The organism is Prevotella sp. E15-22 (assembly GCF_023204875.1).
Classification (GTDB): Bacteria; Bacteroidota; Bacteroidia; order Bacteroidales; family Bacteroidaceae; genus Prevotella.
This window is the reverse complement of sequence record NZ_CP096247.1, coordinates 1,326,165-1,441,507: the sequence shown is the minus strand read 5'-3', so window position 1 is coordinate 1,441,507 and position 115,343 is coordinate 1,326,165. Positions and strand designations below refer to the sequence as shown.

The following is a 115,343-nucleotide window of genomic DNA, read 5'->3' as shown; positions in this document are numbered from 1 at the left end:
ATCTTTTATAGGCACCAAAGCAGCTTTAGCATTATCAGAAAAACTTGGCACACAAGTATCTCTTGGAAGAGTTGAGATTGGATTTCCGAATCGCATTATATTAGACCAGATAGACATCGTCGATCAATTCGACGAAAAGATGTTTCATGCAGGACGTCTTACTGCAAAAATAGACTTTCTGCCTTTGATAAATGGAAGAATCTCTATCTCGTCTGCTCAGATTTTCAGCGCAAACGTGTCACTCTACAAGACCGATTCGTTAGCGAAGCCCAACTACCAATTTGTGCTCGACTCATTAACTACTGAAGGCGATGAGTCCACAAGCGCGCTCAATCTTCGTATCAACTCGCTGATTATTCGTCACTCTCAAGTATCATATGACCAGCGTGATGTTGCGCAAACACCCAAGCGTCTAAACTTCAAGCATCTGAAATTTAGAAACATCAGTACACATATTATATTAAAAACCTTACAAGAAGATTCTCTCAACATCAACATAAAGCGTCTCGCCTTCAACGAACAGTCCGGACTAAACGTCAACAAGTTGTCATTGAAACTTGAAGCGAACGCTAGGCATGCCCATCTTGAAGACTTCAAACTTCAGCTTCCCAATTCTAATTTACAGATCAACGAAGCCCACGTCGCATATGACAAAATGCAGTTTGAAAAGACTATTCAATACACTGCAAAAATATCTACAGCGCCCTTGTCTATCAACGACTTATCATTTGTTTCCCCCAAATTACTTTCATTCAATCAACAATTGACTTTGAATGCAAAGATTAAAGGTTCTGCAAATGACATCACATGCGAAAAACTTAATATCACCTCGAATGACAACTCCATCGGCCTTGCAGCCTCTGGTACAATTTTGCAATTAAACGAACAACCACATTGGAATACTCACATCCAACAGTTCAACATCGGATACCCCCTACTCTCGCAATTACAAGAGGTTTTTCAAGCTTTGCCAAAACCACTCGCAAAATTTCACGACATCATCATTAAAGGTGATGCTAGTGGCATCGGCACGAAAGCCGTCCAAGCCCGAAGTGACATTCTAACAGATGCTGGAAATATTTCTATGCAAATTGAAATGGACACGCTCCAGCATTTTAACGGCAAAATTACCACAGAAGATATTCAGCTAGGACTTTTGCTCGACAATCCTAATTTAGGATTACTCACTGCCAATGCACAGATAAAAGGCAACCCATCTGTATTCAATATAGATAGCCACATTAACACCTTAGAATACAAAAGCAATGCCTACAAAGACATAGACATAAGTGGAAATTACAACAACGGAGACATTGCAGGTCGCCTCAAAGTGGACAATCCCTTCATCCAAACAGACATCGAAGGAGAATTAAAACGCGCCAAGCGTACAGCCATCCGCCTGAATGGACGAATAAGTCATATCAACCCCAAAGCCCTGAATCTCACTGACCAATGGGGCAACACACGTTTCTCCGGCATTATTGATGCAGATTTCATAGCAAGTAGTCTGAACGATGCTGAGGGCAGCATCAACCTTAGAGATTTCGATATGGTGACACATGATTCTATCAACGACACCTATCATCTTCACGCACTTCAGATAACCTCTGGCTATGATGAAGGTAACCACTTCATCACAGTCAAAGGCGATATGGGTGAAGCACATATTCACGGAAAGATTGACTGGAACACCCTCAATCAGAGTTTCATCAACTACACCGCTTCGAAGCTCCCAACCCTGCCCGGACTTCCCAGGAAGGCAAAAAAAACAGACAATCACTTCACTGCCGATTTACGGCTTATAGATTCCAACTGGTTGAATCACATATTCAACATCCCCCTGGAAATTGAACGGCCTCTAACTTTCCGTTTTTCTCTCGACGACACACAGAATCAGATTAATCTTCTGGGACGTGCACCAATCATCTCATACGAAGGCAAACGCTATAGCAATGCCCAAATCGACATCACGACCGATGTTGACACCATGAGATACGACGTGAAAGTGACAAAAGAAATGGACGATGGAGGAGCGCTTGATTTAAACCTTTCAGGTCAAGCTGTGGATAACAACCTGTCGACCTCACTTCTTTGGAACAACAATGCTCCTTCGCGAGATTCTCTACTCTCCATGCATGGAGTCATCAATACAATCACCCAACTCTACGAGAATGAGGAAGGAAAAGCCGAAGCACATATTCGAGTACTCCCATCGCGTATGATGGTTCATGGCACTCCATGGACACTTGAGCCATGCGACATTCTCTATTCGTCCAAAAGGCTGATGGTCGATCATTTCTCACTCAATCACAACAAACAACATCTCATCATCGACGGATCTGCTACCGAATCCCCCAACGATTCTCTGACTATTGACATGAACGAGCTTGAGGTGGGTTATATCCTCGATCTCGTAAATTTCCATTCTGTCAGCTTCGACGGTTTGGCCACAGGAAGAATCACTGCAAAACAAATCTTCAGTGATTTCTCCTCATGGGCCGAGCTCAATGTTGACCAGTTTAAGTTCCAAGATGGAAGAATGGGCATATTAATGGCACGAGTTGATTGGAATAAAGTCGACAAACAAATAGACATCGATGCCTTAGCCTATGATACTGATGAATCACAAACCATCATCAAAGGTTTTGTATCACCCGTACGTAATGATATTGGACTCAGCATTCACGCAGATGGTTCTAATATAGAATTCTGCAACTCCTTCACTGACGCATTCCTCAAAGATGTTAAGGGACAAGCCAACGGTGACGTCACCCTCTCTGGTTCCTTAAGTAACATTGACCTCACTGGAACAATTGTGGCCAACGGACAAGCCTCTGTCAAAGCTCTCAACACGGTATACACATTCGTTAATGACACTGTTACCTTTATCCCCAATGATATTCTCTTCAATCGAGCTACCATAAAGGACCAATACGGCAACAAGGCTTATCTGTCAGGAGGTATTCATCACGACCATCTTTCGGATTTCACATTCGACCTCGATGTAGAGGCCGACAACCTATTGGCTTACGATTTCAAGGACTTTGGCGATGACATTGTCTGCGGCACAGTCTATGCAACAGGCTCTGCCGACCTACATGGACGTCCAGGCGAGATAATCATCAATTGTAACGTAACTCCACAGGCCAACTCAGTTTTTGTCTATAATGCCACCAACCCCGATGCTATCAGCAAACAGGAATTTATTACCTGGAAGAAAAATGCATCGCCTCATACGCATCATATTCATAACACCAAGGACGAAGGCGAAGACGGCAACTTGGCAAGCACCACTAACCTCTACATCAACTTCATAATTAATGCCACCCCCAGTAGCACCCTAAAAGTATTGATGGACGCCAATACAGGTGATTATATTAGTCTGAACGGTGAAGGAAACATCAAAGCCACATATTATAATAAAGGCCCATTCCATATGTTTGGCACTTATACCGTAGAGCACGGAACCTATGGTATTACCATCCAGAATATCATAAAGAAAAATTTTGTCTTCCAAAATGGCGGTACACTCATATTCGGCGGCGATCCTTTTGATGCCAATCTGAATCTACAAGCACAGTATACAGTCAATGGTGTTTCGCTGTCAGACCTAAACATGGGTAACACATTTAGCAACAATACTGTTCGCGTAAACTGTCTGATGAATATCCTTGGTACTCCTGGAAACCCGCAGGTAGAATTCGACTTTGAGTTACCAACCGTCAATAGCGAAGAAAATCAGATGATTCGTTCCTATATTGCCGGTCAGCAAGAGATGAACCAACAGGTACTTTATCTACTGGGCATTGGGCGTTTCTATACACAAGGCGTCAATAACGCTCAAGTCCAAGAATATGGCCAAACCCAACTAGCCATGCAGTCTTTCCTCTCTGGCACCGTATCATCACAAATCAATGAAGTACTCTCACAGGTCATCAAATCTGATGATTGGAATTTCGGTGCCAACATCTCTACTGGAAACGAAGGCTGGCACAATGCAGAGTATGAAGGCCTCATCAGTGGACGCATGCTCAACAATCGCCTCCACATTAACGGACAGTTTGGTTATCGAGACAATGCGACACAAGCCACACCTTCGTTCATAGGCGACTTCGATATCAGTTATATGCTTAACCCCAATGGAAGTCTGGCAGTAAAAGCCTACAACCAGACAAATGATAGATATTTCACTCGTTCGTCACTCAATACACAAGGCATTGGTTTCATCATCAAAAAAGACTTTAACACCCTAAAAGACCTTCTTACATGGCGAAAAAAGAAGGAAAAGAAATAAATATCGAAAAAAATTAGCATTAACTCAGAAAAAAAACGAGAAAAATTTGCATAACTAAAAAAAACTTCGTACCTTTGCACCCGCATTTGAGAGCAAATGCTTTCGGACACCGAAAGGGAACCGAGGAAGTTTGGGTGAGTGGCTGAAACCAGCAGTTTGCTAAACTGCCGTACGGGTTCCCGTACCGGGGGTTCGAATCCCCCAGCTTCCGCGCTCAATGGTCGATTCATCTAATGGTTAGGATACAAGATTCTCAATCTTGGCATAGGGGTTCGATTCCCCTATCGACTACAACACGGTATTAAAAGGTAAAAAGATTTTCTGACGGTCGATTCATCTAATGGTTAGGATACAAGATTCTCAATCTTGGCATAGGGGTTCGATTCCCCTATCGACTACAAAAGAGGGGATATACTTTTGAAAGTATATCCCCTCTTTTGTTTTCTATATATTTCAAACAACTTCATAATACAATATCTTCAAGACGTACAGAGCTAGCACGATTAAAGAAATCAGAACGCATAGAAACCACACTACCCCATTTCTTCGTAAGCAACCTATTAATAGGTAGTTTAAGATTCCAGTGTCCTTGTGCTTCTAAACGATCCATCATCACCCCCACATTAAGATTATCAAGGCTCTCTGCAGGAACAAACGTTGATGCCTCACCTTTTTCATCAGTAGAAACTTCCAAAACCAAGTGCGCCTCACATAATTTATACAGCAAATCATTCACAACACGAATAGGTATACTTGTCTGTTCTCGCAAATCGTCTGCCGTAGGTGCAGATTTTCCATCTGCAAAACTTTTACAGATGCGCGACATCAGAATAGCAGACAACAACATCTGATATCTATGACTAATATCTTCTGTATTTGATTCATAATCATAATAGTCAAGGTTTTGTGACGTATATGTCAACTCTACGCCAAATAAACAAATCGTCCACGAAATCTGAACCCAAAGCATAAACAAAGGAAGTGCCGCAAAAGAACCATATATTGCATTGTATCCAGTAACCCACATTTGAGAATGTATATAAAAGAACTGAACCAACTGCATTGCTATACCAGAAAGAATACCTGGAACAATCGCGTTTTTAAATTTTACATGCGTGTTTGGCATAAAAACGTATAGTCCCATAAACATCAATGACATAAGGACATAAGGAGCCAAATCAATAAAAAAGCGAACAGCATGTCCCAATAACAAAAAGTCCGTCATGGAATTAGCCATCGTTGCAAGGAAAATACTAAGGCCAGATGACACAACGATGACAATTGGAAACAAGAAAAACATAGCCAAATAGTCGGTAATCGTACGAAAAATACTACGTTTTTTCTTTACCTGCCATATCGAATTAAATGTGTTTTCAATATTACTCACAAGCATCATCACCGTATATAGCATAAACACTAGTCCAACACCAAGAAAAATACCACTCTTTGTATGCACCAGATAGCTATTGACGAAACCAATCATAGTCTCGGCGACTTGCGGTTGCGATGAAAAAGAATCACGAAACCACACCTCTATATATTTATTATAGCCAAATCCACGAGCAATAGCAAAAACTACTGCAAGAATGGGCACGATAGCAAGGAGTGTGGAATAAGTGAGCGCTGAGGCTTGATTCAACACACGCTTTGTAGTAAAAAAACGTACTGCTAAATAGGCCGTACGGATAACTACTTGATAGATCTCTTTCAGTTTACTAAAGTTCATCGTACGATTAGTAATAATATAAAAAAAGGAAAGCATTGTCCCTATAAGCCGGGTTCTGTACCAGTGTGTCACTGGCGCCTGTCATTTATCTACTACGCACGTCACCATGCGTCTCTAGCGTTCTACCCTCCATCGCATCCCTAGAGAATCGGGCGGGCTACCCTATCATGGCGATGGTATACATGAACTTGCGGCCTCCAATGGGAACAGCACAGCGATCACCCGCTGCCTGGTAGTCTCTTACACCACCTTCTCACCCTTACCTCGCGAACGAGGCGGTCATTCTCTTCTCCCCTAATCAGCTGTTACCAACTGCTTCTATTTTCGGAAGTGGAGCGCCCTATGCCGCCCGGACTTTCCTCTCGCCTCTCCTTTCAGAAACGCCAGCGACAAGCCAGGACAGTGCTTTCAGTGTGCAAAGGTACGATTTTATTTTCAATTATGCTAAAAATTTTATCTTATTTTAATTCATTAAACGAATGTAAAAAACAAAGGTCTAGACGCAAACAGATTTTAAACAAAGGAAGTTAAATGTTAAAATGAGAGAAAAAATACCGACATATTGTCAGTTTCATAAACTTTGAACATATATTTGCATCAAAAGAATAAAACGAAATTGATATTTTAACATACAACAACAATAAGAATATGAAAAAGATTGGTAACTATGCAGTATCCGCACTGAGTGTGACTGCCATTGTTTTCTCGGTAGCAACGTTCTGCGAAATTAAAGCAGAACCAAAAGAACCGGAAGTTCAGGAAATGTCAGTAGCTACAGCAGTACAGCCTGTAGACCTAACTTATGCAGCAGAAAAAGCTCTGCCAACAGTAGTACATATAAAATATGTGCAGAACTCAAAGATCCAGACCGTTGAGGTTCAGAGTGATCCCTTCGACGATTTCTTCAGTGATCCTTTTGGAGGATTCTTCGGACGCGGTCAGCGCGGACAGGGGGGTACACGCAGACAGCAGGTACAAACACCTAAGCGCACCGCCACGGGTTCAGGTGTCATCATCTCGGCCGATGGTTATATCGTAACAAACAACCATGTTGTGGATGGTGCTGACGAATTGACAGTGACGCTGCACGACAACAAAGAATATTCTGCACGCATTATCGGAACCGACAAAACGACAGACCTAGCTCTGATTAAGATTGACGGTAAGAACCTTCCTGCTATTCGAATCGCCAACAGCGACAACGTAAAGGTGGGCGAATGGGTACTGGCCATCGGCAATCCACTTGGATTAAACAATACGGTAACAGCTGGTATTATCTCAGCCAAAGCACGTACACTGGGAGCCAACGGCGTGGAAAGTTTTATCCAGACGGATGCTGCTATTAATGCAGGCAACTCAGGTGGTGCACTGGTCAACACCAACGGTGAGCTTGTAGGCATCAACGCCATGCTCTATTCACAGACTGGCTCATACAGTGGTTACGGTTTCGCCATCCCTACGACGATGATGAATAAGGTAGTTGAGGACCTTAAGAAATTTGGCACCGTACAACGTGCTATGATTGGTATCAGTGGACGCGATGTCAAGACCCAGGTGGACCTGGAGAAGGAAGAAGGTAAAGAAGCCACCGACTATGGCACAATGGAAGGCATCTATGTGGGTGAAGTCGTTGACGGCAGTGCTGCGTCTGAGGCTGGTATCGAAAAGGGCGACATTATCACCGAAGTCGACGGCCAGAAAGTAACGAAGTTTGGCGACCTCTCAGGCATCATCGCCCAAAAACGTCCTGGTGATAAGATAACACTTACTTATTTGCACAATAAAAAGAAGCAAACTAAGATTGTTACACTACGTAACGAACAAGGCAATACCAAGGTAGTTAAGAATGCCGATCTCGACGTACTAGGTGCCGATTTCCGCGAGATTAACAAGGCGCAGAAGGAGCAACTTGAGATTTCATACGGACTGGAAGTCATTAAGGTCAACGGCGGCAAAATGAAAGAGGCTGGCGTACCTAAAGGGTTCATCATCCAACGCATTAACGACGAAGCAATGAAGACCATCGATGATCTGCAGGAAATAGTGAAAGAAGTATCAACATCAAAAGAGCCTGTTCTCATAATAAAGGGAATTTTCCCCACAGGAAAACGTGGATATTTTGTTGTACAATTACAAAATGACTAATAAAAAAAGGCGCAGATTCTTGATATCTTGCAAGAATCTGCGTTTTTTTTTGGTCGTTTCACAAATTTGCATTACCTTTGCAAATATATGACTGTAAACTACAACCCATAATGAGACAGTTAAAGATTACCAAATCTATTACCAACCGCGAGAGTGAAGCTCTCGAGAAGTACCTCCAGGAGATTGGCAAAGAAGAATTAATCTCTATTGAGGAAGAAGTTGAATTGGCTGCTAAAATACGTAAAGGCGACCAAAAAGCTCTTGAACGACTGACCAAAGCTAACCTCAGATTTGTGGTAAGCGTGGCCAAGCAGTACCAGAACCAAGGATTGTCCCTTTCTGATTTAATCAACGAGGGCAATCTCGGCCTTATTAAGGCTGCCGAAAAATTCGACGAGACACGTGGGTTTAAATTTATATCATATGCTGTATGGTGGATCAGACAATCCATTCTTCAGGCTATTGCTGAACAAAGCAGAATCGTACGACTCCCTCTGAACCAAGTGGGCTCTGTTAACAAGATTAACCGGCTGCTTAATCGTTTCGAGCAAGAGTATGAGCGAAAGCCATCCGTTGAAGAATTATCCGAACGAATCGATTTGCCAGAAGACAAGATTGACGAAGCTATCAACATCAACGGCAAACATGTATCAGTAGACGCCCCATTTACTGACAGTGATGAGAATACGCTACTTGATGTGTTGATTAACAACGATGCACCAGCCGCTGACAAGCAACTATTTATCGAGTCCTTAAGACAAGAAATCAACAAAGCCCTTGAGGGACTTAACGAACGCGAACGCAATATTATCGAAGCATTCTTTGGCATCAATCAACCAGAAATGACACTCGATGAGATAGGCACAAAATATCATCTGACTCGCGAACGTGTTCGACAGATAAAAGAGAAAGCCATCAGGCGACTTCGCACGACAACAAACAACAAGTTGTTGAAATCATACCTGGGGCAATAAGAAAAGAAAATAATTAAAATGAATAAGAAATTGAAAAAGATTGTATTTATCCTTTTTGTTCTTGTAGGCCTCGGTGCTGCAACAACGATAAGCGCAAGGAAGGTTACTATCCCCAAGATGTATATATACGGAATGGCAGCCTCGTTCAACGACTCAATCGTTTATTTTACCAACGTACAAGAACTTAACAACGTTTGGGTAGAAAAAGGCCACAAAGAGCTGGACGTTCGTCATCTATACTCTCAGCAATTACGTAACTACTTGATGACACAAGGCCAAACGAATCGCACATGCATCGTTGTTGCTCATAAGAATCGTTCTAAACTCGAGAAGAAATTCCTCAAAATGAAGAAGCTATACACACAATCAAAGGATGGAAAAATCCACTTTGATGTTAGATACCTGAACGATCAGGATTTTCTGTTTACGACAATCGACATGTCTAAAGTATATGAAGATACAAAAGAGATTGAATAAGACTATTTATTTAATCCCCCAGAAATAAAAGATAGCGGATGTATTTAATATACACCCGCTATCTTTTATTATTGAACTCACTCCTTATCGAGCAGGATCTTCATCATTTGGATGGCCGAATACGGTATCGGAGTGCCAGGACCGAAGATACATGCCACACCTGCCTTGTATAGGAAGTCGTAATCTTGAGCAGGAATAACACCTCCTGCTGTTACCATGATATCCTCGCGGCCCAACTTCTTCAGTTCCTCGATAAGCTGAGGAATCAGTGTCTTGTGACCAGCAGCGAGCGACGAAGCACCCACAATGTGCACATCGTTCTCAACAGCCTGACGCGCAGCCTCTTCTGGAGTCTGGAACAGCGGTCCCATATCCACGTCGAAACCACAGTCGGCATAACCTGTTGCCACTACTTTTGCACCACGGTCGTGACCATCCTGTCCCATCTTGGCAACGAAGATGCGTGGACGACGACCTTCCTTCTCAGCGAACTCATCGGTAAGGCGCTTCGCCTCCTCAAAGTCCTTATCGTTCTTAGATTCTGAACTATACACGCCTGAAATTGTTCTGATTACTGCTTTATAACGACCTACGATCTCTTCGCAGGCATCTGAAATTTCGCCAAGAGTACAACGCAGCTGAGCAGCTTTTACAGCCAGATCAAGCAGGTTGTTCTCGCTCTTGCGTCCCTCCTTGAAGTCGCGCACACAATCAGTGATAGCCTTGAGGGCTGCCTGACAAGCAGCCTCATCGCGGGTAGAGCGAACCTGAGCAAGGCTCTCCTCCTGCTGCTTGCGAACTGCTGTATTGTCCACTTCAAGGATATCGATAGGATCCTCGTGCTCCAAGCGGTACTTGTTGGTGCCAACAATGGTCTGAACACCACTATCGATACGAGCCTGAGTACGGGCTGCAGCCTCCTCGATACGCATCTTAGGCAGACCAGTCTCGATGGCCTTGGCCATACCGCCCAGCTTTTCGATTTCCTGAATATGTTCCCAAGCCTTGTGAACCAGTTCGTTGGTCAGGGTCTCAACATAATACGAACCAGCCCATGGGTCAATCTGCTTGCACACCTTCGTCTCGTTTTGGATATAAATCTGCGTGTTACGAGCAATACGAGCCGAAAAATCAGTAGGCAAAGCAATAGCCTCATCAAGCGCATTGGTATGCAGCGACTGGGTGTGACCCAGCACAGCAGCCATAGCCTCAATACAGGTACGACCCACGTTGTTGAATGGGTCCTGCTCAGTGAGCGACCAACCTGATGTCTGTGAGTGGGTACGCAGGGCCAGCGACTTAGGATTCTTGGCGCCGAAGCTTTTCACAATCTTAGCCCACAGCAGTCGGCCAGCACGCATTTTTGCTATTTCCATAAAGTGGTTCATACCGATAGCCCAGAAGAAGCTGAGACGAGGTGCGAAAGCATCCACATCGATACCAGCATTCACACCTGTACGCAGGTAGTCCATACCATCGGCCAAGGTATAAGCAAGCTCGATATCAGCTGTAGCACCAGCCTCCTGCATGTGATAACCTGAGATAGAGATTGAGTTGAACTTCGGCATCTTCTGCGAGGTGTACTCGAAGATATCAGCGATAATCTTCATAGAGAATGCAGGTGGGTAGATATAGGTGTTACGCACCATGAACTCCTTCAGGATATCGTTCTGAATGGTTCCTGCCATCTCCTCGAGCTGAGCGCCCTGCTCCAGACCTGCTACGATATAGAATGCCAGGATAGGCAGCACGGCACCGTTCATGGTCATTGATACAGACATCTTGTTCAAGGGGATGCCTGAGAAGAGCACCTTCATGTTCTCCTCGTTACAGATACTTACACCAGCCTTACCAACATCGCCCACTACACGAGCGTTATCTGGGTCGTAACCACGGTGTGTTGGAAGGTCGAAGGCTACAGAAAGACCCTTCTGGCCAGAAGCCAGGTTACGACGATAGAAGGCATTTGACTCCTCAGCCGTTGAGAATCCGGCATACTGACGGATGGTCCAAGGCTTGAAAGGATACATCATCGAATACGGACCACGCAGATATGGAGGAATACCAGCTGTAAAGTCGAGGTGCTCCATACCCTCAAGGTCTTCCTTTGTATAAACCGGACGAACCTCGATATGCTCTGGGGTTTTCCAGTTGGCCTCAATATGATTGTCTTTAATCCACTTGGCACCATCCTGAGCCTTGATGCCTGCATAGATATCAATATCTTTAAACTGTTTACGCATAATTCAAGTCTCCTATTCTTTAAATACCAAGTTTCTGATTATATTCTTTCAAAGTCTCAAGCACGTTGCACTTCACGTGAACAAAGTTCTCGATGCCAGCAGCCTTAAGGTCCTCCATGCAAGCAGGCGCACCAGCCACAACAAACATGGCACGACCATTCAAGTACTTAAATGCAGGGATAGCGTACTCAGCATACTCATCGTCGCTCGAGCAGATAACAATGATATCGGCATTGGCCTCGAGAGCAGCATCAACACCCTCCTCAACGGTCTTGAATCCGAGGTTGTCAATCACCTTATATCCAGCGCAAGCTAGGAAGTTGCACGAGAACTGTGCACGAGCCTGACGCATGGCCAGATTGCCGATGGTCAGCATGAAAGCAGTAGGCACCTTGGTTTCCTCTGTATGGATACGGAGATCTTCGAAGTCAGCAGCCAGACGAGTACTCTCGATAGCTTTGAATGGCACACTCTCCTCACCATGATGGTGCACGCCGCCGCAACCAAAGTTCTGCTTGTAGGCGCGCTTGCCCTCGCTCTTCTCTGTGAAGTTAGGGAACTGGTTGGTGCCCAGCAGGAACTCCTTACGTTTAGCAGCATCGCCATGACGCTTCATATTGGTGGCATTGATATCATCCTGAATAGTGCCAGCCTTGATAGCTGCGAGGAAGCCTCCCTCATCTTCTACCTTCAGGAATATCTTCCATGCCTCAGTAGCCAACGCATCAGTAAGGTGCTCGATATAGTACGAACCAGCTGAAGGGTCGACGATACGGTCGAAGTGGCTCTCCTCCTTAATCAGCAGCTGCTGGTTGCGAGCGATACGCTCTGAAAAGTCGGTAGTCTCCTCGTAAGGAGCATCAAACGGTGTAACAACCATTGAATGAACACTTCCCAGTGCAGCACTCATAGCCTCGGTCTGCGAACGCAACAGGTTTACATAGCTGTCGAACAGCGTCTGGTTATAAGTAGAGGTAGTAGCGTTGATGATCATCTTGCAAGCGCAGTCGCATTTTGGCTCGTACTGCTTAACAATCTGAGCCCACAACAGACGAGCAGCACGGAACTTGGCAATCTCCATAAAGTAGTTCTCGCTGACGCCCATATTAAACTTGATGGTCTTCGCAGCGGTATCAACATCAACACCTGCATCAGTCAGCTGTTGCAGATACTCATTACCCCAAGCCAGAGCATAACCCAGCTCCTGCACGATATAAGCACCAGCATTATTGAGGGCATCACTATGTACCACGATGCCACGGAAGTGTGGATAATCCTTGAGCGACTCGGCCAACTTAGGTCCGAATGCCAAGATAGGCGAAACATCCTTGCCTTTGAGCACCATCTTTTTCATGGGGTCCCACTCTATGGAGCCAACGATCTTTTCCTTGTCGTATCCCTTCTTCTGCCAATAGGTCTTCAGAATCTCTGCCAATTCAAGCGAATGGCGCTGACAAGTTGAGAAATTCAACTCAACACACTCACAATAGATACCATCGAGTAGCGTCTCGACTGTATCCATCGACACCATATTGCCTGGGATCTTAAATCCTAAGGAGTCGATACCCTTATTCAGTATATCGAGCGCCTTTTCATTGGCAGCCTTAGGGTCGCTAGCCTCGATATTCTGACGGACGTACCACTCGTTGGAGTCCTTCTTATTGCCACGTACAAATGGAAACTCACCAGGCAAAGCATCTGGTGTCTTCAAGTTCGCCAAGTCTTCACGGCGATAGAAGGGCTGTACATTAAAACCTTCATTTGTTCTCCATACCAAGCGTTTCTGGAAGTCGGCACCTTTTAGGTCGACCTCAATCTTGTCGAGCCATTCCTGTTTGGTCGGCGCTGTGAACTCGGTAAAGAGTTTTTCTTTGTTTGCCATAGTTTTAAGTCGTATTATTTATATAAGTTTTTAGTTCTTGCGACAAAGATAAGCAATATTTTACATCTGTGCAAGAGAATACGCAAATATTTTTCCGTGTACGCACACCACACGGATTATACAAACCAAAAACTATAATATAATAATGTGGACTATGGGCGTTGAATCTTCATTTTATATGTTCCATCCGAATACTCAATACGCATAACCCGAACCAAATCATCATCTTTTGGCGACATAGCCAGAGCCACATGTCCCATCGTACGACGCATATTAATCTCTACGCACGGATGCAACTTTCCGTCGGCAATCATCATGTCAATGCCAAACGGGCCAACATATTTTCCACCCAGAATAGTTGGAAGACAACCACAAACTATTTGTTTTGTACTTTCAAGTAATTCGATTGATACATAATGACTTATCATCTCTTGTTTTCTATTCTCTGTAGCCAATATGTTACCAATATACGCACCATTAGCTGTATGAAACAAAGAAAGGCCTTCGTAACTAATCTTGCCGTCAGCATGGCACATGAATTCCATACCAAAATCCTTCGCTTTGTTATAGAAAGGTTCGGCCATCACACTCCCCTGCGCCGCAAGGACATTCTTTATCCATCCAGCATGCATAGACAGTGGAGCACGCTCTGAATCCAAAAAGCGCAAGCCTCGCCCACTCGACGACCAGGGAGCCTTTATCACCAGACGGCCGTATTGGCGCAGAAGTTCTTCAATCTCGAGGTCTGTAACACACTCGAACGACTCGCCTATGGTTCCTTCTTGGCGCAACATCGGCAGAAGTTTTGCAGATGTTCTGCGATGAGAAAGATTTCGAATATCATTCAATTGCTCGTCAGAAGGCAACAAGACATCGTCCACCCCACTCTTCTTCAACTGAAATTTCAGCGCTTTATCCCAGCCCCAAGGTAGGATTTTATCTAGTTCATTGCGTGTTTCAACCTGTTGGCATATAGGAAACACTTTGTTTCCTTTATAGAAACAAGTTGTTTCCTTTGTAGAAACAAGTTGTTTCCTTTGTAGAAACAAGTTGTTTCCATAGGGGAAACACGTTGTTTCGCCCAATTGACGCTTGAGAGACTGAACAAGTCGGAGATAATCGAATGATGCACGTTCAGGGTTTTCCACCAATACTGCATCACCTTCCTGAGCCCATAAAGCCGGCAGAAAGCCTAAGTCATAACGCAATTGACGCCCAGCGTGTGGCGCCGTAAAATTACTTAGATTAGATGCAAGTGCAATGTCGTGTTCCGGATTAAAAACGTGTAATATCATTCAGATTATTCTTTTGTTTGCAAAGTTACAAATATTTTATCGCAATTCTGCAACACATTAAGAATAATTTTGTATATTTGCACGCAGATTACAATAACTTAAAACATAAAACTATGACCATTCCTTTTGAATTCTGGCTCGTTCCCGTAGCCTCTGTTACCGCCTTGCTAATGGCATGGGCATTTTTCCGTAGTATGATGCAAGCCAATGAAGGCACGCCTCGCATGATTGAAATTGCTGGTCATGTGCGTCGTGGCGCTATGGCTTATCTGAAGCAGCAGTACAAGGTAGTACTTATTGTCTTTATCATCCTGGCCATCATCTTCTCAATCATGGCCTATGGCTTTGGAGTTCAAAACCCATGGGTGCCTTTTGCTTTCCTGACGGGCGGCTTCTTTAGCGGACTTGCAGGTTTCTTTGGCATGAAGACGGCGACCTATGCATCGGCAAGAACAGCCAACGCTGCACGCCAGAGTCTGGACAGCGGACTGAAGATAGCCTTTCGCAGTGGTGCTGTAATGGGACTAACCGTTGTTGGATTGGGACTTTTAGACATCGCGGCATGGTTTCTAGTATTAAACTTATTTGATGCCGACGGACTCATTTCCATCACAACAACCATGTTGACATTTGGTATGGGTGCATCTACGCAGGCACTATTTGCACGTGTTGGCGGTGGAATATATACAAAGGCAGCCGATGTTGGCGCCGATATTGTAGGAAAAGTTGAGGCCGACATTCCTGAGGACGACCCACGAAACCCTGCAACAATAGCCGATAACGTGGGCGATAACGTGGGCGATGTGGCTGGCATGGGTGCCGACCTATATGAGAGTTACTGCGGCTCCATACTGTCAACAGCCGCATTGGGAGCTGTAGCATTCGCCGCTTCTGGCGATATGCAACTAAAAGCCGTCATAGCTCCTATGCTCATTGCTGCCGCAGGTGTCTTTCTCAGTATTCTTGGCATCTATCTTGTCAAGACCAAAGAAGGCGCAACGATGCGCGATCTACTTCGTTCGCTTTCATTGGGAACAAACGTATCAGCAGCATTTATTGCCATTGCCACTTTTGGCATATTATATTTGCTTCAGATAGACAATTGGCTTGGATTGTCTTTCTCGGTTATCACTGGTCTGACTGCAGGCATCATTATCGGTCAGGCAACGGAATACTACACATCCCATTCGTATAAGCCTACACAAAAGATATCCGAAGCAGGACTCACAGGTTCGGCCACCGTCATCATCAAAGGTATTGGCACGGGCATGATGTCTACCTGTATCCCTGTGGTAACAATTGGTGTTGCCATCATGCTTAGCTATCTATTTGCCAATGGGTTCGAACTCGAAATGAATGCTGATGCCCTGTCACGAGGACTTTACGGAATTGGCATTGCTGCCGTTGGCATGCTTTCAACATTAGGCATCACACTGGCAACCGACGCCTACGGGCCCATTGCAGATAATGCTGGTGGTAATGCTGAGATGAGCGAACTGGGCGAAGAGGTTCGACATCGCACAGATGCGCTTGATGCGCTTGGCAACACAACGGCGGCCACCGGCAAGGGATTTGCTATTGGCTCTGCCGCCCTAACGGCACTGGCGCTATTGGCCTCATATATAGAAGAGGTGAAGATTGCCATGCATCGCTCTGGCAGTTATATAGTGAATTTGGCAGGTGACGAAATAGATGCCATCAATGCCACCATTCCCGACTTTATGAACTTTTTCCAAATTAATCTGATGAACCCTCGTGTATTGGTAGGCGCATTCATCGGTGCCATGGCCGCATTCTTGTTCTGCGGCCTAACGATGGAAGCTGTAGGTCGTGCTGCTCAGAAAATGGTGGAAGAAGTTCGACGCCAATTCCGAGAAATCAAAGGAATTCTTGAAGGAACAGGAACACCCGACTATGGCTCATGTGTTGAAATATCCACACGCGCGGCTCAGCATGAGATGATTCTCCCTTCACTCTTAGCCATTGCCATTCCCATCATTGTGGGCTGTGTTCTGGGCATTGCTGGCGTACTGGGACTTCTTGTAGGTGGTCTGTCAAGCGGATTCACCTTAGCCGTATTTATGGCCAACGCAGGAGGAGCCTGGGACAATGCAAAGAAGATGGTAGAGGAAGGTAACTTCGGCGGCAAAGGTTCTTTTGCCCATAAAGCCACCATTGTAGGCGATACAGTAGGAGATCCCTTCAAAGACACCTCCGGCCCTTCTCTTAATATTCTCATCAAGCTCATGTCAATGGTGAGTATTGTGATGGCAGGACTGACAGTTTTATTCTCATAAAGGAAAGAAACAAGCGAAACAACCAAATAAAGAAAAATTAAGTATTTATTTGGTTGTTTCAGCTTTTTATATTAATTTTGCCAACATAAATTTAACATTCCACCAACAATATGCCAATAAAAATACTTAGTGTAGACGACGAGAACGATCTGGAACTGCTATTAACTCAGTACTTCAGAAGAAAAATAAGAAAAGGAGAATATGAATTCCATTTCGCCCACAATGGCATTGAAGCATTAACCATGATGCTTCAACACAAGGATTTCGACATTATTCTTAGTGACATAAACATGCCTGAAATGGACGGATTAACGCTTCTCACCAAGATCAACGAGATGCAGAATCCTGCCATGAAATGCATCATGGTTTCTGCCTATGGTGACATGGGGAACATTCGTCAGGCCATGAACAATGGTGCTTTCGATTTTGCTACCAAGCCCATTGACCTAGACGACTTAAGCGTAACCATCGAAAAAGCTATAGAGCAAATTGACTATATTAAGAAGACACAGCGTGAGCACACGCAACTGGAATCGCTTAAGACCGATTTGGCAGTAGCAGGAGAAATTCAGCAGGCCATTTTGCCACGCGTATTTCCTCCTTTCCCTGAGTTTGAAAAGGTCATTGACTTAGCCGCATCCATGACGCCTGCAAAGGATGTGGGTGGCGATTTCTATGATTTCTTCCGCATCGACAACGAAAGAATTGGATTAGTGATGGCCGATGTCAGCGGCAAAGGCGTACCTGCAGCCATTTTCATGGCCGTGAGCCGAACCCTTATCAGAGCCATTGGCATGCAAGGAAATACGCCTTCAGACACTATCAGACAGGCAAACGAACTGCTTTGCAAGGAGTCTGTCAATTGTATGTTTGTCACAGTGTTCTATGCCATCTTCAACATACATACTGGACAGATAGAATATTGTAATGCTGGACATAATTCTCCCTATATTATTCATGCTGACAAACATGTGGATTGTCTTCCCTTAAGCGGCAACTGTATGATAGGCGCCATTGAGGGACTTAACTTTGAGGAGGGAAAGATACAACTCAACCAAGGGGACACATTAGTAATGTTTACAGATGGGGTTAACGAAGCCGTAAACACTAGTTTTGAAGAATATGGTGATAAACGCTTTATAAATATTCTTGAAACAGCAGCGTCTAACGACTGCAAAGAACTGATTAACGATATTCTTGCTGATGTAAAGGGATTCACAGGTGATGCGCCACAGAGCGATGACATCACCATCCTCACCATGAAGAGACTATAATGTATAACAATAAAAGGGAAATCCAGTGAAAGCATCGCTCAGAAGAAATATCACATGGAGCATAGTCACAGGAATACTAGGTGTTGGATGCATCTTGGGCTACACTATGTACCAGCGCGAAAGAAGCAAGGGTGAAAATCTGGAAACACAACTTGCACAACTCTCGAAAAAGGAGAGGCAATCGTTTATCGTGCAGCGTATCAGCAGCCAGATGGAGGAGATTGCCAAAGAACAGCAATATATCAGTGATCAGCAACGCAAGGAGGCTATCGAGCAGAAAAATATTGCTAACGACATGCGACAAAAGGCAGAGCTTGAACAGCATAAAGCCCAAGAAGCAGAGCGAGCTGCCAGACTATCAGAGAGTAAAGCTATCGAGGCTTCTGGCATTGCAGAAACACAGCGTGCTCTTGCCGTACAAAGACTACTTGACGCAGAATATTCGCGAAGAGTGGCCGACACACTGAGTTTCCTCGCCCTGGCCCGTAACCTTGGTTCCAGAGCAACTATCCAGCATAATACTGGCAACACAGAATTGGCTGCTCTATTGGCCTACGCATCATATACTTATACCAATCGCTATCTTGGTGATGTATACAACCCAGCCATCTACGAATCGTTGGCGCTGACAAGCAAAAACAACGTACAATGGTCTGTTGGCCGAGGAACAATCATACAGACGAAAAAGGTACCTACCACAGAGAACACCATCATTGCCATCACTAATTATGGTGAGGTGACTTATAACGAGATTAAGAATGGACGCCAGCAAACCAGGACGCTATTCTCTGATAACAAATATGACTTACGTGACGTTATTTTTATTGGCAGCAACTACTACATCGTTAGTCATACAGGACATTTGCTGAAAGGCAAAGGTAACAACGTGCAAGAGGTTCTTGTTGATGGAGCATATCATCCCCTCAGAATCTTCCAAAAGAAACAAGACCAAATCATTGTCGTTGCAGAGAAAAGTATACACCTGCTAGATGCCTCTACCCTACGCCCAATAAAAATGTTGCGCCTGGACTTTGAAGCAAAAACTGCTGGCGAAGACCCAACACACATATTTTTATTTGACAACAAAGGTGGTATGTATATCGTGGACACGCAATTGGACAAGATAACGAAATCGAAACTGCCTTTCAGTCAAACAGTTACAGCATACAACTATGACACAAGTACAGGAGCTAAGGCATACGGAACTATTGATGGATCAATCTATTATTTTGAACCATCTGGAAAGATGCACCGTTTAGTGGGACATCGTTCCAGGGTTTCAAGACTGGAATTTGAAAACGACCTGCTGTATTCTACCAGTTATGATGGCACTGTAAGGTTCTGGAAGACAAATGCAGACAAGATTGATCCAATAACAGTGATGAATTCCAATCAATGGATTGTCACATTCACCATAGCAAGTGACAGGAAACATGTATGGACAGGTGACCAGCATGGAAACATTAACTATACAGACATCTCCGCCGAGATGATGGCAGAAAAAGTGCGTGCTAACCTAAAACGCAAATTTACAAAGGATGAATGGGACCTCTATATTGGAAGTAATTTCGCAGACATGCCCTATGAGTCATATCTAAATAATGGCCTATGAGACATCTAAGACTATATATTGTCATCACGATTCTGACACTAATGGCACCTATGAGGTCTGGCTCACAGGTATTGCCACTGCTCAAGAATTATACGCCTGAGAACTATCATGCGCATAACGTGAACTACGACATCTATGTTGACCAGAACGGCATTGTGTATGTGGCAAACTTCGAAGGACTACTATACTACGACAGAGCTAACTGGCACATCATACACACCCCAGGAATCACACGTATCACCTCGCTCTATTGTGATAAGAAAGACCAAATCTGGGCTGGCGGATATAACTTTCTTGGATATCTTAAAACGAATAACAGAGGAATTCTTGGACTACATTCCCTTGATATTAAGAATCTGCATGGTGAGGTAAGCCAACTTCAAGAGGTTAATGGGGTGCTTACTTTCCGCATGTCTAATGGAAAAGCATATCAAGTGAATGGGAATACTGTAAAGGAAATATCGGCCAACCAACTTAAATATCAAGAACATAGCGATTCGCAGAAACTGACTTTTAACGATGGACTCAAGGTGGAAGTAATAGAGTCGAACGGACTGCGAATCATAGATAAAGACAACAAAACGGTTTGTCATTTCACAGAAGACAAAGGACTCTGCGACAACACTATCAACAAAATATCGTACGATGGACATGGTACTCTATGGGGGGCCACAAACAAAGGAATTTTTACCATAGCAATCCCTTCGAAATACTCGCACTTCACAGCGGCAGACGGACTGAAGGGTGAAATTACTGACATTAAGGAACTAAATTCCACCATATATGTCAGCACCACAAATGGTGTTTACAGATGCGAAGCCTATAATCTCAATCTCGTAGAGGGAATCGGGAATGGTTGCTCACAACTTTATCAAACAGGAAACTCGTTACTAGTCGCCACAGGACTTGGTGTCTATAACATTCCTGCCAATGGCCCTGCAACAAAATTATCTAACCAAAGTGCTATCTCTGTGATGGGAACACCCGACAAGTTCTATTGTGGCGAGCTTAACAAGGTGATGCTTTATACTAATGGAAAGCCTTCACATATTGCAGATATTGAGAAAGCAACGAATATTCACATAGATAACGAACAAAGTCTTTGGATTCAGGACATTTATGGTCAGGTATGGAAAAGAGAAAAGAACGCTGACCGTTTCTCACTGACATCAGACAATCAGACGGTGGCAACAATGATTATCAAGGATGATAAAGTGAACATTGTAACATCGTCCGACACCATATATCCCTTATTCACCAATTCCGACGATATGGGATATACTTGGCTTACAAACTATGAAGGCAAGCACTTGTATGCACAAAAAGATGGCAAACGAATAAACACCTTTGCCGAAGTAATTGCTCCCCTATCCAATTACGCTATCAAAGCGTTATATCATCAGGATGGTTTTCTATGGCTTGGCGGTGAGTTTGGACTGATTTCTATTGGATACAATTACTACGATGCCGCGATGGACACCAAGCCAGAACTTTTTATCCGCAGTATTGCACTCAACAATGACAGCATTATATGGGGAGGATTCGGCACATTACCTGAGAGTTTGCCTGCTTTTGACAGCGACAATCGTAATATTTCCATATCGTTCTCAACAGCCTACTCCACCTTAGTTGGTGAGACACACTACAGATATCGCATTAATGGAGGAACCTGGACATCGTGGTCAACTAGTCCGATAGCCTCTTTTCAGAACCTGGCCTACGGAAAATACGTCTTTGAGGTTCAAGCCATTGATGCCTTTGGACGTCATACTGCCCCAAAAATCGTAGAATTCAGCATACGCTATCCATTCTACATGAAGTGGTATATGGTTGTTATATACACCATTTTCATCGTGTTAATCGTCTATTTCATTGCGAAATTAAGATTACGCCATCTGGAGCAGGAAAAGGTTAGATTGGAGAACATAGTGCAGGAACGAACATCGGAGGTTATTGCACAGAAGAATGAAATTGAAGAGAAATCTGTACGCTTACAGTCTGCACTCGATGAACTGGCTCAGACACAGCACGAACTAATTCGCCAGGAGAAGATGGCTACGGCTGGTAAGTTGACACAAGGACTTATTGATCGTATTCTCAACCCGATGAACTACATCAATAATTTCTCGAAACTGTCGTGTGGGCTATTGAAAGACCTCAAGGCAAACATTGAGGAAGAGGAAGAGCACATGACTCAGGATACCTTTGAGGACACGATGGATGTTATCGATATGCTAGACCAGAACCTGCAGAAGGTGGAGCAGCATGGTATGAACACTACTCGCACGCTGAAGGCTATGGAGGAGATGCTGAAAGACCGTAGTGGTGGCATCATCGCTATGGATTTTGTTCCTGTATTACATCAGAACGAGGAGATGGTTCATAACTATTTTGACGCTGACATCAAGAAATATGGCATCAAAACCACGTTCAACATTCCTATGGATACTATTAACATCAAGGGAAATCCTGAGCAGATGAGTATGACGATGATGAGTATTCTGGGCAATGCCATCTATGCCGTTGTCAAGAAGGCACAGCGCGAGCAGTACTCACCAGAAGTTCGTGTCAGCGTCAGCACCTCAGATGACCATTATATTATTACCATACGCGATAATGGTATTGGTATCGAGGATACTATCATAGACAAGATTTTCGACCCCTTCTTTACCACGAAACCTACTGGCGAGGCTGCTGGTGTAGGACTGTATCTAAGCCGTGAGATTATTCAGAACCTCAGCGGTGACATCAGTGTAAAGTCAGAGAAGGACGTTTATACAGAATTCACAATCACATTACCAATTCTTCAAAATTGATACGACTATGGAGAAGCAAATGGAAGACCTGCAACAGAAACTGAAGGAACAGGAGAAACTGGCATCGCTGGGACTACTCAGTGCAGGCATAGCCCATGAAATTCAAAACCCGCTGAACTTTGTCATCAACTTCAGCAAGATATCAGACAAGCTGTTGGGCGACCTGACCGATATTGTTGAGGACAACGAGGATAAGCTGTCTGACGATGACCGTGAGGAAGTGGAAGATATCGTAGCCGACCTGAAAGAGAATATGGCAAAGATTGTAGAGCATGGCGAACGCGCCATCAGCATCATACAAGGCATCCTACTCATCTCGCGAGGCAAGGACAACGAATTCCTGCCCACCGACATATGTCATCTGGTGAAGGAATATATATGGCTGTCCTATCATGCCATGCGTGCCAACAACAAGAATTTCAACATTGCCATCCACGAGAACTATCAGGAGGGATTGCCCAAGTTTATGGTTATTCCACAGGATCTGAGTCGTGCAGTCCTCAACGTGATGAACAACGCTTGCTATGCCGTATGGAAGAAATCAGAGTCAACTCCTGCCGACTATCAGCCAGAGGTCAATGTTAGTGTGACACTCAATAATAATCAGATTGTTATCTCTCTGGCTGACAATGGTGAAGGTATGACAGAAGAAGTGAAACAACGTCTCTTTGAGAACTTCTTTACCACCAAGCCCGTTGGACAAGGTACCGGACTTGGAATGGCTATCACTCGCGACATCATAGAAAACAAACATGGAGGAAAACTGTCGTTTGAGTCAACAGAAGGAAAGGGTACTACATTTACGCTCACCATACCAATAAAAAGATGAAGAATAGATTATACCTTGTTATATATATAATAGTTGCTATACTCGCGCCTCATCATACAAAGGCTCAAGATAACAACGAATTTCGCCAAATCTACTTGCAGGCGGAGGAAGAGTATCAAGTGGGGCGATTGGAACAGGCTTTGGATTTATTACAATCCAACATCAATGGATTTGATGGCAATCTGAAGCAAAATGCCTATCGTTTGATTGCGCTTTGTTATATGGCACAAGATAACACATCACAATCAGAGAACTATGCAAAACTTTTGCTTCATGAAAATCCCTACTACACTTCCATTCAAGACCCAGTACGTTTTGAAGATTTGATTAGACGTCTGAAGACTGGACGTTCTGCAACAGTGACGACTGCATCTAGTCAGGCAGAAAGTGTCAACGAGGCGCCTGTTCCTGTAACGATTATTACATCTGAGATGATTGAAATGCTGGGCTATAACAAGAACCTCAATCAGATTCTTGCTGCATATATCCCTGGTGTCTCAGAAGTAGCCTCTTCGAATCTCGACAACATCGCCATACATGGCGCCTATACCAGTAGTCAGGAGAATATCCTTATCATGGAGAATGGTCATCGAATGAATACACGTTCTACTAACCTAGGACGCACCGACTATGCTATCAACACCCAGAAGATAGACCATATAGAGGTGCTTCGAGGTCCGGCCTCATCTCTTTATGGCAATGTGGCTCTTACCGCTGTGGTCAATATCATCACGAAGGATGGCACCAGTGTTAATGGTCTCTCGGCTCAATATGGCTATGGTTCTCTGCACACACACAAAGCAGACTTACTGGCTGGAACGCATTTTATGAATTGCGATGTATTTGCCTGGGCATCTCTATATAGTTCTGCTGGTGAAGATCGTTATCTTTCTGCTGAACTGGATCAGTCTTTGGATATTTACAGAGTAGCAGGCCCTCCATCTACTTATGGTGGTTATGCTCATATCAACAAATACACAGAAAAGCCTTCATACGACATTGGCGTAAACATCAAACTAAACGACTTCAACCTAATGTTCTCACGTAAAAGCGGTAAGAAGACACAACAGTATTCGGTGTTGGCTCATGCATATGACTACGATTCCTACCGCTGGTTTGATGGTCAGAAGCCAGGCTATAGTATTGAGGAAAACCATGCTGACTTGAATTACAGCAAGACGTTTGGTGATTTTTCTCTAAATGCTTCTATTTATGGCGACTGGTATAGTATTAGTGACTATAGTGTTGCTTCCGATGCAATGTACTATAATGAGTTTAACGAGGATGGTTCTCCAAAGAAAGATGAGCAAGGAAACGAGATTTATACACTTTGGGATGGTGCATACCAGATTTATGACTGGAAAGAAATGACCATCGGTGCATCAGTAAGAGGCGACTATAATTACACCATAGGTAAAATGAAAGGTAACTTCTTGGCTGGTATTCAGTTTGAGAATTTCTCCTTGTATGATACCTATGGATTAGTAGGTAGAAACTATGATGGCGTTGAACTTTTCTTTGCAGAAAAGAACAATACTATTAAGACAGGACATGAGAACAACATCTCATTCTTTATGCAAGGCAAGCATTATTTTACATCGAAACTCATCTTGAATGCAGGCATACGATTCGACAGTAAATATCGCGCTAATGGTGCCCGCATCAATGCCTTGTCGCCTCGTTTGGCATTCATCTACACACCATCGAGAGAACTGAGCATGAAATTGTCTTATTCTCGCTCTTTCGTTGATGCGCCTTATTTTTATCGTTTGAACACCGACAATACCTATAAGGGTAGCGTTGATTTGAAACCAGAATACCTGAATGCCATACAGTTTAATGTCATGGGAGACATCTTACCCATCAATCTTACCTATGACGTCAACCTGTTCTACAACAGATTCTCTGATATCATGTATTCTGTTCCTGACGCAGGAATTGAAGATGCCAAGTATCGTAATTCTGGTAGATTGGAAACCATTGGTGCTGAGTGCAGCCTACACTACAATAGCAAACGAATAAAGGCGAACTTAACGTCCAGCCACACGCGTCTACTGCATGCCAAAGACTATCCTTTCAGAGATCATCATATCTATGCTGTACCCGACTTTATCAACAATATACAGTTGATGTATGATGTATTGGCAAAAACTAATCACCATCTCTGGCTAACGGCAAATACCAAGATCAACAGTAAGTTTTATGTTCAGATTCCTGGGAATGACGACAACGAATGTTCTGGCAATACCGTCTTCGACCTAGGTGCCCGTTATCTGTTGGGTAAGCACATGACCATACAATTAGATTGTGAAAACGTATTAGACAAAACCACATATATGTCAGGAGCAACCCTGATTGCAATGCCTTGGTACAATCCCGGACGTACCGTATTAGCTTCTATCAAATATAATCTGTAAGCATGAAAGACCTCTTTAGAAACATAGCAAACCGTCATACATCTGAAATTGCACTCATCTTCGGAAAACAGAGCGCCACATACCAAGAGTTGGATATTCTCTCGAACAAGATAGCGCAACTGATTATTGAAAGTGGACTGGCGCCAATGGAGTGTCCCTTTATTGGTTTGTACTCTTCACGCACCTTTTACACGATTCCCATGATGCTTGGCATTTGGAAAGCCGGTTTTGCCTATGTTCCAATGGACCCCAAATTATCCACTGAACGTATTGACTATATTCTGGATGATTGTAAACTTAGCGTAATACTGACTGATACAGACAGTAATACTCTCTCAGCTAAGTATCCCCACATCCAATGGATAACCATCAATGAGTCTATTTTAAAAGCAGTCAGTCCTGCTCCCATTTCCGTACAGTCGAATGCCTACGCATACGTCATCTATACTTCCGGCACCACAGGCAGGCCTAAAGGTTCTCCCATCACACAGGCTGGGTTGCGCAATCTCATTGAAGCACGCCAGCAGTTGATTCCTCCTGCAGAGAACACGCTTGAGACGAGTCTTGCCAGCATTGTTTTCGACTACTCCATCTGGGAAATCTTCTGTCCGATGATGACGGGAACTCCCGTTTATTTCCTGAGCGAACAGGAGAGAAATAATCCACAATTGATTGCAGAACTATTGGAAAAGCGACCCATAACAACATTCAGTATCACACCAACACATCTGTCTGTTGTTCCGTTCAATCACTACCCTCATCTGAAATATCTAACTGTTGCAGGTGAATCGTGCCCAGAGCCTCTGATTCGTAAATGGCAGAAGCTCTGCAAGGTGATTAATGCATACGGTCCTACTGAGACCACGGTAGTTACTGTTGCTGGCATCATGACGCCCGATGGACCCGCCAACGATATCGGCATGCCTTTTCAAGGTGTCAGCTGTTACATATTGGATGAACATCTACACCAGATTCCACAGGGTGAACGCGGTGAACTCTATATCGGCGGTATACAACTGTCTGGCGGCTATCTGAACAACGAAGAGCTAAATAAGCAGAAATTTGTTGCTAATCCCTATGCCGACCAGAATCCTTCCGCCCCTATCCTTTATGCCAGTGGCGATTTGGTTTATCAGCAGCCTAACGGACATATCATCTATTGCGGACGCAAGGATAGTCAGGTAAAGATACGTGGTTTTCGTATTGAGCTGGGTGAAGTAAAAACGGCTTTAGAAAAGTGTGAGTCAGTAGAATCTGCTACCGTAGAAGCCGTAGAACAAGGCGGTCAGAAGTATCTTCGTGCTTTTGTAAAAGCCTCAGTAACACCATTTAATCCAGCTCAGCTGCGCGAAGAACTGAAAGGCAAACTTCCGCATTACATGATTCCATCCCGTATCATCGAGGTAGAGGCTATTCCCAAGACCATCAATGGCAAGGCCGACTTTCAAGCCTTAGCAGCAATGATACCTTCTGAGCAACTGCAAGATGATGTTTGCGGAGATGTAGAACGTAAGATTGCTGCCATCTGGCACCACATATTAGGCGATGCCACACCATTCGATTCTGATAGTGATTTTATCGGAGTGGGCGGTGATTCCATCTCTATCATATTGATGACGGAACAGATACGAGAGAAATTTAATATCCATATAACCATCGAGGCTGTCTATTCCCATCTGAAACTACGTCAGTTGGCAGCATTCATTGGTTCAGCTGTACAAAGAGGAAATAACATATCGTCCTCATCCCAGGCTATAGACCTCAAGGCTGTTCCCCTATCCTACTATCTTCAGAATGTCTATGTGCATTGCCAACTCAATCAACAAGCATCGTTGGCATACAATCTCGTAGAGCTGATTCCCTTTGGGGTGTCGCTGAACAAAGAGCGACTCTTAACGGCATGGAACAAACTTATACAGATTCAGGATGCTTTTCGTGCGACATTCTATACGGATAGCACAGGAAAGTATTATATGAGAGTTAACGACGTTGAGACATTGACCGATATTCCTGAATACAGTATTGCCGATGATGAGGCTGCAAGAATATTAGTCACAGAACGTCTGTCACGTCCGTATGACTTAAAGAACGGACCACTCTATTTTATTGAACTCTACCATGATGCCGACGGACGCTATCTGCTTGCTGTCTATACTCATCATCTCATTTCCGATGGATGGTCGCTCGACAAACTAAGCAAGCAACTCTATGCCTTGTACGAAAAGAAAGAAGTTACTGTGACGGGCAGTTTTGCCAACTATGTTTTTGACACCTACGAGAAGGAACAAAGCTCTTTGGGGACAGACAGCAAACAGTATTGGGATCACTATCTGCAGGATATTCCAGATTTGAAGTTACAAGGTTTCAATACAGATTCCGACAATACAGATTATGCTACGGGATGCGTTTGTACCCGTATGGATGCTGCTTTATCAGAAGCCATCCAGCAGTATTGTTCGCGACACCATGTCACGCTGTTCTCTTTCTTGTCATCGGCATTCATGCTTATTATCAGTCGCATCTCCCGACAGCAACAATTCACGATAGGTTATCCTTCTTCTGGTCGATTATCATCTACTGATTTCGATATAGTGGGATACTACGTTCATCCATATCCTTTGAAGTTTGAAAGCTCTCTATTTGACCTAACTTTCTGTGAGCTGTGCAGTCATACGATGAAAGATATCTGCGAGGCTGCAACCCATCCCTATGCACTTGTGAAGTTACCCTCTTTCAATTTTACGTTAGAGGAAAAGCGCTATGAGACCAATATCGGTGTTAATCTACCTTATCAGTTGGCTCCACTGACACTGACAATTGATAGCAATGAGCAGGATCTTCAATGCAGATGGCTCTATAGGCAGTCTATGGCCGAGCAGAAGGATGTGGAATTACTGAATCGCTGCTATTTGGCATTGCTACAAAACATCATCAATGATAACGATCAGCACACGCTGAGGTCAGTTTCAATGATTGACAAGTCTGAATATGATAGACAAGTGAGCCTTAACACACTTTCTCCACTTTCAATGCCCAAAGAGACTATCATTGATGTTTTCCTTCGTCAGGTAGAACAATATCCTAACCATCTGGCCCTGAAAGACGAGATTGGCAGTTATACCTACCAACAGCTCAACGAAGTCTCTTGTCATTTGGCAGCAGCCCTGATGTCTGACGGACTCCCTCAGGGGGCTGTAGGCATCTATTGCGAGCGTTCTTCCCAATCTCTTGCCACCATTCTGGGCATTGTCCGTGCTGGATGTTTCTACGTGCCACTCAACGACTCCTATCCCAAGGAACGCCTGCGTCATATCATGACAGATAGTGGTATGCAGCGCATCGTGACAACACGAAATATGCAGAAGGATATTGAGGGACTGGTTCCATCGGTTCACATCTATTACATGGAAGACATGTTGGAGGGTGAAACCAACATCATGTCACATCCTGAGATAACACCATCTACGCCAGCCTACATGATTTATACGTCTGGTACGACAGGTCAACCAAAAGGTGTTATTGTGCCTCATGGTAGCGTAGTTTCGATGGTAACGACAGGCGCACTAGGCGTCTATTGTCCCACGGCTGATGATCGCATCATTCAGTTCTCTACCTATATCTTTGATGCTTCCGTCATTGATATTTTCTGTACTCTGCTCACAGGTGCCACTCTGATAACGGCTCCAGAATCCATGAAGAAAGACCCTGAGCGCTTGTTCCAACTGATGGAAGAGGAACAGATTACCTGGGCATGCATTCCTCCTGCATTCCTGCATTCTTGCCATAAGGATCCTACGTCCTCGCTCAAGACCATCCTCGTTGGAGGCGAGTCGCCCAGTCAGGAAATCATCTCCCGCTATCGCAACATCCGATTCATTAACGGCTATGGTCCTACGGAAAATACCGTTTGTAGTACCAGCCACACCTACAGTCAGGACACAACGCAGGATTCCAACTGTATCGGCAAGCCCCTGCAAGGTGTAACCTGCTATGTTCTCGATGATGACCACAACCTCGTGCCTGATGGTGTTGTTGGTGAACTATATCTTGGCGGTCTGCAACTGGCTTCAGGCTATCATAACCGTCCTGAACTCAATGAGAAGTGTTTCATCACTAATCCCTTTGCCAACAAGATCGACCTAAAGCAAGACATTAACACACGTCTCTACGCCACTGGCGATATGGTGTGTCGCAAAGCTGACGGGTTGCTTTATTTTATGGGGCGAAAGGACTTCCAAATTAAGTTACGTGGTTATCGTATTGAGTTGGCAGAAATCGAGAATACCCTTCAAAATCACCCCGATGTGCAGCAATGTGTGGTTGAAGTTCGACAGATGGGTGATACTAATCAGTTGGTAGCTCATATAGAAACAGCAAACAGTCTGTTGACTGCTGCCGGCCTACGCACCTGGCTTTCAGAAAAACTGTCCGCCTACATGATACCTGCCTATTGGAGTTTTTCTGACCACTTCCCCCTAACGCATAACGGAAAGATAGATCGTACCCGCTTGCCAGAACCTCAACCGTGTACTACTGGAGGTGATAACAACGAAGAGTTGCTAGAGGTGGAACGTCGTTGTCGTTTTGCAATCTCTACAATTGTCGGCATCGAAGCCGAGGACATCGATGTCAATGCAAATCTCATGGAAGAAATCGGAATGAACTCACTGCAGATTCTTGAGTATGTCAGTCTGATGCAGGCACGTGGCTATCAGATACACGCCGCCGATGTCTATCATTGCAAGACCATCCGAAAACTGACAGACTTTATGGAGTCAAACAAAGAACCGCTGACACAGGAACAGATAGATGGCAGGGTCATCTATTTCTCTACGCCAGACAATCGTCATAAACCTCTGCTCATCGTTTGTTCTGGCACCCCCTATTTCGAGGCGTTCTACATGAATCTCCATCGTGTATTCAAGGACCAATACACCATTCTCGTGATTGAGACTGCCAGCGAATTCTATTCACTTAATCCCGATTTCCCCATAGACATGGATGCGCTGATGGCAGAGTATGCGCGAATACTCCGTCCCATTCTAAAAGACCGCACCACGCCAATTTTGACCACAGGTCTTTGTCTGGGTGGAGACATGGCTCTTCGTCTGGCTGTGGAACTTGATAAAGAGAACATTGCTCGTCCTTCAGCCATCATTATCGATGGTTTTGCAGGCAGGTCGAAATATGGCGCTGATTGGGGCGGTATGGTTGTTGAGCCTGGTATCTCAGAAGATGTAGTTAAGTTCCGTAATCATGTCTTACACACCCTCTCTGGTTCTTTCATTCAACGTCATTATTCGGGTCCTGCACATCTGATTATGTGTACAGATTTTGAAGATGCGCCAGGGCAGACCCGTGAAGAGGCGATTGCTCATTTCCCCGTCAACAAGGCAAATTGGAAAGAAGCACAGCCTGACATGCCAATCACTTTTGTAAATTCTGTCCACATGCAGATGGTACATGACCCTGAGAACCTTAGAATCGTGAAACAGATCGTCGACCGCTATGCCTTTGGTTGAAAAAGGAATAAAGGGAAATAATAACGAGAAAAAGAGATTCTCCTTCCATCTTTTATATAAAAAAGAGATGAAATTATGAGATTTTGCTATTTAGAGTTTGCAATTTAAAGAAATAATTAGTACCTTTGCAACAGCAAAACAATAATTCACTGGAATGGAAGCTTTCTATCGCACGCATCGCTATTTGGTTGAACATGTTAATGCCCCTATACGTCGTACCCTTATGGATGAGATTGATTGGGACTGCAGACTCATTGGTATCAAAGGCACGCGTGGTATTGGGAAGACCACGTTTCTTCTTCAGTACGCCAAAGAGAATTTCTCGATAGAAGACCGTCAATGTCTCTATGTGAACATGAACAACTTCTATTTTCAGGGGCACGGCATAGCTGAGTTTGCGGACAAGTTTTATCACAAAGGTGGCCGTGTGTTGCTCATTGATCAGGTTTTTAAGCAACCCAACTGGAGCACAGAACTCCGCAAATGCTACGACCTCTACCCTGGCCTAAAGATTGTGTTCACAGGAAGTAGCGTGATGCGATTAAAAGATGAAAACCCTGAGTTGAACGGCATTGTCAAGTCATACAACCTGCGTGGCTTCTCTTTCCGCGAGTTCATCAATTTGCAGACGGGCAACAATTTCCGCCCATACACTCTAGATGAGATCCTGAACGACCACGAGCATATCATCAAGCAGATACTACCCAATGTATCGCCCAACCGCTATTTCCAGGACTATATTCATCATGGATTCTATCCATTCTTCAAGGAGCAGCGCAACTACTCAGAGAACCTACTCAAGACGATGAACATGATGACTGAGGTAGACATTCTGCTTATCAAACAAATAGAACTGAAATATCTCACCAAGATAAAAAAACTCTTCTACCAGTTGGCAGAAGAGGGTCCCAAGGCTCCAAACGTCAGTCAGTTAGCCAAAGACATAGAGACCAGCCGCGCCACAGTGATGAACTATATCAAATACCTCACTGACGCCCGCCTTCTGAATATGATATATCCTGTAGGTGAAGAATTTCCCAAGAAGCCATCAAAGGTGATGCTTCACAATTCCAATCTTCTATATGCCATCTATCCTATCCACGTAGAAAAGCAGACAGCCATGGAGACTTTCTTCGTGAACTCATTGTGGAAGGACCATAAGGTAAATCAATCTGGGCGTGATCAATCTTATATAGTAGACGGCAAATTAAAATTCCGAATCTGCGATGCCGATGTTCATACAAAGATACGCTATTCTACCGACACTATTTATGCACGTTACAACACAGAGATTGGCAAGGACAACCAGATTCCCCTTTGGCTCTTAGGATTCTTGTACTAAATTCATGATGACTATAAAAGAAGTTTTTAACCTCAGAAGCCAAGGACATATTGAGGCGGCATATGAGGCTGCTCGCGCGATTTATTCTGAAGACAAGAGTCCATACTCTTCAACAGCAATGTTTTTATCTGCAAAAGACATGCAGAAACTATATCTTGACAATGGTCAAACATTCGAAGCAAATAAGATTCAACTCGCACTTCAACGCCTGCAGCAACACACCCCAGAACATCTGCTCTTGGGTTGTTGGGGCGAAGAATTAGCTGTTGAATACCTCCAAAAGAAAGGATATACAATCATCGAACGCGATTGGCATTCAAGCCATCGTGATATCGATATTATAGCCCATAATGACAGTACCATAATATTTGTAGAAGTCAAGACCCGTCGTAATCGACTCTTCACCGAACCTGAAGCTGCAGTCAACCACCAAAAATTACGAAATTTACAACTAGCTATAAATCACTATATTAATTTCCGAAAGATAGATTCACCTTTTCGTTTTGATGTCATTACCATCGTTGGTCAAGTAGGATGCATCAATCCAGAAATCAATCACATTGAAGACTTCCATTTATTATAATCATTTCTAATATACTAATTTAGACAAAAGCCAAACAAGACATTTTAAAAGATTTTTGTAATCTCTGCTTTGCAATTAGCAGAATTCTTTGTAACTTTGCACACGTTTAAAAAGAAACCATCATTTTTTTAGGAAATGATCATTCAAGAAAAAACTAGAAAAAATTAATTTTATATTAATCTAAACAAATGGCTAAAGAAAAGAAGTTTATCACCTGTGATGGTAACGAGGCTGCGGCTCACGTGAGCTATATGTTCTCGGAGGTAGCTGCAATCTACCCCATCACCCCGTCTTCGCCAATGGCGGAGCATGTTGACGAGTGGGCTGCCCGTGGTCGTAAGAACCTGTGGGGCCAGAACGTCAGTGTTCAGGAAATGCAGTCAGAGGCTGGTGCTGCCGGTGCCGTTCACGGTTCACTGCAGGCTGGTGCTCTCACCACTACATTCACTGCTTCTCAGGGTCTGCTCCTGATGATTCCTAACATGTACAAGATTGCTGGTGAGCTTATTCCATGTGTATTCGACGTATCTGCTCGTACACTGGCTTCTCACTCTCTGTGTATCTTTGGCGACCACCAGGACGTAATGGCATGCCGTCAGACCGGTTTCGCTATGTTCTGCTCTGGTTCAGTACAGGAGGTGATGGACCTCACAGCCGTTCCTCACCTGGCAACTCTCGAGACCTGCGTACCATTCGTTAACTTTTTCGATGGTTTCCGCACCTCTCACGAGTACCACAAGATTGAGCTGATGGATCAGGAGGATATCCGTCCTCTGGTTAAGGAGGAGTTCGTTAAGCGTTTCCGCGATCGTGCTATGAGCCCTGAGCGTCCTATCACACGTGGTACTGCTGAGAACCCAGAGACATTCTTCACACACCGTGAGGCTAGCAACCAGTACTACGATGCAGTACCTGAGGTTGTAGAGAAGTACCTCGGCGAGATCTCTAAGATTACAGGCCGCGAGTACCATTTGTTCTCATACTACGGAGCTGAGGATGCTGATCGCATGATCATCCTCATGGGTTCTGCTACCGATGCAGCTCGCGAGGCTATCGACTACCTGAACGCTAACGGTCAGAAGGTTGGTATGATCTCTGTTCACCTCTATCGTCCATTCTCAGTTAAGCACCTGCTCGCTTCAGTTCCTAAGACTGTTAAGCGTATCGCTGTGCTCGACCGTACAAAGGAGCCCGGTGCAAACGGCGAGCCTCTGTACCTCGACGTGAAGGATGCTTACTACGACGTAGAGAACAAGCCTCTCATCGTTGGTGGCCGCTACGGTCTTGGTAGCCGCGACACCACACCTGCTCAGATCATCAGCGTGTTCAACAACCTCGCTATGCCCGAGCCAAAGAACCACTTCACAGTTGGTATCGTAGACGATGTTACCTTCACCTCTCTGCCTGAGGTTGAGGAGATTGCTCTTGGCGGTGCTGGCATGTTCCAAGCTAAGTTCTACGGTCTGGGTGCCGATGGTACCGTAGGTGCTAACAAGAACTCTGTTAAGATTATTGGTGACAACACCGACAAGTACTGCCAGGCTTACTTCTCTTACGACTCTAAGAAGTCAGGAGGTTTCACCTGCTCTCACCTGCGTTTCGGTGATACACCTATCCGCTCTACCTACCTGGTAACTACACCTAACTTCGTAGCTTGCCACGTTCAGGCTTACCTGCACATGTACGACGTTACACGTGGTCTGCAGAAGAATGGTCAGTTCCTGCTGAACACCATCTTCGACGCCGACGAGCTGGAGAAGTTCATGCCTAACAAGGTGAAGCGTTTCTTCGCTCAGAACAACATCACTGTATACACTATCAACGCAACTAAGATTGCACAGGAGATTGGTCTGGGTAACCGTACCAACACTATCCTGCAGAGTGCATTCTTCCGTATCACCGGCGTCATCCCTGTAGAGCTCGCAGTTGAGAAGATGAAGGCTGCAGCACTGAAGTCTTACGGCGCTAAGGGTCAGGACGTAGTTGATAAGAACTACGCTGCTATCGACCGTGGTGGTGAGTACGTACAGCTCACAGTTAAGCCTGAGTGGGCTAACCTGCCTGATGATGAGCCTAAGGCCGACAACGCTCCTGCATTCGTTAAGGAGTTGGTTCGTCCTATCAACGCTCAGGCTGGTGACCTGCTGAAGGTTTCTGACTTCGTTAAGCACAACACCGTTGACGGTTCTTGGGAGGTTGGCACAGCCGCTTACGAGAAGCGTGGTGTTGAGGCCTTCGTTCCAGCTTGGAACAAGGACAACTGTATCCAGTGTAACCAGTGTGCTTACATCTGTCCTCACGCTGCTATCCGTCCATTCGTTCTTACTGACGAGGAGCTCGCTCAGTTCGACGGTCTCGAGACTCTCGAGATGAAGGCACCTGCAGCTATGAAGGGTATGCATTTCGTTATCGAGCCTTCAGTACTCGACTGTCTGGGTTGCGGCAACTGTGCTGACATCTGCCCAGGTAATCCTAAGACTGGCAAGGCCCTCACAATGGTTCCATTCAACCCCGATACAACCGAGAACAAGAAGATGGCTGCCGATTGGGACAAGCTTGTTAAGGTTCCTTCTAAGCAGCATCTGGTTGACATCAAGTCAAACGTTAAGAACTCTCAGTTCGCTCAGCCTCTGTTCGAGTTCTCTGGCGCTTGCTCTGGTTGCGGTGAGACTCCATACGTTAAGCTGATTTCTCAGCTGTTCGGTGATCGCCAGATGATTGCCAACGCTACTGGATGTTCTTCAATCTACTCTGCTTCTATTCCTTCTACACCTTACACTAAGAACGAGAAGGGTCAGGGTCCTGTATTCAACAACTCACTGTTCGAGGACTTCTGCGAGTTCGGTCTGGGTATGGCTCTTGGTAACAAGAAGATGAAGGAGCGCGTAGCTAAGCTGCTGCAGGAGATGATCGACGGCAACGCTAGCGACGAGTACAAGGCACTTGCTAAGGAGTGGATTGAGAACAAGGAGGATGCTGAGAAAACTAAGGAGATTGCTCCAAAGCTTCGTGCTTGCATCGCTGAGAGCGCAGCTAAGGGTTGTCCTACTTGCAAGGAGCTCCAGACTCTGGATCACTACCTCGTAAAGCGTTCACAGTGGATCATCGGTGGTGACGGTGCCTCTTACGACATCGGTTACGGCGGTCTCGACCACGTGATTGCTTCTGGTGAGGACGTTAACATCTTGGTACTCGATACTGAGGTTTACTCTAACACCGGTGGTCAGGCTTCTAAGGCTACTCCTCTTGGTGCTATCGCTCAGTTCGCTGCTCAGGGTAAGCGCATCCGCAAGAAGGATCTGGGTATGATTGCTACAACCTATGGTTATGTATATGTAGCCCAGATTGCTATGGGTGCTGACCACGCACAGACTCTCAAGGCTATCCGCGAGGCTGAGGCATGGCACGGACCTTCAATCATCATCGCTTACGCTCCATGTATCAACCACGGTCTGAAGGCCAAGGGCGGTATGGGTAAGAGTCAGGCCGAGGAGAAGAAGGCTGTTGAGTGCGGTTACTGGCACCTGTGGCGCTACAACCCAGCTCTGGCTGAGGAAGGCAAGAACCCATTCTCTCTCGACTCTAAGGAGCCTAACTGGGAGAACTTCCACGACTTCCTGCTTGGTGAGGTTCGTTACCTCTCTGTTAAGAAGGCTTATCCTAATGAGGCTGAGGAGCTGTTCGCTGAGGCACAGAAGATGGCCCAGCTGCGCTACAAGACTTACATCCGCAAGTCACAGGAGAACTGGGAGGACTAATCCCCCTACTCCATCCTATATTAAAGGAGCATCCGATGATTCGGGTGCTCCTTATTTTATTATTTTTAATTCGTGACAAAACAATGTTATAGTATACATTCCTACATGTATCAATCGCAAGTATGGCACTTTATCATCGAAAGCATTATAGATATCAACGACAAATAGCATATTAAGAAACAACAAATGACATATTTTCCACCACATATTATTGTAATGACCATACGAAAAAATAAAAAAAGAAAGGAAGCACGATTCTCTCTCATTTTTTTTTCGTAACTTTGCCACTCAAAATATTAATGACTTAACAAGTTTAACATGACAACAAACAACATCAAAGACATTTATCTGGCAGGCGGTTGCTTTTGGGGCACTGAACATTTCTTCAAACAGATTGAAGGTGTGTTGGAAACAGAAGTAGGATTTGCGAATGGACACACAGAGGACCCTTCGTACAAAGAAGTTTATACTGACAAGACAGGACACGCTGAGACGGTACACGTAAGGTATAATCCAGAAGTGGCCAGTTTAGAATTCCTACTTAGAATGTTTTTTAAGGCCATTGACCCGACGAGTCTAAATAAGCAGGGGCACGACGAGGGAACACGCTATCGCACAGGCATTTACTATACCGACAATCAAGACATTGAAGTAATCAACAAGGTTTTCAATGAAGAACAACAAAAATACTCAGAACCTCTAGTTGTTGAACGAGAGCAACTAAAATGTTTCTTTAAAGCTGAGGAATATCATCAAGACTACCTTGATAAGAATCCAGACGGCTATTGTCACTTGCCTTTGGAACTCTTTGCCTTTGCGCGAGAAGCAAAAGATAAGCACTATAAGGAATAAATAAGTTTTGTTTTTCGCAGATTTATCGGAACTCATTATAAAAGAGTTAGAAATCGCGGAATTTCAAAACATTTTTTGTAACTTTGCACGAAATTACCATTAACAATAATATTATGCTAAAGAAACTATTACTTTCAACGCTTCTTCTAAGTTCAGCGACAGCATTTGCTGTCGTGGAACCCGCATGGAGGAATCCACAAGTGAATCAAGTGAACCGAGAGGCACGACGTGCCGACTTCTTCGCTTTCGAGAATGTCGAAAAGGCTATGACGGGTGATAAAACACAGTCAAAACGCTACCTGTCAATGGAAGGTACATGGCGCTTCAATTTCGTCAAGGACCACAACCTAGCTCCGAAGGGCTTCTACACGCTGAAGTACGACGATTCACAGTGGGTAGACTTCCCTGTGCCAGGACTCTTCGAGATTGAAGGTTACGGCGACAAGATCTATAAAAACGTAGGTTATTCGTGGGGCACGACTTTCAATAGCAATCCACCCTACATCGACGAGACCAACAACTATACGGGGTCATATCGACGCACTTTCAACCTGCCTGCAGGATGGGACGGCCAGGAAGTTTTTTTCCACGTGGGTTCGGCCACCAGCAATTTGCAAGTGTGGGTCAACGGCAAATACGTGGGCTACAGCGAGGATTCGAAGGTAGCTGCTGAATTCAATATCACCAAGTATCTTAAAAAGGGAGAAAACCTTATTGCCATGCAGGTGATGCGCTGGTGCGACGGCTCTTACTTGGAAGATCAGGACTTTTGGCGCTTTACAGGTATCGCTCGCGAGGTATATCTCTACGCCCGTCCCAAAGTACACATTCAGGACCTATTCGTCACCCAAGACTATATGGGTGGCAAGGGTGTGCTCAAGGTAGATGCCAAGGCACCCAAGGGCACGACCATTGAGCAGCGCCTCGAGGACAACAACGGACAGGAAGTAAGCCTAGACAATGTAAAGCCATGGTCGGCCGAAGTACCCAACCTCTATAATCTTATCATCACCCTAAAGCAGGGCAACAAGGTGTTAGAGGTTGTGAAGCAACGAGTGGGATTCCGTCACATCGAAATCACTGGTGGGCAGTTGCTAGTCAACGGTCAGCCCATCCTCATTAAGGGTGCCGACCGTCATGAGTTGGACCCCGATGGAGGCTATATCGTATCCCTGGACCGCATGATTCAGGATATCCGTATCATGAAACAGCTTAACATCAACGCAGTACGTACCTGTCACTATCCCGATGATCCGCGTTGGTATGACCTCTGCGACGAGTATGGCATTTACCTGACAGCTGAATCAAATCTCGAAAGCCACGGCATGGGCTATGGCGATGGCACACTGGCTAAGCGTCAGGACTTCGAGAAGGCCCACTTGGAGCGTCAATATGGCAACGTACATTCGTTTAAGAACCACCCATCAATCATCGTATGGAGTCTGGGCAACGAGGCTGGCTATGGCCCCAACTTTGAAAAGGCCTATGATTGGGTGAAAGCCACAGACAAGACCCGTCCCTGCCAATTTGAGCAGGCCGGACAGAATGGTAAGACTGATATCTTCTGTCCTATGTACTACGGCTATGAAGGTTGCGAGGCCTACTCTAAAGGCAACAATCCACGCCCTCTCATCCAGTGTGAATATGCCCACGCCATGGGCAACTCGATGGGTGGATTCAAGGAGTACTGGGATTTGGTGCGCAAGTATCCCAAGTATCAGGGTGGCTATATCTGGGACTTCGTGGACCAGGGCATGCGCGACAAGAGCCCTATCACGGGTCGTGAGATTTTCACTTATGGTGGCGACTATGGCAAGTATCCCGCCTCTGACTATAACTTTAATTGCAATGGTATCATCGCGCCAGACCGCAGGCTGAATCCACATGCCCACGAGGTAGGTTACTACTATCAAAACGTATGGGTCAAGGATATCGACATAAAGCAGGGCAAGTTTGAGATTTACAATGAGAATTTCTTCAAGACACTTGACGACCTGCAACTCGAGTGGTTTGTAGGCGGAGCCGCTGGTCATCACCACGACAACGCCAACCGTCCAGAGGGTATGACCTTCGGCCACGGCGGCACCATCGACATCAACGGCATCCAGCCTCAGCAGCGCAAGGTAATTACTTCGGAAGAAATGAAGCAGGTAATCGAGCGCGTACTTGGTCACCACACCGACAACGAGATCTTCGTCGCCTTCTACTTCAAGTCGAAGAATGGCGCTCCCCTTATAGACAAGGGTCAGGTGATGGCCAAGCAGCAATTCTGTATTAACGAGTATAAGTATCCCGAGATAAAACAGGAGACAGCTCAAATCCAGAAGGAAGAGACTAATACCTACGTGAAGTTATCAGCTGCCGGCACCGACCTCTACATCGGCCGCTGGAACGGCATGATAGATTATCTGACCGTTAACGGCAAGGAGATGCTGCAGTTCCGTGAGAGCATTGTACCTGAGTTCTGGCGCGCCCCCACCGACAACGACTACGGCGCTGGCCTACAGAATCGTTTCGCAACCTGGAAGAACCCCAACATGGGCGTTAAGTCCTTCACCGTAAGCGACAATACCGTTATTGCAACCATCGAGCTCCGCGAGTCCGAGAACCGCGGCGGACAGAGAAACCGCGGTGAGCGTCGACCTGCCTTCGCAACGTTAACAATGACATACACCCTCACTCCCGAGGGAGAGGTAATCGTTCGCGAACAGTTGGAGCCTGCCAAGGATGCTCAGATGAGCGAGATGTTCCGCTTTGGCATGGGCATCCAAATGCCAAAGCAGTATGATCAGGTGGAGTACTACGGACGCGGCCCCGTCGAAACCTACAGCGACCGCAAGGACTCTGAGTTCCTTGGTATATATAAGAATAAGGTACAGGACGAGTACTTCGAGTATATCCGCCCACAGGAGAGTGGCAACCACGTAGACGTGCGCTGGTTCTCAGTCATCGACCAGAACGGCAAGGGACTGCAGTTCTACAGTAACGCACCGATGGAAGCCTCTGCCCTGCCCTACACCATTGGCCAATTGGACGACGGTCCCAGTAAAGACAAGGCTTGGGGACGCCACAGCGGCGACCTAATTCCCTCGGGTATGACCTCGGTTCACATCCAGCAGCATCAGCTGGGACTAGGTTGTGTCAACTCATGGGGTGCATGGCCACGCGACGAATACCGCGTGAAGTTCAAAGAATATGACTTCACTTTCGCCATCAAGCCTCTGAAATAAAAAGATGATATGAACAGAATTCTTATCATAGCGGCACTCTTCGTAGTGCCGCTATTCATTTCAGCTCAACGTCAGCAGCAGTTTCACAAAGACCTGGCCAAGGGTAACTACAGCGGTATCTGCGCCTTGGGCGACGGCCGATATGCCATGGTCGACGACAAGGCACAAACAGACGGCTTTCGATTAGTGCATATCACCATCGACAGTATACGACAACGCATCACGGCAGTATGCGACCTGGGCTATCGCTCCTGCGGACTACCTAACCGCGATATGGAAGATATCTGTTATAGACCCTCTTCCAAAACTCTCTATATCTGTGGCGAAGCTGACAATGAAGTCTATGAATACGATCTTGACGGACAACGTACGGGCCAAAAACTAGCCATCCCTGCTAACATTAAGAAGGCAAAGCAGAATGCAGGACTAGAAGCACTGACTTATGACACCTGTCAAAATCTGTTCTATACCATGACCGAGCAACCCCTTCCAGGCGAGAATACCATCCGACTATTGGCATTCGATGATAATCTAAAACTGAAACATACGTATTACTATGAGCCCGACGTGCCCACCAACCGCAAACAAATCTATGGAATTTCAGCACTTTGTGCCCTAGGTGATGGCCGCCTTCTAGTGATGGAACGCCAAATCTGGGTACCAAAGCTAAAAGTGGGCGCTAAAACGGTAACGCGCATCTATGAAGTAATGCCCAGTGATGAAGAACACTTTCTAAAAAAGAAACTGGTGACGGAGTTCCGCACACGGCTCTCCATCACCAGTCATAAGTTTGCAAATTTCGAAGGACTCTGTCAGGTATCACCCAACTTGCTACTCCTAATCGCTGACTCACAGAATCAGTACAAGGGTGTGTTGCGCGACTGGTTTCGACTAGAAATCCTGAAACTTTAAATCATTAGTAGAAAATTCCCATTAGAAGTTCTTTGTCTGCTCGGCAACTTCAGCATTAATCTTGTCGATGAACTCCTGAATAGTCATGGTAGCCTGTTCGCCACCACCCTGCTGGCGCATTGAGACAAGTCCCTCGGCAGCTTCCTTCTCACCAACAATGACCATGTAAGGAATACGCTTCAACTCGTTATCGCGAATCTTACGACCCAACTTCTCGTTACGAAGATCGATAGAACCACGAACACCCTGCAGATTGAACTGCTCGAGCACCTTCTTTGCATAGTCGTTGTACTTCTCTGACAGAGGCAAAACAACAACCTGGTCAGGAGTAAGCCACAAGGGGAAGTGACCACTGGTGTGCTCAATCAGCACAGCAGTGAAACGCTCCATAGAACCGAAAGGAGCACGGTGAATCATCACAGGCGTCTTCTTCTGATTATCTTCGTCAGTATACTCTAGCTGGAAGCGCTTAGGTAGGTTGTAGTCCACCTGAATAGTACCCAACTGCCAACGACGACCTATGGCATCCTTAATCATAAAGTCGAGTTTCGGACCATAGAAAGCGGCCTCGCCATATTCTACTTTAGCGGGCAGTCCCTTCTCTTCACATGCCTCTTGGATGGCCTTCTCCGCCAATGCCCAATCTTCATCGCTACCCACATACTTCTCATGGTTATTGGGGTCGCGCAGAGAAATCTGTGCCTCGAAGTTGAAACCGAAGGCAGATAACACCACATTGATGATATCCATCACGTTGAGGAATTCCTGCTTCACTTGGTCTGGACGGCAGAACAGGTGGGCATCGTCCTGAGTGAACGAACGCACACGAGTCAAACCATGAAGCTCACCACTCTGCTCGTAACGATATACGGTACCAAACTCTGCAATACGTAGGGGTAAATCCTTGTACGAACGGGGCTTCCATGCGAAGATTTCACAGTGGTGAGGACAGTTCATTGGTTTCAACAGGTATTCTTCACCCTCCTCCGGAGTCTGGATAGGCTGGAAAGAATCCTTACCATAGTGATCCCAGTGACCAGAAGTAACATAGAGATTCTTTGAACCAATATGCGGAGTGATAACTTCTTGATATCCATAACGTTTCTGAACCTTACGCAAGTGGTCCTGCAAGCGCAGACGCATATCTGTTCCCTTTGGCAACCAAATAGGCAGGCCCTTACCGACCTTGTCAGAGAACATGAATAGTTCCATCTCCTTACCAATCTTTCGATGGTCACGCTTCTTGGCTTCCTCAAGCATTACAAGATACTCGTCGAGCATCTTCTTCTTGGGGAATGAAATACCATAGAGGCGCTGCATCTGCTCACGGTTGGCATCGCCACGCCAGAAAGCGCCAGCAACCGAGGTCAACTTAATAGCCTTAATCTCACCTGTATCCATCAAGTGGGGACCACGACAAAGGTCTGTGAAAGCACCTTGTGTATAGGTGGTGATGGTGCCATCCTCAAGGTCCTGTTCAATATGTTCGCATTTGTAGGTCTGACCATTAGCCGCAAACTCCTTCAAAGCATCAGCTTTAGCCACCTCCTTGCGAACCACAGGCTCTTTCTTAGAGGCCAATTCACGCATCTTGTTCTCGATGGTAGAAAAATCGCTCTCCTTGATGCTTTCACCATTAGGCAGCAGCACATCATAGAAGAAACCACTCTCTACAGCAGGACCAAAACCGAACTGAATACCAGGATACAATTCCTGAAGTGCTTCAGCTAGTAGGTGGGCAGAGGTATGCCAGAAAGTATGCTTACCCTGCTCGTCGTCCCACTTATAGAGTTCAATCTGTGCGTCCTCATTGATAGGACGGTTTAACTCCACCGTTTCGCCATTCACACCGCAAGCCAATACACTGCGAGCCAGAGCTGGCGAAATACTCTCGGCAATCTGGAGTCCGGTTACGCCCTGCTCATACGAGCGAACAGATCCGTCCGGAAAAGTAATCTTAATTTCCATATTTACAATATATGTTTAAATTTAAATCGAATGCAAAGGTACAAAGAAGCAAGGAAAACACCAAATATATTTCAGAATATTCCAATAGAAACAAAGTAATATTCAAATGCAATTATTGATACATCAATACCATTGAACAGCATTAGAATACGAAGAACGTTTATCATATTTCAATGCATCGGTCAGTGTTGAGGCATTACAACGGAACGAGAAATTATAACTGGTATAAGGAGCAAGCACTACAGAACACGACATATTAAAACAATGGAGGTCACGAGATAGTGAAGCCATCGTCATTGATATTTTCTTGTTTTCGAAATCATATCCCGACGAAAATGAGATATTCCAACCATCAGACAAGCGAATATTACCACTCATGTTCAGATTCTGAGTAAACTTATACGGATACCTCATGGTGTTGTAATTGAATCTCTTAACATCAGTATCTTCACGCATGGTAACACCATATCCAAAACTCAATGACCACGGCAGCGAGAAATTCATATAACCATCTTCGTCGGTCTCTGCCTTACCGGCATCTTTCTTCTTGGCACCATGTTTACCTTCTTCTAAGTCTTTATCTAGATTCGACTCAATATCAACATCATCCTCTTCCTTTTTCTTGGCAGACTGGTTTTCATCATTCTTATTAGTACGTTCTCCCCTAATCCACTTAAAGAAATTGGAAACCTTATCACTAGAAAGTGTATAAGAAAGGTTTTGAGACATACCTTGAAAACGTCCTATTTTACCTTTCTCCCAATAAGTAGTATTCTCACTGATACGTGGTGTAGCACCTACAGAGTCAGCCTCATAAACATAGCTGGCAAAGACAGCATTAATATTCAGTGTATAATTCTTAGAAAGTTTTAAGCGTAAACGGGTATTTAAGTCACTCCAAGGACGAATCTTTGCTGCCATATTATATCCCATTGAAAGTCCTAATTCATCAATGAGGGACACTTTATGAATAGAATCATTCTTGTCGAGAGTCTTCATTTCAAGGTTATTTGATATATCCATGTGGATACTTCCAGTTTTCCCCTTACCAGGCACACCATAGAGTTGATTAGCATAAGGTGAGTATTCCACCAACGAAACAGTTCCATCGGCATTAGTTTTCTGGTAAGTATCATAATAGCCATAACGTGAGGTACTAAAATCTGGGGCATAAGTAAAAGAAAGCTGCGGTGTTAGCACATGACGTATCGCATTAATCTTTCCGCCCAAGAACTTAGAAGATGGTTTTAGGAAGCCATAAAGTTTAGTAGAGGCACTCATCGACATAGACCAATTATATATATTATAGAGGCCATAGATAGTGTCGTTTACAACCTTTGCTCCATCCCATGACTGCATAGTCTTACTGAAATACGTGCGATCAGTAAAATTGAACGAAGCATTAAGATTGATATAATTAAAAAGGGTAAAGTTAGCACTAACAGGGATGCTATGCTGCATTCCATTACGCCAGTCTTTTACCAAATCGGAATGCATCAACTTATCTTCTTTTGTGGAGATACTATTGCTAATACGTCCCGTATACGACAATGAAATCTTTTCATACCATCTTTCCTTGCCAACCATTTTCTTTCTTTTGAATGGATAGAAACGGGCAATCGCTATATTAAGATCAGGCATCGTCATAGCAATGCTCGAGTCGCGCATATTTTGGTTCAAGTTCATTGTAGCATTAATATTCATGCCAATGCTTGAAAACTTTGTTGAGAAGTTCACCGATGATGTACGGGTACTCTGGGTTAAAGTCTGCGGATTATACATCGACGTCAAGTTGTTTCGCTCATAACTACTAGTAGCAAAGTTAACCGATGCAGACAAATTTCTATAGGGATTTGCCTTTGGATCCTGCCGATGACTCCACTGTATCTTAAAACTTGTTGTCTTACTATAATCAGGCAGATTTTTCTCACCCTCAACAGAATTCTGATAACTAGCATAGAACGATCCGCTAAAGCGATAACGCTTACGATAATTAGAAGCAGCACTAACAGCCCACGAACCCTTTGTATAAATTTCCCCCAACAGTTTTAAATCCATTTTATCAGACAATGCAAAATAGTAGCCACCATCACGCAGATAGAAACCTCGCGAAGTCTCATCGCCATAGGTTGGCATGATAAAACCACTAGAGTAACTCTTTGTAAAGGGAAAAAAACCATAAGGTATAGCCAAAGGAAGTGGTACGTCACAAACAACTAAATATGCGGGGCCAAAGACAACATCTTTGCCTGGGCGTACTTTTGCTCGAGAGAGAGCTATATAAAAATCTGGATGCGGGTCATCACAAGTCGTGTATCGACCATGCTGCAAGTAGAGGACACCATCAGCATCACGTTTAGATATCTCGCTAGTCAAAAAACCATCTTCTTGCTCTGTATATACCTGCTGGATAAGGCCTTTCTTAGTTTTGAAATTAAAAGCCATCGTATCACTCTCATATGTATCGTTACCCATATGAAATACTGGTGTTCCAAATATTACGCCCGCAGTATCACGAGCACCTGTAGCATGCACCAAGGAAGAGTCCATACACATATAGATTTTCTCACTCTTCAGGTCCATATTTTGGTATTTTACATGAGAGTCACCATAAAGATTTGCCATACCCGTAGAGGCAATAAAAACAAGAGAATCATTTGCCGAGAACTCAACAGGAGAATCAATGCCATTCTTCTTCGTTTTATTTAGACTATCTTGAGTCAAAGAATCGTCTACAGCCTTGTTATGACGAAGAATAGCCAAATGGAGTGAATCTAACTCAACAGTATCATTACGAAGAGAATCTATAATAGACGATGCTTTAGATATATCATGAGATGATACGGCATCATTCGTGGATGCAGAATCATCTGTCGTCACCCCATACCTGTTTTCATAAAAAGGTATTGACGGGACACCCGCCATCACAAAAAGGAAGACGAAAAGAAGTAAAAATATGACCGACTTGCGTTTCACGGCTACAAAATTACGAAAAAGTTAGGAGTTTGATGTGCACTGACAGAAGTTTATATATACACTTTAACTTTTTTTACCCGTTTCTAGGATCCTATTCAAACATTTCAGCCCATTTCATAAACTTTTCGACCCCTTCTTTTCCGAATTTCTCAAGACTTTGAGCAGTTTCTTTTAATGTCCGAACACTATCAGGAGAAGATTTTGAAAAGAATTTATCCGCATAACAAACCAGTTGCTCTTCCATCGTAACAGGAATAAAATCACAAACAGGAAGAGGTAATTGCTGGCTTATTATATGTTGTTTGGTAAGACCTGTACCTGTATGTCGTTCACAAACGCGAGCATAAGCATCAAGTCCTTTGTTTCTTAGCAGTTCTCCACCAATAAAACCATGACGAATATAAGGTTCGTTTCCCTCGCAAAAAATACTGGGAGCATAGCACCAACGGATACCTATATCATGAAGCATTGCGGCAGACTCAATAAATAATTCATCAATATTTAATTCAGGATGTTTCCGACATGTCTCTAGACACTTATCAGCAACCTGCCTAGAATGTTTTAACAACAAAGATTTCAATTCGTTATCTTCAGGATAATATTCATCAATGATAATATGATAGTTCATCGTTCTTTCGAAATTTTATGCAAAGGTAGTTAATTCCAAGCATACTACAAAACTAATTCAATAATTAATTTGGTTTTTCAACTGGATATTATTACCTTTGCACCAAATTAAAATACAAACAACTTTATATGGCAACAGATAAGATTAGAATCAAGGATATCGCAGAGCGTGCTGGCGTGTCAGTAGGCACAGTTGACCGTGTGCTCCATGAAAGGCCTAACGTGTCAAAATCTGCCCGAGAAAAGGTAGAAAAAGCATTAGCCGAAATGGATTACCAACCAAACGTCTATGCATCAGCACTAGCCTACAATAAAGATTACACATTCTATTGCATAATTCCGCTTCATGATAGTGAGGCATATTGGGACGAGATAGAACAAGGCGTAAAAGCTGCTACAGCCCGCCGACGCGATTTCCACATTTCTCTAAAAATGCTCTATTATGAACGTTTCAACGGTCCATCCTTTATCAAAGCGACCAAGGAATGTTTGGAGCAAAATCCAGATGGCGTCATCGTGGTACCCGCCAAACTGGAGATTACACGTGTATTTACCGATCAACTAGCAGACAAAAACATCCCTTTCATTCTACTCGACTCTTATCTGCCTGACCTCAAGCCGCTGGCATTCTTTGGCCAAGATTCGTTTCAAAGTGGATATTTCGCCGCGCGCATGATGATGCTTATTGCCTCGAAAGAAAAGGAGATTATGATGATGAAGCAGTTGAAAGACGGCCATGTAGGTTCTAAACAGCAGTCAAACCGCGAGACCGGATTTCGTCACTACATGCGTGACCACTTTCCTGAGATAAAGATTACAGACGTCAACCTCCCCTTAGGCGAATCAAAAGCTCATTTCGACAAGATTCTCGAAGAGTTCTTCTCCACACATCCACATATTCACCACTGCATCACTTTCAACTCAAAGGCTCACTTGGTGGGCGAGTTCCTTTTGCGCACCAATCGCCGCAATGTCCAGATTATGGGCTACGACATGGTGCCCAAGAATGCAGAATGTGTGCGTCAGGGCAGTATCTCGTTTCTCATTGCCCAACATGCCTATATGCAGGGATACCAGTGCATCGAGACGCTTTTCCAAGCTATTGTCCTTAAGAAAGAGGTAACCCCAGTGAACTATATGCCTATTGAACTTCTAACCAAAGAAAATATTGAGTTCTATAGGCGCGACAACGTCTAAAACCGATATGGAATTACAAACATACTTAAAGATTAATCCTTCCGACACCGTTGTAGTGTGTCTGACTGAAAAAAAACAAGGTGATGTGATTGAAGCCGGCGGCGAATGCGTAGTTCTCGCTGAGGATGTGCCTGCAGGCCATAAGGTTTTGTTGCGCGACGTAAAAGCAGGAGAGGATATTATCAAATATGGATATCCCATTGGTCACGCCATCAAAGACATGAAAGGTGGCGAGTGGGTCAACGAGAATAATTTAAGAACCAACCTTTCCGGAACCCTTGAATATACATACACACCTGTCAACGAAAAACTCAACATCAAGAATGACAATCGCACATTCAAAGGATTTATCCGCAAAAACGGTGACGTAGGTGTTCGTAATGAGATATGGATTGTGCCCACTGTAGGCTGTGTTAACGGCATCGCCGAACGACTGGCCCAACAATTGCGCGAAGAGACAAGTTGCAATGGTGTTGACAACATCCATGCCTGGCACCACAACTACGGATGTTCGCAGTTGAGCGGAGACCACGAGAATACCCGTAAGATTCTGCGCGATATCGTACTTCATCCCAATGCAGGTGCAGTATTGGTAATTGGCCTAGGATGTGAAAACAATCAACCAGATGACTTCATGAAGTTTCTTGGTAACTATGACCACGAACGCATCCGACTGATAGTAACTCAGAAAGTAGATGGCGACGAGGTGGAAGCAGGCATGCAGATCCTACGAGAACTCTATGAAATTTCCCGTCAGGATAAACGTGTGGACGTACCTGTATCCAAGCTCCGCGTAGGTCTAAAATGCGGCGGTTCTGATGGATTCAGCGGAATCACAGCCAACCCACTGGTAGGCGAGTTTAGCGACTGGCTGGTGGCCCAAGGAGGTACGAGTGTACTGACCGAAGTCCCTGAGATGTTCGGTGCTGAGACCATACTGATGAACCGTTGTGAGACACTTGAGCTCTTCCACCAAACAGTCTCGATGATTAACAATTTTAAAGAGTATTTTCTAAGTCACGGAGAACCTGTTGGTGAGAATCCTAGCCCAGGAAACAAAGCCGGCGGCATCTCGACTCTTGAAGACAAAGCCTTGGGCTGCACACAGAAATGCGGTCGAGCCCCAGTAAGTGGCGTAATGGAATATGGTGATCGTCTATCTGCCAATGGTCTCAACCTGCTTTCAGCGCCAGGCAACGACCTCGTTGCCGCCACAGCGTTGGCATCTTGTGGCTGCCACCTGGTACTCTTCACCACAGGTCGCGGCACCCCCTTCGGAACCTTTGTTCCCACGATGAAGATAGCCACCAACCCCACCCTTGCCCAACGTAAGCCCCAGTGGGTGGATTTCTCCGCAGGTCAACTCATAGAGGGTCGCACCATGCAAGAACTTATGCCAGAGTTTATTGAAAAGATTCTGGCTGTGGCAAGCGGCGAGAAGACCCACAACGAGGAGAACAACTATTGTGAAATCTCCATATTTAAAAATGGTGTAACACTATAATCAAGAGAATAACATGAGAAGAGGGTTGCTGGCACTATCGCCCCTGATGGTATTTATTATTCTTTATCTAGTCACAAGCATCATCGCACGTGATTTCTATAAGGTACCCATCACTGTGGCTTTCCTTACTGCCAGTATATATGCCATTGGCATCACCCGAGGCAAATTGCGCAAACGCATCAACGTGTTTAGTCGCGGTGCTGGCTCAGCCGAGATGATGCTCATGATTTGGATATTTATTCTTGCAGGCGCTTTTGCCAATACAGCCAAAACGATGGGCGCTATCGATGCCACAGTCAACTTAACCTTGTCACTGTTACCAAGTCAGATGCTGTTGGCAGGTCTCTTTTTGGCTGCCTGTTTTATTTCACTATCCATCGGTACAAGCGTAGGAACAATCGTTGCCCTGAGTCCCATCGCCGCAGGCATAGCATCACAAACAGGAGCCAATGCTGCTATGGTAGTAGCCATAGTGGTGGGAGGATCATTTTTTGGAGACAACCTTTCGTTTATCTCCGACACTACGATCATAGCCACTCAGACACAAGGCTGTAAGACCAGCGATAAGTTTCGGGTCAACTCGTTTATTGTTATGCCAGCCGCTCTGGTGTTGCTTCTCGTTTATTTCTTTGCAGGCAAAGATATCTGCGTGTCTGGTATCACTTCCAACATAGAATTAATAAAGGTGTTACCTTATATGGCAGTCATCATCACTGCCATCATAGGCCTCAACGTGATGATAGTACTCACTCTCGGTGTAATACTCACGGGCATCATCGGCATCTCACTCGGAACGTTCGATTTTTGGGAATGGATAGGTGCTATTGGCGACGGCATCATATCGATGAGCGAACTGATAGTCATCACGATGCTTGCAGGCGGTCTACTACAGCTTATCAAGCACAACGGTGGCATCGACTTCATCATCAATGGTCTCACCCGCCACGTCAATAGCAAACGAGGCGGCGAGTTTACCATTGCCATGCTGGTAAGTATTATCAATCTCTGCACAGCCAACAACACCGTGGCCATCATCACTACCGGCAGCATTGCTCACAAGATTGGCGAGCAATTCCACTTAGACCCCAGGAAATGCGCATCACTGCTCGACACCTTCTCATGCGCAGTCCAAGGATTACTCCCTTATGGTGCCCAGTTGTTGATGGCAGCTGGTTTAGCCAACATCAACCCTATTGCCATCATTCCATGGCTATATTATCCAATGGCCATTGGTGTGGCCGCCTTCCTCTCCATTATCTTTAGATATCCCAGACGCTACTCATAAAAAAAGGAATCTCAAAAGAGATTCCTTTTGCATTTCATAATTTACGACGAGTAAATCTTAATACTCCGTCTTATCCACCTTCTCGTCCCACATTTTAAATGCCTCCAAGGCTTCGTCACGTAGTAGCACTTCGGAAGGTTTCTTACGATCTTTGACATCAAGAGCGATCTCCTGATAGATAAAGTCGTCGTCGAAGCCTATCTTTGCAGCATCCTTGCGATCGTTACCCATATATATCTTGTCGAGATGCGCCCAGTAAATGGCGCCAAAACACATAGGACAAGGCTCGCACGACGTAAAAATCTCGCATCCAGAGAGATCAAATGTTCTTAAGGTCTTACATGCCTTGCGAATGGTTGATACCTCAGCATGTGCCGTAGGGTCGCAATCAATGGTTACACAGTTGGAACCTTCGGCAACGATTTCTCCGTTACGAGCTATGACAGCCCCAAAGGGACCTCCGCCGTTGCACACGCTCTGCTTAGAGAGTTCTATAGCGCGTCGCATCAATTCTTTATTAGTCATACGCTTTCCTTTTTATAATATTTATCAAATTGTTCACGCAGCAAACGAGGATTCGCTATGATGTTGCGCAACTCTTTTAGTTTCTCTTCATTTGGCGCCCCTGGAATCCATAGACGTATGTACCCATTAACCGAATATTTCTCGTCCATATGCTTCACGAAGCGCTGCCATTGCTGTTCCTTGTCAAGTTCTGGATAATTTGCCAGACCAAATTGAATAGTACGTTGAAATACCACTTCGGGAACGATGTCGCGATCAGCCTCTGCCACAATCTTTCCATAAAGACTACGCGGAGCACGCGAAGCCGATGCACGGTGATCCTCAACAGCTTCCTTCATAATCTTAATCTGTTCTGGACTAAACCATTTTTTTAGTCGAGCATCGCTAGCTAGAATCTTAGCACCTGTAATATGATGAATGGCACGAGGGCCAGACATCCCCACATCGTGATAAGCTGCAATTGCATATACCATATCCTTGTCGGCACCCGTCTTTTGCGCCAACTCCATAGAACGACGAATCACACGTGTAACATGCTCCATATTATGAGCCTTGTCGAAATTGGCATATTGTGGTAGAATATGCGTTTCTATAAATTCCACCAAATCGAGACTTGCGGTATTATTCAACATTATTATAAGGATTATTTTGCAAATATACAAGATTTTGTTTACTTTTGCAAACGTTTTTAGAAAAAAGTTAGAAATGGAAGTGAAGAAAAACTCTTTTAAGGCATGGGTTCTAGCCGCCCGTCCCAAGACATTGACTGGGGCTGCTGTTCCCGTGATGATAGGTCTGTCACTCGCGTGGAAAGACTCAATCAACTATATAGGCCACCCATTCTCATGGACGGCAGCTGTACTTTGCATTCTTTTCGCCTTTATTATGCAGATTGACGCCAACTTTATTAACGATTTTGTAGACTATATTAAAGGAACTGATGACCGCGAAACTCGTCTTGGACCAGAACGAGCATGTACCCAAGGATGGGTTAGCATAGAGGCCATGAAACACGCCATTGCCACAACAACAGTACTAGCTTGCATCGTTGGATTACCATTAGCACTCTACGGAGGGCTAGAAATGATACTCATTGGTTTACTTTGCGTGATATTCTGTTTCCTCTACACCACACACCTTTCTTATATAGGATTAGGAGATGTTCTTGTTCTGATATTCTTCGGACTAATACCTGTTAGCATGACCTATTATGTTCAGTTGCACACATTGACGTTTGAGGTATTCATGGCTGCAATAGCATGTGGCATCGTGATTGACACCCTACTATTGGTCAACAATTTTCGAGATCGAGACACAGACAAGTTAGCTGGCAAACATACTCTAGTGGTTCGTATCGGAGAAAAATATACTCTAGGACTATATTGGATTATTGGTATCGCAGCATTTATGATGGGACTTTCATTCGGACTTAATGGAAAATGGTGGGCCTTTATTCTTCCTATGCTCTATACCATACTCCACACACTCACCTTTCTAAAAATAAAACATATATGGAAAGGACGTGAATTAAACAAATGTTTAAGTGAAACAGCCCGCAACATTCTCATATATGGGCTACTAGTGAGTATCGGATTACTATTGAATTGAATCAAATAAAAATAGGAGTCAGAAAAAACTGGCTCCTATTTTTATGATAACCAATTACGAAGGAATTTTCCTGAACTGAAATACCTCGCAACAAAAAGATGAATCTTAATAACTTCTTGCGATGATAACGCGAGCCTTTGCAGGTTTGCCAGTTACCATATCCACGCCAGGAGTCTGCTCAACACCGAATGGTACGCAGCGGATAGTGGCCTGAGTCTCCTCTTTAATTTTTGCCTCGGTCTCAGCAGTACCGTCCCAATGACACAGGAAGAATCCACCGTCCTTAACTTTCTCCTTAAACTCCTCGTAGTTCTCGCACTCGTATATATGAGCATCGCGATAGTCCTTAGCCTTCTTGAAGATATTCTGCTGGATATCCTCGAGCAGTTGCTCAACGTATTCTGTGATACCCTCGATTGGGCGAGTTTCCTTTTCCAAAGTATCGCGGCGCATTACCTCGATTGTTCCGTTCTCCAGATCGCGAGCACCCAGTACCAAACGTACAGGAACACCCTTCAGCTCGTAGTCGGCAAACTTAAATCCAGGACGTTTGTTATCAGCATCGTCAAACTTAACGCTGATACCCTTGGCGCGAAGAGCCTCGATGATAGGAGTAACCTCCTTATTAACCTGCTCGAGCTGCTCGGGCTTGTTGGCAATAGGAATAATAACTACCTGGATAGGAGCCAGACGTGGAGGCAAAACAAGTCCGTTGTCGTCAGAGTGAGTCATAATGAGTGCACCAATCAGTCGGGTAGAAACACCCCATGATGTAGCCCATACATACTCAGGCTTGTTTTCCTTATTAAGATATGTTACCTCGAATGCCTTTGCAAAATTCTGACCAAGGAAGTGAGAAGTACCGCTCTGTAGAGCTTTACCATCCTGCATCATTGCCTCAATGGTGTAAGTATCAAGTGCACCAGCAAATCGCTCGGTCTCACTCTTAACACCCTGTACTACAGGTACTGCCATCCACTCCTCAGCAAACTTGGCATAGACTTTCAGCATCTTCTGTGCTTCCTCTTCAGCTTCCTCGCGTGTAGCATGGGCAGTATGTCCCTCCTGCCACAAAAACTCAGAAGTGCGTAAGAAAGGACGTGTACGCATCTCCCAACGCATAACGTTACACCACTGATTGCACATTAGGGGCAGATCGCGCCATGAATGAATCCAATTTTTATAAGTGTTCCAGATAATGGTCTCTGAGGTAGGACGTACAATTAGTTCTTCTTCCAATTTAGCAGATGGATCAACCTCCACTCCACTCTTATCATCCTTAGCACGCAAACGATAGTGGGTAACCACAGCGCACTCCTTGGCGAAGCCCTCAACATGCTCGGCCTCGCGGCTCAGAAACGACTTAGGAATAAGCAAGGGGAAATAGGCATTCTGAGCACCAGTCTCCTTAAACATCTTGTCTAGCTGCTGCTGCATCTTCTCCCAGATGGCATAGCCGTAAGGTTTGATAACCATGCAGCCACGTACAGCGCTCTGCTCGGCCAGGTCAGCTTTCACCACAAGATCGTTGAACCACTGACTATAGTTATCAGCCCTTTTTGTTAGTTCTTTTAATTCTTTTGCCATGATTTATCCAATAAATTCAAAATTTTGGTGCAAAGGTACAAAAAAATTAATAATTAGTAATTCAATTCATAATTATTTTCTATCTTTGCACCCGAAATACATGAACGTTTAACAATTTAATTAATAAAACTAACTACCATTATGAAAAAGATGAAAGTTATGATCCTGACTTTATGTGCAGGAATTGTGATGGCTGGATGTAACAATTTGGCTAAGGGAACTGCAATTGGTGCTGCCGGTGGTGCTGTATTAGGTGCAATCGTTGGTAAAGTGGCAGGCAATACCGCTGTAGGTGCAGCAGTAGGCACTGCCGTAGGTGCTGGTACCGGTGCTCTGATTGGCAAGCACATGGATAAGGTAAAGAAAGAGGCAGAAGCTGTGAAGAATGCTCAGGTGGAGTCTGTTACCGATGCCAACGGTCTACAAGCAGTAAAGTTGACCTTCGACTCAGGCATTCTCTTTGCTACCAACAAGAGTGACCTAAACGCCAACTCAAAGGCTGCTCTGAATCAGTGTGCCACACTTTTGAAAAACAATGCCGACTGCGACATTGCCATTTTCGGTCACACCGACAATACCGGCTCTGATGCCATCAACAATCCCCTCTCTGTTAAGCGTGCCAAAGCCGTTGAAACATATTTGAAGGGACAAGGCGTGAGCGCAACTCAGATTCGCACCGTTGATGGCCAGGGGTCAACAAACCCCGTTGCAGACAACTCCACTGCCGCAGGCCGTCAGCAGAACCGTCGCGTAGAAATATACATGTATGCATCACAGGCTATGATTCAAGCTGCCGAGGCAGGTACATTGAAGTAATTATTGGAATCGAAAACAAAAATTGAAAACCATATTTCAACGCATTCGTAAGATAGCCCAATGGGCTACTGCAATATTCTTCGGCACTACCATTCTTACAGTGGTAGTGCTGAAGTTTTTTCCCGTCTATTACACGCCGCTGATGTTCATCCGTCTATTTCAACTCGATGAGGCAAGGCTTAGCCATACATGGATTTCTATCGACGAGATATCGCCCCAAATGCCCATCGCCGTAATGGCAAGCGAGGATGCACGATTTCTAGAACACCACGGTTTCGACTTCGAGGCCATCAAGAAGGCAGCCGAGCGCAACCGCAAACATCCTGAGAAAAACAAATTAGGCGCATCGACCATCAGTCAGCAGACGGCCAAGAACGTTTTTCTGTGGCCAGGCCGTTCATGGGTGCGCAAAGGGCTTGAGGCCTACTTTACCGTACTCATCGAACTTTTCTGGTCTAAAGAGCGCATTATGGAAGTTTATCTCAACTCCATTGAGATGGGACCTGGCATTTATGGTGTCGAGGCTGTAGCTCGTGAACATTTCGGCTGCTCAGCCAGCGAGCTCACTTCTAGCCAATGCGCCCTGATTGCTGCCACGTTACCCAATCCACGCCGCTTCAGCAGTTTAAATCCCAGCAAGTATATAAAGAAGCGCCAACGACAAATCAAAGCCAACATGCGCTATGTTAAACCGCTTAAAGAAGCAGAAAAGAAATAAAATCAGGTATTTTTTGGGCGTTTCGGAAAAGTTTATTATCTTTGCCCCAAATAATCTGAATTAAAACAAATTAATTATGGAAAATAACACACAACTAATTGCCCAATGCGAAGCACAGGCAAAGACATGGCTCTCTCCCTCTTTCGACGAGGAGACACGTAAAGAAGTTCAGGCAATGCTCGACGCCGAGGACAAAACGGCCCTCATCGATGCCTTCTACCAGAACCTAGAATTTGGTACGGGTGGCCTACGCGGCATTATGGGTGCCGGCACCAACCGCATGAACAAGTATATCGTAGGCATGGCCACTCAGGGTTTTGCCAACTATATCAACAAGGCTTTCCCAAATATCCAACCCGCTGTTGTAGTAGGTCATGACTGCCGCAACAACGGACGCATGTTTGCAGAGACTGTAGCCGATATTTTCTCTGCTAACGGCATTAAGGTATATCTCTTTGAGAGCCTTCGCCCCACCCCTGAGATTTCATTTGCCATCCGTCAGCTGGGCTGTCAGGCTGGCGTCAACGTCACTGCTTCTCACAACCCCCGCGAATACAATGGCTACAAAGCTTATTGGGAAGACGGAGCCCAAGTGCTGGCTCCCCATGACAAGGGTATCATCGACGAGGTCAACAAGGTAAAGATTGAGGATGTGAAGTTTAAGGGCAACAAAGATCTTATTGACATTATCGGCGGCGAAATGGATTGGGACTACATCCAGGCTGTCAAAGAAGCAATGGTCGACCAAGATGTCATTCTACGTCAAAAAGATCTCAACATCGTCTATTCCGCCATGCATGGCACAGGCCGTGTCATCGTTCCTATGGCCCTGCGTTCATGGGGGTTCCAGAACATTCACGTCGTACCCGAGCAGATGGTTATTGACGGCAACTTCCCCACAGTTATCAGCCCCAATCCAGAAAATGCCGAGGCCATGACCTTAGGCATGAAGCTAGGTACAAAACTCAATGCCGACTTGGTAATTGCCTCCGACCCCGATGCCGATCGTCTAGCCATCGTATGCCGCAACCCCAAGGGAGAATGGGAGATTCTTAATGGTAACCAAACTGCCATGATGTTTTCATGGTATATTATCGCCAACAAAAAGAAATTAGGCCAACTCAAAGGCAATGAGTTCCTCGTTAAGACAATTGTGACCACCGAAGTCATCGCCGAAATTGCCAAGAAAAACGGCGTAGAACTTATGGACTGCTATACTGGTTTCAAGTGGATTGCCAACGAAATTCGCGTCAACGAAGGTAAAAAGAAGTATATCGGTGGCGGCGAAGAGTCGTTCGGATTTCTACCATTCGACAAAGTTCGCGACAAAGACTCTCCTGCCTCAATCTGCCTCATCTGCGAGATTGCTTCATGGGCACGCGACAACGGCATGACTCTTTACGATTTGCTGATGAATATCTATAAAGAATATGGTTTTTCAAAAGAATACACAATTAATGTTGTTCGTCCAGGAAAGACAGGAGCTGATGAGATCAAACAAATGATGACAAATTTCCGAGAGAATCCTCCCAAGACTTTAGGTGGTTCCAAAGTTATTCTATCAAAGGACTACAAAACCCTTGAGGCTAAGGACAATCAAGGTAACGTCACCAAGCTTGACATGCCAGATACCAGCAATGTATTACAATGGTTCTGCGAGGATGGAACTAAAGTTAGCGTTCGTCCTTCTGGCACCGAGCCGAAAATTAAGTTCTACACTGAAGTTAAAGACACCAATTTTTCTGATGCATCCGATTACGATCGCTGCTCGAAAAAAGCGGAGGAAAAGATTGAAGCTATAAAGAAAGATTTGAACCTATAATTAACAAATCTAATTAAATTAAAAGAAACACCAGAAGATTTATGCTTTGGTGTTTCTTTTTTTAGTAATCAAGAAAAAAGATATAACTGCGGTCAACTTCACAAAAAAAGAAAAACAAATATCCGTTTGCATATATCGCAAAAAATACGTAACTTTGCACCCGCTAAGAATTTAAGAAAGAAAAACGAGATGATAACAGTAACGAATCTAGCGATTCAATTTGGAAAAAAGGTTCTTTACAAAGATGTGAACCTAAAGTTTACAAGTGGAAACATTTATGGAATTATCGGTGCTAATGGCGCTGGTAAATCCACTCTGCTCCGCGCCATTAGCGGAGAACTGGAACCCAACAAGGGTACGGTTGAGATGTTGCCTGGCGAGCGCATGAGCGTACTTGAGCAGGACCACTTTAAATACGACGAATTTTCTGTGATGAACACAGTGCTGATGGGACATCAACCACTGTGGGAGAACATGAAGGAGCGCGAAGCCCTCTATGCCAAGCCCGAAATGAGCGAGGAAGATGGTGTGCGCGCAGCCGAACTAGAAATGGCATTTGCTGAGATGAACGGCTGGGAAGCAGAGAGCGAGGCTGCTCAACTCCTTCAAAACTTGGGTATCAAGGAAGATGTGCACTATGCGCAGATGTCAGACATCTCAAACAATGAGAAGGTGCGTGTTATGCTGGCCAAGGCTCTCTTTGGTCATCCCGACAACCTGTTGCTCGACGAGCCCACTAACGACCTCGACCTCGATACCGTGCAGTGGCTTGAGGAATACCTCAGTGGACTGGAACAGTGTGTACTCGTAGTTTCACACGACCGTCACTTCCTCGATGCCGTATCGACCCAGACTGTAGATATCGACTTTGGCAAAGTAACCCTTTTCTCGGGTAACTACTCTTTCTGGTACGAATCTAGCCAATTGGCTCTGCGTCAGGCCCAGAACCAAAAGATGAAGGCCGAGGAAAAGCGCAAGCAACTGGAGGAATTCATCCGTCGTTTCTCTGCTAACGTAGCGAAATCAAAGCAAACTACTTCTCGAAAGAAGATGCTCGAAAAGCTTAATGTTGAAGAGATTACTCCATCTACACGTAAGTATCCTGGCATTATCTTCCAGATGGAGCGCGAACCTGGCACACAGATTCTCGAGGTAGAAGGACTGAAGGCCGTTGACGCCGATGGTACCGTACTCTTCGACAATGTGAACTTCACAATTGAGAAAGGACAGAAGACTGTATTCCTGTCTCATAACCCCAAGGCGATGACCGCCCTCTTCGAGATTATCAATGGCAACCGCGAAGCACAGGCCGGCACCTATAAGTGGGGTGTCACAATCACCACCGCATACCTGCCCCTTGACAATACCGATTTCTTCCAAAGTGAGATGAATCTTGTAGATTGGCTCAGTCAGTGGGGCCCCGGAAACGAGGTAACAATGAAGTCATTCTTGGGTCGTATGCTCTTCAAAGAGGAAGACGTACTGAAGCATGTCAACGTTCTAAGTGGCGGTGAGAAGATGCGTTGTATGATTGCACGCATGCAATTGAAGAACGCCAACTGTCTGATTCTCGATACTCCCACCAACCACCTCGATCTAGAGTCTATTCAGGCTTTCAATAATAATCTAATTCAGTTCAAGGGAAATATACTCTTTGCTTCTCACGACCATGAATTTATCAATACCGTGGCCGACCGTATCATTGAGCTGACACCCAAAGGCACCATCGACAAGCTGATGAGCTATGACGACTACATCTACGACGAGGCCATAAAGGAGCAGAAGGCAAAAATGTACGGCTTGAATTAAGTTTAGGCACAACATTTGCTGTATAAACTGAAAACATCGAGAACTATGGAAGAAAAGAAAAAGAATACTGAAAAAGAAGAGGTGCTGACTGACAAAGAGGCATGTCTCAACGATACAAACGAAGAGGTGGAAGTAGCAGAGAATTCTACAGAAACTGATGCCATTGATAGCGCCGAAGTCGAAGAAGAGGAAGACCCTATGGAAAAACTACTGGCCCAGATTGCTGACTTAAAAGACAAGTATCTGCGCCAAGTCGCCGAATTCGACAACTATCGCAAACGCACCCTAAAAGAGCGACAAGAGTTAATCTTCAATGGAGGTGCAAAAGCCATCACCGCATTACTTCCCGTAATCGACGACATGGAACGTGCAATTGCCAATGGTGCAAAGACAGACGATCCCCAAGTGCTACGCGAGGGAATGGAACTCATCTATCAGAAGTTCATTAAGATACTTGAGGAGCAAGGTGTTAGCAAAATAGAAACTGAAAATGCTGATTTTGACACCAACCTGCACGAGGCTATCGCACTTGTGCCAGGTATGGGTGAAGACAAGAAAGGCAAAGTGATTGACTGCATGGCTACAGGTTATAAACTGAACGATAAAGTAATACGCTACGCTAAGGTAGCTGTTGGACAATAAAATGGCACAAAAAAGAGACTATTATGAGGTGTTGGGCATTAACAAAACAGCCTCAGAAGATGAAATAAAAAAGGCATATAGAAAGATAGCCATCAAATATCACCCCGATCGCAATCCTGGTGACAAGGAAGCCGAGGAGAAATTTAAAGAAGCTGCTGAAGCCTACAACGTTTTACATGATCCACAAAAGCGTCAGCAGTATGATCAGTTCGGCTTCAACGGACCTATGGGCGGCGGCTTTGGTGGAGGTTTCGAAGGTTTCGGTGGAGCTTCCATGAACATGGATGATATTTTCTCAATGTTTGGTGACATCTTCGGCGGACACGGTTTCGGAGGCTTCAGTGGTGGACGTAGTGGTCGTTCCCAGATGCATAGAGGCAGTGATTTACGTTTGAAGGTCAGACTAACGCTTGAGGAAATCAATACTGGTGTTACCAAGAAGTTCAAAGTCAGAAAAGATATCACCTGCGCTCATTGCCATGGCACTGGTGCCGAGGGAGACAGTGGTAGCGAAACATGTCCCACATGTCACGGATCAGGTGTCATCACCCATACCACCCAAAGCATCTTTGGTATGATGCAGACGCAAGGTGTATGCCCCACTTGTCATGGTGAAGGCAAGGTAATCAAGAACAAATGCAAAGATTGTGGTGGCACAGGCATCACAAAAGGCGAGGAAGTAGTAGAAATCAACATTCCAGCTGGTGTCGCAGAAGGCATGGTGGTCAACATACCTGGTAAGGGTAATGCAGGACGCCATGGAGGTCCTGCTGGAGATATCCAGGTATATATTGAAGAAGAAGATCATGCAACATTTGTAAGAGATGGGAACGACTTAATATACAATCTCTTACTCGATTTCCCGACAGCAGCATTGGGTGGAGAAATTGACATTCCTACAATTGATAGCAAGACACTGAAAGTTAAGATTGACGGCGGCACACAACCCGGTAAGACCATGCGATTGAGAGGAAAAGGACTACCTGCAGTGCAAGGTTATGGTAACGGACGCGGCGATTTGGTGGTGAATATCAGTGTATATGTTCCCAAAACATTATCGCACGAAGAAAAAATTGCCATTGAAGCCTTCAAGACTAGCGACAATTTTAAGGGCGACAAGCAGACAAAAGACAGCATTTTTCAACGTTTCAAGAATTATTTTTCATAAAATAAGATAGTATATGACCTACCAAGAAGCTACCGAATACCTATTTAGCCAGATACCCAACTACGAAAAGCAGGGGGCAACAGGCTATAAAGAAGGATTGGAAACGACCCTTGCGCTCGACGAGCATTTTGGTCATCCGCACCAAGCTTTTCGTAGTATCCACATTGCAGGTACAAACGGAAAAGGGTCTTTGTCGCATCTTATTGCGGCAGAATTTCAAGTTAGCGGCTATAGAGTGGGTCTATACACATCACCACACCTAGTAGATTTTCGCGAACGCATACGCGTAAACGGCACGCCAATAGAAGAAGACTATGTTGTAAAATTCGTAGAAGAAGAAAAAGCATTCTTCGAGCCTCTGAATCCATCATTCTTTGAATTAACCACAGCGATGGCCTTTAAGTATTTTAAAGAGAAACACGTAGATATCGCTGTTATTGAGGTAGGACTTGGTGGCAGATTAGATTGTACGAATATTATCACTCCCATTCTTAGTGTTATCACTAACATATCATTGGACCATACACAACTTTTAGGCAATAGTCTTGAACAAATTGCCTTTGAGAAAGGCGGCATTATAAAACCAGGTGTTCCCGTAGTTATCGGAGAAGCTACTCCTGAGACACGAGCTGTTTTTGACGCACTAGCTGCTGAGAAGAAATCACCTATTCATTATGCTGAAGACGAACAGGAAATCATATCAGCAAAATTAACCAGCGAGGGAATGATGCATTATACTGCTGCTCACCTAGGCGATTTTGAGTGTGAACTGACTGGCGACTTCCAGCCAATTAACATGAACACAACAGTAGTTGCTATTCACCAACTAGTAGATATGGGTTATTTGGCCGACTGTATAGAAGAAAAAAACAAGATGCTGATTGCCGAAGAAATGACCAATGCATTTAAAAACGTTACCAAGATAACTGGTCTCATGGCTCGATGGCAAACCATTAGAGAAAACCCAAAAGTTATCTGTGACACAGGACACAATCCCGCTGCATGGAATTATCTAGGAAAGCAATTAAGTGCTTTAAAATGCAACGAACTACGCATCGTATTTGGAATGGTAGAAGATAAAGACATATATAGCGTAATGGCCCTACTTCCGAAAAATGCGAAATATTATTTCACTAAAGGAAGCACAAAAAGAGCCTTCCCAGAAACGTCTTTAAAAATATTCGGTGAACAAATGGGACTAAATGGCGAATGCTACCCGACTGTAACCGAAGCATACGAGGCAGCCATGCAAGGTGCTACTAGTGAAGACGTTATATTCGTAGGTGGCAGTACTTATGTTGTTGCAGACTTTTTGAAAACGCGTATTTAGTTGTTTTTAACACCAATTTTTTACCGATTTGTTTGCACAAGTCGGTATTTTTTTGTTCCTTTGCAGAAAGAATACTTTAACTAAAAACATTATAGTATGACAAACTCAACAGAAAATGCGAATCTCTGTGGTCTGAAGCGCGAAGACTTCCAGGCCACTATCAATGGTAAGAAGACCGATCTCTACATTCTGCGCAACCGTAAAGGTTACGAAGTTGCCATTTCGAATTACGGTGGTGCTATCTGCGCTATCATGGTGCCCGACAAAGACGGGAAAGTTGCTAATGTGATTCAAGGACATGCTAACATCGAACAGCTTACAAGCGGTAACGAACCTTACCTTTCGACTCTGATTGGTCGTTGGGGAAATCGCATTTGCAAAGGTCAGTTCATTCTAAATGGTAAAGAATATCAAGTAGCCATTAACAATGGCCCCAACCATTTACATGGTGGTCTAAAGGGCTTTAATGCCAAAATCTGGGATGCCCGTCAGATGGGTCCCCGTTCATTGGCGTTGCATCGCGTTTCTTCATATGGTGAAGAAGGTTACACCGGTGAATTAGATGTCACTGTAGAGTTTACCTTTACAGACAACAACGAACTCATCTTGGAGTATCTGGCCACCACAAACAAGAAGACTATCGTGAACCTGACACATCACGCATTCTTCTCTTTGGCAGGAACTGCAGACCCCACGCCAACAATTGACGATTTAATTTGCGAAATTAACGCAGACTTCTATCTGCCAACCGATGATACCGCTATTCCTACAGGCGAGATTCTTAAGGTTGCTGGTACTCCATTTGATTTCCGCACCCCCAAAGCTATCGGTAAGGAAATTGACGCAGACCATGAGCAAATTAAGTTTGGTAACGGATATGACCACAACTATGTACTGAACAAAAAAGAAGAAGGCGAACTGAGTTTTGCTGCACGTGTAACCGACCCAAAGAGCGGACGCACACTGGAATGCTGGACCACAGAGCCAGGCATGCAGCTCTATACAGGCAACTACCTGAACGGCTATAAAGGTGCCAACGGCTGCACCTTCCCCCGTCGTTCTGCCGTTTGTCTGGAGACTCAGCACTTCCCAGATTCTCCCAACCGCCCCTACTTCCCCAGCGTTGTACTGAATCCAGGCGAGCGCTACAAGCAGAAGACGATATACAAATTTGGCATTGCAAAATAACCAAGTAACACTGTTAGCCATCGTAAATTGCATACTTAAGAAACATAAGTATCATATTTACGGTGGCTAAACAGCATACTTACATATAATAAACAGCATACTTATAAAACAAAATTAAAAATATGTCACAAAAACAAACCACGAACTATCTGTTCCCACTTATTATCGTGTTCATCGTGTGTTTCCTTATTGGATTCATCACGACCATGAACAATTCTATGATTGAATTCTGTAAGGAAGCCTTCCAGTTGAGCGACACACAAGGTCAGTTGGTTAATACCTTCTTCTATGGAGCTTATTTCTTCTCTATCCCGTTTGCCATGATGATGAACAAGATAGGCTATAAAGCTACGCTCGTTCTCGGTCTTGCCGTCGTTGGTTGCGGTTTTATTGCCAACAACCTCGGTGTTACAGCTGCACTCGGCACTGCTAATGTCTACACAGTATTCCTTTGCTGCATGAGTATTGTGGCATTGGGCGTTGTGATGCTGCAGTTGGTGGCTAACCCCTATGTAATGGTTTTGGGAAAGAAGGAGAGTGGTGCTTTCCGCATGACATTGTCACAAGCACTGAACTCAGTTGCTACTACCGTGGCTCCAATCTTCATCACCTATGTTATTATCGCCGGTAAGCCCAAGTTGCCTGAAAACGTGCCTGGCCCATTCCTCATTCTGGGTATCTTTGCACTGGTAATTGCAGCTATTCTGTTCTTCATCAAGTTACCCGATCCCGACATGGATAAGAAGGAAGATGCTGAAGAGGCAATTGCCGATGCCAACAAGTATAAGTCAAGCGTTTTCAAGTATCCTCACGTATGGTTTGGTGCTCTCGCCATTGCCATGTATATGGGCTTGGAGATTGGTATTCCCTCTATGCTGCCTGCCTACTGGAAGGCAGACCCCAACCTGCCCGGCTCTGCAACCGATTACCTGCCATTGTATTGGGGTGGCATGATGGTTGGCCGTTTTGTAGGCTCAGCAATTCTAGCCAAGTTTGAGGCTCGCAAGTTGCTGACAGCTTGTCTGATTCTCGGTGCTTGCTGCGTGGGTATCTCATTCTTCCTGCCTGGCATGGCCGCAGTTTATGCAATGCTGGCTGCCGGTCTGTTCCACTCAGTGATGTGGCCTTTGATTTTCAACCTCGGTTTGCAGGAACTTGGACCTCATACAAAGAATGCCTCAGGCCTCATCAATATGGGTGTTCTGGGTGGTGCCACCCTGCCCCTCGTTATGGGTGCTATCGTTGACAACCCTGCCCTTGGTGTGGGTGTTGCCATCATGCTTATGTTCGTATACTATGCATACGTACTTTGGTTCTGCAACTGGGGTAGCAAAATTGGCATCAATGTAAAGTAAGTCATTCCTATTACTAATAATAACTAATTAATACTATTGAATTATGATGGACATTGAATTTGTAAGAAGTCGCTTCATCAAGCACTTTGACGGTAAAACCGGTAATGTTTATACATCTCCTGGTCGTATCAACCTGATTGGTGAGCACACCGATTATAATGGTGGATTCGTATTCCCAGGAGCTGTTGACAAAGGAATTATTGCTGAGATGCGTCCCAACGATACAGAAGACACCGTGATGGCCTATGCTATCGACTTGAAGGATCGCGTAGACTTTAGACTAAACGATCCCGAAGGTCCTAAGGCTTCTTGGGCCCGCTATATATATGGTATCTCTTTGGAGATGAAAAAGTTGGGCGTACCTGTTAAAGGATTCAACATTGCTTTCGCAGGCGATGTTCCCCTTGGTGCCGGAATGTCTTCTTCAGCCGCTATGGAGAGCTGTTTTGCTTGCGGTTTGAACGACCTCTTTGGCGACAACAAGGTTTCGCAATGGGATATGGTTCTCGCTGGTCAGGCCACAGAGCACAACTATTGCGGTGTAAACTGCGGTATCATGGACCAGTTTGCCTCAGTATTTGGCAAGGCAGGCTGCCTGATGCGCCTCGACTGCCGCAGCCGTGAGTTCGAATACTTCCCATTTAAGCCCGATGGCTATCGTCTAGTGTTGCTCGACTCAGTCGTTAAGCACCAGTTGGCAGGTTCACCCTACAACGATCGTCGCAATTCATGCGAGAACGTGGTGAAGCACATCCAAGCCAAGCACCCCGAGGGCAAGTTTGAGACCCTGCGCGACTGCACATGGGAGCAGTTAGACGAGGTTCGTGCCGAAGTTGGCGAAGAGGATTACAAGCGCGCTAAATTTGTGTTGGGTGAGAAGGACCGCGTACTCGCTGTCTGCGACGCACTGAATGAAGGTGACTATGAGAAGGTTGGCGAGATGATGTACAAGACTCACGAGGGTCTGTCAAAGGACTACGAGGTATCTTGCGAGGAGCTCGACTTCCTGAATGATATTGCCAAAGAAAACGGCGTTACCGGTTCTCGTATCATGGGCGGTGGTTTTGGTGGTTGTACCATCAACCTTGTTCGCAATGATCTTTACACAAAGTTCATTGAGGATGCCAAACAGAAGTTTAACGCAAAGTATGGTCACGAGCCAAAGGTTTACGATGTTGTCATCGGCGACGGCTCACGCAAGCTCTGCTAATTAAATCACATCAACAAAGGAGTTAGAGAATGGTCTCTAACTCCTTTTTCCAAAAATCAAATACTATGTTTCAGATAGATCGCTCATATATAGACCACATCTCACTGGATTCCCTGCAAGGACATATTTGGGACATCCGCACAGACTACAAAAACGACCCTACCCTCCCAAAGATTGAAAACTACAATATCAAAGAGGAGGACTTCGAGGCCTATCTGGAGAAAAAACAGAAGTTTGAAGACTTCAAAGATTCATGGCGCAGATATCGCTATATGATATTCGGATTAACCTTTGTAATTCCTGTAGCGCTTTTCAGTTTATTTGTCAAAGACAAGAACATGGCAATGTATGCCTATGCGACAGGCTTTCTACTCTGTATGCTAATCTATATCACATACCTTTTAATTGAAGCCAACAAAGCCAAGAATTTTCGAAACAACCCATACGAAACATTTATCAAGGCCTTGCTCTCATGGGAGGCCAATAAATAAACGTTGAGTATCGTATATTAATTTGTATGAGCTATGCGATACTTTTGTAAGTGTATAATTATCATATTATTGCTGTGCGGATGTCAGAAGAAAGATATAACATTCAATCAGCAATTACCCCACAATCCCCAATACTCATTTGAGTATCCTGCATCAGACACAGCATTACTACGTCATCGGCACCAACAGATTAAGAAAGAACTTGAGTATTATCTACAACGTCACGACGTTAATGACGAAGGATTTGATATGGTTGCCAGATATGCAGAAGAAGGCGACTCTACTCTATCTGCCTATATGCCACAAGGAGAGTTATCCCTAAAGAACATCTTTCACTGGCAACAACAGAAACGTGAAGGTAAATGTATTGTAAGAGACTCACAAAGTAGAATAATCATTGGATATTTCCATAATGACACACTAGTAAGCGGTATCCGCATTGATTCGTTAGGAACTTACGCCGGTCAATTCGATCGTCACATGCAAGCCAACGGACATGGCTCGTATCAGCAAGCCAACGGAACCTATTATGAAGGACATTGGGAAAAAGACAGACGACAAGGCTTTGGATTCAGCGTCTCGCCATCGGCTTTAAAGGCAGGCCAATGGAAAAAAGATCGATTCCTTGGCGAAAGAATGCTTTATACCACAGAGAGAATCTATGGTATAGACATTTCACGTTATCAACACGAGAAGGGACGCAAACGCTATGGCATCGACTGGCGTCGATTACGTATCACACATCTTGGCCGACGCATCAGCGAACAGCGCATCAATGGAGAAGTTGACTATCCAATTTCCTTTGTATATATCAAATCAACAGAAGGAATCTCCATCAACAATCGATATTTTGCCACTGACTACCAAAGCTGTCACCAACATGGCATTCGAGTAGGTGCTTACCATTTCTTTTCCACGAAACAAGATCCTGAAGCGCAAGCCAATCATTTCCTGAAGCAAACACGTTTCAGGAAAGGCGATATGCCTCCTATGCTCGACGTAGAACCAAGCGATGCACAAATTGCACAAATGGGAGGCGCGGAAGCATTGTTCAAGCATATACGTATTTGGTTAAAAGTCGTTGAGCAAAAAACTAGCACACGACCTATCCTATATGTTAATCAGCGCTTTGTCAACACATATCTTAATGCCGCGCCAGATTTGAAACAAAACTACCATTTCTGGATTGCACGTTATGGCGAATACAAACCCGATATACATTTGGCATTATGGCAACTTAGTGCCGATGGAATTGTACGTGGTATCCAAGGAGCAGTTGACCTCAATGTCTTTAATGGTTATCAGGGACAATGGGATGAATTTCTTCGAGAAGAAACAGTTCAATAAGATATAAAACGAGTAAAAGGTAACACATATGAACGATTCAAAAATCATTAATGATCCTGTTTTTGGTTTCATCAAGATTCCTCGTGGACTGCTTTATGATATTGTGCGTCATCCACTTTTCCAGCGATTGAACCGCATCAATCAGCTAGGACTTGCCTCAGTGGTCTATCCTGGAGCTCGTCATACGCGTTTCCAGCATTCATTGGGAGCCTTCCACCTGATGAGTGAAGCAATATTGTCACTCCAACAAAAGGGGCAGTTTATCTTCGACTCTGAAGCTGAAGCTGTAGAGGCTGCTATTTTGATGCACGATATTGGTCACGGACCATTCTCGCACGTGCTGGAAAACACCCTTATCTCTGGCATCTCTCACGAAGAAATCTCACTTCTTATGATGGAGCAAATCAATAATGATCTCGGTGGACGTTTAAATCTTGCCATCTCCATCTTTAAAGACGAATATCCCAAACGCTTTCTTCACCAACTCATATCGAGCCAATTGGATATGGACCGATTGGATTATCTGCGACGTGATTCATTCTTTACCGGTGTTACGGAAGGTAACATCGGCTCTGCTCGTATCATCAAGATGCTAAATGTCGTAGACGACCGGTTAGTAGTTGAACAAAAAGGAATTTATTCACTAGAAAACTATTTGACAACAAGAAGACTTATGTATTGGCAGGTATACCTTCACAAAACAGCCGTTGGGTATGAGAAGGTACTTGTAAATATGCTAACACGTGCCAAGCACTTAGTCAAGAAAGGGAAACCTCTATTTGCGTCACCAGCGCTCGCCTATTTCATCCAGAACGACGTAGATGCCAAATGGTTTGCCGAACATGAAGAAGCCCTACAAATGTATGAGGAACTTGACGACTCAGACATCTGGAGTGCAATGAAGGCTTGGAAGCACTCCGACGATAAGATATTAGCCACATTAGCATGTGACATGCTGGATCGTAATATCTTTAAAGTCGAGGTACACGACGAGCCAATCTCCGATGAGCGAATAGGACAATTAGAAACTGAGATTGCCGAGAAAATGGGTATTGAAAAGAAAGATGCTCACTATCTGATTAGTGTCAATCGTATACAGAAAGACATGTATTCAATCGACGATGACTCAATAGACATTCTATACAAAGATGGTAGCATAAAGGACATTTCTGAAGCCTCAGAGATACTAAATGTGGCACTTCTTTCTAAAAAAATACGAAAATATTACCTTTGTTATCAACGTTTTCAATAAAATTTGTTATCTTTGCACCCTATATAACAAAACTAAGTCGTTATTATGGAGTTTACAGCCAAACAAATTGCCGATTTTATCAACGGCCGTGTGGAAGGCGACGCAAATGCCGCAGTCCATACCTTTGCAAAAATAGAAGAGGGACAGCCTGGAGCTATCTCCTTTCTATCCAACCCCAAATATACCCATTATTTATACGATACCAAATCAACAATTGTACTTGTCAACGAGGACTTAGAAATTGAGAAAGATATTTCCGCGACGCTTATCCGCGTTAAGAACGCCTACGAGGCAGTAGCAAAGCTTTTGCAACTCTACGAATCAATGAAGCCCAAGAAGACTGGTATTGATCCATTGGCATTCGTTTCGCCAAAAGCCAATATTGGAAAGGATGTTTATATCGGTGCTTTTGCATGCATCGGCGATGGTGCCACCATTGGTGATGGAACCCAAATCTATCCTCATGTTGTTATTGGTGATGGAGTAAATGTAGGAGCAGGGTGTCTGCTCTACCCTAACGTCACCATTTATCAAGGTTGTCGCTTAGGTTCAAACGTTACAATCCACGCAGGTTCTGTGATTGGTGCCGACGGATTCGGATTTGCCCCAAATGTTGATGGTTACGAAAAGATTCCACAAATTGGTATCGTTATAATTGAAGACAATGTAGAAATAGGTGCCAACACATGCGTAGACCGTTCTACAATGGGAGCAACTGTACTGCGTAAGGGAGTCAAGCTCGACAATCTTGTGCAGGTTGCCCACAATGTGGAAGTCGGCGAAAACACAGTCATGTCTGCTCAGGTAGGAATCGCTGGTTCTACGAAAGTCGGTTCTTGGTGTATGTTTGGTGGTCAAGTAGGACTTGCTGGTCACATCACCATTGGCGATCACGTCAATCTGGGTGCTCAATCTGGTGTTCCAAGTTCCATTAAGCCTAATCAAACGCTTATTGGAACTCCCCCAATGGAGCCCACTCCTTACTTCAAATCACAGGCTATTTTCCGCCGTCTCCCCGACATGTACAAGGAATTAAGCGCGCTCAGAAAAGAAATTGAAGAACTAAAAGCAAAAAAATAAGCATATGAAACAAAAGACTCTGAAAGGCAGTTTCTCGCTTTGCGGAAAGGGCCTGCACACTGGATTAAGCCTCACGGTAACATTTAATCCTGCTCCAGAGAATCATGGTTATAAGATTCAGCGCATTGACCTTGATGGAATGCCTATCATTGACGGTGTTGCAGAAAACGTAATTGATACACAGCGTGGCACAGTTTTAGGTAAAGGTGAGGCCCGTGTTTCTACCGTTGAACATGCCCTATCTGCACTTTATGCTCTTGGTGTTGACAACTGCCTTATTCAGGTCAATGGCCCCGAGTTTCCCATTCTAGATGGTTCAGCCATCCAATATGTAGAAAAGATTAACGAGATTGGAATTGAAGAGCAGAATGCTCCAAAGGACTGGTACGTTATCCGCAAAAAAATCGAGGTTAAAGACGAGGAAACAGGATCTTGTATCACCATTCTTCCTGATGAGCAATTCTCGCTGACAACAATGTGCTCTTTCGAGTCTAAATTCATCAACAGCCAGTTTGCTACTCTCGATGATCCCAGCAAGTATTCTACGGAAATTGCTGCTGCACGTACCTTTGTATTTGTTCGCGATATTGAGCCCCTTATTCAGGCCAATCTAATTAAGGGTGGAGATTTGGATAACGCAATCGTAATCTATGAGCGTCAGACTACTCAGGAACGCCTCGACATGCTGGCAGACATGCTGCACGTAGAACATCGTGATGCCACCGATTTAGGTTATATTCAACACAAGCCTCTACAGTGGGAAAACGAGTGTACTCGACACAAGCTCCTTGACATCATTGGCGATATGGCTCTTATTGGCAAACCCATTAAAGGTCGCATTATTGCCACCCGTCCCGGACACACGATAAACAACAAGTTTGCCCGCGAAATCCGAAAAGAAATTCGTAAACACGAGATTCAAGCTCCCGCCTACGATCCCAATGAGGAGCCTGTAATGGACGTGAACCGCATTCGCGAGTTGCTTCCCCACCGCTATCCTATGCAGTTGGTTGATAAAGTCATTGAGATTGGTCCAAACAGTATTGTTGGTGTTAAGAACATTACATCAAACGAACCATTCTTCACCGGTCACTTTCCTCAGGAGCCTGTAATGCCAGGCGTACTCCAGATTGAGGCAATGGCCCAGTGTGGCGGTTTACTAGTGTTAAACACTGTTGAAGAGCCAGAGCGCTGGTCAACCTACTTCATGAAAATTGATGGCGTTAAGTTCCGCCAGAAGGTTGTTCCTGGCGACACTTTAATTTTCAAAGTAGAACTGATGGCTCCTCTTCGTCATGGAATCTCCACCATGCACGGCTATGCCTTCGTTGGTGATCATGTCGTGTCGGAGGCCACCTTCACTGCACAAATTGTAAAGAACAAATAAGATACTATGAATCAAATTCATCCTTTAGCTGTTGTAGATCCAGAGGCCAAATTGGGCGATAATAATATTATTGGTCCATTTTGCGTGATTGACAAGAACGTGGTAATGGGTGACAACAATCACCTATTCAACAGCGTCACCCTTCACACAGGAGCTCGTATTGGCAATGGCAACGAATTTTTCCCAGGCGCATCTATCTCAACCAAGCCTCAGGACTTAAAGTACAAAGGCGAAGAGACAACCTGCGAGATTGGCGATAATAACTCCATTCGTGAGAATGTAACAATTAGTAGAGGTACTGCCTCACGTGGTAAGACAGTCGTCGGTTCTGGCAACCTTCTCATGGAAAATATGCACATTGCACACGACTGCGTGATTGGTAATGGTTGTATTATTGGCAACTCAACTAAGTTTGCTGGAGAAGTGGAAGTAGATGATTTTGCCATCATCTCTGCCGAAGTATTGTTCCATCAGTTCACACACATCGGTAGTTATGTGATGATACAAGGCGGAAGCCGTTGTAGCATGGACATTCCTCCTTATATTATTGCAGGTAAGGAGCCTATTCGTTATGCAGGTGTTAACCTTATTGGTTTGCGTCGTCGTGGATTCTCTAATGAAACTATTGATACCATTCACGACACCTTTCGAACCATCTACGCCAAGGGCATCATTAAGGACGGAATAGCAGAAGCTCGTTCTAAATATCCCGAGAGCAAAGAAGTTGAATATATCTGTTCGTTCTTTGAGAACTCAAAGCGCGGAGTTATTCGTTGAATAAGACGCTGATAGTCATCACGGGGCCTACAGCTGTTGGAAAAACAGAGTTATGCCTGGACATTGCCAAACATTTTGGCATTCCTATCATCAATGCAGACTCTCGTCAGATTTATCGCGATCTTAAAATAGGCACAGCCGCACCCACCGAAGAACAACTTCGGCAGGTGCGGCATTACTTTGTTGGAACGCTTGGCTTAACCGACTATTACAGCGCTTCCATGTACGAGGAGCAAGTTATGCAATTACTTAACGAACTCTTTCAGACTTCAGATTACGCTCTTATGGCAGGTGGCAGTATGATGTATATTGATGCTGTATGCAATGGTATTGATGATATCCCCACCGTCGACGACGACACACGCGCAAAACTCAAGAAGCGCTTATCGGACGAAGGTTTAGAAGCACTTTGCGAGGAACTACATCAATTAGATCCAGAGCACTATGAGGTAGTAGACAAAAAGAACCCACGTCGAGTAATACATGCATTGGAAATCTGCCACATGACAGGAAAGACCTACACCTCATTCCGTACCAATATCCGAAAGAATCGTCCCTTCCGCATCGTCAAGATAGGACTTACAAGAGAGCGTGAGACTATCTATGACCGCATCAATAAACGAGTTGATCTTATGATGCAGGCTGGACTTCTCGACGAGGCTCGTCGTCTCTATCATTTAAGACATCTCAATGCTCTCAATACCGTGGGATATAAGGAGATGTTTACTCATATTGATGGTACATGGACACTCGACGAAGCTGTAGAACGATTAAAAGGCAACACTCGCCGTTATGCCCGTAAACAACTCACCTGGTTTAAGCACGATTCCCAAATGACATGGTTCTCACCAAACGACAAACAATTGATTCTAAATCATATCAAGCAATGAAAAAACTAAAGCCATTCATTGACAAATCTTGTCAGGCTCTCAAGAATGCCTGCAAATGGTATATCAGTATATTCAAGGGACGACCCTGGTATATTAAATTGCTTTCTTCCCTAGCAACTTTTATTGTTGTCATTCTGTTATACCTCATAGCAGTTGATATCAACCTATTGTGGTTATTCGGGAAATCACCAAGTATGAGTACCATCGTCAACACCCGTCCAGCACAGGCATCAGAAATCTATAGTGCCGACAGCGTTATGATTGGTAAGTTCTTCAGTGAAAATCGTACTCCCGTAAAATACGAGGATGTCAATCCCATTTTCTGGGAAGCACTTATCGATACAGAGGACGAACGCTTCTATAAACACTTCGGTGTTGACTTCCAAGCATTCGGTGCAGCTTTAAAAGACTATGTTGTTCACCACGATGCTCGCGGAGCATCTACTATAACCCAACAATTGGCAAAAAACCTTTTCCGCGTACGTACCGAGTATTCAACTGGCCTATTAGGAAATATCCCTGGAATCAAGATGCTCATCATGAAAACCAAGGAATGGATTACAGCGACCAAACTAGAGATGAATTTCAGCAAAGAAGAGATTCTAACTATGTATGCCAACACAGTGGACTTTGGTTCCAACGCGTTTGGCATCAAAACCGCCTGCAAAACGTATTTTGGGACTACCCCAAAAGATCTTACCCCCGACCAAGCTGCCATCTTGGTAGGTATGCTGAAGGCAACTACCTATTACAACCCTCGCATTAATCCTGAGAACAGTCTAAGTCGACGCAATGTAGTATTGGGTAACATGCTGAACCGAGGGCACCTCACAAAAGAGGAATATAATTCACTTAAGGCTTTACCCATTACACTTGACTACAGTGTAGAGAATGCCTATGATGGCCAGGCCACATACTTCCGTGAGGCAGTGAAAGACTATCTTAGCGACTGGTGTAACGAAAACGGCTATGATTTATATACCGATGGATTGAAAATCTATACTACAATAGATACCCGTATGCAGAAATATGCCGAAGAAGCTGCATGGGAACAAATGGAACAACTACAGAAGAAGTTCAATAATCATTGGGGCAATGTTAACCCATGGCAAGATGAACGCCATCAGGAGATTCCGAACTTTATTGAGAATATTGCTAAGCGGCAGCCCGTTTACAAATATCTGGAGAAGCACTTTAACGGAAATAAGGACTCTATTGATTATTACCTAAACCTGCCTCATCCGGTCAAATTATTCAGTTACAATGGCACATATGAGACAGAAATGAGTACATTAGATTCCATCCGCTATATGGAACATTTCATGCACTGCGGATTTGTTGCCATCGAGCCACAAACGGGACATGTAAAAGCTTGGGTAGGCGATTTAGATTTCAACACATGGAAATACGACAAAGTGACTGCCATGCGTCAGCCCGGTTCTACATTCAAACTCTTTGTCTACACCGAGGCTATGAATCAAGGACTTACACCCTGCGACCGCCGTATGGACTCATTCTTTAGCATGAAGGTTTGGGACAACGAGAAGAAAAAAGAAGTTATTTGGGCACCCACTAATGCTAATGGTTATTTCACAGACTACAACATGACCCTCAAGTCGGCATTTGCACAAAGCATCAACTCTGTAGCAGTACGTGTAGGACAAGAAGTTGGAATTGATCGCATTATAGAGACTGCCCATAAGATGGGAATCAAGAGTCCATTGCACAACACGCCCTCATTAGCTCTAGGAGCTAGTGACGTGAATCTAGAGGAACTTGTTAATGCATATGCAACAGTTGCCAACAATGGCCGCAGCCATGCCACAATACTCGTAACACGAATATTAGATCGCGATGGTAATGAGATATACAAATCTCACGAAGAAGATGATGAAGCTATCCCCTATCGTTCGGCTTTCTATATGCAACAAATGCTGATGGCAGGTATGCGTGAACCCGGTGGTACAAGTATGAACATGTGGCGTTATGTGCGTAATTATACAGATACAGACTTTGGCGGAAAGACCGGTACATCAAATAACCACTCAGATGCTTGGTTTGTTGGTGTTACACCTCGTTTAGTCTGCGGAGCCTGGGTTGGCGGTGAGTATCGCGCTATTCACTTCCGTACAGGTGAATTAGGCCAAGGTAGCCGTACCGCTCTCCCCATCTGTGGTCAATTTTTTGAGTCGGTATTAGGCGATACAAAGTTTCGTCATTATCATGCAAGGTTTGCCAACCCGCAGGATGCATCCATATTGAGCGCCGACTATCAATGCGCGGGCTATTACGTAGACCCAAATGATAGCATCGATGAGGCTGCTACCGATAGTATTATCGATGGCGAAAACACTAATACGCCCGATACAAATCTCATGGAACAAGACTCTGAGAATAGTTCTGACGAATAATAACATATATCATATTGCAAAATGGGATGATTAAATTTAATAATCATCCTATTTTTTATTTTTTTTCCATCAACCAATGTGAATATAATCGATGAATCATCTTCAACATTATGCAAAACTATTTTATACAACCCAATAATAAAAACAAAAAACTCAAGGAAACAGTAAGTTTTTCCATTTTAAATGCAAAATAGACATAAGTCAAGAAATTGTGTACCCACACAGCATTTTTTTCAAAAAAATATTAAGAAAAGTTTGCATAGTTCAAAAAGTTTGACTACCTTTGCCAACGTTATCCTGAAAACAATCTTTTTACCTTAAAAGAACTAATACCTATTGAAGATAGAAGCGGTCGGCTGTGAAGCCCGCCGCTTTTCGTTTGTATCATCCCCACTACATCAAAATGTAAAGCAAAGATAATCTAGTAAACAGATTAGCTTTATAAACATAAAAAGGTACTTCAACAATGAAGTACCTTTTTAAAGAATTAAATAAAAATAGTCTAAGCTTTCTGAGGCAATTCCAACCACTTAACATAACAGAAGTCCTGTCGATGAGGCAGATTCTTATTCTTAGGATACATACGAACAGCACTCTTATACTCGCCAGCTTGCTGAGGAGCCAACTTAGCTTCGAAAATGAAATTATTACCCTCACGAGCTATCATCTTCAAAGGCTCAATAGAATAGATGCGTTCCTCACCATTTTTGTCAATATAGACATTAACCTTTTCAAGAGCAACAGCATCATCTAAGCCCTGTTCGTCAATTACATAGCGTAATGTGTAATTAGTACCTGTCTCAAGGCCAGAAGCAGGAATATTCCAATCTGCGCTCACAACATTGATGGCATCCCATCTCTCTGCTACAGACTCTTTCCACTGAGCTATTTCTTTGGCCAGCTGGTTGTTGTCCTTCGAGATTTCTTTGAAGCGTTTAGCTTCTTTCACATAGAACTTATCGTAGTAATCATCGAGCTGACGTTTCATTGTATAGTGAGGAGCAATCTGAGCAATTGAGTTCTTGATTACCTTCACCCAACCTTCGCTAATTCCCTTCTTATTCTTATTATAATATAGAGGAATAATCTCATTTTCAAGCAAAGAATAAATGGTTGCGGCATCTAACTGATCCTGATAGCCCTGGTTCTGGAATGAACGTTTTTCGGTCAGTGCCCATCCAGCACCTTCACGATAACCCTCTAACCACCAACCATCTTTCACACTGAGGTTTACAACACCGTTCATCTCGGCTTTCTCTCCTGATGTTCCAGAGGCTTCTAATGGTCGTGTGGGCGTATTCATCCAGATATCCACACCTGAAACCAGACGACGAGCTAACAGGAAGTCATAGTCTTCAAGGAAGATAATCTTACCCAGGAACTCTGGACGTTGACTGATCTCATAAATTTTCTTAATCAGTCCCTGACCAGCACCATCGGCAGGGTGAGCCTTTCCTGCGAAAAGGAACTGTACGGGATGCTCAGGGTCATTCACGATCTTAGACAAGCGTTCAAGATCTGTAAACAACAGATGAGCACGCTTATACGTAGCAAAACGACGACAGAAGCCAATAATCAACGCATTAGGGTTAATACGATCCAATAAACTAAGCACACGCGAAGGATCACCCTGATTACGCAGCCATGTGTCGCTAAACTGCTCCTTGATATAGTCCACCAGTTTATTCTTCAAGGCCATACGTGTGGCCCATATTTCTTCATCGGGTACATTATAAATTGCTTCCCAAATACTCTGGTTCGACTGATCGAACATAAAGTTCTCGTCAAAATACTTAGCGTAGAGTTTACGCCACTCTGTGGCTGCCCATGTGGGGAAGTGTACACCATTAGTCACGTAGCCCACATGATTTTCCTCAGGATAGTAACCGTTCCAGATACCAGCAAACATCTGCTGACTAATCCATCCATGCAACTTCGAGACGCCATTAACTTCCTGACAAGTGTTACAAGCAAAGGTCGACATACAGAACTTCTCATTATGGTCATCTGGATTGGTACGACCCATACCAATAAACTCATCCCATGAGATACCCAACTTCTGAGGATAGCCACCCATATACTTGCCGAAGAGACCTTCATCAAAATAGTCGTGCCCAGCGGGTACTGGTGTATGAACGGTATAAAGACCACTAGCACGCACCAACTCTATTGCTTGATTAAAAGTGAGGCCATCATCAATATAGTCGCACAGACGTTGCAAGTTACAGAGAGCAGCATGCCCCTCATTACAGTGATAGATATCCTTCTTAATACCCAATTTCTTCAACGTGAGTACACCACCTATTCCTAACAATATTTCCTGCTTCAGTCTATTCTCCCAGTCACCGCCATAGAGCGAGTGCGTAATAGGCCGATCAAACTCTGAATTCATTTCGTTGTCAGTATCCAGCAAATATAGTTTAATACGACCAACGTTCACGCGCCAGATATAGGCATGAACAGTGTAGTTCATATAGGGCACGTCGACAACCAATGGCTGTCCATTATCATCAAGTTGACGCTCAATAGGGAGAGAACTAAAGTTCTGAGCTTCATAATTAGCTATTTGCTGACCATCCATAGAAAGACTCTGGGTGAAATAGCCAAAACGATAGAGGAAACCTATGGCACACATGTCGACATTAGAGTCAGAAGCCTCTTTCAAATAGTCACCAGCCAACATTCCCAGACCACCTGAATAAATCTTCAGGGCTGAATGCATACCATACTCCATTGAGAAATAGGCCACAGAGGGACGTTTGCTGTCTGGTTTTACATCGACATAAGCACGATACAAATCATAGACAGCCTTAATTCGCTTCATCAAGGCTTTATCCTTAACAATTGCTTCTTTACGAGCGAAACTTAGGCGCTCAAGCAGCATCACAGGGTTGTGTTTTACATCATGGTATAAGTCAGGATCAAGGTCGCGAAACAAGTCGCGCGCTTCGTAATTCCAAACCCACCATAAATTGTGCGCAATCTCGTCGAGGCACTTCAACTCCTCTGGGAGACGAGATTTTACAGTCAACTCTCTCCATTGTGGAGCATTTACGTAGTCTGCTTTGATTTTCATATTACTTTAATTTTAAAGTGTAATCATTCTGTAATTTTTTCTTGCGAAGTTCTGCCTTCTGCAGAGCAATATCGTAGGCTTCGTAATAGTATTCTATGAATTCTTTCCATAGCGCCTTTTTCGATAGTGCCTCCGCTGCTTTTCTACAAGCATCCACTTGTGCTTTATGCATCACTGAGAAGTGGGCTACAGTATCCTTAATCTGGTCAGCCACTTCCGAGTAGTTATAGTCAGTACGATGAATCACTTTGACACCATCCTCCAATTCACCATAATGACCAAATACCTTATTAGCCCAAAGACCAAAGCCTGCCAAATCTGTAGTAATACAAGGAACCTTGAACGCCACAGCTTCGAGCGGTGTATACCCCCAAGGCTCGTAGTATGAAGGATATACACAGATATCATTACCAAGAACCACATCATAGTAAGATAGATTCATCAAGCCATCTTGTCCATCCAAATAGCAGGGGACGAAAATCACCTTTACCCTATCTTCGTGACGATTGTGCATGTCGTAGTACTTCATCATATTCAATACACTGTCATGCCCCATATTGTGTAACCAATGTGTCACCTGAGGTACTTCTAGTGGCGTATCGAAATTCTTTCCAGACAACAAACGTTCTTGTAAGTCCTTTCGTGGCTCTCCCACCCATCCAGGAACCACAATAAAAGCAAGCACGTTTTTCTTTAGTTCACGATCACGCAACAAGCGATTCATCGCCTCTACAAAAACGTCTATGCCTTTATTTCGAAACTCATATCGCCCACTAGTCGAGACTATAACAGTATCATCCTCCATCTGCTCGCCTAACAGAGCGTTGGCCAATTGAAGCATCTTTTTACGTGCCATTCTTCTACGTCTGGCAAACTCATGTGACTTAGGAACAAAACTATTGTCAAAACCGTTTGGCAGAACAACATCAACGGCTTTGTCCAACAATTCTTTGCATTCGTTTGCTGTAATCTCACTCACCGTAGTAAAGCAATCTACATACTGAGCAGTCTGTTTCTCGATCGAATGTTTCGACTGCATATTCAGTTCCTGCGCCATTTGATCACCATTATAAGCAAATAGATAATCGTACAGAGGTTTCTGATTACCAGCAATGGAACGACCTATACTCGTAGCATGCGTTGTAAATATGGTACCAATTTGCGGCAACTTATTATTGACATACAGAGCACCAAGTCCACACATCCATTCGTTAGCATGATATACGACTTTAAGTGAAGACTGATTAAATGTAAAAGATGAGAGATTGCCTTGAACTATCCAATTATACAAACTCTCAACCACCAATCCTGCAGCATAAGAGAACATTGAGGCTTCGTCATAATCTCCATAGGCATGTAACGAGTCTACATGGTAATTTTCCCATAACCAAGTATACAACTCGTTCTTCTGTTCATAATACGGAGAAAAATCAACAAGAACAGCTATCGGCTCGCCAGGAATAGTCCATCGACCAACTCGTACCTTTATACCTTGTTCGCGTGCAATGCGTTTCCATTCTGAGAACAGCGAGGAATCCTCACGGAAATACGGACTTTCATTCTGTTTCCAAAAATCTGGACCAATAAAAATAATTCTATCGGGAAATTGCTCCTGCAGCGTTTTTGCTCGTGTTGAGAGAACGGTATAAATGCCACCTACCTTATTACAAACCTCCCAACTCGACTCAAAAATAAAGTCTGGAGCTAAACGTTTCTTACTCATAATAAATCTATTATAACGCTGCAAAGATAATTAAATTTTTCTTAATTCAATAATAAACCGAATTCTTTTTTTAGGTTTTCCTATAATAATTGATTTAAATCTGCTATCTTTGCAGCAAGAAAATTAATGATTCTATATGAAACAACTAATGATATCCTTATGCTGCGTTATTGCATCCTCAACTTATGCACAAACCGATTATAAAGATTTTAAAGGGTATATACACAATCAGGAATATGGTGTCTACCTATGCATTAATTTCTACGATCAAGACATCACTATTCCCGGTCAGGAAATTTTAGGAAACTTGCCCGGCTATCTAGGCAAGAATCGAAATAGTTTTGCCTGGCCCATTGTCAGCGTCAAGATAAAAGGGAAAAAAGCCATTATCAAGATGATAAATGACTACGGTAGTGAAGATCTCGAAGCAACCCTTATATGTCAGAACGATAGCACTTACGTGCTTCATCAAGGCAAGGGCTCAACCATCAAAGTACCCAATGATGGAAAATGGCAAAGATTACCCCAAACAATTACTCTAAAACGCTAATATAATAAGGTGTATAGTTATCTTCAACACCATTTTAGACATTTTCTTTAAAAAAATATAGAAAAAACATTTGGACTATATAAAGTTTTTTATATCTTTGCACCCGAAAACTAGTCACACCTGCCAAGGTTTCGCGTAAACTTCAACAGGATTTGTTAAACTTTTAAATTTAAATGTAAAATGAAAAAGATTTTAATGACTTTAGCAACAGCTTTTGTTGCAGTTTCAATGAGTGCACAGAACAACATGTATGTTGGAGGTTCTCTTGGATACACCAAGACTGCTTTCGATGGTGATGAATTGAATCATACTTTGAGAATTATGCCTGAATTCGGCGTCCAATTAAACGAGCAGTGGGGCGTTGGTGTTGAGTTCGGTTATGATGCTACCACAAGAAAAGGAACTCCAGATCTTACCCGCAGTACATTTACATTTGCTCCTTATGCACGTTACACTGCATTGAAATTTGGTCCCGTGAATGTCTTTGCTGACGGTCAATTCAGTTATGATATGACAAACAATGAAACAGTTGGACTTGGTGGTAATGCTGAAGATAACAAAGAAAACGCTTGGAAAATTGCCATCAAACCCGGAATTGCCTACAACATAACTGACAACTTAAGTCTTGTTGCAAAACTTGGTGATGTTATTGGTTATAGAAGCAGTAAGCCTGATGCAGATGGTGCAAAGGCTACCACTACATTCTCATTCCTTGACCTGAGCAATGCAATAACTTTCGGTATTTTCTACAACTTCTAATTTCGAAGATAATTTAGTTAGTAATTACAATAAAGTGAGGGTATGCTATAAGCATACCCTCTTTTATATTCGCAAACTGAATTATAAGCAATACATAGCCCCATAAAGACAAGAACAATTAAGGTCTCAATTGCTTTCCATAATAGAATGATTTTAAATACGTACTATAAATACGATGTTAGCCATAGCAGTATTGTACGGTATACTTACATAATCCACACTTTAACCTATTTCCAAAATATAGTTAATTACCACACTTGATATAATAGTATTCAAATTATATTAATAGCCGGAAGTTCTTACACACAAAGAAAAGACCTATTACTTCACGATCTTAATACAGGAGAACCAGAAGTTCTTACAAACACAAAAAAAAGACCCTGACTCATTTCTGAATCAGGGTCGTGCTATAAAAGATGGCGGCCTCCTACTCTCCCGCATTGCATTGCAGTACCATCGGCGCAAGCGGGCTTAACTTCTCTGTTCGGAATGGGAAGAGGTGGGACCCCGCCGCAATAACCACCTGAATATCTCTGGACTAGGATTGCCTAGGACTGCCTAGGAAAAGCCTATCCGTATAAGGTTGGCATATCAACACAAGAACTGCAGCAACTACCTATTTCAACCAAACTGCTCACAGTTGAAAATATGCGCTTCACAGCGAAAGATCTCGGGCAATTAGTACAGCTCGGCTTTGGCGTCACCGTCTTTACACCTGCTGCCTATCAACGTGGTAGTCTACCACGACCCTCAATGGAGCCCTCATCTTGTGGCCGGCTTCGCACTTAGATGCTTTCAGCGCTTATCCGATCCCGACGCGGATACCCGGCGGTGCACCTGGCGGTACAACCGGTAAACCGGAGGTCAGTCAAACACGGTCCTCTCGTACTAGTGTCCGATCCACTCAAGACTCCTACGCCCACGATAGATAGAGACCGAACTGTCTCACGACGTTCTGAACCCAGCTCGCGTGCCACTTTAATGGGCGAACAGCCCAACCCTTGGGACCTTCTCCAGCCCCAGGATGTGACGAGCCGACATCGAGGTGCCAAACCACCCCGTCGATATGAGCTCTTGGGGGGGATCAGCCTGTTATCCCCGGAGTACCTTTTATCCTTTGAGCGATGCAGTTTCCATACACTTGCACCGGATCACTAAGCCCAACTTTCGTTCCTGCTCGGGATGTCTCCCTCCCAGTCAAGCGCCCTTATGCCTTTACACTCTATAAGGCCGGTTACCAATCGGCCCGAGGGCACCTTTGGAAGCCTCCGTTACGCTTTTGGAGGCGACCACCCCAGTCAAACTACCCACCAAACAGTGTCCTTGTATCCACAAGTTAGACCTCAGGCAGCAGAAGGGCCGTATTTCAACGGCGGCTCCATGAACGCTGGCGCGCCCACTTCATAGCCTCCGGCCTATCCTACACATCCGATGACCAAGGTCAGTGCTAAGCTGTAGTAAAGGTTCACGGGGTCTTTTCGTCCCATCGCGGGTAATCGGCATCTTCACCGATACTACAATTTCACTGAGCTCGTGGCCGAGACAGCGTCCGGATCATTACACCATTCGTGCAGGTCGGAACTTACCCGACAAGGAATTTCGCTACCTTAGGACCGTTATAGTTACGGCCGCCGTTTACTGGGGCTTCAATTCAATGCTTCATCCGAAGACTGACATCTCCTCTTAACCTTCCAGCACCGGGCAGGTGTCAGGCTGTATACCTCATCTTTCGAGTTTGCACAGCCCTGTGTTTTTGTTAAACAGTTGCCTGGACCTATTCTCTGCGCCTCGCCGAAACGAGGACCCTTTATCCCGAAGTTACAGGGTCAGTTTGCCTAGTTCCTTAGCCACGAATCTCTCAACGCCTTAGTATATTCTACCCGACTACGTGTGTCCGTTTGCGGTACGGGTACCACACGGGTTAAGCTTAGCGGTTTTTCTCGGGAGTCTGATTACCTGCACTATTGGATTCTCCCGAAGGAGACTCCATACTGTCACGTTCGGCTCGGAGTGTGGATTTGCCTGCACTCCTCAACACCTACACGCTTCAACGCGCTATTCCGTCAGCACGCGGCAGTGTCACTGCTCCGTCACCACGTCGCCCCGTATGGTAGTCACGGAATATTAACCGTGTCAGCCATCGCTCTCGCCCTTCGGCTTAAACTTAGGACCCGACTCACCCCGGGGTGATTGACATCGCCCGGGAAACCTTAGTCTTATGGCGGGGGTGAATCTCACACCCCTTATCGTTACTTATACCTACATTTGCTTTTCCATAAGCTCCAGTGAACGTCGTCGCTCACCTTCGGCGCCGATGGAATGCTCCCCTACCGATACTTTTTAATGCTATCCCGCGCCTTCGGTACCTGCCTTATACCCGATTATTATCCATGCCCGGCCTCTCGACTAGTGAGCTGTTACGCACTCTTTGAATGAATGGCTGCTTCCAAGCCAACATCCTAGCTGTCATCGAGGCCAGACTTCGTTAGACTAACTCAGACAGGATTCCGGGACCTTAGACGGCGGTCTGGATTCTTCTCCTCTCGGGGACGGACCTTAGCACCCGCCCCCTTACTGCCGGACTGCAGACCGTGAGCATTCGGAGTTCGTCAGGTCTCGATAGGCGGTGAAGCCCTCTTGACCTATCGGTCGCTCTACCTCTCACGGTGACCATCCGACGCGGCACCTAAATGCCTTTCGGGGAGTACGAGCTATCTCCGAGTTTGATTGGCCTTTCACTCCTACACACACCTCATCCGGAAGCTTTTCAACGCTTATCGGTGCGGACCTCCATCCCGTGTTACCGGGACTTCATCCTGGACATGTGTAGATCACTCGGTTTCGCGTCTACCCCATCCAACTAAACGGCCTGTTCAGCCTCGCTTTCACTGCGGTTGCGTTCCATAAGAACTTAACCTCGCTGGACATGGTAACTCGTAGGTTCATTATGCAAAAGGCACGCCGTCACTAGATATACTAGCTCCGACCGCTTGTAGGCGACTGGTTTCAGGTACTATTTCACTCCCCTCATAGGGGTGCTTTTCACCTTTCCCTCACGGTACTCGTTCGCTATCGGTCTCTCGGGAGTATTTAGCCTTACCGGATGGTCCCGGCGGATTCGCGCAGAATTCCTCGTGCTCCGCGTTACTCAGGATGCCACTAGGCCCCCTCTGACTTCGCGTACTGGACTATCACCAACTATGGTCGGACTTTCCAGACCGTTCTGCTCGTCATCAGGATACCACGACGTGGTCCTACTACCCCGTATATGCATTGCTACATATGCGGTTTGGGCTCTTCCCCGTTCGCTCGCCACTACTAGGGGAATCATTGTTTATTTTCTCTTCCTGGGGGTACTAAGATGTTTCAGTTCCCCCCGTTTGCCTCATTACCTTTGTAATGATAACCGGCCTTCAGCCGGCTGGGTTGTCCCATTCGGAAATCCCTGGATCAATGGTCATTTGCACCTACCCAAGGCTTATCGCAGCTTATCACGTCCTTCATCGCCTCCGAGAGCCAAGGCATCCACCAGACGCCCTAACTTTCTTTCGCCTACCTCATTCCCGACTTGCGTCGGAAAGAGATGCTCATACTTTCAGCTGTAATTTTGAGATTTATTAATCTACTCAGTTTGACTCTTATAAGTCTTTACTTACAGTCTTGTGTGTCAATATGTCAAAGATCTCTTAACCTAATCGATTACTCTTTCGGTTCTAGTGGAGAATAACGGATTCGAACCGTTGACCTCTTGCATGCCATGCAAGCGCTCTAGCCAACTGAGCTAATCCCCCTCACTTTCATTACTATACCAGATTTAAACCTAAGTAGTCCCAGGCAGACTTGAACTGCCGACCTCCACATTATCAGTGTGGCGCTCTAACCAACTGAGCTATAGGACTAGGTAGTATCAAGCTTCTGATCTTATATTATAAACAGTGCGTAGTAAAGAAGCTAGGGTTGAATCAAACCTCTTCTTTTTTGTTTCCGACTGACTTAGTGTCTGTCGTGATAGTCATCCTCTCCAGAAAGGAGGTGTTCCAGCCGCACCTTCCGGTACGGCTACCTTGTTACGACTTAGCCCCAATTACCAGTTTCGCTCTAGGCCGATCCTTGCGGTCACGGACTTCAAGCGCCCCCGGCTTTCATGGCTTGACGGGCGGTGTGTACAAGGCCCGGGAACGTATTCACCGCGCCATGGCTGATGCGCGATTACTAGCGAATCCAGCTTCATGGGGTCGGGTTGCAGACCCCAATCCGAACTGAGGATGGCTTTCTTGATTAGAATGTATTTGCATACACCCGACTCTCTGTACCACCCATTGTAACACGTGTGTAGCCCCGGACGTAAGGGCCGTGCTGATTTGACGTCATCCCCACCTTCCTCACACCTTACGGTGGCAGTATCACCAGAGTGCCCAGCATTACCTGATGGCAACTAATGAAAAGGGTTGCGCTCGTTATGGCACTTAAGCCGACACCTCACGGCACGAGCTGACGACAACCATGCAGCACCTCCACAGCAGCCCCGAAGGGAGTCACTATCTCTAGATCCGTCTGCTGCAGTTCAAGCCCGGGTAAGGTTCCTCGCGTATCATCGAATTAAACCACATGTTCCTCCGCTTGTGCGGGCCCCCGTCAATTCCTTTGAGTTTCACCGTTGCCGGCGTACTCCCCAGGTGGGATGCTTAACGCTTTCGCTTGGCCGCTGACACTATATCGCCAACAGCGGGCATCCATCGTTTACCGTGCGGACTACCAGGGTATCTAATCCTGTTCGATACCCGCACCTTCGAGCCTTAGCGTCAGTAATGCCCTGGAAGGCTGCCTTCGCAATCGGAGTTCTTCGTGATATCTAAGCATTTCACCGCTACACCACGAATTCCGCCTTCCTCGTGCACACTCAAGCCCGCCAGTTCGCGACGCACTTCCACGGTTGAGCCGCGGCATTTCACGTCACGCTTAACAGGCAGCCTGCGCTCCCTTTAAACCCAATAAATCCGGATAACGCCCGGACCTTCCGTATTACCGCGGCTGCTGGCACGGAATTAGCCGGTCCTTATTCTCATGGTACATACAAACGGGGACACGTCCCCGACTTTATTCCCATGCAAAAGCAGTTTACAACCCATAGGGCCGTCATCCTGCACGCTACTTGGCTGGTTCAGGCTCTCGCCCATTGACCAATATTCCTCACTGCTGCCTCCCGTAGGAGTTTGGTCCGTGTCTCAGTACCAATGTGGGGGACCTTCCTCTCAGAACCCCTACTGATCGTAGGCTTGGTGGGCCGTTACCCCGCCAACAACCTAATCAGACGCATCCCCATCCCTTAGCGATAAATCTTTAATCCACTTCAGATGTCCTCAACGGATAACATAGGGTATTAATCCGACTTTCGCCGGGCTATGCCCTACTAAGGGGAAGGTTGGATACGCGTTACTCACCCGTGCGCCGGTCGCCATCAATCAAAGCAAGCTTCGATTATGCTGCCCCTCGACTTGCATGTGTTAAGCCTGTAGCTAGCGTTCATCCTGAGCCAGGATCAAACTCTTCATTGTAAATAATATCTTTATTCCTAAATGGAATGTTAGTCTGTACTCAGAACGACTATCCAGTATTTCAAGAATTAAACGGTTTGTTTCTTTTACCCAAGTGCTCCTAAAAGCACTCGCTTCTTGTACTACTTCTGTCTATGTAAATCTTTCAAAGAACTCTTTCTTTATCAGTGTCTCAGGGGTTGCTCCCTGAAAGCGGATGCAAAGGTACGACTATTTTCCGAACTACCAAAACTTTTGGGATCTTTTTTCTAAAAAAAAATGCAAAAACACGCATTTGTCTAAACTTCTAATACTATACACCATATTATATAATATATAGAGAAAACAAATCTTAATAAAATGAAAGCATATTATGTTGTCATCTCAAAAAAAAATTATATCTTTGCAACCGTAAAAAAAGAAAGAAACATCGAAAATATGAAAAAAATAATCATCACCCTACTTGCATTTTTCGTTCTTACAAACGCTCATGCTGTACTGAAAGAAAAAAACCTAGAGCAAACTCTAAACATTCTACGTACCGAGCTAACTGAGAAACATCAGGAGTTAAATAGTTTGGCAGAAGAACGAAAGGTTGAAACTCAAGAGATTATAAACCAACTAAAAGAGACCATCAAGCAGAGCAATCAAAATGCATTGATGCTATACTCACAAAATCCAGACTACGTGTTTGACTTGACATATGCCTGCCATGAAGCGACAGAGCAGTATCAGGATTTTCAGCGCCAACAGTTGCCTTTCCGTACGTTTTTGGAAGAAAGCGACATTGAGATTGCGAAATATGACAGTCTGATTAACAGCCTGAAAGCAATGCGACCCGATATGTTGAACCAACAGGCAAAGACTGACCGCAACGTATGTTTGACACTGGCTATCAACATACAAAATACACTAATAAACAATCGTATGCAGGTTGCAGACTATATCACTTTCTACGAAATGGCAGAGCTACGTCTGAAAAATCTGAACGATTATGCAGACAAGCGATATAATGATATTCAGACGGGAATTTTTCTAAACGGTGGAGAGAATTATCTCGTTGTTCTTAGTCATTTTAAAGAGAAGTCGAAACAGGTTATTGAAATCATCGAAGACAAGTATAGTCCCAACGGGAATGGATCTGACTGGGACAGTTCTGTAATTATGCAATTGTTCTTGACCATCGCTTTCTATGTTATGGTTGCCATCTTACTTAATCTTCTGGTGTTTAAACTTTTACCCAAGAGATTCCACACTAAGGAATTTATAAAAAAACGCACCTGCGTAAACTTAGCATCCACCACCATAACCTTTGCTGCCATACTTGGATTGCTTCATGCTACCCTGCGTCAAAACTTCATTCTAATGGCAAGCGAATTACTGATTGAATATGCCTGGCTATTGAGTGTAATTCTAATATCACTATTACTACGCGTGAACGGTGACCAAATTAAGAGTGCTTTCAGGATTTACTCCCCACTCGTATTTGTAGGATTCATAGTGATTGTATTTCGTATCATTCTCATTCCAAAAGAGTTGGTGAATTTAATATTTCCCCCACTTCTTCTGCTATGCACACTGTGGCAATGGTTAATGATGCATCGCCATCATCAAAACGTTCCAAAATCGGACATGTTCTACACATACATTTCTCAAGGAATTTTTATTTTGTCATTGGTATGTTCATGGATGGGATACACCTTGCTAGCAGTACAAATACTTATATGGTGGATTATGCAATTAACCTGTATACTGACCATCACTTGTATTAGTAGATACTTAAAGCTATATAGTGACAAACATAACTATGACGAAAAACCCATCACTCAAACATGGCTCTTCATATTAACATACAAGGTAGTACTTCCCATCATGGGTGTATGTTCAGTCATGCTATCCATTTATTGGGCAGCCGATGTATTTAACCTCAGCGACTTGTGTTGGCAGATTTTCAAAAAGAACTATATAGACCTTGAAAACCTACAGATTAGCATTTTGAAACTAAGCATGGTGACGAACCTATTCTTCATTTTCTCGTACGCATCGAACACTATCTTAGCCTTTATGCGCCTACATTACAAGACACAGGATCCAACCACAGCAGCCAGTAAAGAAGTGATGGGACGAAACGTGATACAAGTTTTTGTTTGGGGTATTTGGTTGATTATGTCACTATCCATCATGCATATCAGCATATCTTGGTTGCTGGCAATCTCAGGAGGTTTGTCAACAGGTATCGGTTTTGCATCAAAAGATATTATTGAAAACATCTACTATGGAGCCTCGCTTATGGCTGGACGCATCAAGGTGGGCGATTGGATTGAAGTTGATGGAATCCGAGGAAAGGTGACATCAATAAGTTATACATCAACCATTATAGAGTCTGTATATGGAGAGGTTATTACCTTCCAGAACAGCCAATTGTTTGCTAAAAACTATAAGAATCTGACACGTAACCACGGTTATGTTTTGGCAGTAATCCCATTCGGTGTTGCGTATGGTTCAAACATCAATCAAGTTACCACATTAGTGGAAGAAGCCGTCAATTCATTACACTTAGAATGGATGGATCCAGAAAAGAAAGTGAAGACCGTGATGAGTGGCATGAATGAATCAAGCATAGACTTCAATCTATTTGTATGGGCAGATGCTGTGAAGAAATCTTATGTCATTAGCGACGTACTGAAATGCATCTATAATACACTTAATGAAAATGGTATTGAAATACCATTCCCGCAAAGAGATATTACAATTAAGAATATTCAGGAGATAAATAAATAAGAATGGTTGGAGCGTTGCTTACTTGCAACGCTCCAACCATTCTTTTAGCGCAGCACGAGGCACTCCCATACGAATCATTTCATTTAAAAGGGTACGGGCTTCCGTCTTTTTATTCATAGCCAATAACACATCAACCTTTGATACCCGGAAATCTACATTGGCTGTATCCAAGCGAATGGCTTCGTCCCAGTCATAAAGAGCGGCATCATACTGTTTCAGTTCTACTTCAAGGCCAGCACGCGCTGCATAAGCATAGGCTGAGTCTGGAGAGAACTGCACTAATTGGCTCAAAGCATCCAGTGCATCAATAGACTTTCCCAGTTTTCGATAGGTCATAGCAAGTCCCAACCGTGCTTCAAAATTAGAAGGGACCAGTCGCAAAATAGACTCATAATCAGCCTTTGCCTGCTCATGACTTCGTAGATGCTCATAGGCGTAGGCTCTGAAATATAGTGCTGTCAGATTACGTGGTTCAATAAGTAACACACGTCCATACTCCTCAATAGCATAATTCCATTGACCTAATTCGATATTGATCGCAGCCTTTCTAAGGCGCAAGTCAACCGATTGCGGATGCTGATCAATAGCTTTTGCTAGAACAGTCAAAGAATCACGCCATTGGTCAAAAGTCTGGGCACATATAGTTTGTTTCTGTGACAAAGCAACAAACAAAAGTGCCAAGATTATGCCTTTTTGATAAAATCTGTAATCCATTGTCCAACTTCTTTAGTTCCATAATGAGCTCCACCTTCCACCTGAATCTCAGGAGTACGAATATTTGCATCAAGTGATGCATTGACTGCATCACGAATAAGTTGACCTTCCTTATTAAGTCCGAAATGCTCAAGAAGCATGGCTGCCGAAAGAATTTGTGCCAACGGATTTGCTATATTCTGTCCAGCAGCCTGTGGCCATGAACCATGAACAGGTTCAAAGAGCGGTGTATACTCACCCAAGGATGAAGATGGTTGGAGCCCCATAGAACCTGTAATACACGATGTTTCATCGGTAAGAATGTCACCAAACGTATTCTCAGTAACGATGACGTCAAAGAATCGAGGCTCGGTAAGCACACGCATCGCGGCATTGTCGATAAACATATAATCGGTGGTTACATTGGGATATTGCTTTTCCATCTCTTTCGCAATTTGTCGCCACAGACGACTTGAAGCCAAGACATTAGCCTTATCTACAACCGTCAGATGCTTCCTACGCGTTATTGCCATTTCAAATGCAACCTTCAAAATACGCTCAATCTCTGGACGAGTATAAACATTGGTATCAAAAGCCTTATTGTCATCTTGATATTTCTCCCCAAAATACATACCACCTGTCAACTCGCGAATGACAACGAAATCCGCACCACGAATCAACTCTTCCTTAAGCGGCGACTTATGAAGCAGACAGTCGAATGTTGCGACAGGACGGACATTAGCAAAAAGACCTAATTTCTTTCGCATTGCCAATAGTCCTGTCTCAGGACGAATCTTTAACGTGGGATTATTATCATATTTCAAATCACCTACAGCAGCAAATAATACAGCATCGGCATTCATACATGCCATGTGAGTGGCCTCAGGATAAGGATCGCCAACCGCCTCGATAGCACAAGCGCCCACAAGCGCCTCTTCGTATGTGAATTCATGACCATATTTCTCAGCTATAGCATTGAGTACGGCCAGACCTTGCCTCATAATCTCCGGTCCAATTCCATCACCTGGTAATAAAGCTATTTTTAGTTTCATATAATCTTCTTTAGTTTTTTACATCATTACATTATGACGAGAGTCTTCATTTCGAGTATTCATTCTCAATAATATTCAACATTTTGAAAGTAGCCTTAATAGCCGCTTCTGTTTGGTCGGCATCCAGACCGCGGGTTCGGAGGATATTTCCATTGTTGTCCCAAGATATGACAGTCTGTACCAAGGCATCTGTTCGTCCACCAGGTGGAATAGTCACTTGATAATTTGCCAAAAGAGGGAACGTTCGATTCAGATATTTCTTATAGATATAACGCAAGGCTTTAACAAAAGCGTCATATTGTCCATCACCTACCGCACTGCCGTCATACTGCCGTCCGTTAATCTCCACCTTAACATTGGCACCAGGACGTAAGCCATATGCAGTTGAAACAACATAACTAATCAATTTTACTTTTTCATCAGAACCATCATGTTTCAACACGTCTGACACGATATACGGCAGATCTTCCTGCGTAACAATCTCCTTCTTATCGCCCAATTCCGTGATACGTTGTGTAACGCGACGCGTTTGCTCTGGCGTCAATTCCAAGCCCAGTTCCTCGAGATTCTTTGCAATATTAGCCTTACCAGAGTTCTTCCCCAAAGCGTATTCACGCTTACGCCCAAAACGTTCGGGCATCAACTCATTATAATATAATCTATCCTTAGAATCACCATCAGCATGAACGCCAGCCACCTGTGTAAAAACATTCTCTCCCACGATAGGCTGATTAGGTGCCACGCTAATACCACTGAAACTCTCGACCATGCGAGAAAGATCGTTGAGCTGACTCTCTACAATATTCGTCTTAGCATGGAACTGATCTTTCAAAATTGCTTGAACAGAAGCCATCGGTGCATTACCACAACGCTCTCCCAACCCATTTACAGTGACATGCAAACCACGAGCACCACTTAGCACTGCCGCCAAAGAATTACTCACAGCTAAGTCATAGTCGTTGTGGGCATGATAGTCAAAGTGTACATCAGGATACCTCTTCATCATCTTACGAAAATACTCAATCACCTGCAAGGGATTCATCACACCCAAGGTATCTGGCAGCATAAAACGTTTGATGGCAGCAGTAGCGACCAAACAATCCATCAGTTGATAGACATACTCGGGAGAGTCTTTCATACCATTCGACCAATCCTCCAGATAGAGATTGACAGTAATATTTTTAGCTGCAGCATTATCCAACTCCCTCAGAATATCGTTAATATGTTCCTGGGGCGTCTTATGCAATTGATGTACGCAATGCTTGAGCGAGCCTTTGGCAAGAAGATTCACCACTCGGCCTCCGCACGAGGCGATCCACTCAATACTCTTACCACCATCGACAAACCCTAATACCTCCACGCGTTCCAGTAATCCATTTTTCTGAGCATAGGCACATATCTTTGAAACGGCCTCACGTTCTCCTTCCGAGACACGCGCCGAGGCCACTTCAATACGGTCTACATTCACATCGGAAAGCAGTTTGCGAGCCATTACCAACTTCTCATGTGGAAGAAACGACACACCATTGGTCTGCTCACCGTCACGCAACGTAGAGTCCATAATCTCTACGAAGGGAGGAATACGCTGATAACCATTTATTTGTTGTACTGTTCCCATTCCTCTGTCTTTTCTCTGTTTTGTACTAAGAAGTCAATATCATCGAGTCCATTCATCAAGCAATGCTTTTTGTATTCATTAATATTAAAGTGTTCACTATGCCCCGTTGACATATTCGTAACCGTCTGTTGAGGTAAGTCAACCTCTACCTGAGCATTCGGATTATCCCAAATTGTATGGAAGAGTTCCTGAAGAAAATCCTCAGAGACCTGCACAGGAAGAACGAAGTTATTCAGTTCATTATTCTTGTGAATATCAGCAAAAAATGAACTAATGACCACACGGAAGCCATATCCGGCAATGGCCCATGCAGCATGCTCGCGACTAGAACCAGAACCAAAATTTTTGCCAGCCACGAGAATACATCCACTATAGGTGGGATCATTTAAAACAAATTCTTTGATGGGACTCCCCTCTTTGTCGTATCGCCAATCACGGAATAGGTTTTCACCAAAGCCCTCCTTATCAGTAGCCTTGAGGAAACGTGCTGGAATTATCTGGTCAGTATCTACATTCTCCAAAGGAAGTGGAACACAAGTAGATGTTATAACATCAAATTTCTGTTTCATCATGCGAAAGCATATTTTTTCTATTCACTTTTACCTTATCAATTCTCTTGGATCGGTGATTACCCCTGTAACAGCTGCAGCTGCAGCAACGAGAGGTGAACAGAGGATTGTACGCGCGCCAGGTCCCTGACGGCCTTCGAAATTGCGGTTTGAGGTAGATACAGCATATTTTCCAGCCGGCACTTTATCATCATTCATTGCCAAGCATGCCGAACAGCCAGGCTGACGAATAACAAAGCCTGCAGTCTCAAATACCTTATCCAACCCCTCTTCACGGATTTGCTTGTCAACAGCCCATGACCCCGGTACCAACCATGCTATTACATTTTCCGCTTTCTGGCGTCCTTTTACAATAGATGCAAAAGCCCGAAAATCCTCAATACGTCCATTAGTACATGCCCCCAAGAACACATAGTCAATCTTCTTGCCCAATAATTGCTCACCAGGCTTGAATCCCATATACGAAAGCGACTTTTCGAAATTAGCATCGCCCGCCAAAGGAATTCTTTCTGTGATACCAATCCCCATACCAGGGTTCGTTCCATAAGTAACTCGCGGATCTATATCTTCCGCATTGAAAGTCAACTCCTTATCAAAAACGGCATCATCTCCACTATACAATGTACGCCAGTATGCTACAGCCTCGTCCCAAGCTTGTTCCTTAGGCGCATATTCACGTCCTTTCAGATACTCAAATGTCACTTCATCCGGAGCCACCAAGCCACCACGCGCGCCCATCTCTATCGATAGGTTGCAAAGTGTCAAGCGTCCCTCCATCGACAGGTTCTTCACCACTTCACCAGCATATTCAACAAAATAGCCCGTTGCACCAGAGGTCGTGAGTTGTGCCATCAGATAGAGCGCAACATCTTTTGCTGTAACACCTTTCTGAAGTGAGCCATTGATGGTAATACGCATTGTCTTAGGCTTCTGCTGTAAAATGCATTGCGAGGCCATCACCATCTCAACCTCAGAGGTACCAATACCAAAGGCAACTGCCCCCATGGCTCCATGGGTTGACGTATGCGAGTCACCACAAACAATAGTCATGCCAGGGAGCGAAAGTCCTTTCTCTGGCCCCACAACATGAATCACGCCATTATCTTGAGAACCCATAGCAAAGTGCGTCAATCCGAATTCACGAGCATTGCGCTCCAAGGTCTCTACCTGCTTTCTAGATACGGGGTCCTCAATGGGCTTATCTTGATCATGCGTAGGAGTATTATGGTCTGGCATACAGAAAATCTGCTGCGGACGAAAGCACCTCAATCCACGCTGACGCATACTATCGAAAGCCTGAGGCGATGTCACTTCATGACAGTAGAGGCGATCGATGTATAATTGCGTGGGGCCGCCCTTCAATATTTGAACCACATGCCGGTCCCATATTTTATCGAAAAGTGTATTCATTATTCTTTCTTAAACTTATTAATACAGTCAATGTATGCCTCAACGGAAGCCGTCACAATGTCGGTGTTTGCACCAAAACCATAGTATAAACTTCCATCATATTCTACCTGCATATGGACCTTACCAACATCGTCAGACCCCTTAGAAATGGCTTGAATAGTAAATTCCTTCAATGTCATCTGCTTCATAATTATTTTCTTCAAAGCCTTGATGGCAGCATCCACAGGACCATTTCCTGACGAGGCGGCTTCGAACTTCTGTCCACTGATATCGAGTCCGATAGAAGCAACGCTCTTAACGCCCTTACCAGTCGTCACCTGTAGGAAATCTAGTTTGACTGCATGATGATCGGCAGTATCAGCGCCAGCCAGCATCAACACATCCACGTCAGTAACCTCCTTCTTGAGGTCAGCCAGTTGCAGGAATTTCTCATAGATTTTATCAACCACTTCTTCATCGCTAACGTCCACGCCATTCACGTGTAGCCGATGCTTCAATGCAGCCCTACCACTACGAGCAGTCAGTACAATAGAGTTATCATCAATACCCACGTCCTTGGGATCCATGATTTCATACGTCTGCACATTCTTCAAAACACCATCCTGATGAATGCCACTCGAATGTGCGAAAGCATTGCGTCCCACGATTGCCTTGTTAGGCTGCACGGGCATATTCATCAAACTGGAAACCAGTCGAGACGTTGGATAAATCTTCTGTGTATTGATATTCGTCTCGATATCAATACCTTTGTGGCATCTCAAAATCATGGCTATCTCTTCCAGAGAAGTATTACCAGCACGTTCACCAATACCATTAATGGTCACTTCCACCTGACGGGCACCATTCAACACACCTTCCAGTGTGTTTGCTGTAGCCATTCCGAGGTCGTTGTGGCAATGAGTGGAAATGATGGCACGATCTATATTATCAACACGTTCCATCAGATAGCGGATCTTGCCACCAAATTCATCCGGCAAGCAATAGCCCGTAGTATCAGGAATGTTAACCACGGTAGCACCCGCCTTGATAACAGCCTCGATCACTTGAGCCAAGTATTCGTTATCTGTACGGCCCGCATCCTCGGCATAGAATTCAACGTCGTCCACAAACCTTTTAGCATACTTTACCGCAGCCACGGCACGCTCAATTATTTCTTCTCGAGTACTATTGAATTTATATTTGATATGAGCATCACTTGTCCCAATACCAGTATGAATACGCTTATGTTTCGCATATCGCAACGCATCGGCAGCAACATCGATATCTCTTTGCACGGCTCGTGTCAATGCACAAATAGTGGGCCAAGTCACAGCTTTAGAAATCTCTATCACCGAGTTATAATCACCAGGACTACTAATGGGGAATCCTGCTTCAATCACATCCACGCCCAACATTTCCAGGGCTTTCGCTACCTGAATTTTCTCAACGGTATTCAATTGGCAACCTGGCACCTGTTCTCCGTCTCGTAGTGTCGTGTCGAAAACATACAATCTGTCACTCATATTCTGTCTACCTTAAATAAATAACGCCTTGAATATGCAAAATTACAACCATTTATACAAATTAGCAAATAATTCACAAGAAAAACAACGCAACAGCAGATAAAACTGTAAGCAACATGTTTTCTACAACAAATAGTTCTTGCAGAACTTGTCACCCTCCTCATAGCCCTCTTCATAGAGTCGTTCCAATTTGGCTATATCACTACAGGTACGCCCCACTTCCATCTTTCGCTGAGGACGGATGACAAGAATCTCGCCCCACCGTTCCATACGCTCCACCATTTCAAGTTGTTCATTATATACCTCCACTCTACGACTCAAAGCCACACGCAATCGAGGGTACTCTTTATATATAATAGGTGGGATTTTCATATCATGTTCCGTACTGCGGAAACCTTTGTTACGCGTCATCACCACTACATTAAACAAATGTCCCTGACTAACGGCTCGGAGTACGGGAATTGAATCGACAATACCGCCATCAAGCATCGGCACACCATCAACCTTAGTCACCTGAGCCACATACGGCAAAGAACTGCTGGCTTTTGCAATAGCTGTAAGACGACGAGCATTATGTTTTTCTGAAAGATATTCCGCCTTACCAGTAAGACAATTAGTGGTCACCATTTCAAAAGGCGCAGGATTATGAGCATAGGTATCATAATCAAACGGTGCTATCTCTGCCGGAAAACGCTCATAAAGGATATTGGGGTCAAAGATACTCCCCTGAACCAGAAGATTCTTCAATGATAGGTAGCCATAACGTCTTAACATATCGATATTCGAAAAACGAGCACGACGAGGTTGACGACTCATGTAAGACAAACCATTACAGGCACCAGCCGAGACAGCAGCTACATAGGGAAAATACATCTCATGTTTCATGAGGGCATCAAGTACTCCACTCGTGAAGACACCACGCATGCCGCCACCCTCAAGTACCAAGCCCGTATTACATCCCAAATGCTCCATATCTGTGTCCTTAACAAAAATTTGCTGCAAAGATAATATTTTTTCATAAAAAATGCGTAAATTTGCAACGTTTTTCAAGTTTGAACGCATTTTTCTTATCAATATGTTTGAAAAAGAGACTTATATTCGACGCCGTGACGAACTGAAACGGCTGGTAGGAAGTGGACTCGTTTTGCTATTTGGCAATAACGAAGCTCCTGCCAATTACCCGGCAAACGGCTATGCGCCGTTCCGTCAGGACTCATCCTTTCTGTACTATTTCGGTCAGCACAGAGATGCCTTGGTAGGCGTCATTGATGTTGACAACAACCAAGAGATGCTCATTGGCGACGACATCGACATTGAAGACATCGTATGGATGGGATTCGTGCCCAGCGTCAGCGACCTAGCTTCACAAGTAGGCATCAGTCGAACAGCTCCTATGAAAGAGTTGAAGACCATTGTCAAAAAGGCACAGAGCGAGAAGCGACAGATTCATTTTCTGCCCCCCTATCGCCACGACACCATGATAACTATCATGGACCTTCTTGGCATTCATCCTAGTCAACAGAAAGAAAGTGCTAGCCTACAACTGATCAGGGCCGTTGTAAAAATGCGTGCCACCAAGGAACCACAAGAGATTGAAGCCATCGAGCGAGCCTGCGACGTGGGTTATGCGATGCATACCACAGCACAGTTGCTCATCAAACCTGGCGTCACCGAGCGTTTCATAGGCGGACAGGTGGACGGCATTGCCCGTTCATTAGCTCAGGGTGTCAGTTTTGCCACCATTTTCAGCCAACACGGTGAAATAATGCATGGCAACCCCAGCGATGCTCCTCTGGAAGCAGGCCGACTGGCATTGTGCGATGCAGGTTGTGAGTTGGACGACTATTGCAGTGATAACACCCGAACCATGCCTGTCAGTGGCAAATTCACCCAGAAACAACTTGAAATCTACTCCATCGTAGAACAATGCCACGACTACGTACTTGATGTGGCCAAGCCTGGCGTACGATATGCGGATGTCCACTTTGCCGTATGTCGTTTGATGACAGAAAGGCTGAAAGAGTTAGGACTGATGAAAGGTGACACAGAAGAAGCTGTCAGAGCAGGTGCTCACGCCATGTTCCTGCCCCACGGACTAGGTCATATGATGGGTATGGACGTTCACGACATGGAAGGTCTGGGGCAGATTCATGTTGGTTTCGACGAAGAAACTCGCCCCAATCTCGAACAGTTTGGAACCAATTGCCTGCGCATGGGACGCAAGCTTGAGGAAGGTTTCGTAGTAACCGACGAACCAGGTATATACTTCATTCCCCACCTCATCGATTTGTGGCGTAAAGAAGGCCACTGTAAGGAATTCCTTAACTTCGACCTACTGGAGACCTATAAGGACTTTGGCGGCATTCGCATTGAGGACGACTTGCTGATCACCAAAGACGGCTGCCGTTTCCTGGGAAGCAAACGAATTCCCTACCATCCTACAGAATTAGAAAACTTTATGAACAAAAACTAATTGATTATTTTAAATGAAGAAACTTTTTTCACTGGCGCTGCTGGCTGTGATGGCCTTGGGCGCACAGGCCGAGGACAAGAAAGACTCGACCGCATCTAACAAACCCGTATTTACGACCATCAAAGAGAATCCCATCACCAGCATCAAGGATCAAAACCGTTCAGGCACCTGCTGGGACTATAGCACATTGTCATTCTTTGAGGCAGAGATTCTGAAAGCCACAGGCAAAACCTACGACCTCGACGAGGCCTTCGTTGCCAACAAGACCTATATGGAACGTGCCATTCAAGTAGTTCGTTTCCACGGTGACTGCCAGTTTGCACAGGGTGGTTCTGCAGAAGACGTGCTGGCCACGCTGAAGACCCACGGCATCGTCCCTCAGGGCATCATGCCTTTCCCTGGTTCACTCTACGGTGACTCTCTGAACAACTTTAACGAGTTCTTCTCTTTGCTCGAGCCCTATGTGGCTGCCATCTCAAAGAGTTCTGCCAAGAAAATCTCCAACCAGTGGAAGGTGGGACTTCAGGGCATCCTTGATGCCTATTTAGGCGAGTGCCCCAAAGAGTTCACATACGAGGGAAAGAAATACACCCCAAAGAGTTTCGTGAAGAGTCTGGGCATTAACCTCGACGACTACGTGAGCATCACCAGCTACACACACCACCCCTTCTACACCAGCTTTGCTGTAGAGGTGCAGGACAACTGGCGTTTCCCTCATAGCTACAACGTGCCTATGGACGAGATGATGCAGATTATTGACAATGCCATTAACAATGGCTACACCGTAGCATGGGGTGGCGACGTGAGCGAGGATGGCTTCACCCGCCAAGGATTGGCCTATGCCATTGACACCAAGAAGACTGAGAGTCTGGCTGGTAGCGACATGGCAAAGTGGCTCAAGATGACTGCAGCCAAGAAAAAGAACCTCATCGATTCTCTGGGTTGTAATGTTCCCGAGGTGGTTGCCACCCAGGAGATGCGCCAAGAACGTTTTGACAATTGGGAACTGACCGACGACCACGGCATGCTGATTTATGGTGTTGCTAAAGACCAAAACGGCAAGGAATACTACATGGTAAAGAACTCATGGGGTGAGACAGGCGAATACAAGGGAATCTGGTATATGACCAAGACCTTTATTGCTGCCAACACAATGGACTTCCTCATCAACAAGAACGCCATTCCCAAGAACATCCGAAAGAAGCTTGGCATCTAAGCCACATAAGCAATAAAAAATGAAAAAACGGAAGAATCTGTTAATTTTCAGCAGATTCTTCCGTTTTTTCATTTTTTATCGTTACCTTTGTGTGCTATTTTGCCTTAATAGGCACTTTTAGCCCCTAAAGCGCAGATAAAAAAAATAATATAATGAACTTTAAATGGAATTACGAACAACCTACACCAGAACACAAGCAACAAGCAAACGAGCTGGCTGAGAAAATTGGCATGAGTCCCGTACTGGCCGACCTACTCATTAGGCGAGGCATCAAGACGGAATCGGCTGCCAAACGATTTTTTCGACCAATGCTCAACGAGCTCATTGATCCGTTTCTGATGAACGACATGGATGTAGCAGTAGACCGGCTTAATGATGCGATGGGTAGAAAAGAGCGCATTATGGTCTATGGCGACTATGACGTTGACGGATGTACAGCTGTGGCGTTGGTGTACAAGTTCCTTCAGCAATTCTACTCGAATATCGAGTACTACATCCCAGACCGCTATGAAGAGGGTTATGGTATCAGCCGCAAAGGGTTGGATTATGCCGCAGAGACAGGTGTAAAACTCATCATCGTACTAGACTGTGGCATTAAAGCTATTGAAGAAATAAACTATGCCAAGAGTCTTGGCATTGACTTTATTATCTGCGACCATCATGTACCAGATGACGTTCTTCCCAATGCAGTAGCCATACTAAACCCCAAGCGCATTGACTCTACTTATCCATTCAAGGATTTGTGTGGCTGTGGTGTAGGATTCAAGTTTATGCAAGCTTTTGCCAAGAACAATGGCATACCATTCTCACAGCTCATTCCCCTACTCGATTTCTGCGCTGTCAGCATCGCTGCTGATATTGTGCCTGTTATGGGAGAGAATCGCATTTTGGCTTTTCACGGTTTAAAGCAGTTAAACCAAAACCCAAGTGTAGGTCTAAAGAGTATCATTGAGATATGCGGACTCACTGGCCGAGAGATCACCATGAGCGACATCATCTTCAAGATTGGCCCTCGCATCAATGCCAGCGGACGCGTACAGAATGGTATCGAGACTGTAGATTTATTGGTTGAAAAAGACTTTCAACGTGCATTGACCGAGGCTTCTTTGATTAATGAATACAACGAGCAGCGTAAAGATATTGACAAGCAAATGACCGAAGAAGCCAACCAGATTGTGGCTCGTCTGGAAAGTCAAGAGCATCAATCGGCCATTGTTCTTTATGGTGAAGGTTGGAAGAAAGGCGTTGTGGGCATTGTTGCCTCAAGAATGACAGACATGTATTTCCGTCCCACAGTAGTCCTCTCATGCAACGACGGCATGGCCACCGGATCAGCTCGAAGCGTAGCTGGCTACGATATTTACGATGCCGTAAAAAGTTGTCGTGATCTACTAGAGAACTTCGGTGGACACACCTATGCTGTAGGTCTTTCGCTTAAAGTGGAAAACATTCCAGAATTCCGCAGACGCTTCCAACAATATGTCAGCGAGCATATACACATTGAGCAGACTGAGGCCACACTCGACATCGAGTCCGAGGTAGATTTCAAGGATATCACCAAAAAGATGCACAACGACCTAAAAAAGTTTGCTCCTCACGGACCTGAGAATCCAAAGCCATTGTTCTGCACGCATGGTGTTTACGACTACGGCACATCAAAGGTTGTTGGCAAACAACAAGAGCACATCAAGTTGGAACTGGTTGATTCACGCTCATCGAACGTCATGAATGGCATCGCCTTCGGACAGAGTCAGGCAGCACGCTACATCAAATCAAAGCGTTCGTTCGACATCTGCTACACCATTGAAGAGAATATCTACAAGCGCGGTGAAGTACAACTGCAGATAGAAGACATCAAGCCATCAGAAGAAGAGTAGCACATCATTCACTGTACCCAGTTGGGTCACGCACTATGAATGATAAGCTACAAACTTATTATGAACTACGAACTGATTCTAAAGAAATATTGGGGCTATGACAGTTTTCGCAGCATTCAGCGAGACATCATAGAGTCAATTGGCAGCGGACACGACACACTAGGTCTGATGCCAACAGGTGGTGGCAAGAGCATTACCTTTCAGGTGCCAGCATTGGCCGCGGAAGGCGTGTGTATCGTTATCACCCCTCTAATTGCCCTCATGAAAGATCAGGTACAAAACCTGCGCAGTCGTGGCATCAAGGCTTCAGCCATCTATTCCGGCATGAGTCACGAACAAATCATTGTGACACTCGAAAATGCCATCTTTGGAGGAGTAAAACTATTATATTTATCGCCCGAACGCCTATCGTCCGACTTATTCCGCCAGAAACTGCGTCACATGAATGTAAGTTTCATCTGCGTAGACGAAGCCCATTGCATCAGTCAATGGGGCTACGATTTCCGTCCCTCCTACCTCCAAATTGCCGACATACGTAAGGACATGCCCAATGTACCGGTATTAGCGCTTACGGCAACAGCAACACCAGAGGTTGTTGATGACATTCAAAAACGATTAGGTTTCAAGCAGGAAAACGTTTTCCGAATGAGCTTCAAGCGCGAAAATCTCGCTTATGTCGTGCGCCCCACCATCAACAAGGAGCAACAAATGGTGCATATCCTGGAACGCGTCAAAGGCTCTGCCATTGTATACGTACGGAGCAGAAAACACACGAAAGAATATGCCGACCTTTTATGCAAGGCAGGCATCCTGGCAACATCCTTTCACGCAGGCCTCGAGAACAAGGTAAAAGACCAGCGTCAACACCAATGGCAAACGAACCAGATACGGGTAATGGTGGCCACGAATGCCTTTGGCATGGGCATTGACAAGCCCGACGTACGTGTTGTTATCCACATGGATTGTCCAGACAGTTTGGAGGCCTATTTCCAGGAAGCAGGACGTGCCGGTCGCGATGGACAAAAAGCCTATGCCGTACTTTTGTACGACGCAAGCGACAAGACAAAACTAAAGAAGCGCATTGCCGATACATTCCCTGAAAAAGACTATGTTCGCGCCATATACGACCAGTTAGCCTATTTTTATCAGATTGGCGTAGGCTCGGGCTATAATACCACGTTCGAGTTTCCAATCGACCGTTTTTGCCGCACATTCAAGCGTTTCCCCATTCCCACGATATCAGCCTTGCAAATTCTTACCCGTGCAGGCTACATTGACTATCGCGAAGAGGACGACACACAAGCCAGGGTGATGTTTATCATAGGGCGCGACGAGCTATATCGTCTAAATGGTAATGGTGCTCAGGAAGATGCCGTTATCACGGCTTTACTCCGCAACTATACGGGTCTGTTCCAAGACTATGGATATATAGACGAGAGTCTGATAGCCGAACAATGTGCTCTGACCAAGCCTCAGGTCTATATGACACTACGTTCGCTTACCCAAAAGCGCATTCTGAATTTCATTCCCCAAAAGCACATTCCGTTTATACGTTACACCCAGCGTCGCGAATTATCAGAACATATAGTCATCGGTCCAGAAATCTACGACAATCTTAAGGAACGCTACATCGAACGTATCAACAAAATGCTGGAATATGCCACAAGCGACCTTATTTGCAGAAGTCGCCTACTACTGAAATATTTCGGAGAAACGCAGTCAAAAGATTGCGGAGTATGCGACGTTTGCCTCAAGGAACGCCATTAACTCGTTAAATTTAGAGCCTATTGAAACCTCGCCGTCATAGTCGGCAGGGTCAGAGGGAAGATACAAAATAATAGGGAATTTTGACTAACTTTGCAATAGCATTTAAGAAGAATTGTGATAGATATGTTAGAACACATCGCAGATTTTACGGCTTGGCCGATATTGACGGGAATATGTATTGGCTATGTTGCCAACCGCATTATGAGCGGTGAGGGCAAGGGCTGCTGCATGAACTTCGTTGTAGGCATCGTAGGCAGTTATGCAGGTACTTTCATCAGTCATTTGCTTAACATCGAACTGTTTGGCAAGGGATATCTTACCAACTTCGTGTTCTGTGTGGCAGGTGCCGTAACTGTATTGTGGATTTGGAAGAAACTGTTTGATTGAGTATGCTGACGATTAGCAGACAGGAGAAAAAAAGTTTTGGACCTGAAGACTGACAGAATTTCCGTCCAATGTTTAAGGGAGTTTAAAGAAATGTCAGTCATGTTTAATTGAGTTTAAGGAATTGTCAGCATTGTTTAAGCGAGTTTAAAATCCGTGCCATTTTGACAAGGCCACTAGTGTTTTTTCGCATGGGCATATACTTTGCTTATTTGTTGGTGAAAGCCAGAGCGAAAGCCGAGGCAATCAAGAACAAATAAGTTAAACTAAAAGTATAATTAGGAGGTATTGATTATGTTACCAGTAATGTTTCAGAACAGTTGGATGCCAACAGTATTTGAGGATTTCTTTAACAATGATTGGATGCCTCGTGCCAACAGTACAGCACCCGCAGTCAATGTCAAGGAGAGTGAGAAGGCCTACACGATGGAACTTGCAGCTCCAGGCATCAAGAAAGAATATTGCCGCGTAGGCATCAATGACGAGGGCAACCTCACCATCGCCATTGAGAACAAACAGGAGCACAAGCATGAGGACAGTCACCGTCACTACCTGCGCCGTGAGTTCAGCTATTCGAACTACGAGCAGAACTACACGCTGCCTGATGATGTGGTCCGCGACAAGATTTCTGCCAAGGTGGAGGACGGCATCCTGACCATCACCATGCCAAAGACCGAACCGAAGGAGAAAGTCACAAAGGCCATTGAGGTCTCGTAAACAGTTCATCTTGTTAGATATTAAATCCCTGACTTGCTTTGCAGGCCAGGGATTCTTTTATAGTGGATTATTGTTATTATAAGCCCCCCCTACTCGTTGCGCTTATCAATCCACTTGTAGCCCTCTTTATAGTTCTTGGCAGGAAAGACAAACATATCGTCTGATATACCCCCCGATTTAAAATTGCTGATCTTTATCTTTGCCCAAAACAGAGCCACTTTCAGTTTAACAAACTTTGGTGTCAGTGTCTTTGCGTCAACCAAAGCACGAACTTCCTTGATTGTACCTTTGGCCTTTTTATGTTGTTTCAAGATAAAGAGTAAGTCAGCCCCCTCCTTCTTCATGCTATAGTCAAAATCGTCAAGACTGAATTTAAACTTACCAGAATACTTGTCCTTCTTGTCCGAGTTTGCCTCATGAATCTCAACCGTCTTTTTCTTTCGGAACACCATATAGGCTGTCGTTCCATCATTCCATGTATTCACACGTTCATCCGAGAAACGCTGTTTTTTCCCTTTATACCATATGGTGCCATGCGTCTTATAGAGTCCTATGATATTAACATCATAGCGCAGCGTCGAGCCCTGCGGGCCAAACACCATATTATATACCTTATCGAAGGCCTTACGCGCCTCATTTTGCTGCGATCCAGTTTGCGCATAAGAAAACACCATGTTAAGTGCAACCACTAACAGTATAAATATTCTTTTCATATTACAATTTTACCAATCTTCATTCATGCAGCATCACCACAATGCTGATTCTGGGCTGCAAAGTTACTCAAAAAAATTGATATTCTTAAATATAAATACCATCAACATCCTACTATATAGGTAGTTTTTTTCAAAAAACGATATTAGAATACTTTGTTTTCGAAAAAAAATACCTAAATTTGCAACATCAATTCGATAAAAGAAATGCAGAAATGATTACGTTCATTTTGAGCCTTGTCGCTCTTGTATTAGGCTATTTCATTTATGGCCGTTTTGTGGAAAGAGTTTTCGGACCTGACGACAGACCTACGCCTGCCATTGCCAAGGCCGATGGTGTGGACTTTATGGTGCTGCCTTCATGGAAAATTTTCATGATACAGTTCCTCAACATTGCGGGAACAGGCCCCATCTTCGGTGCCATCATGGGTGCTCAGTTCGGACCGGTAGCCTATCTATGGATTGTCTTTGGCTGTATCTTTGCGGGTGCCATGCACGACTACATGAGTGGTATGCTCTCAATACGCAACGGAGGTGCCAACCTTCCGGAGATTATTGGTAAATATCTGGGCAATGCGCCTAAGCAGGTGATGTTGATTTTCTCAGTATTCCTGTTAATGATGGTAGGTGCTGTGTTTGTGTATAGTCCAGCCTCGTTGTTACAGAAACTGTGTCAAGATGATATACCAAGTGTTGAGATACTGAGCAACAGCACTTTCTGGATTATCGCCATTTTCTTCTATTATATCATTGCCACAATGATGCCTATCGATAAGATTATCGGAAAGATTTACCCCTTGTTTGCCTTTTCTCTGCTATTTATGGCAGTAGCATTGATGGTCATGCTTTTTGTGAAGATGCCTCATATCCCTGAGATTTGGGAGGGCGTACATGGTGAATTACTCACCCAAAAGAATGTTTTCCCCTGTCTGTTTATCACCATTGCCTGTGGTGCTATCAGTGGCTTCCACGCCACACAGAGTCCGTTGATGGCACGCTGTGTGAAGAGTGAAAAGATGGGACGTCCTATCTTTTATGGAGCAATGATTACTGAAGGTCTTGTGGCGCTAATCTGGGCAACTGTAGCTATGTATTTTTTCTACAACGAGCCCATGCCTGGCTACAAATTAATACCTGGTGGTGAGGCTGTCGTCAGCAAGGCACCTGCCATCGTCAATATGATATGTGAGAACTGGCTGGGTCTCTTTGGTAGTATTTTGGCTATTCTTGGTGTGGTGGCTGCACCCATCACCAGTGGCGACACCGCCCTGCGCTCAGCCCGACTCATCATTGCCGACTTCATCCACCTCGACCAGAAGAGCGTGCGCAAGCGTCTCTACGTCTGCATCCCCATGTTCGCGGCAGTCACCGCCCTGCTCATCTGGCAGATGGCCAACCCCAAGGGCTTCGACGTCATCTGGAGTTGGTTTGGATGGGGTAATCAAACATTGTCCGTCTTCACGCTCTGGGCCATCACCGTCTATCTCTATCAGCAAAAGAAGAACTACTGGATATCGCTTATCCCTGCCGTGTTCATGACGGTGGTCAGCCTGGTCTACCTCTTTGCCGAGCAGATTTTCTAAGAATTACTCATTTTTAAATATAATTATTATGAAAAAACTACTGTTATCTTTGCTTTGCGCCCTAACATTCTCGGCAGCATCGCAGGCTCAGACGCAAGACCGTCTGCCATTCGCTCAGGATAAAATCTATGCATCTGCCAGTCTGTCGAACTTCGACTTCAATTGGAGCAAGAATCAAAGTTGGCACATGGACCTGAGTGCAAAATGCGGATATCTCTTTGAGGACGATTGGATGATTACAGGCACACTGGGTTATGACTGGCATAAGAAGGGCGACAACACCTTCACCATCGGTGCCGGTCTGCGTTACTATATTGAGCAAAACGGATTGTATCTGGGTGCTGGTGCCAATTACATGAACAATCCCGTCTACGAGGACTTTGTGCCCAGCGTACAGTGTGGCTACGCCTATTTCCTGAATCGCACCGTGACCATCGAACCCGAGGTATATTATAACCTCAGCACAAAGGATGTAACGGAGTATAGTGGCTTTGGCATCCGCATTGGCATTGGTATTTACTTTGAATAATATACAATAGGTATTTGAATTTTTATATGTTAAGTGTAGAAGAACTAAATGACAAACTAATTGACCTCGCTTTCGCCGAGGACATTGGCGACGGAGACCACACCACCCTTTGCTGCATTCCCAAGGATGCCATGGGCGAGTCGAAGTTGCTCATCAAGGAAGAGGGTATCTTTGCTGGCGTAGAGATTGCCAAGGAAGTATTCAAACGCTTTGACCCAGAACTGCAGGTCGAGGTCTATATCCAGGACGGCACCCACGTCATGCCAGGCGATATTGTCATGAGCGTCAAGGGTCGCGAACAGAGTCTGCTGCAAACCGAGCGCCTGATGCTCAACATCCTGCAGCGCATGAGTGGCATTGCAACGATGACGCACAAATATCAGCAGGCACTCATCGACGCTGGCACCAAGACACGCGTGCTCGACACGCGCAAGACCACTCCCGGCATGCGCATGCTCGAGAAAGAGGCTGTTAAGATTGGTGGTGGCATGAACCATCGCATCGGACTCTTCGACATGATTCTCCTTAAGGACAATCACATTGACTTCTGCGGAGGTGTTCATAATGCCATCAGTCGCGCCAAGCAATATTGCAAGGACAACGGCAAGGACCTGAAGATTGAGTGCGAGGTGCGCAACTTTAAGGAGCTCGACGAGGCACTGGCCGAGGGCTGCGATCGCATCATGTTCGACAACTTCACGCCCGAGGATACCGAGAAGGCGGTGAAGATTGTTAACGGACGCGCAGAAACAGAGTCAAGCGGAGGAATCACCTACGACACCATGATTCCCTATGCCAAGGCTGGCGTCGACTTCATTTCCTTCGGTGCGCTCACCCATAGTGTTAAAGGACTAGACATGAGTTTTAAGGCTGCTGGTAGCGACAAACTGATTATCAAATAGTTTCAACTACCCACACTAACAAACTGACTATCAAACAAATAATGAAAAAACAACTTATTCTCTCGGCCATGCTCCTAGCTTCAGCAGGAGCTATGGCCTGTACTAATTTTATCGTAGGCAAAAAGGCTTCCTACGATGGTTCGGTCATCTGCTCATATAGCGCCGATAGCTACGGCATGTTCCAAGGCTTGGCTCACTATCCCGCAGGCAAACACCCCAAAGGCACCATGCGCCAGGTATACGACTGGGATACGAATAAATATGGAGGCGAAATCCCCGAAGCCGAGGAAACCTATAACGTCATCGGTAATATCAACGAGTGGCAGGTAACCATTGGCGAGACAACCTTTGGCGGACGCGAAGAGATGGTCGACACCACAGGCATCATCGACTATGGCTCGCTCATCTATATTGCCCTCCAGCGCTCAAAGACAGCTCGCGAGGCCATCGACGTCATGACATCACTCGTCGAAAAATATGGCTACAACTCTGAAGGTGAGACATTTACCATTTGCGACCCCAACGAGGCGTGGATCATGGAGATGATGGGTTGCGCCAGCGACCGTAAGATCGAGAAGGGCCGCACGGTATGGGTGGCCTTGCGCATCCCCGACGACATGATCTGTGGCCATGCCAACCAGAGTCGCATCACCAAGTTCAACATGAAGGACAAGGAGAACGTGCGCTATTCCAAGAACGTCGTCTCATACGCCCGCAAGATGGGCTGGTTCAAGGGCAAGGACGAGGATTTCTCGTATAATGCTGCCTATGCCGCTCCCGACTTCTCGGGTCGTCGCATCTGCGACGCTCGCGTATGGCAGTTCTTCAATCGCTATGCCGACGGCATGGACCGTTATATCCCCTGGGCCGAGGGCAAGGATGCCAATGCCGAGGCCATGCCCCTGTGGGTGAAGCCCAACAAGAAACTCACCGTGCAGGATGTTGAGGCAGCCATGCGCGACCATTTCGAGAACACCCCCTTCTCGCTCGACCAGGACATGGGTGGTGGCATCTGGGAGATGCCCTATCGCCCCACACCACTTTATTTTAAGGTCGATGGCAAGGAATACTTCAACGAGCGCCCCGTATCCACTCAGCAGGCAGGCTTCGTCTTCGTCTCTCAGATGCGTTCGTGGTTGCCCCGCCAGATTGGTGGCTGCTTCTGGTTTGCCAACGACGATGGCAACATGGTGCCCTTCACCCCCGTCTATTGCTGCACCACCGAGTCGCCCCGCCCCTACAACACACCTGGAGCCGACGATCTCAACTTCTCGATGGACAATGCCTTCTGGGTGCAGAACTGGGTCAGCAACATGGTCTATCCACGCTATTCGATGCTCTTCCCCAGCTTGAAGGAGGTGCGCGATTCGCTCGACAACTCATATTTCCGTGCACAGAAGGAGGTCGAGGACAAGGCACTCACACTCGACGAGGCTGCCCGCACCAAGTATCTCACAGCCTATACAGCCCAGAAGGCCGACCAGATGCTGGCCCGCTGGCGCCAATTGGCCACCTATCTCATCGTGAAGTACAACGATATGACCATCAAGCCCGAGGAGAATGGCCAGTTCACACGCACAAAATATGGCCTCGGCTCAACAGTAAAACGCCCCGGCTATTCACAGAAATACGCACGCGAATTGGTCAAACAAACCGGCGAAAAGTTCCAAAAGCCATGATGCAAAGGCAAAAATACCACTTTTTTTGAAAAAAGTACCGAAAAAAATTGGTGAACTAAAAAAAAGTGCGTACCTTTGCACCCGCAAACAAGGAACGATGGTTCCGTAGCTCAACTGAATAGAGCATCTGACTACGGATCAGAAGGTTGTGGGTTTGAATCCCGCCGGAATCACAAAGGAAAGAGAATGACAAGCCACAGTGCTTGTCATTTTTCCTTTAAATACTCGAGTTATAAGCTCGATTTCTATTAGAAAATATCCAGTTCTCAGCAAATTAACAGAATGTTGAACAGCGCAGTTGATTTGGACTCATTTGGAACTGAACGGAACTGGATGGAATTGCCCAGAATATAGTGTTTGTGTTACCAATTGTGTTACCGCACTTCAGAATTGTGTTACCAGCGAGCTGCTTTTTTGCCGCTTTCTGGCCGTGAATTCTGAAAAAGCGTCTCAAAAAGTCCCCTTTTTGCGAAAAATGACCCATCTCTCTGCATAAAAAAAAGTTAAATTATGAACAAGAGTGTAAGATTGGTCTTTGACCGAAAAGGCTCAGCAACCAAAACTGGGTATGGAAAAATTGAAATCTACGTTTATCTCGCCAGGACTGAACGTAAGTATGAGGCTGTAGGAGAAGGTACACCCGACAACTGGGAAAGTGCTGCTCTTGACAAATTCGTAGTTGCTAAGATGAAGCGCTACGAGCAGATTGTCACTGCAATGAAGACACTTGGTGAAGACATGACAGTCGACAATTTCAATCATCATGTTTACATGAATGAAGCTAAGTCAGCTAATGACGAAGCAGGAAAGTACATGTTCAAAGGTGTCGACCAGCACCAGAGCTTCATTGAGTATGTAGAAGACTATCTTGATAAGGAAGGTCTTCGTTCTGGTTCACGTCGTAACATTCAGGTGGTGGTTGACAGTCTGAAGAATAGCGGAATCATCAAGACTCTCTATGACCTGACTCCCTATAACCTTCAGAAATATGATGAATACCTCCACAATCAAGGTGACAAGTGCCAGGCTACCATTTGCAATTATCACAAGAAGATTCACAAGTACACCAATATGCTTTGGCGCAGTGAAATGATTCCCAGCGATCCTTACAATCAGTTCGAGATAAAGCGAGGAAGTTCTAAGGAGCGTCAGCCACTGACAGAGGAAGAACTTCTCAAACTCCGCAATGCCACCAATTTGTCTGATAAGCTGACACGTGTACGTGATTTGTTCATCTTCATGGCATATACAGGATTGGCCTACATTGACATGAGCAGTTTCGACTTCTACACTATGACAGAGAAAGAAGGTGAACTGTATTACATCGATGGCGAACGTACCAAGACTGGCTCAAAGTACTATACGCCAATTCTCCCTCCTGCTATGGCTGTTCTGGAGAAGTACAATTTCAGACTGCCTACAATAACCAATCAGAAGCTCAATGATTATCTGCACTTGCTGCAGGATAAACTGGAGATAAACAAGGAAATCACCTGCCATGTTGCTCGCCATTCATTTGCGACTCTGCTTCTCACCTATGATTTCCCGATAGATAAGGTGGCCAGAGCTCTGGGTCACAGAGACGTCAAGACTACCCAAATCTACGGAAAAGTGCTGAAGAAGCCAATGATTGTTCATTCCGAGAAACTGGCAACGCTAATCAAATGACTTTATAGAAAACGCCCTTTAGTAACTGCGACTTTCCTGTACCCTCATGGAAGGTCGCTGTTATTTTCTCACAGACATACTTGCTGCCGTCTATATAGAAAAGAGCCCTTGGGTCAGGAATTAAATCGCTCAAAAACGAGAAGGTGTATTTCTTCTTATTGTCTATATTGTATGTGTACTTCAAAGGGATTCCGTCCTTATCCTTATTCTGCTCCTGATTGATGCGAAGCGAATAGCTGGATTTAGTTACAGAAAAGTCATCATTGATTTCCAGTTTATCTACCATGGGATGCGGCAGTCTGTCGTATGTACCGAATATACGACCAGACCAGAAACCCACATATAGCTTATCGAAGTAAGCATCGTTTTTTTCCTGTTCACCCTTTGCAATGGCTCTTCCTGCATTAGTCTGAGCCAATGCACCACTGTTATAGTCTGTATCATCATCGTCGTTAGCTCGTCCGAAACCGATTCCAGAGCTATTTACTCTTCTGCCACCTCCAAATGAACCTTCTCCACTGCCAGGATTAAATCCACCTGTTGTATTACCGTCTTCATCGGTCTCTTCTAACCATGATTCTGCACTACCCATCTCACCGCATTCAAGGAATAGGCACGGGCCTAAATCCTCTTCAGTATAGTCAATCCATGCTGGCACAATGTTGATCTCAACATCTTCTGCGTCTTTGTCAACAGTCCTGCGTCCGAACTGATTGACCGGCATCAAACGGTTTGTGTAGATATAGTAGTTATAATCAGAATCTGTACTATACATATGAAAGCTCTTGTATAGCTCAGACTTGTAGCACCAGAAAATAAAATAGGTGTCCACGTCCTTGGCATAGAATAATCCATGAGCTGCTGAATTTCTGGGATAGCCGCGAGTATATGCTGTGCTTGTGCCGCCTCTTCCTGTTTCGTGGGTCTCAACGCCGCATTGCTTTTGAGTTCTGGCATAGGCAAGCAGGTCTGTTAGCTTGTCATATTCATGCACCTCTTTCTTGTGCTCGTCGATATACCACTGACAACTCTGATAGGCCCAGAACCTATTGTCGTTCTCTGCATATGCCAAGTTCGTAGCTCCCAGATAGTCCGACTTGTTCTCCCGAGATACCTCCACA

75 protein-coding genes, 6 tRNA genes, 3 rRNA genes and 1 other RNA gene (2 of these 85 cut by a window edge) are annotated in these 115,343 nt (G+C 44.8%); 58 read left to right on the top strand and 27 right to left on the bottom strand.

Annotated features, from left to right (window positions below; genetic code table 11):
* From M1D30_RS05760 to M1D30_RS05745, 4 genes are all read left to right on the top strand, one after another.
* On the top strand, positions 1-4,294 hold the 3' portion of the coding sequence (locus tag M1D30_RS05760; protein WP_248507250.1) for a translocation/assembly module TamB domain-containing protein. Its footprint begins 95 nt before the window's first position; only the last 4,294 of its 4,389 coding nucleotides appear in the window; the start codon falls outside the window, past its left edge; the stop codon is at positions 4,292-4,294.
* 124 nt (positions 4,295-4,418) lie between these two features.
* Positions 4,419-4,505 (top strand) — tRNA-Ser (locus M1D30_RS05755).
* 8 nt (positions 4,506-4,513) lie between these two features.
* Positions 4,514-4,585: transfer RNA gene (locus M1D30_RS05750), tRNA-Glu, on the top strand.
* A 35-nt stretch (positions 4,586-4,620) separates the two neighbouring features.
* Positions 4,621-4,692 (top strand) — tRNA-Glu (locus M1D30_RS05745).
* Between the two features lie 65 nt (positions 4,693-4,757).
* Here M1D30_RS05745 and M1D30_RS05740 read toward each other — a convergent pair.
* Positions 4,758-6,020 carry a YihY/virulence factor BrkB family protein gene (locus M1D30_RS05740; RefSeq protein WP_248507248.1) on the bottom strand — a complete coding sequence of 421 codons (1,263 nt, stop codon included), beginning with the start codon at positions 6,018-6,020 and terminating at the stop codon, positions 4,758-4,760.
* Positions 6,021-6,048: 28 nt separating this feature from the next.
* Positions 6,049-6,426, bottom strand: an RNA gene (gene rnpB / locus M1D30_RS05735) — RNase P RNA component class A.
* A 242-nt stretch (positions 6,427-6,668) separates the two neighbouring features.
* Between rnpB and M1D30_RS05730 the strand changes: the two genes are divergently transcribed.
* The 3 genes from M1D30_RS05730 to M1D30_RS05720 all read left to right on the top strand — a co-directional run bounded on the left by M1D30_RS05730 (position 6,669) and on the right by M1D30_RS05720 (position 9,616).
* Positions 6,669-8,165, top strand: coding sequence for a Do family serine endopeptidase (locus M1D30_RS05730; protein ID WP_248507246.1), 1,497 nt, complete (start codon positions 6,669-6,671; stop codon positions 8,163-8,165).
* A gap of 110 nt (positions 8,166-8,275) precedes the next feature.
* Complete coding sequence (locus M1D30_RS05725; protein WP_248507237.1) at positions 8,276-9,139, top strand: RNA polymerase sigma factor RpoD/SigA; 864 nt, start codon at positions 8,276-8,278, stop codon at positions 9,137-9,139.
* Positions 9,140-9,157: 18 nt separating this feature from the next.
* Positions 9,158-9,616, top strand: coding sequence for a hypothetical protein (locus M1D30_RS05720; RefSeq protein ID WP_248507235.1), 459 nt, complete (start codon positions 9,158-9,160; stop codon positions 9,614-9,616).
* 77 nt (positions 9,617-9,693) lie between these two features.
* Here the strand turns inward: M1D30_RS05720 and scpA are convergent, their stop codons facing one another.
* The 3 genes from scpA to M1D30_RS05705 all read right to left on the bottom strand — a co-directional run bounded on the left by scpA (position 9,694) and on the right by M1D30_RS05705 (position 15,036).
* On the bottom strand, positions 9,694-11,859 hold the full coding sequence (gene scpA / locus M1D30_RS05715; RefSeq protein WP_248507233.1) for a methylmalonyl-CoA mutase: 2,166 nt from the start codon (positions 11,857-11,859) through the stop codon (positions 9,694-9,696).
* A gap of 19 nt (positions 11,860-11,878) precedes the next feature.
* Positions 11,879-13,741 (bottom strand): methylmalonyl-CoA mutase small subunit, encoded by a 1,863-nt coding sequence (gene mutA / locus M1D30_RS05710; protein WP_248507223.1) that lies wholly within the window; start codon positions 13,739-13,741, stop codon positions 11,879-11,881.
* A 152-nt stretch (positions 13,742-13,893) separates the two neighbouring features.
* Entirely contained in the window at positions 13,894-15,036 is a 1,143-nt protein-coding gene (locus M1D30_RS05705; RefSeq protein ID WP_248507221.1) for a hypothetical protein, read from the bottom strand.
* Positions 15,037-15,149: 113 nt separating this feature from the next.
* Here M1D30_RS05705 and M1D30_RS05700 point away from each other — a divergent pair, with 113 nt between their 5' ends.
* The 13 genes from M1D30_RS05700 (at position 15,150) to M1D30_RS05640 (ending at position 42,480) form a co-directional block, all read left to right on the top strand.
* On the top strand, positions 15,150-17,333 hold the full coding sequence (locus M1D30_RS05700; protein ID WP_248507219.1) for a sodium-translocating pyrophosphatase: 2,184 nt from the start codon (positions 15,150-15,152) through the stop codon (positions 17,331-17,333).
* 110 nt (positions 17,334-17,443) lie between these two features.
* Positions 17,444-18,607 carry a PP2C family protein-serine/threonine phosphatase gene (locus M1D30_RS05695; protein ID WP_248507217.1) on the top strand — a complete coding sequence of 388 codons (1,164 nt, stop codon included), beginning with the start codon at positions 17,444-17,446 and terminating at the stop codon, positions 18,605-18,607.
* A gap of 25 nt (positions 18,608-18,632) precedes the next feature.
* Positions 18,633-20,219 carry a hypothetical protein gene (locus M1D30_RS05690; RefSeq protein ID WP_248507216.1) on the top strand — a complete coding sequence of 529 codons (1,587 nt, stop codon included), beginning with the start codon at positions 18,633-18,635 and terminating at the stop codon, positions 20,217-20,219.
* Positions 20,216-23,035 carry an ATP-binding protein gene (locus tag M1D30_RS05685; protein WP_248507214.1) on the top strand — a complete coding sequence of 940 codons (2,820 nt, stop codon included), beginning with the start codon at positions 20,216-20,218 and terminating at the stop codon, positions 23,033-23,035. The genes M1D30_RS05690 and M1D30_RS05685 overlap by 4 nt, the downstream gene beginning before the upstream one ends.
* A 7-nt stretch (positions 23,036-23,042) precedes the next feature.
* Positions 23,043-23,864, top strand: coding sequence for a sensor histidine kinase (locus M1D30_RS05680; protein ID WP_248507212.1), 822 nt, complete (start codon positions 23,043-23,045; stop codon positions 23,862-23,864).
* Entirely contained in the window at positions 23,861-26,281 is a 2,421-nt protein-coding gene (locus M1D30_RS05675; protein ID WP_248507210.1) for a TonB-dependent siderophore receptor, read from the top strand. The genes M1D30_RS05680 and M1D30_RS05675 overlap by 4 nt, the downstream gene beginning before the upstream one ends.
* Before the next feature lie 2 nt (positions 26,282-26,283).
* A complete protein-coding gene (locus tag M1D30_RS05670) occupies positions 26,284-31,803 on the top strand; it encodes a non-ribosomal peptide synthetase (protein WP_248507208.1) in 5,520 nt (1,839 codons plus the stop codon).
* 154 nt (positions 31,804-31,957) lie between these two features.
* Positions 31,958-33,145, top strand: coding sequence for an ATP-binding protein (locus M1D30_RS05665; protein WP_248507207.1), 1,188 nt, complete (start codon positions 31,958-31,960; stop codon positions 33,143-33,145).
* A gap of 4 nt (positions 33,146-33,149) precedes the next feature.
* Positions 33,150-33,728, top strand: coding sequence for a YraN family protein (locus M1D30_RS05660; RefSeq protein WP_248507204.1), 579 nt, complete (start codon positions 33,150-33,152; stop codon positions 33,726-33,728).
* Between the two features lie 188 nt (positions 33,729-33,916).
* Positions 33,917-37,486 (top strand): pyruvate:ferredoxin (flavodoxin) oxidoreductase, encoded by a 3,570-nt coding sequence (gene nifJ / locus M1D30_RS05655; protein WP_248507202.1) that lies wholly within the window; start codon positions 33,917-33,919, stop codon positions 37,484-37,486.
* A gap of 318 nt (positions 37,487-37,804) precedes the next feature.
* The gene (gene msrA, locus M1D30_RS05650; protein WP_371874175.1) at positions 37,805-38,338 is read left to right on the top strand and encodes a peptide-methionine (S)-S-oxide reductase MsrA; all 534 of its coding nucleotides are present in this window, start codon (positions 37,805-37,807) and stop codon (positions 38,336-38,338) included.
* Positions 38,339-38,451: 113 nt separating this feature from the next.
* Entirely contained in the window at positions 38,452-41,568 is a 3,117-nt protein-coding gene (locus M1D30_RS05645) for a glycoside hydrolase family 2 TIM barrel-domain containing protein (protein WP_248507200.1), read from the top strand.
* A gap of 9 nt (positions 41,569-41,577) precedes the next feature.
* Positions 41,578-42,480 (top strand): esterase-like activity of phytase family protein, encoded by a 903-nt coding sequence (locus M1D30_RS05640; protein WP_248507198.1) that lies wholly within the window; start codon positions 41,578-41,580, stop codon positions 42,478-42,480.
* Positions 42,481-42,501: 21 nt separating this feature from the next.
* Here M1D30_RS05640 and thrS read toward each other — a convergent pair whose 3' ends face one another.
* The 3 genes from thrS to M1D30_RS05625 form a co-directional block, all read right to left on the bottom strand.
* Positions 42,502-44,448 (bottom strand): threonine--tRNA ligase, encoded by a 1,947-nt coding sequence (gene thrS / locus M1D30_RS05635; RefSeq protein ID WP_248507196.1) that lies wholly within the window; start codon positions 44,446-44,448, stop codon positions 42,502-42,504.
* A 123-nt stretch (positions 44,449-44,571) separates the two neighbouring features.
* Positions 44,572-47,424: a putative LPS assembly protein LptD gene (locus M1D30_RS05630; protein ID WP_248507187.1), complete on the bottom strand. Its 2,853-nt coding sequence runs from the start codon at positions 47,422-47,424 to the stop codon at positions 44,572-44,574.
* 91 nt (positions 47,425-47,515) lie between these two features.
* Positions 47,516-48,052 carry a phosphohydrolase gene (locus M1D30_RS05625; RefSeq protein ID WP_248507185.1) on the bottom strand — a complete coding sequence of 179 codons (537 nt, stop codon included), beginning with the start codon at positions 48,050-48,052 and terminating at the stop codon, positions 47,516-47,518.
* Between the two features lie 128 nt (positions 48,053-48,180).
* On the opposite strand from M1D30_RS05625, the gene M1D30_RS05620 reads away from it, so the two are divergent.
* From M1D30_RS05620 to M1D30_RS05610, 3 genes are read left to right on the top strand one after another with little or no spacing between them, the layout of a single operon-like run.
* Entirely contained in the window at positions 48,181-49,248 is a 1,068-nt protein-coding gene (locus tag M1D30_RS05620) for a substrate-binding domain-containing protein (protein ID WP_248507183.1), read from the top strand.
* Between the two features lie 7 nt (positions 49,249-49,255).
* Positions 49,256-50,752: a UxaA family hydrolase gene (locus M1D30_RS05615; protein WP_248507181.1), complete on the top strand. Its 1,497-nt coding sequence runs from the start codon at positions 49,256-49,258 to the stop codon at positions 50,750-50,752.
* 13 nt (positions 50,753-50,765) lie between these two features.
* The gene (locus tag M1D30_RS05610; RefSeq protein ID WP_248507174.1) at positions 50,766-52,037 is read left to right on the top strand and encodes a Na+/H+ antiporter NhaC family protein; all 1,272 of its coding nucleotides are present in this window, start codon (positions 50,766-50,768) and stop codon (positions 52,035-52,037) included.
* A gap of 57 nt (positions 52,038-52,094) precedes the next feature.
* Here the strand turns inward: M1D30_RS05610 and M1D30_RS05605 are convergent, their stop codons facing one another.
* Together M1D30_RS05605 and M1D30_RS05600 are read right to left on the bottom strand one after the other, a co-directional pair.
* Positions 52,095-52,562 (bottom strand): nucleoside deaminase, encoded by a 468-nt coding sequence (locus tag M1D30_RS05605; protein WP_248507172.1) that lies wholly within the window; start codon positions 52,560-52,562, stop codon positions 52,095-52,097.
* Positions 52,559-53,194: an HD domain-containing protein gene (locus M1D30_RS05600; RefSeq protein ID WP_248507170.1), complete on the bottom strand. Its 636-nt coding sequence runs from the start codon at positions 53,192-53,194 to the stop codon at positions 52,559-52,561. The genes M1D30_RS05605 and M1D30_RS05600 overlap by 4 nt, the downstream gene beginning before the upstream one ends.
* Positions 53,195-53,267: 73 nt before the next feature.
* On the opposite strand from M1D30_RS05600, the gene menA reads away from it, so the two are divergent.
* Positions 53,268-54,170 (top strand): 1,4-dihydroxy-2-naphthoate octaprenyltransferase, encoded by a 903-nt coding sequence (gene menA, locus M1D30_RS05595; protein ID WP_248507167.1) that lies wholly within the window; start codon positions 53,268-53,270, stop codon positions 54,168-54,170.
* Between the two features lie 105 nt (positions 54,171-54,275).
* Here the strand turns inward: menA and proS are convergent, their stop codons facing one another.
* A complete protein-coding gene (gene proS, locus M1D30_RS05590) occupies positions 54,276-55,757 on the bottom strand; it encodes a proline--tRNA ligase (protein ID WP_248507166.1) in 1,482 nt (493 codons plus the stop codon).
* 141 nt (positions 55,758-55,898) lie between these two features.
* Here proS and M1D30_RS05585 point away from each other — a divergent pair, with 141 nt between their 5' ends.
* The 19 genes from M1D30_RS05585 (at position 55,899) to M1D30_RS05495 (ending at position 77,450) form a co-directional block, all read left to right on the top strand.
* Entirely contained in the window at positions 55,899-56,573 is a 675-nt protein-coding gene (locus M1D30_RS05585; protein ID WP_248507164.1) for an OmpA family protein, read from the top strand.
* Between the two features lie 22 nt (positions 56,574-56,595).
* Positions 56,596-57,291 (top strand): monofunctional biosynthetic peptidoglycan transglycosylase, encoded by a 696-nt coding sequence (mtgA, locus tag M1D30_RS05580; RefSeq protein ID WP_248507162.1) that lies wholly within the window; start codon positions 56,596-56,598, stop codon positions 57,289-57,291.
* Positions 57,292-57,367: 76 nt separating this feature from the next.
* Complete coding sequence (locus M1D30_RS05575) at positions 57,368-59,113, top strand: phospho-sugar mutase (protein ID WP_248507160.1); 1,746 nt, start codon at positions 57,368-57,370, stop codon at positions 59,111-59,113.
* Positions 59,114-59,302: 189 nt separating this feature from the next.
* Positions 59,303-60,922: an ABC-F family ATP-binding cassette domain-containing protein gene (locus tag M1D30_RS05570; protein ID WP_248507158.1), complete on the top strand. Its 1,620-nt coding sequence runs from the start codon at positions 59,303-59,305 to the stop codon at positions 60,920-60,922.
* A gap of 45 nt (positions 60,923-60,967) precedes the next feature.
* Positions 60,968-61,564 (top strand): nucleotide exchange factor GrpE, encoded by a 597-nt coding sequence (locus tag M1D30_RS05565; RefSeq protein WP_248507156.1) that lies wholly within the window; start codon positions 60,968-60,970, stop codon positions 61,562-61,564.
* 1 nt (position 61,565) lies between these two features.
* Positions 61,566-62,732 carry a molecular chaperone DnaJ gene (gene dnaJ / locus M1D30_RS05560; protein ID WP_248507155.1) on the top strand — a complete coding sequence of 389 codons (1,167 nt, stop codon included), beginning with the start codon at positions 61,566-61,568 and terminating at the stop codon, positions 62,730-62,732.
* A 13-nt stretch (positions 62,733-62,745) separates the two neighbouring features.
* On the top strand, positions 62,746-64,062 hold the full coding sequence (locus tag M1D30_RS05555) for a folylpolyglutamate synthase/dihydrofolate synthase family protein (RefSeq protein WP_248507153.1): 1,317 nt from the start codon (positions 62,746-62,748) through the stop codon (positions 64,060-64,062).
* Between the two features lie 96 nt (positions 64,063-64,158).
* Positions 64,159-65,250 carry an aldose epimerase family protein gene (locus M1D30_RS05550; RefSeq protein ID WP_248507151.1) on the top strand — a complete coding sequence of 364 codons (1,092 nt, stop codon included), beginning with the start codon at positions 64,159-64,161 and terminating at the stop codon, positions 65,248-65,250.
* A 122-nt stretch (positions 65,251-65,372) separates the two neighbouring features.
* Entirely contained in the window at positions 65,373-66,605 is a 1,233-nt protein-coding gene (gene gluP, locus M1D30_RS05545; protein ID WP_248507149.1) for a glucose/galactose MFS transporter, read from the top strand.
* Positions 66,606-66,651: 46 nt separating this feature from the next.
* Positions 66,652-67,815, top strand: coding sequence for a galactokinase (gene galK, locus M1D30_RS05540; protein ID WP_248507754.1), 1,164 nt, complete (start codon positions 66,652-66,654; stop codon positions 67,813-67,815).
* A gap of 65 nt (positions 67,816-67,880) precedes the next feature.
* Positions 67,881-68,306 (top strand): hypothetical protein, encoded by a 426-nt coding sequence (locus tag M1D30_RS05535; protein ID WP_248507147.1) that lies wholly within the window; start codon positions 67,881-67,883, stop codon positions 68,304-68,306.
* Between the two features lie 139 nt (positions 68,307-68,445).
* Positions 68,446-68,628, top strand: a complete 183-nt coding sequence (locus M1D30_RS05530; RefSeq protein ID WP_248507145.1) for a hypothetical protein — start codon at positions 68,446-68,448, stop codon at positions 68,626-68,628.
* Positions 68,604-69,653, top strand: a complete 1,050-nt coding sequence (locus M1D30_RS05525) for a GH25 family lysozyme (RefSeq protein WP_248507143.1) — start codon at positions 68,604-68,606, stop codon at positions 69,651-69,653. Before M1D30_RS05530 ends, M1D30_RS05525 begins: the two co-directional genes overlap by 25 nt.
* Positions 69,654-69,681: 28 nt before the next feature.
* On the top strand, positions 69,682-70,905 hold the full coding sequence (locus tag M1D30_RS05520; protein ID WP_248507141.1) for an HD domain-containing protein: 1,224 nt from the start codon (positions 69,682-69,684) through the stop codon (positions 70,903-70,905).
* A gap of 45 nt (positions 70,906-70,950) precedes the next feature.
* Complete coding sequence (lpxD, locus tag M1D30_RS05515) at positions 70,951-71,985, top strand: UDP-3-O-(3-hydroxymyristoyl)glucosamine N-acyltransferase (protein ID WP_248507139.1); 1,035 nt, start codon at positions 70,951-70,953, stop codon at positions 71,983-71,985.
* A 4-nt stretch (positions 71,986-71,989) separates the two neighbouring features.
* Positions 71,990-73,372: a bifunctional UDP-3-O-[3-hydroxymyristoyl] N-acetylglucosamine deacetylase/3-hydroxyacyl-ACP dehydratase gene (locus M1D30_RS05510; RefSeq protein ID WP_248507137.1), complete on the top strand. Its 1,383-nt coding sequence runs from the start codon at positions 71,990-71,992 to the stop codon at positions 73,370-73,372.
* 6 nt (positions 73,373-73,378) lie between these two features.
* Positions 73,379-74,149 (top strand): acyl-ACP--UDP-N-acetylglucosamine O-acyltransferase, encoded by a 771-nt coding sequence (lpxA, locus tag M1D30_RS05505; protein WP_248507129.1) that lies wholly within the window; start codon positions 73,379-73,381, stop codon positions 74,147-74,149.
* A complete protein-coding gene (gene miaA / locus M1D30_RS05500; protein ID WP_248507127.1) occupies positions 74,146-75,039 on the top strand; it encodes a tRNA (adenosine(37)-N6)-dimethylallyltransferase MiaA in 894 nt (297 codons plus the stop codon). Before lpxA ends, miaA begins: the two co-directional genes overlap by 4 nt.
* Positions 75,036-77,450 (top strand): transglycosylase domain-containing protein, encoded by a 2,415-nt coding sequence (locus M1D30_RS05495; protein WP_248507125.1) that lies wholly within the window; start codon positions 75,036-75,038, stop codon positions 77,448-77,450. The genes miaA and M1D30_RS05495 overlap by 4 nt, the downstream gene beginning before the upstream one ends.
* Before the next feature lie 502 nt (positions 77,451-77,952).
* On the opposite strand, the gene glgP is transcribed toward M1D30_RS05495, so the two are convergent.
* Both glgP and M1D30_RS05485 read right to left on the bottom strand, forming a co-directional pair.
* On the bottom strand, positions 77,953-80,526 hold the full coding sequence (gene glgP / locus M1D30_RS05490) for an alpha-glucan family phosphorylase (protein WP_248507123.1): 2,574 nt from the start codon (positions 80,524-80,526) through the stop codon (positions 77,953-77,955).
* Position 80,527: 1 nt separating this feature from the next.
* Positions 80,528-82,249, bottom strand: a complete 1,722-nt coding sequence (locus M1D30_RS05485; protein ID WP_248507122.1) for a glycosyltransferase — start codon at positions 82,247-82,249, stop codon at positions 80,528-80,530.
* A 136-nt stretch (positions 82,250-82,385) separates the two neighbouring features.
* On the opposite strand from M1D30_RS05485, the gene M1D30_RS05480 reads away from it, so the two are divergent.
* Both M1D30_RS05480 and M1D30_RS05475 read left to right on the top strand, forming a co-directional pair.
* A complete protein-coding gene (locus M1D30_RS05480; RefSeq protein WP_248507120.1) occupies positions 82,386-82,799 on the top strand; it encodes a hypothetical protein in 414 nt (137 codons plus the stop codon).
* A gap of 180 nt (positions 82,800-82,979) precedes the next feature.
* The gene (locus tag M1D30_RS05475; protein WP_248507118.1) at positions 82,980-83,558 is read left to right on the top strand and encodes an outer membrane beta-barrel protein; all 579 of its coding nucleotides are present in this window, start codon (positions 82,980-82,982) and stop codon (positions 83,556-83,558) included.
* Between the two features lie 414 nt (positions 83,559-83,972).
* Here M1D30_RS05475 and rrf read toward each other — a convergent pair.
* The 5 genes from rrf to M1D30_RS05450 all read right to left on the bottom strand — a co-directional run bounded on the left by rrf (position 83,973) and on the right by M1D30_RS05450 (position 89,113).
* Positions 83,973-84,085: ribosomal RNA gene (gene rrf / locus M1D30_RS05470) — 5S ribosomal RNA — on the bottom strand.
* Between the two features lie 131 nt (positions 84,086-84,216).
* Positions 84,217-87,110, bottom strand: a 23S ribosomal RNA gene (locus M1D30_RS05465).
* Positions 87,111-87,275: 165 nt separating this feature from the next.
* Positions 87,276-87,349, bottom strand: a tRNA-Ala gene (locus M1D30_RS05460).
* Between the two features lie 34 nt (positions 87,350-87,383).
* Positions 87,384-87,457, bottom strand: a tRNA-Ile gene (locus M1D30_RS05455).
* 126 nt (positions 87,458-87,583) lie between these two features.
* Positions 87,584-89,113: ribosomal RNA gene (locus M1D30_RS05450) — 16S ribosomal RNA — on the bottom strand.
* The 16S, 23S and 5S rRNA genes sit together here with 2 tRNA genes alongside, the layout of an rRNA operon.
* A gap of 339 nt (positions 89,114-89,452) precedes the next feature.
* Here M1D30_RS05450 and M1D30_RS05445 point away from each other — a divergent pair.
* Positions 89,453-91,873, top strand: coding sequence for a mechanosensitive ion channel family protein (locus M1D30_RS05445; protein WP_371874174.1), 2,421 nt, complete (start codon positions 89,453-89,455; stop codon positions 91,871-91,873).
* Positions 91,874-91,891: 18 nt separating this feature from the next.
* Here the strand turns inward: M1D30_RS05445 and M1D30_RS05440 are convergent, their stop codons facing one another.
* The 7 genes from M1D30_RS05440 to M1D30_RS05410 form a co-directional block, all read right to left on the bottom strand.
* Positions 91,892-92,587, bottom strand: coding sequence for a tetratricopeptide repeat protein (locus M1D30_RS05440; RefSeq protein WP_248507116.1), 696 nt, complete (start codon positions 92,585-92,587; stop codon positions 91,892-91,894).
* The gene (gene leuB, locus M1D30_RS05435; protein ID WP_248507108.1) at positions 92,557-93,618 is read right to left on the bottom strand and encodes a 3-isopropylmalate dehydrogenase; all 1,062 of its coding nucleotides are present in this window, start codon (positions 93,616-93,618) and stop codon (positions 92,557-92,559) included. The genes M1D30_RS05440 and leuB overlap by 31 nt, the downstream gene beginning before the upstream one ends.
* A 46-nt stretch (positions 93,619-93,664) precedes the next feature.
* Positions 93,665-95,236, bottom strand: a complete 1,572-nt coding sequence (locus M1D30_RS05430; RefSeq protein WP_248507106.1) for an alpha-isopropylmalate synthase regulatory domain-containing protein — start codon at positions 95,234-95,236, stop codon at positions 93,665-93,667.
* On the bottom strand, positions 95,215-95,805 hold the full coding sequence (leuD, locus tag M1D30_RS05425) for a 3-isopropylmalate dehydratase small subunit (RefSeq protein WP_248507750.1): 591 nt from the start codon (positions 95,803-95,805) through the stop codon (positions 95,215-95,217). The genes M1D30_RS05430 and leuD overlap by 22 nt, the downstream gene beginning before the upstream one ends.
* 30 nt (positions 95,806-95,835) lie before the next feature.
* Positions 95,836-97,215, bottom strand: coding sequence for a 3-isopropylmalate dehydratase large subunit (gene leuC, locus M1D30_RS05420; RefSeq protein WP_248507104.1), 1,380 nt, complete (start codon positions 97,213-97,215; stop codon positions 95,836-95,838).
* Complete coding sequence (locus M1D30_RS05415; RefSeq protein WP_248507101.1) at positions 97,215-98,717, bottom strand: 2-isopropylmalate synthase; 1,503 nt, start codon at positions 98,715-98,717, stop codon at positions 97,215-97,217. The genes leuC and M1D30_RS05415 overlap by 1 nt, the downstream gene beginning before the upstream one ends.
* A gap of 123 nt (positions 98,718-98,840) precedes the next feature.
* Complete coding sequence (locus M1D30_RS05410; protein WP_248507748.1) at positions 98,841-99,689, bottom strand: patatin family protein; 849 nt, start codon at positions 99,687-99,689, stop codon at positions 98,841-98,843.
* 103 nt (positions 99,690-99,792) lie between these two features.
* Here M1D30_RS05410 and M1D30_RS05405 point away from each other — a divergent pair, with 103 nt between their 5' ends.
* The 6 genes from M1D30_RS05405 to M1D30_RS05380 all read left to right on the top strand — a co-directional run bounded on the left by M1D30_RS05405 (position 99,793) and on the right by M1D30_RS05380 (position 107,151).
* On the top strand, positions 99,793-101,190 hold the full coding sequence (locus M1D30_RS05405; protein WP_248507098.1) for an aminopeptidase P family protein: 1,398 nt from the start codon (positions 99,793-99,795) through the stop codon (positions 101,188-101,190).
* Between the two features lie 13 nt (positions 101,191-101,203).
* Entirely contained in the window at positions 101,204-102,406 is a 1,203-nt protein-coding gene (locus M1D30_RS05400) for an aminopeptidase C (RefSeq protein WP_248507095.1), read from the top strand.
* 152 nt (positions 102,407-102,558) lie between these two features.
* Complete coding sequence (recJ, locus tag M1D30_RS05395; protein WP_248507092.1) at positions 102,559-104,283, top strand: single-stranded-DNA-specific exonuclease RecJ; 1,725 nt, start codon at positions 102,559-102,561, stop codon at positions 104,281-104,283.
* Between the two features lie 60 nt (positions 104,284-104,343).
* Positions 104,344-106,050: an ATP-dependent DNA helicase RecQ gene (locus M1D30_RS05390; RefSeq protein ID WP_248507087.1), complete on the top strand. Its 1,707-nt coding sequence runs from the start codon at positions 104,344-104,346 to the stop codon at positions 106,048-106,050.
* 123 nt (positions 106,051-106,173) lie between these two features.
* Positions 106,174-106,437 carry a GlsB/YeaQ/YmgE family stress response membrane protein gene (locus tag M1D30_RS05385; RefSeq protein WP_248507084.1) on the top strand — a complete coding sequence of 88 codons (264 nt, stop codon included), beginning with the start codon at positions 106,174-106,176 and terminating at the stop codon, positions 106,435-106,437.
* Between the two features lie 291 nt (positions 106,438-106,728).
* Positions 106,729-107,151: an Hsp20/alpha crystallin family protein gene (locus tag M1D30_RS05380; protein WP_176944353.1), complete on the top strand. Its 423-nt coding sequence runs from the start codon at positions 106,729-106,731 to the stop codon at positions 107,149-107,151.
* 89 nt (positions 107,152-107,240) lie between these two features.
* Here M1D30_RS05380 and M1D30_RS05375 read toward each other — a convergent pair whose 3' ends face one another.
* Positions 107,241-107,864 carry a hypothetical protein gene (locus M1D30_RS05375; protein WP_248507082.1) on the bottom strand — a complete coding sequence of 208 codons (624 nt, stop codon included), beginning with the start codon at positions 107,862-107,864 and terminating at the stop codon, positions 107,241-107,243.
* 212 nt (positions 107,865-108,076) lie between these two features.
* Between M1D30_RS05375 and M1D30_RS05370 the strand changes: the two genes are divergently transcribed.
* The 6 genes from M1D30_RS05370 to M1D30_RS05345 all read left to right on the top strand — a co-directional run bounded on the left by M1D30_RS05370 (position 108,077) and on the right by M1D30_RS05345 (position 114,222).
* Positions 108,077-109,444, top strand: coding sequence for a carbon starvation protein A (locus tag M1D30_RS05370; RefSeq protein WP_248507079.1), 1,368 nt, complete (start codon positions 108,077-108,079; stop codon positions 109,442-109,444).
* A gap of 28 nt (positions 109,445-109,472) precedes the next feature.
* Positions 109,473-109,973: an outer membrane beta-barrel protein gene (locus M1D30_RS05365; protein ID WP_248507077.1), complete on the top strand. Its 501-nt coding sequence runs from the start codon at positions 109,473-109,475 to the stop codon at positions 109,971-109,973.
* A 26-nt stretch (positions 109,974-109,999) separates the two neighbouring features.
* Positions 110,000-110,875: a carboxylating nicotinate-nucleotide diphosphorylase gene (gene nadC / locus M1D30_RS05360; RefSeq protein ID WP_248507074.1), complete on the top strand. Its 876-nt coding sequence runs from the start codon at positions 110,000-110,002 to the stop codon at positions 110,873-110,875.
* A 41-nt stretch (positions 110,876-110,916) separates the two neighbouring features.
* On the top strand, positions 110,917-112,554 hold the full coding sequence (locus tag M1D30_RS05355; RefSeq protein WP_248507073.1) for a dipeptidase: 1,638 nt from the start codon (positions 110,917-110,919) through the stop codon (positions 112,552-112,554).
* A 99-nt stretch (positions 112,555-112,653) separates the two neighbouring features.
* A tRNA-Arg gene (locus tag M1D30_RS05350) sits at positions 112,654-112,727 on the top strand.
* A 337-nt stretch (positions 112,728-113,064) separates the two neighbouring features.
* Positions 113,065-114,222, top strand: coding sequence for a site-specific integrase (locus M1D30_RS05345; protein WP_248507071.1), 1,158 nt, complete (start codon positions 113,065-113,067; stop codon positions 114,220-114,222).
* Here M1D30_RS05345 and M1D30_RS05340 read toward each other — a convergent pair.
* Positions 114,215-115,343: the 3' portion of a hypothetical protein gene (locus tag M1D30_RS05340; RefSeq protein ID WP_248507069.1), read on the bottom strand. It continues 860 nt past the right edge of the window; only the last 1,129 of its 1,989 coding nucleotides appear in the window; the start codon falls outside the window, past its right edge — the gene reads right to left on this strand; the stop codon is at positions 114,215-114,217. The genes M1D30_RS05345 and M1D30_RS05340 overlap by 8 nt on opposite strands.

Excerpts from the sequence above, each read along its gene's own strand:
- M1D30_RS05740 (WP_248507248.1), bottom strand. The coding sequence starts at position 6,020 with ATGAACTTTAGTAAACTGAAAGAGATCTATCAAGTAGTTATCCGTACG.
- M1D30_RS05730 (WP_248507246.1), top strand. The coding sequence starts at position 6,669 with ATGAAAAAGATTGGTAACTATGCAGTATCCGCACTGAGTGTGACTGCC.
- M1D30_RS05725 (WP_248507237.1), top strand. The coding sequence starts at position 8,276 with ATGAGACAGTTAAAGATTACCAAATCTATTACCAACCGCGAGAGTGAA.
- M1D30_RS05720 (WP_248507235.1), top strand. The coding sequence starts at position 9,158 with ATGAATAAGAAATTGAAAAAGATTGTATTTATCCTTTTTGTTCTTGTA.
- scpA (WP_248507233.1), bottom strand. The coding sequence starts at position 11,859 with ATGCGTAAACAGTTTAAAGATATTGATATCTATGCAGGCATCAAGGCT.
- mutA (WP_248507223.1), bottom strand. The coding sequence starts at position 13,741 with ATGGCAAACAAAGAAAAACTCTTTACCGAGTTCACAGCGCCGACCAAA.
- M1D30_RS05705 (WP_248507221.1), bottom strand. The coding sequence starts at position 15,036 with ATGATATTACACGTTTTTAATCCGGAACACGACATTGCACTTGCATCT.
- M1D30_RS05700 (WP_248507219.1), top strand. The coding sequence starts at position 15,150 with ATGACCATTCCTTTTGAATTCTGGCTCGTTCCCGTAGCCTCTGTTACC.
- M1D30_RS05695 (WP_248507217.1), top strand. The coding sequence starts at position 17,444 with ATGCCAATAAAAATACTTAGTGTAGACGACGAGAACGATCTGGAACTG.
- M1D30_RS05685 (WP_248507214.1), top strand. The coding sequence starts at position 20,216 with ATGAGACATCTAAGACTATATATTGTCATCACGATTCTGACACTAATG.
- M1D30_RS05680 (WP_248507212.1), top strand. The coding sequence starts at position 23,043 with ATGGAGAAGCAAATGGAAGACCTGCAACAGAAACTGAAGGAACAGGAG.
- M1D30_RS05675 (WP_248507210.1), top strand. The coding sequence starts at position 23,861 with ATGAAGAATAGATTATACCTTGTTATATATATAATAGTTGCTATACTC.
- M1D30_RS05670 (WP_248507208.1), top strand. The coding sequence starts at position 26,284 with ATGAAAGACCTCTTTAGAAACATAGCAAACCGTCATACATCTGAAATT.
- M1D30_RS05665 (WP_248507207.1), top strand. The coding sequence starts at position 31,958 with ATGGAAGCTTTCTATCGCACGCATCGCTATTTGGTTGAACATGTTAAT.
- M1D30_RS05660 (WP_248507204.1), top strand. The coding sequence starts at position 33,150 with ATGATGACTATAAAAGAAGTTTTTAACCTCAGAAGCCAAGGACATATT.
- nifJ (WP_248507202.1), top strand. The coding sequence starts at position 33,917 with ATGGCTAAAGAAAAGAAGTTTATCACCTGTGATGGTAACGAGGCTGCG.
- msrA (WP_371874175.1), top strand. The coding sequence starts at position 37,805 with ATGACAACAAACAACATCAAAGACATTTATCTGGCAGGCGGTTGCTTT.
- M1D30_RS05645 (WP_248507200.1), top strand. The coding sequence starts at position 38,452 with ATGCTAAAGAAACTATTACTTTCAACGCTTCTTCTAAGTTCAGCGACA.
- M1D30_RS05640 (WP_248507198.1), top strand. The coding sequence starts at position 41,578 with ATGAACAGAATTCTTATCATAGCGGCACTCTTCGTAGTGCCGCTATTC.
- thrS (WP_248507196.1), bottom strand. The coding sequence starts at position 44,448 with ATGGAAATTAAGATTACTTTTCCGGACGGATCTGTTCGCTCGTATGAG.
- M1D30_RS05625 (WP_248507185.1), bottom strand. The coding sequence starts at position 48,052 with ATGAACTATCATATTATCATTGATGAATATTATCCTGAAGATAACGAA.
- M1D30_RS05620 (WP_248507183.1), top strand. The coding sequence starts at position 48,181 with ATGGCAACAGATAAGATTAGAATCAAGGATATCGCAGAGCGTGCTGGC.
- M1D30_RS05615 (WP_248507181.1), top strand. The coding sequence starts at position 49,256 with ATGGAATTACAAACATACTTAAAGATTAATCCTTCCGACACCGTTGTA.
- M1D30_RS05610 (WP_248507174.1), top strand. The coding sequence starts at position 50,766 with ATGAGAAGAGGGTTGCTGGCACTATCGCCCCTGATGGTATTTATTATT.
- M1D30_RS05605 (WP_248507172.1), bottom strand. The coding sequence starts at position 52,562 with ATGACTAATAAAGAATTGATGCGACGCGCTATAGAACTCTCTAAGCAG.
- M1D30_RS05600 (WP_248507170.1), bottom strand. The coding sequence starts at position 53,194 with ATGTTGAATAATACCGCAAGTCTCGATTTGGTGGAATTTATAGAAACG.
- menA (WP_248507167.1), top strand. The coding sequence starts at position 53,268 with ATGGAAGTGAAGAAAAACTCTTTTAAGGCATGGGTTCTAGCCGCCCGT.
- proS (WP_248507166.1), bottom strand. The coding sequence starts at position 55,757 with ATGGCAAAAGAATTAAAAGAACTAACAAAAAGGGCTGATAACTATAGT.
- M1D30_RS05585 (WP_248507164.1), top strand. The coding sequence starts at position 55,899 with ATGAAAAAGATGAAAGTTATGATCCTGACTTTATGTGCAGGAATTGTG.
- M1D30_RS05575 (WP_248507160.1), top strand. The coding sequence starts at position 57,368 with ATGGAAAATAACACACAACTAATTGCCCAATGCGAAGCACAGGCAAAG.
- M1D30_RS05570 (WP_248507158.1), top strand. The coding sequence starts at position 59,303 with ATGATAACAGTAACGAATCTAGCGATTCAATTTGGAAAAAAGGTTCTT.
- M1D30_RS05565 (WP_248507156.1), top strand. The coding sequence starts at position 60,968 with ATGGAAGAAAAGAAAAAGAATACTGAAAAAGAAGAGGTGCTGACTGAC.
- dnaJ (WP_248507155.1), top strand. The coding sequence starts at position 61,566 with ATGGCACAAAAAAGAGACTATTATGAGGTGTTGGGCATTAACAAAACA.
- M1D30_RS05555 (WP_248507153.1), top strand. The coding sequence starts at position 62,746 with ATGACCTACCAAGAAGCTACCGAATACCTATTTAGCCAGATACCCAAC.
- M1D30_RS05550 (WP_248507151.1), top strand. The coding sequence starts at position 64,159 with ATGACAAACTCAACAGAAAATGCGAATCTCTGTGGTCTGAAGCGCGAA.
- gluP (WP_248507149.1), top strand. The coding sequence starts at position 65,373 with ATGTCACAAAAACAAACCACGAACTATCTGTTCCCACTTATTATCGTG.
- galK (WP_248507754.1), top strand. The coding sequence starts at position 66,652 with ATGGACATTGAATTTGTAAGAAGTCGCTTCATCAAGCACTTTGACGGT.
- M1D30_RS05535 (WP_248507147.1), top strand. The coding sequence starts at position 67,881 with ATGTTTCAGATAGATCGCTCATATATAGACCACATCTCACTGGATTCC.
- M1D30_RS05525 (WP_248507143.1), top strand. The coding sequence starts at position 68,604 with ATGCCACAAGGAGAGTTATCCCTAAAGAACATCTTTCACTGGCAACAA.
- M1D30_RS05520 (WP_248507141.1), top strand. The coding sequence starts at position 69,682 with ATGAACGATTCAAAAATCATTAATGATCCTGTTTTTGGTTTCATCAAG.
- lpxD (WP_248507139.1), top strand. The coding sequence starts at position 70,951 with ATGGAGTTTACAGCCAAACAAATTGCCGATTTTATCAACGGCCGTGTG.
- M1D30_RS05510 (WP_248507137.1), top strand. The coding sequence starts at position 71,990 with ATGAAACAAAAGACTCTGAAAGGCAGTTTCTCGCTTTGCGGAAAGGGC.
- lpxA (WP_248507129.1), top strand. The coding sequence starts at position 73,379 with ATGAATCAAATTCATCCTTTAGCTGTTGTAGATCCAGAGGCCAAATTG.
- M1D30_RS05495 (WP_248507125.1), top strand. The coding sequence starts at position 75,036 with ATGAAAAAACTAAAGCCATTCATTGACAAATCTTGTCAGGCTCTCAAG.
- glgP (WP_248507123.1), bottom strand. The coding sequence starts at position 80,526 with ATGAAAATCAAAGCAGACTACGTAAATGCTCCACAATGGAGAGAGTTG.
- M1D30_RS05485 (WP_248507122.1), bottom strand. The coding sequence starts at position 82,249 with ATGAGTAAGAAACGTTTAGCTCCAGACTTTATTTTTGAGTCGAGTTGG.
- M1D30_RS05480 (WP_248507120.1), top strand. The coding sequence starts at position 82,386 with ATGAAACAACTAATGATATCCTTATGCTGCGTTATTGCATCCTCAACT.
- M1D30_RS05475 (WP_248507118.1), top strand. The coding sequence starts at position 82,980 with ATGAAAAAGATTTTAATGACTTTAGCAACAGCTTTTGTTGCAGTTTCA.
- M1D30_RS05445 (WP_371874174.1), top strand. The coding sequence starts at position 89,453 with ATGAAAGCATATTATGTTGTCATCTCAAAAAAAAATTATATCTTTGCA.
- M1D30_RS05440 (WP_248507116.1), bottom strand. The coding sequence starts at position 92,587 with ATGGATTACAGATTTTATCAAAAAGGCATAATCTTGGCACTTTTGTTT.
- leuB (WP_248507108.1), bottom strand. The coding sequence starts at position 93,618 with ATGAAACTAAAAATAGCTTTATTACCAGGTGATGGAATTGGACCGGAG.
- M1D30_RS05430 (WP_248507106.1), bottom strand. The coding sequence starts at position 95,236 with ATGGGAACAGTACAACAAATAAATGGTTATCAGCGTATTCCTCCCTTC.
- leuD (WP_248507750.1), bottom strand. The coding sequence starts at position 95,805 with ATGAAACAGAAATTTGATGTTATAACATCTACTTGTGTTCCACTTCCT.
- leuC (WP_248507104.1), bottom strand. The coding sequence starts at position 97,215 with ATGAATACACTTTTCGATAAAATATGGGACCGGCATGTGGTTCAAATA.
- M1D30_RS05415 (WP_248507101.1), bottom strand. The coding sequence starts at position 98,717 with ATGAGTGACAGATTGTATGTTTTCGACACGACACTACGAGACGGAGAA.
- M1D30_RS05410 (WP_248507748.1), bottom strand. The coding sequence starts at position 99,689 with ATGGAGCATTTGGGATGTAATACGGGCTTGGTACTTGAGGGTGGCGGC.
- M1D30_RS05405 (WP_248507098.1), top strand. The coding sequence starts at position 99,793 with ATGTTTGAAAAAGAGACTTATATTCGACGCCGTGACGAACTGAAACGG.
- M1D30_RS05400 (WP_248507095.1), top strand. The coding sequence starts at position 101,204 with ATGAAGAAACTTTTTTCACTGGCGCTGCTGGCTGTGATGGCCTTGGGC.
- recJ (WP_248507092.1), top strand. The coding sequence starts at position 102,559 with ATGAACTTTAAATGGAATTACGAACAACCTACACCAGAACACAAGCAA.
- M1D30_RS05390 (WP_248507087.1), top strand. The coding sequence starts at position 104,344 with ATGAACTACGAACTGATTCTAAAGAAATATTGGGGCTATGACAGTTTT.
- M1D30_RS05385 (WP_248507084.1), top strand. The coding sequence starts at position 106,174 with ATGTTAGAACACATCGCAGATTTTACGGCTTGGCCGATATTGACGGGA.
- M1D30_RS05380 (WP_176944353.1), top strand. The coding sequence starts at position 106,729 with ATGTTACCAGTAATGTTTCAGAACAGTTGGATGCCAACAGTATTTGAG.
- M1D30_RS05375 (WP_248507082.1), bottom strand. The coding sequence starts at position 107,864 with ATGAAAAGAATATTTATACTGTTAGTGGTTGCACTTAACATGGTGTTT.
- M1D30_RS05370 (WP_248507079.1), top strand. The coding sequence starts at position 108,077 with ATGATTACGTTCATTTTGAGCCTTGTCGCTCTTGTATTAGGCTATTTC.
- M1D30_RS05365 (WP_248507077.1), top strand. The coding sequence starts at position 109,473 with ATGAAAAAACTACTGTTATCTTTGCTTTGCGCCCTAACATTCTCGGCA.
- nadC (WP_248507074.1), top strand. The coding sequence starts at position 110,000 with ATGTTAAGTGTAGAAGAACTAAATGACAAACTAATTGACCTCGCTTTC.
- M1D30_RS05355 (WP_248507073.1), top strand. The coding sequence starts at position 110,917 with ATGAAAAAACAACTTATTCTCTCGGCCATGCTCCTAGCTTCAGCAGGA.
- M1D30_RS05345 (WP_248507071.1), top strand. The coding sequence starts at position 113,065 with ATGAACAAGAGTGTAAGATTGGTCTTTGACCGAAAAGGCTCAGCAACC.